The organism is Vibrio sp. MA40-2, from assembly GCF_047302445.1.
Classification (GTDB): domain Bacteria; phylum Pseudomonadota; class Gammaproteobacteria; order Enterobacterales; family Vibrionaceae; genus Vibrio.
In genome coordinates this window covers 57,672-173,014 of the sequence record NZ_CP178627.1, presented here as the reverse complement: position 1 = coordinate 173,014, position 115,343 = coordinate 57,672, and the positions used below count along the sequence as shown (strand labels likewise).

Below are 115,343 nucleotides of genomic sequence, written 5' to 3'. Positions count from 1 at the left end.
TCATGCGAGATAATAATCATGGTGCAGTTACGCGCTAACAAAATCTCTTCAAGCCAAGCAATAGTGTGCATGTCCAAGTTGTTGGTTGGTTCATCAAGTAGCATGATCTCAGGTTCAGCGAACAAAACTTGCGCCAGCAAAACTCGAACTTTCAAACCAGGAGCCACTTCACTCATCAAACCAAAATGTTGTTCTTCTGAGATGCCCAAACCTAATAGCAGTTCGCCTGCTCGTGCTTCAGCTGAATAACCGTCCATTTCAGCAAATTCTGTTTCTAAGTCGCCTACTCTCATACCATCTTCGTCAGACATTTCAGGTAAAGAATAAATACGGTCACGCTCTTCTTTAATCGCCCATAATTCTTTGTGCCCCATAATGACAGTGTCAACAACCGTAAATTCTTCAAAGGCAAATTGATCCTGACCTAACTTCGCCATTCTTTCATTTGGATCACAAGAAACGGTACCAGCTGATGGTTCGAGCTCACCACCAAGAATCTTCATAAAAGTCGATTTTCCAGAACCATTGGCACCAATTAAACCATAGCGATTACCGTTACCAAATTTAATGGAGATATTTTCAAACAGAGGCTTATCGCCAAATTGCATGGTGATATTTGCAGTTGTTAGCACAGGACACCTAATTATTTTCTTAAGGACACAAAAAAGCTGGTGATTAACCAGCTTTCCAAATTTTAGCCAATTCTAACAGATTTTGTGAACTACATCACTAGTAAAAATCATCTTGAATCACTGGTCCGTCTGCTCTCTTTTATGTTTTGGAACATAATTCAAAACTGAAATTGGCACTTCTTTTTTGGGCACAAAACCGTCAATAACTCTTCTTTCAATAAGGTGGCCAAGACGGCTTTCAATCATGCATAAATTTTTGAAATTGTCCTTTGATACTAGGGAAACCGCTTCCCCTTGTGCGTCTGCGCGGCCTGTCCTTCCTATTCTATGAACATATTCATCCGCTGGATACGGTAAGTCATAATTAATAACGCATGGTAATTCGTCAATGTCCAAGCCTCGAGCCGCCACTCCGGTAGCAACAAGATACTTAACTGAACCGTTTTTAAATTCTTCAAAAACGCGTGCTCGAGAAGCTTGATTACGCCCACTATGAAAAGCTTCTGCAGCAATGCCTCGTTTGTCTAATTGAGACACTAATTTTGCAGCCCCATGCTTAGTTTCAATGAATATCAGCACTTGTGGCCAACTATTTTCTGTCAAAAGTTGGCTAAGTAAGGCTGATTTCTTATCTTTATCCACTGTTACTAACCACTGCTTAATATTACTTTTGGAAGCAGAGTGCTTAGCAATCGAAATTTCTACTGGGTCGTGAATTGCACTTCTTGCTAATTCGCGTACTGGATTTGACATAGTCGCCGAAAATAACAAGTTTTGAATGTCATTAGGTAAACGAGCGATGATTTTATTGATGTCTTCAATAAAACCCATATCCAACATTCTATCTGCTTCATCCAATACTAACGTTTCAGCTTCTTCAAAATAGATCGCATGTTGGCCATACAAATCGATCAATCGTCCCGGTGTTGCGACTACAATATCGACGCCATCAATTAACGCTTGTTTTTGTGGTTGGTAATCAACTCCACCGTACATTGCAAGGGATGTTAAACCAAGATGTTGACCGTATTGAACGATACTTTTCTGTACTTGTATTGCTAGCTCTCTAGTCGGTACTAGAATCAACGCACGAAAACGTTTTTTCTTTTGTGTCGTCCCTTGGCTTAATCTATCTAAGATAGGCAAAACAAAGCTTGCGGTTTTACCTGTACCAGTCTGGGCGGCAGCAATTAAGCTTTTTCCCTCGAGGACTACTGGTATCGATTGTGTTTGAATCGTGGTTGGCGTTTTGTAACCGAGTTCGGCTACTGCTTTTAAAATAGGATCGCTTAATCCAAGCTTAGAAAATGACATCGTTCATCTCTAGTAAGTGAGTCAACTGCTAACACCGAATGAACAACTATAAGCTTATTCGGTGAATTATATTGTACAGATAATTATTTGCGCTACAGTCTAGCGTTTTTTGCTGAAAAACACACCCGATTAACCCACTTACTCACTAGATAAAGACTAATTGGCGCTCAAATATTTAATCCAGTTTAAACTTTCTGAACTAGGGTTGGTTTTATGCAGATTCTTGGCAATGCTTAAAGCTTGTTGATTATTGTCCAAACCAACAAAAGCCTGAATTTTAGCTAATTGCACTTGAGTCGTTGGTTTAGCGATGTTGTTTAAGCTGGCAATTGCTTGTTGATATTCTCGTTCTTTTATTAGAACCAAGGCATGTTGCCAGTAATATTTAGCGTCTAATTGTGCTGCTTTATACCAACTGTCCTCTGCACGTGACCACTCTTTTGCTGCTTGCCAGTAAAGCGCTTGTTGCTCCAATTGAGAGACTCGTCCATCAAGGTTATCGAGTCTTGCATAAACTTGTGCCGCCTTATAAGGTGCACCAGCTTCAGCGTACAATTGAGCTAAAATGATGAAATATTGTTCATTCAATTTAATTCCCGCACGTTCAGCTTGTTGAATGATCACCAACGCTTTTGCATTATTTTTTATGTGTAAATTAAGAGAGATTAATTGATACCACCACATACTATTTTTAGGTTGACGGTCTCGTAACGTTCTCGCAGTTGGAATCGCAGCCTGCCATTTACTCTGTTCAATTTGTGCAGCCAATAGTAAATTTAAAGAACTAATAGCAATAGTTGACTGCGTCATTTTGAGATATTTTTGATGTTTTGTTATCGAACTCTCTACCTGTGGCCATTTTTTCTGTTGATACTGTGCTTGCGCCAAACGTAACCAGATTAACTGTAAATCCTTAGCTTGGTGATACTGTGTAATCAACGATTGATAACGTCGCTCCGCAGATAGGGGCTGCTCATTACTGAGAAGAATATCAGCTAGCATACGTACGGTGTCTCGTTGCTGTTCAGGGTCAAGTTGCTTTAAGTCGATTGCTGTAGTAAGTGAAACTATTGCTTGTTTAACCTGCTGAGTTTGCCAATACAAGCCACCTAACATTCTAGAGACATAAGCTTGATCGTAGCGCCGACTTGGCTGTCTAGCAGTTAATATATCAATGGCTTGTTGTAGTTGTTCTTCTAATTGTAATTCATAAGCACGTTGGACTTGGCGAACAGTAGATGAAGACAAATCTTGCGCCTGCGCAATTGACATTGACATTAACAGCAGTATCAAAAACCATAACACCAATTTTCGACTATACATAAAAACATTAGGTGTAACAGTATTAGAATCAATCATTGAATTTTAAACTCCAACTTAACTTGTTGACCAGTCCTTTGTTGCGCTTCTCCGTTTATAATCAATGGGGTATATGACCACTTTCGTAACGCTTTAAGTGCTTCTCTGTTAAATATATTTCGCGGTTGCGCGTCTTCTATTTTAATATTTGTTGGTTTACCTTGACGGTCAATATCAAACGAAAGCAATACAAACCCTTCTATTCTTCGCTGTAAGGCTTTTCTTGGGTAAACAGGTACAGATCGTTTAATCGGGGTCAGCTGCTTAATCTCACCAACATTAGATAACTCCGTGCCTTGAACAGGAGTCGACACATCACTCACCGGTGTTGGTACGCTAGTCGGTATACTGACTGCCAAATTCATCTCGGCCACAGACACATCCAACTTTATATCTGGAACAGGTTCAATAGCCGGTGTTTCGATACTGGTCTTTGGCTCTGGTTGAGCTAAGGCTTTCTCTGGTGGTTGCATCGTTTCTTCTGGCGGCGGTGGCAATGTTCGGCTTTTTCTTTCACTTGACTCTTCCACTTCCTGCATAAAAATATCAAACTGCAATGGTTCCGATTTAGGTTGTTGTGCAGTAGCATTTAAATCAACAATCCACACCATAATGCCAACAAGGCAATAACTGATCACCACGGCGAATGGAAAAGCGATGATAAAACGACGCATCTAATTATTCTCTGTTGCTAATGCAATATTGACAATACCCGCCCCTTTAGCGGCATCTAACACAGAAACAACCGTACCGTTAAATGCCAGTTCGTCGGCTTGCACAACTAATGAAGGACTGTTTGTTTCAGTTAATAACTGCTCTAACGTTGCTTGTACTCTTTCTTTATCCACTAGCCGTTTGTCAATATAAATGTCGTTGTTCTCGGTAATAGCAACAAAAATACTGGCCTCTTTTTTACTGACCGAATTAGTGGCTTGTGGCCTATTGACCTCAACACCAGATTCATTAACAAATGAACTAGTGACAATAAAAAATATCAACATGATAAATACAATATCTAACATAGAAGTCATGTCTATCTGTGCTTCATCTTGAGTTTTTCTTCGGTGCCCAAGTCTCATAAACGGCTCCTCATTAGTTTTTCTAAATGTACTTCTTTTTTCTCTATTGCTGACAGTAATTGAGAGTAAAAAAACATGCCCGCAAGAGCGGCAACCATACCAGCCATAGTTGGTAACGTTGCCATTGAGATCCCTGCCGCCATTAATCGAGGTTGAGATGTTCCTTGTTCAGCAAGCACATCAAATACCGAGATCATACCAGTAACCGTACCGAGTAAACCAAGCATAGGAAAAAGACTAATAATCAATCTAAGTAAATTTATATTTTGGAAAAGCTCCATATGTGCTTGATTTAACCATGAGTCTCGTTGTTTTTGAGCAAACCACGATTGATGATCTTGTCGAGAAGACCAAGTTTCGAGCCATGATTTTTGTCTACGTGGAAAACTAACCAGCACATACAAACCTCGTTCAATAGCAATTAACCAAAATAGTATGTTGAGCCCAGCTAGCCACCAAAGAACGGGACCGCCTTGAGACATGAATAGCGCCATAGCATCATTACGCAAAAAGTCGATAAAATAGCTCACCCACTGTTCCACGTTACGCCAACTCCAATTGTTGTTCTGCGCGTTCTGCAACCAAACCAATGCCCTGTTTTTCTAATAATGACCTGACACTTTCCGCTTGAGAAGTCAGAACATTATGAATGAATAACAATGGCATAGCCGAGACTAAACCTAATACAGTTGTGACTAATGCAGTAGAAATACCGGAAGCCATCATACGAGGATCAGCATTGCCATATTGGGTAATAACTTGGAAAGTTTCTATCATACCGGTAACCGTGCCGAGTAAACCTAACATTGGTGCTAATGCTGCTAATAGTTTCAACATTGAAAGACCACGATCAAGCTTCAATTGTTCATCTAGTATTGTTTCATACAAACGCAATTCTAGCGCTTCAACATTTGGTGACTCGTCATATTTATACACACCCAGAATTCGACCCAATGCATTGTTGCCAATTGTTTGCTTATCTTTCAATTGCGCATTAATTTTGTAACGATTAACAAACAAAAAGCCACCTTGCACCAAACCAATCAGCAAACCAACCACTAATAGTCCAAGAATGACTTGACCAATCACACCACCTTGCTCAACTCTCTGCCAAATCGTTGGGGTTAGAGCTAATTGATCCAGTAACTGACCCGCAGTAGGGTCAACTGAAATAACATTAGGAGCAATAGATGCATTGCTGAATGTGTCAGAGGTAGGCGCAAGTGGAGGTTGTACTAGATAAGGTCTAACACCGTGTCCTTCTGACCACATTAGATACCCTGTTTCATCAACTAAACCAAATGCTCCAATGCGTAAAACCGTTTTATTTTCTAATCGACCGTCATCTTTTACTGCATCGACATCAACTGAGCTAATAGTCGATCCGTTGTTAATATGGTCAACAAATGCAGACCAAAATGAATATAGCTGGTGTTTAGAGGGCAACGTTTTTGCTTGAATAATGGCGTCAACATCTGCCAACACTTTCGATTCATCGATACTTAGAACGCTATCTTGCAGGCTAACTTGCAGTGCTTTAGCCTCTTGCCGAACGACACCGAACAGTTCACCTAGGCTGCCTGACTCTAAGTGAAGTTGTTTCTCTTTATCTGCTAATAATTGCTCATTGTCACTAAAACGTACGGTAGACTCATCAATCGCGGCTTGTAAACTGTCCCTCTGAGCGGTGAGTTTGTCACGTAATTCCGTGAGTTGTTGTTGTTTAGTTATAAAGCTCGTTTCTCTGGCTTTATTATCGATAAGCGCTTGTTTTTTAGCTTCTTTAGTTACTTGTAATACACTATTTTCTGCTTGGCATGTCATAGTAAATAGAATAGATACCAACAAAGAACTCATAAATTTATTGAACATCATTTACCTCCTGTATAGACAGAGGCAAAGTTAGAATGCTCGGAGACACTCTCTTATTCGCCAATAAAAAAGCATCATCCAACTGACTAAACACAGGTTCTTCTAATGCTATCCATTGTTGTTTCTGATCGACCCACAACCAGTATTTTTGTTTATCTAAACTACGCGCAATAAAAGAAACATGGCCAAGATAGAGTTGTTCAACTTCACGCATCACTCCCTCTATTTCGATATTGCTTACGTAACTATCCAACTTTTGCACATAATCAAGTTCGATTTGATATGCCTCTAGAATGCGTCGAAATTTTTCTGCATCACTAACATTGGCTTGTACCATCAGTTCAGACAAACTATTTAAACGAGCTTGTCTGACGTCGAATTGGATCGGCATACCTTGTTGTATTAGCTGATCTAAACCCGCTAACATCTCATACATTAGCGGCACAATACTTTGTCTTGTTTCAGTAATATCGGTTAACTGTCGATCGATACTACTCATCTCTTGATTCTGATTATCTAGCAAATTACTTAAATGAGTTTGATAAGTTTCTAACCCTTTAATCTCGGCTTTGAGTGCATCAATTTCAAATTGAAGCTGAGCCGAATGTTCTGCACTCTCATCGATCACTATTTGATTTTTTTGTGCATTTTTAACAATAGATTGTTCAATCTTCTCTGACGCAGCTAAAGAGCTCGCATTCGCCAAATGATGCGTCGTTAACACGCACAAGCTTGCAGCAATGCAATATGAACGCATTTTATTTTTATATTTATACATAATAAAATTAACTTTCTTTTCGTCCTTTAGCGAGAAGGAACATGTTGGCGTTCCTTCAACTATGATCAACTAAACTGAATAGGTTTTAGAGTCTAAATTCAATCAAGAGATATAAATTTCTTACCCTGGTAAACTACTCTATTCCTGCTAAACTAATTTATTATTAACAGCTTACCTTATTAATAACGTACAGCTAGCTTACAACAACACTGAATAATCATATACTCACCATAACAGTAATGAGAATTATTATCATACTTATGATAAGGTAAATCAACGAAAAAAGTTAACAATTAGGTGCAAAAGTACTACGTCACACTTTAATTGAATATAAGTGGCTTATAGTGACCGCAACAAATACCTATACAATACGTACAAATACTGTTTATTTTTGATTAATTGGAACAAATGTTTGATTGATTGAAACCAAGAGCAGAAACGCTTAATCGCATGCTACATGTGTAGCGTTATTTGAAGTAAATTGAGCCAGTAACCACGTTGCAGCCAATAAATCAGCACTGCCTCCAGGGCTTAAATTAAGCTGAACTAATTTATCTTCGAGTAGCGAAAGCAAAATATCAATGTCATGCTGGCCATTACATAAGGCCGACAAAATAGCTCGTGATTCACTTTGAACCAATTCTACTGCCTGCAATCCACCTCTATTAACCAGATTAGTATCTACATTATTGGCCATAAGCGAAAACAAGGTGTGAGTCATGGCTTGTTGTTGGCTTTGTTGTTGCGAAAGACTTTGCAGATAAACGGGTAACCCATACTCAAAAATAGTTGGGTATCCGAGTGAAGCCTCACCTCTAATACCGGTTAACCCGTATTTCTGAAATAACTTCTCACCAGCGGTAACGGGAACGTTAGTCGTTTCTGTTAATTCATCGGTCACCAAATTGGCACAGCACTGAATTATTATTTTCCGTATTTCCTGAGCATTATATGGACGATCATTGCCAACCAACCAACCTACTGAACCACAAATAACCCCAAGAGTGAATATCATTCCTTTATGAGTATTAACATTATTCGTCGCGGCAAACATAGCTTTCTCGGCTGCAATTCCGATAGGTCGTAGTTGAGCCAATAGTTGATTTGCGCATAGATGATGGCTAGCGTAACCACGCTGAACGAACTGGTGCATGAAAGGCTTTAACGCATTTGAACTGGCAACAAAAGTTGTGATGTCCATATCACTATGAGCACCACTGGAATAACAGTCCACTAATCCAGGTTTCGGTGTCAAATGCGCTTCGAACATCATAGCTTGATAGGCTAAATTGCCAGCCAACTGACAAATGTCAGATACATTGGTTGGTTGCAAATCATTTTGTTGATAGAGGCTTTTTTGGTTAGTTAAATAGCAACCATCACCATCTAACTGTGCTTCCATGGAATCAGTTATATTCATCAACAATCTCTAGCCAGTACTGTAAATCGCTATCATGGCCGATTCTATCAACTTAGTCTAGCTTGTGTTTATGCCAACTTAAATTTAGAAACATTGTGTTTTTGTTGTTCTGATTGCGCTTTCAATTGCTGGCTAGCTTGTTGATTTTGTAACGCTTCGTTACTGGTAGCTTCGCCTAGCTCGACAATATTATGCATACTTGAATTAATTAATGCCGCGACAATCAAGCGATCTTCAGCAGTATTAGCTATTTGCTGACTGCTGTCTAATATTTGCCGTAGCACGTCATCTATCTGTATTAATTGCTGTTCATTTTTTTCGGTCTGAGAGAAACAGCTGGAAGCCATCTCTTCTCCCTGTGTTAAAATAGTGACGGTTTCATCAGAAGAAACTTGTAACATTTGAATCACTTCTCGTATTTTAACAGTAGAATCTTGAGTGCTACTCGCCAATGCCCCCACTTCATCAGCAACTACAGCGAACCCTCGCCCTTGTTCACCGGCTCTTGCAGCTTCGATAGCAGCATTTAAGGCAAGTAACTTAGTTTGTTCTGCAATGCCTTTAATTACATCTAAAATTGAACCGATATCATCCGACTGCTGTTTTAATTGAATACCTTTTTCAACTGACTCTCTCATCGCTTTTTGCAACGAGATCACTATATCGTGAGTAATTTTAACATCATCACGGCCAGAACTAACCAAGCGCGACATTCCATCTATCTCATCTCGAGTGTTATTAGCAAGAACAGACACTTCTTTGATGCCAGCTTCCATCTCTTCAACAGAATCGGCAACCGATTCAACCTGAGATTTTTGATCACGAATTAATGTGCGAGTCGTTTCGCTAGACGATAAACCTGCATCGGCACCACTCGCCAATTGCATTGCATTGCTTACCACTTCACCAATAATTGAATTCAGCTGTATTGTTAACGCGTTAATTTGCTGTGCAATTTGACCAAATTCATCTTGCGATTTTATCTCAATATTTTCAGAAAAATCACCACTAACCAATTTGTTCAAATGGGCCAATGTCCGTTTTAATGGACCATTGATGCTTTTTATCACACTCCAAATAACGATTATGGAAATAATTACCGAGACACCCAATACCAATACCATTTGTAAAGACGCATTATTACTGCTGTTTTGCGCGGTAACTTTGGCATGATTAATTTTGCTACCAACTAGCGCACTGGCCTCTTCCAATAACACCAGTACATTATCGGTTCTTTCATTTATGGTTGCTAATTGCTGATTTTGTTTTTCTAACAACGCGATACTAGTAGACAAAGTAGCAAACAGGCCCTGCTTATCAAACGCTTGGTCAATCAAATCATAATATCCCACCAACGAAAAATTACTCTCTGGAATAATTGCGGTAATTTGCTCACGTTTGGATAGCATGGCTTGATGATGAATTTTAACTTCTGATAAATAGCCTTCTTGCTGCTGTTGAGACTTAGCAAAAAATGCTTTCTCAAGCGACCGACCTAGCATGTTGCCTGCACTTTGTAATCCTTCTGCTAGCCACACTATGTCAGGGCTGACAGACTCAATAAACATTTTGCTGTCATCGGAAAAGAACTCCCATTCATTAACAAAATCATCAACTTTTTCTTTTTGCAACGTATCCGCAGCAATCCACTGCTCTCGAATTTCAAATTGGTCGCTTACCGCTTGAAGTAATAAATGCGATGCCGAATCTACCTCAGCTAGAACCTGTTCAACATCTTGATAGCCAGCAACATTGGCTTGTAGTGCGAGCGTTGTTTGTTGATAAATATCGAATAATTTTTGTGTTTTTTGGTATAAATTCGTTCTAGCTTGCTCATCTAAAGAGGCGCTATGTAAACTCACTAAACGAGATATATTTAGGACCACCCCAGATAACTGGTTGGTTTTTTCTGCCATTGGTGCCAGTTGATCAACCGTTTCATCTAAATGCGCTTCTAGCTGCCTAATATTTTTTTGCCCGATCAGTGCAGTCGTGACGATCAAGAGAAACAGAACAACAAAGCCAATAAGAATTCTTTTAATCACAGATAGATGCATAACCAATCAGACTCTCAATAAAATTAACAATATTCAAACTAATATTAGTCACTATATCGAATAGCACTCGGTTTAATATAATTTCTGTATCTCATTTAGTTAAGAAGTGTGAAGTCAATTGAATTAATCATACAAATAAGCACAACATGAGATCTTTTGCTTGTTTTGTTACCAGTAAGTTGCACATTGGTAAATCAATCAATGAGTACTTAGACCGATTTCATCCTTGATCTATAAAATTATCTTGTTACATCAACCATTAAAACTGTAATAATAGTAAATGTAACTTAACCCATTCACTAGGATCTTTGTCTATGCGCGCCTTTGTTTTACGAGCTCGATCTGCACCGACTGACAGTCAACAACTTCTCGCCGCTGTTGGTAATGAAGCTCACACTGAAATTTTAGCTCATACTCTGATGAACGCTATATTCGTCGCACAATCTCACCGAGAAGATGTGGCCGTATATTTGGTACTGGAAAGTACTCAAGACTTCTCGCGTACCATTTGCTTTAGCGCGAACGACATTACTAATATTGGTGGTTTTCATGAGCAAGCTTTGCTAACAAAAATAGCTCAAGCACTAGATGTATCAAAGGGAATGGCTAAAGAACAGCAACGACAGGTTGATGAAGGGGTAACCGTTCGCACCATTAGTTTTGAGAGATTAGTTCAAGAACTCTCGCTCGACTATCAACTGTTTATGATGGATAAAAAAGGTACGCCAATCAGAGAGCAAACTTTTCCAGAAAACAGCTGTTTCTTATTAACCGACCATATTCCAATGCCTAAAAAGAGCTTTAATAGCCTAAAACGGTTAGGTGCACAAAAAATCAGTCTAGGCCCAAAAATGTTATTTGCTTCTCAATGCGTGGTATTGATCCACAATGAACTGGATCTACAGCAATAAAGCGCTACTTAATTAATTGCTATAAATCAATTAGTAGCTAATTAATAGATAACGGTATAACACTCATTAACAAATTCGCATAACCCAGTAGATAAAACAACCCTCACTTCAACATAAACTTGCCATCGAATTTACTTTGAAGTGAGGTTTAACTTTTAACTTCGGATGCTAGGTTCGGTACAGTACTTTCACCACATGCCAGCCAAACTTAGTTTTAACAATGAAAGGGCTGAGTACCTCATTTTTAAATACCGCTTTATCAAAGGGAGGCACCATTGAACCTTGACGAAATTCGCCTAAATCGCCGCCTTTTTTTCCTGATGGGCAAGTAGAATGTTTTTTTGCTAACACATGAAATTTAGCGCCTTTGTTAATTTGGGCCAAAATGTCTTTCGCCATCGATTCATGTTTCACTAATATATGCAACGCTGCTGCCGTTCTAGCCATAAGTGATTCCTTAAAAAATAGCGCTTAATTTTACTCAAATAAGGGAAAAAGTGAATGTTATTGTGGTTATAATTGCAGATTAACAAAAATAATTACTGAGTCGCGTCCACTTATTCACTATGATAAGTGCCAGCATGGTAATACATTTGACCATTGGAATAAATCTAGCCACTGTCGTACGGTAGGAAAATACATGAAAAGCAAAGCCAATCAATCTCAAGGGATGTTATTGTTCAAACTCTCAGTACAACAACAGAGCTTTGCTATTGGAACATTAAAAGTACGTGAAATTGTTCCCTATTCGCCCACCACCAAAATTCCTTACTCTCATCATCATGTGATAGGAACCGTTACTATTCGTGACATTACTGTACCTGTTATTGATATGGCAGCAGCGATCGGCTTCAGACCAATAGCTAAGCAAGAGTATGATAACTGTTACTTAATCGTGACCGATTGTCTTCGAACTGTGGTCGCTTTTATGGTTCGAACTATTGAAAAAATTATCGATTGCGATTGGCATAACATCGAACCCTCTCCAGAATCGACTGGCCCTAATGTTTTTGTTACCGGCATCACGCGTTTTGAAGATAAAATCGTACAAATGCTCGACGTAGAATTATTGCTATCTAAAATCTATCCACAAGACGCTTCTGCTCGCATACCTATTTTGACTGACGTAGAACGCGAACGTTTAAAGCCATTAAACATATTGCTAGTGGACGATTCTAGTGTTGCAAGGAAACAACTATCCGATGCATTAGACAGTATCAATATTAGTTATTCTGTATGTAATAATGGAATTGATGCACTAGATCTAATGAAGAATTATGCAAGCGAAGGTAAACCTGTCGATTTATTGGTCAGCGATATAGAAATGCCGGGACTCGATGGCTATGAATTGGCCTTTGAGGTGCAGAATGATCCATTACTCAATAAAGCTTATCGGATACTGCATACCTCGTTATCCAGTGAAATGAGCGCAGATAGAGCACATCAAGTTGGTGCCCATGAAGCATTAACTAAATTTGATGCAACAGAGTTGATACAAGCAATGCTGCGAGGCGCAGAAAAAATTCAAGTTATAGAAAACTAGTCTTTTCTCTCTAATAAAATGATTGCAGTTGCATTAAAGCGACAAGCGAACTAAACCCTAAGAACATAGATTTACTATGTTCTTAGGGATAATAAGCTTCGTCACCACATCTGCATCTTGCAAGATAACGGCTATACCTTAATCTGAATATTATTCATCGAGATCGAGCAGTTTAGTACTGCCGCCGTGTGCTTTTTCGCGTTTCCTCTGTATAACGGCATAGAAGCCTGGAATTAGAAATGTTCCTGCTAGCAATACACAAAGCAAGCCACCGACTAATGATACCCCTAACGAGTTCTGACTAATATGACCTGCACCAGACGCAAAAATTAACGGCGTAATACCAAGGATAAATGACCACGACGTCATATTGACCGCTCTAAAGCGCAATTTACCGCCATTGACCGCAGCTTGGTCTAGTTCTACTAACTTGTCTTCTCGTTGTTGTTTAGCAAACTCTACGATAAGTATGGCGTTCTTTGCTGCTAGAGCGATGAGTAAAACTAAACCTATTTGGGCATATAAATTTAGCGGAAGACCCACTAAATTCAACCCAAGGAAAGATCCTAATGTGGCTACTGGCACGACCAAAATAATCGCAATTGGGATCGTCCAACTTTCATATTGAGCAACCATAAATAAGTAGATAAAGATCAGAGCTAAAGCAAAGGCATAAATTGCCTGATTTCCCGCTTTAACCTCTTGATAGGCCATTCCTGTCCACTCATATTGATACCCATAAGGTAAGACTTGCTCGGCGACTCTATCCATTGCAGCTATTGCATCACCACTCGAATAGCCATCGGCTGGTTGTCCTTGAATAATTGCAGCTCGATACATGTTATAGCGCCACGCAACATCAGGCTCGAATACTTGCTGATAAGAAACCAGAGTACTGAGCGGGATCATATCGCCTTTAGCAGAACGAACATGGAATCGATTTAGGTCATCCATACTGCTTCTATAGTCACTATCCGCTTGCAACGTTACCCGAAAGTTTTTACCAAACATGGTAAAATCATTAACGTACAGAGAACCTAGGTTACCTTGTAACGTTTGAAAGATTTCACCCAATGAGATACCAAGTTGCTTGGCTTTTTGTCTATCAATCTCGACATTAAAGTGTGGAACATTCGCTCTAAAAGTACTAAAAGCGTGTTGAATTTCTGGTTGCTGATTAGCTTCTTGTATAATTTGCCCCATCACTTGTGCTAGTTCGGTACGGCTTCTACCTAGTGTATCTTCTAGGACAAACTCGAAGCCAGATGCAGCACCCATTCCGGGAACAGCGGGAGGACCAAGCGCAAAGACTACCGCTTCTGGCAATGTCTGTGCCGCGGTAACGTTAAGCCGCTCTGCAATAGCAAACGAAGAATTTTCGCCAGACAATGCTTTTCTCTCTTGCCACGTTTTAAGTTTAACAAACAAAGTCGCGCCATTGGAGGCGGCTGCACCGGTTAACAGTGCATACCCATTGGCAACCGTTACCGCTTCAATTCCCGGCTCTTGTTGTACAATTTCCATCAATTTTGCGGTGGTCTCTTCGGTTCTAGAAATTGATGCCGAGTCTGGTAACTGCACATTAACTAACAAAATACCTTTATCTTCTTGCGGAACAAAAGCAGTAGACGTGCTGGAAGTGAAATAGCTTAAAGCAGCTAAAGCAATGATAAAAGCACCAGCTAGCAATACAGTTTTCTTCACTAAAAATCCGGCTATTTTTCCATATCGAGTGGTAACGTTATCTAATCCTCGGTTAAAGGCTTTAAACCAACTCGACGTATTATCACCGCCCTGCTTTAACACCAAAGAACAAACCGCTGGTGATAACGTCAGTGCATTAATAGAAGATATAACGACTGAAATACAGATAGTTAACGCAAACTGACGATACATAATGCCAGTGATTCCTGGCAACATCGCTACAGGTACAAATACAGCCAACAGGACCAATGTTGACGTTATAATTGGTCCTGTGACTTCTTTCATAGCCAAGAGTGTCGCTTTTGCCGGCGTAAGTGACGGATCTTTCTTCATTAGTGTATCGACGTTTTCTATCACTAAAATCGCATCATCCACCACAATGCCAATGGCGAGAATCAAACCAAATAACGTTACCGTATTAATGGTAAAGCCAGCAATTAACATTACGGCAAATGTACCTATTAAAGAGACTGGAATCGCCACCACTGGGATCAATGTGGCGCGAGCACTACCTAAAAACATATAGGTCACAGCGATAACTAGTAAAACGGCTTCGATTAAGGTTTTCACAACACCTTTTATCGATTCGGCAACAAAAACGGTCGTATCATAACTGGTTTCATACTCCATTCCGTCGGGGAAATTGACACTCATTTGTTCAAGTAATGCCATTACTGCTTCACCACTTTCTAGTGCATTAGCATCAGATTGCAGTGACAATGTTATGATTGAGGCATCTTGGCCTCTGAATGTGCCTTGACCATCATAAGACTTTTTACCAAGTTCTAACCTAGCCACATCCTTTAAGTAAACCGTTGAGCCATCATTGTTTGATCTCAATATCACCTGCTCAAATTCTTCAACCGTCTCAAGTCGTCCTTTAGTAACAAGGTTAAATTGTACTTCTTGTGCATTATTGAACGGAGGTGCACCAACTCGTCCTGCGGCTACTTGCACGTTTTGTTCGGCAAGCGCGGCACTCACATCCGAGGTAGTTAACTTTAGGTTAGCCATTTTATCTGGGTCTAACCAAACACGCATAGCAAACTCTCCACCACCAATCACGCCAACTTCACTAATACCCTTAACCCGTGCCAATTGATCTTTTACGTTTAAGTTAATGTAGTTGATCAGAAATTGGTCGTCATAACGACCATCAGGAGAGTAAAAGTTCAACACCATTAAGATATCAGGTGAGCGTTTTTTTACCGTAACACCCACCATACGTACTTCTTGAGGCAATTTGGACTCAATTTGAGTCACTCTGTTTTGAACGTTGACTTGAGCCATATCGGGGTCTGTACCAACATCAAAGGTAACGTTCAAAGAATACGAGCCATCATTGGCACTTTTTGAAGACATGTAAATCATGTTTTCAACACCGTTAACTGACGACTCTATTGGGTCAGCGACGGCTTGTTCGACCGTTTCTGCACTTGCGCCAGTATAGAACGCTGTAACACTGACAGAAGGCGGACTAATTTTTGGGTATTCGGCTACGGGAAGCTGAGTTAATGAAATCACACCCGCAAGCGTAAGAATAATAGAGATGACCAGTGCAAACTTTGGCCGTTGGATAAAAAATCGACTCAGCATGATTATAATTCCTCACCAACTACGTTTGCGCTATTGCTCACTTGCTCAACTCGTACTTCGACACCATTTCTAATCCGCTGGAGTCCTTTAGTAATGACATGATCATCTGGATTGAGACCATCGACAATAATCGATCCATTTTCGATCTGTTTACCCAATTGCACATTTCGGCGCTCTGCTATATTTCCTTCTGTTAACAACATAACAAAGTCACCTTGTAAATCACTTTGCACCGCTCTTCTTGGAATCGTGATCAGCTCAACTGCATTTTTTTCCTGAATATTGACCATAATGTGCTGCCCAGGCAGTAACACTTCCTTAGGGTTATCAAACTTAGCACGCATAGCTAACGTTCCCGTAGTCGTGTTAATGCGATTATCGACAAAGTCTATGTAACCCATCTCGTCATAAGGTTTACCATTTTCCAAAGTCACTTGTACTTCGACTTTATCGGCCGCCCCTTCACCACTGCCATCAATCTCTTCCATTCCCATCAGCAAGCGCTCTCTTTCACTCACAGTAAAATTGGCATTAACAGGATCTAAACTAACGATGTTGGTCAATGTGCCAGAAGATGGCGAAACTAAGTCACCAATACTTACATAACTTTCGCTGATTCTTCCTTCAAACGGTGCTCTGATACTGGTATATGACAAGTTAACTTCTGCGGCATTGAGCCCGGCTTTGGCTGATTGTAATTGTGCTTCTGCTCCTAACTTAGCACTCGTTAATGCATCATATTCTGATTGAGATATATTGCCCTTCGGCAGTAAATTTTTCCCTCGTTCAAAATCTAATGTGGTTTTTTTAACGTTTGCTTGCGCTAATGCAACCGCAGCTTTTTCACTTGCCACTTGTGCCTGATAAGAAGAAGGTTCAATTTCAAACAATAATTGGTCTTTTTCAACCATCTGCCCTTCTGTGAAATGACGTGACCTAAGATAACCAGAAACCTGAGCCGTAATGGAAACATCTTCAACCGCACTCACTCTTGCTACATAATCTTGATTTCGATGATAAGAAATCACCTTTATTTTTTCTACAGAGACTAATGGGGTAACAGAGCCGACTTGTCCAGTAGACGATTCATCACAGCCAACCAGAACCGCGACACTGGCCATAGCCAGTAGAAGTGTTTTCTTACTCATAGAATAACCAACCATATAATTTGAACGGAATATTACAAAAGTTAACAATAAGCTATCCTTGTAGGGGTAATGTCCGAGCTATATAAGAAAGTCACAGTTATATGTTTCAAAATATTTCAAAGTAAGATTTAAAAAGCCGTTTATAATTAATTGCTTCCAATAAATAAACGGCAGTTATTAAACATAACATAAATCCAAAAAAACAAGAGTCCTATTCGTACCTATGCCACCCCATGACCTTTTGAAGCAACCCAAATTCGATACCATTGTTCTCGGCTAAGTTTAATTTTTAATCCGTCAATTGCCGTTTGAACTCGCTCTATTTTACCTGACCCAATAATTGGAACCGGCTTTGAGGGTAATTGACAAACCCATGCATAAATGACTTGATCAATGCTTTGCGCACCAACTTCGTTCTTAATTGCATCCAGTTCATGTCTAACTCGTCTATCTTGTTCCGACTGCCCCGAAAAAATTCGTCCACCTGCCAAGCAAGACCAAGCCATTGGCCTAATCCGTTTAAGTTGCATTTGATCAAGTGTTCCATCATCGACTACATCAAAATTGATCGGGTTAATTTCTACTTGATTGGTCACTAAAGGCATATCTAGTCGAGATTGTAAAAGCTCAAATTGACTCGGAGAATGATTAGATACGCCAAAATGGGTTACTTTACCGGCTTGTTTTAATGTATGAAATGCATTGGCCACTTCATCCGCATCCATAAGTGCATCTGGTCGATGGATCAATAACACATCGATATTTTCAACATTGAGTCGCTGTAATGAATTGTCGACAGAACTGAGAATGTGAGCCGTGCTTGTATCGTAGTGATTAATTTTTCTCTCTGGTACGCTAGCGCTGCAAAGATTGATAGCACACTTAGTGACCAATTGAATACTATCACGTACCGACTTATCCAACGCTAACGCTTCGCCAAATAGTGCCTCACATTGATAATCGCCATAAATATAGGCATGGTCTACGGTAGTAACTCCTAATTCAATATGCTGTTTTAAAAAAGTTAACCGCTGTTGTGGCGACATTTCCCATTCAGCTAAACGCCAATAGCCCTGAACTAACTCAGAAAACTCCGGCCCTTGTGGTGCAATACACACTTTAGCAACCATTAAGTCGCCTCCTCATGTTAATACAAAAAATAAATAACAATGCATTCTGAAAAATCTTGCGTTCATTCTAAAACTGAAAAATTGCATCATAGTCGTAAACACACTGGTTCAATCAGTCAGTTTATCATATTGCTTGCAAGCCGTTCGATGTTAAAGCATCTGCATGGCCATCAAATAAAAGCAGCTAATCAGCAGCAACCAATTACCAAACATCTTCAAGTTGAACTAAAAATATAGTGATATAGATCACGTTTTTATATAAATAAGCGTAAAAAAATAATTTTTTTAAAATTTAATTTGAACTATTTTCATAATCAAAAAATTATTTATTTTGTATAAATAACAATTATTTAATAACAATAAAAATAAAATAAATCGATTTATTTTTGCTTTTATTTCGTTTTACTAGCCTACCCAATCACATCAGCGTTAAATCGATATTGAAAGTCGATATATCACGACATTAACATTTTGGTACTCAACCTATTCATCCCTCTGGATAGGTATTTTTAAAGTATTAATTGCTGATATCTGTATTGACTTCCCTTAAATATAATTAAAACATGCAATTCATAGGATGAATAAAATGAAAAAGACACTGCTTGCTTTCGCTATCGCTACCATTACTACAGGTGCAAATGCAGCGAATCTTTACAGCGACAATCAAAATTCACTCGATTTAAAAGGTGAGATTGATGCATATTTAAGCACTTCAGAACTAAAAGATGCATCTACAGGCAACTACAAAAATGATCCAGATGTGGATGTTTGGGCTAAAGTTCAGGTAGACGCAACGCATAAATTAAATGACTCAGTTACGGTTTTTGCTTCGTTTGAAGTTGAAAACGGCGTAGGATTTGGATCAGACAGTAGTGAAGATAAAGATGTGACTACTGATGATGAGTACATTGGCGCTACATTTGGTGAAAACCTTGGTTTCGCTGTTGGTGAAATTGGTGATTTTGGCGATTCTCTTGACGCAATCATTATCGATAACACTAACGAAGGTGTAGGTTATGTAGATGATGTTGCTGGTCGTTTTGAATCAAAAAGTCATGGTATCTCATTTAAATATAATACTGATAGCCTAACATTGATTGCAGATACTTACCTATCAGCAGCAGAAGACCAAGATGCCGTTTATGGTTTATCTGCTTCATATGACATCGCAGATTTCAACATTGGCGCATCTTACCAAGATCGTGGTAACCGTGGCACTTATGATACAACTAACACTGGTGACAACGACGTTTACGGTATCAAACTGGGCTATAGCTTCAGCGACTTCTCTATTGCATCACATTACGTTGTTGAACAAGTCAACAGTGTTGATTACGAAGTAGTGGGTCTTGCGGCTGACTATACTATGGATGACGTAAGACTTTATACTTCAGCCTATGTTGCTGACGCAGATGGTTCTTCTGATGAAGTTACTACTTATACACTAGGTGCAGACTACGCTTTCTCTGAAAACCTACTAGGTTTTGTTGAATACTCTGCTGCTGACAATACCGGTTATGAAAAAGATGCGGAATACTCGCAATCTGTTGCTGGTGTTTACTTCACTTTCTAAAAATTCTTTCTAATCAAATATTAGATAGCATTGAAATATCGAACGCTTACCATCAAGGTGAGCGTTTTTTTTATTAATCATAAATGTGCCAGTAAGATCAAATCTTACTCAACAAGTACGGGTGCTCAACTCGTAAATACTTTATCATCATTATGAGTTTTACCGCGAAGCTATCCAAGGCTCGATGTATTATTGATTGCTTATTACTTATTACTTATTACTTATTACTTATTGTGTACTGTGTACTGTGTATTACGTATTTTTGCGATTTATCTATTGAGGAGAAAGCCATGTTAACTAAACCGTTAGCCCTATTTGTTAGCTTATTGCTTATTACGTTTTCAAGTTTAGCGTCACACCGAGCGGATACCGGATGGCATAAAATTGAACAGGGTGCCATGTTGGTTGATGTTAGAACTGCCGCAGAATTCAATCAACAGCACTTAGAGAATGCTATAAATTACCCGCTCAACAGCATAAATATCGCGTTTAATGAAATCGACAAAGATCAAGCAATTGTCGTTTACTGCCGCAGCGGCAACCGTTCTGGTCAAGCGAAGAAGATACTGACCTCTCTCGGGTTTAAAAATGTACACAATGCCGGTGGATTAAGTGAGTTGTTACAGGCGAAATAACGGTATGTACAACCTTGAGGAATTAGATTATCTGTCTATTACCCTTGCGGGAATTTGAGAGGTCTTACCAACGAATCAAGGCCTTCGATTTTAAGCGCCAAACACAGCTGCATAAGTTCTCCCAATTCTCCATCTGGAAATTGGGATTTATTCGCAAACCATAATAGGTATTCTTCAGGTAAATCTATCAGCATTCGACCAGCGTATTTACCAAACGGCATTTGAGTCCGTGCGAGTTTAATCAAGTTTTCTTTCTGTAACACGATATTGCTTATCCACTTTACAAGAGTATAGAAACAATTATAACTAAATTTCAATGTAGCGTTTAGCCACTCGCTTAGTTAATTTTATTGTAAGTTCATACGGGATGGTACCAACCGCATTTGCAACTAATTCAATTGGTAATTGGTTACCCCAAAATTCAACCTCATCACCAACGTTATCTTCACTGTTTGCGCCCAAATCTACCGTGATCATATCCATAGATACGCGACCAACAATTGGCACTATTCGTCCATTGACCCAAACAGGTGTTCCTTCTGGAGCCAGGCGCGGGTATCCATCACCATAACCTAAAGCCACAACACCAATTTTAGTATCATGCTTCGAGAACCAATTCTCGCCATAACCAACCGGTTGATTCGCTTTATGTTCACGAACTGAAATTAGCTTTGACTTCAATGTCATCACCGGTTGCAGATCTAACTCTTTTCCTGTTTTATCATCAACTGGCGAAATACCATAAAGCGCTATTCCTGCCCGCACCACATCAAAATGAGAGCTAGGCCAAAATAAAATTCCAGCCGAATTAGCGATCGACTTTTGGCCTTTGTAATCGGCCAATAATGAAGAAAACGCACTGATCTGCTCAGGTGTAGACGAAGATTCTAAATCATCAGCGCAACTAAAATGACTAATAAAATTAAGTTCACCATCAAGATTATTCGATAACTGTAAAGACTGAATAAATTCTGGTAATTGTTCAGGAGTAACGCCGACTCTATGCATACCAGTATCAAGTTTCAGCCATACTTTAACGGGTTTCGCCAACTCGGTAGATTGAAAATATTCAAGTTGTTGTTGATGATGAATAACCGTTTGAAATTGATATCGAGATGCATCTTGTAAATCGTCACGATTGAAGCACCCTTCTAGCAATAATATATCGCTTTTAATACCCAGATTACGTAATTCAATTGCTTCTTCTATTCTGGCAACCGCCAACATATCAGCACCTGGCAACGTTAACGCGACGTGCTTCGCACTATGGCCATAAGCATCACCTTTCACCACAGCGACTACGGGTTGATTGTTACACATAGATTTGAGAAGACGGTAGTTATGTTGCAATGACGATAGGTTGATAATTGCTTCCGCAGTAAGCATAAAAACTCCAATTCTAGGCAAAAGCCTACTTCCTTCAGAATGCCGACCAGTATTCCGAAGGGAGTAGTTAAGTTAATTAATTAAGTTCGGTTTTTACTAAAATAGCTCTTTGTTAGTTTAAACACCACTGGGCTCAAAACTGCAAGGGCGATAAGGTTAGGAATCGCCATCATTGCATTGAGCGTATCACCCAATAGCCAAACAAAGTTTAGTTCCATCAACGCGCCAATAGGTAAGGCAACGATAAAGATGATACGGAATGGTAAGACCGCTTTTGCGCCAAATAAGTACTCTGCGCAACGCTCACCATAAACAGACCAGCCAACGATAGTAGTAAACGCAAACACAGCTAAACTAACCGCGACCAAATAACTACCACCAGGAATAACTTGACCAAAAGCAGCCGACGTTAATGCCGCACCAGACTCTCCACTTGTCCAAGCACCAGAGATAATAATAACCAAACCTGTAATGCTACATATAACTAATGTGTCGAGAAACGTTCCTAGCATCGCGATTAACCCTTGACGAACTGGGTCATCCGTTTGTGCACTTGCATGAGCAATAGGAGCCGAACCCAAACCCGCTTCATTAGAGAAAACGCCACGGGCAACACCAAAACGAATGGCCATCCAAACCGTCGCGCCTACAAAACCACCTTCTGCAGAAGCCGGTGTAAATGCATGTTCAAATACCAATGCAAAAGCAGGAATTATAGCACTCGCATTCATCAGCAATATCGCTACACCACAAACGATATACGCAACCGCCATCACAGGAACTAACGCACCGGCAAATCGGCCAACACGCTTTAAACCACCCAGTATTACCCCTCCAGCTAGAACCATTATAATGAGGCCAACAATAAGTGGCGAAAAGGAAAAATTAGATTCTAAAACTTGAGCAATCGAGTTTGACTGCACCGCATTACCGATACCAAAACATGCAACCGCACCGAAAATCGCAAATAACGTACCCAACCAAGACCATTTTTGTCCCATACCGTTAGTGATGTAATACATTGGGCCACCAACATAGGTTCCTTTGTCGTCTTTCTCTCTATATTTTACTGCTAATACCGCCTCAGCATATTTGGTTGCCATACCCAAAAGTGCTGTGAGCCACATCCAAAATAATGCACCAGGGCCACCGATAAAGACCGCCGTTGCAACACCAGCGATATTCCCTGTACCGACTGTAGCCGACATCGCAGTCATTAATGCTTGGAAAGGCGGTATTTCACCTTCGCCGTTTGATGCTCGGCCATTCCACATTAACTTAAATGCTCTTCCTATATTAAGAATAGGCATAAACTTCAGGCCAACGGTCAAGTAAATACCGACACCCAAAATAAGCACCAACATAGGTACACCCCAAACGATACCGTTAACCTGACCTATCAGTTCGGAAATAAATTCCATCTTATGTTCTCCTGTTATGCAACTTTTAAAAAGTTCCTTTCAGTCATAAAGCAATTAGCAGACCAAGCATAAGAAACTATTGAATTAATATCTCTTAGAAAGGATTACCAACGCAGTGAAACAACAATAAACCTAGGCTGCAAGTCGAATTGTTGCTACCCAGAGACGAATGCACAGACAATAACTCTAGATTAGAACAATAAACTAGAATTTAACTCTAAACTAATCTTGATAAAAAATAGAATATTGAAACGCAATAAATAGCGACAACCAAAAATTCAAAACAGATTTAATCACTAGTAAGTTAGCAGTAACACCTAGCCATGGATCACAATGGTGCAACAATAGACAAAAAAGAACCAAATTAGTGCAACGAACAAGGTGTTTATGCTGGTAAACTTCTAACTATCCTTTTTTAATAATATTTTTTTGAACTATTTAACAGCCAATATTGTCATTATTCATCTAGATGAATGTTTTGCTTTTTAAGCAATATGACAAAATTATATATTTCAAAATTAATCTTGATTTCAATTCATTTATCTGCACCGAAATCAAAATTGGCATTTAAAGCTGAATTTTGAATATTATTTGGAATTTTCGCTAAATATGAATTTTGACAGTAAAAAACAAAACCTGTGCCACTTTCTTTGCTGCCGCTACTTTGCTAGATGAGTAAACTAATATTAATTTACGCTTTTCTGCATTGTTGTCACGGATTTTGCAGTACTTACTAACACAACCCCAACTATCACTAAAGTTATAGGAATTGCATTGAGGTAACAAACGAGTAAAACCGTATGAATATAGACAGACTATACGATTAAGGTGAATACACGTCGTCAACCACAAAACAACTTCAAAGATAGCTAGTATAAACTTAATTACGTACAACGGAGTATTCAAATGGAACTGAAAAAACCTTATCTACTTTTTCTTGGTGACGCAGCAGATCCACTGGCGGCAAAGGTCGCTCAAGGTATTAAAACCTGGCACCCAGAATATTGCGTCGGTCAATATCGCTTACCAACCTGTAATGCTGATTGTGGACTTGAAGATTTATCGATTCAAGAAGCAGTTAAGGCAGGAGCACAAACTTTAGTAATAGGTGTTGCAAACCGAGGCGGTGTTATCTCTGAAGAATGGATTAGTATTCTTATTGAAGCACTAGAATCGGGCTTAGATATCGCATCAGGTCTGCACAATAAATTGAGTGACATCCCTGTACTAGTATCTACAGCAGAAAAACATAACCGTTCGCTTTTCGATGTTCGTTATCCTACCCAAAGCTACCCAGTAGCAAACGGTAAAAATCGCCAAGGGAAACGACTATTAACCGTTGGTACCGATTGCTCATGTGGCAAAATGTATACCTCCCTTGCCATCGAAAAAGAGATGAAACAACAAGGTTTAAATGCTGATTTCCGCGCGACAGGTCAAACCGGTATCCTGATTGTTGGTGACGGTGTGAGTGTTGATTGCGTAGTGGCCGACTTCATTGCTGGTGCCATTGAAACTATTTCGCCGGAAAACAGTGCCGATCACTGGGACGTTATTGAAGGACAAGGTTCACTTTTCCACCCTTCATTTGCAGGTGTTACTACTGGATTAATACACGGTGCACAACCTGATGCATTAGTACTATGTCATGAACCAACTCGAACGCACATGCGTGGACTGCCTGACTATTCAGTACCTGAAATTAAAGCTTGTATGGAAGCGAATCTAGCCACGGCGCGACTCACTAATCCTAACGTCAAGTTTGTCGGTATATCAGTCAACACGTCGCAACTTGATGAAGATGCAGCTCTTGAATTTATGGCTAAAGTAGAATCAGAATTTAATCTTCCAGTGGTTGACCCATTCCGTCAAGGTGTTAGCCGAATAGTGAGTACACTCAAGGAGGTCTAATGCAAATCAGCTTTAAAGTTAAAAGTTGGCCAATTAGAGGAAGTTTCACCATTTCTAGGGGAAGCAAAACTCAAGTGGACGTCATCCAAGTTAAAATTGTTCACAATGGCCTGGTGGGACGCGGAGAATGTGTTCCATATGCACGTTACAACGAATCGATCGACAGCACGCTAACGGAACTTGAAAACGTCCTTCCAACCCTAAAACAAGGCATTAGCCGCGAAGCATTGCAATCGTTACTGCCTTCTGGAGCAGCAAGAAACGCGGTTGATTGCGCGTTATGGGATCTAGAGTGCAAAGAGAATAATCAAAGTATATGGGATAGAACAGGCGCAACTTCTCCCCCTGAACGCTTGGTTACCGCTTTCACATTATCTTTAGATACACCAGAGAAAATGAAGCAAGTAGCAATCGACAATGCTTTTCGCCCTTTATTGAAGTTAAAACTCGGTGGTGGAGAAGATTTAGCACGAGTGGCAGCGGTTCGAGAAGGTTCGCCCAATGCAACCATTATATTGGATGCAAATGAGGCGTGGACACCAGAACTTTATCAACAACTGATACCAGAGTTGGTTAAATTAGATGTAGCGATGATAGAGCAACCTTTTGCAGCAGGAAAAGATCAAGCGTTAGAGTCGCTACCAAGACCTATTCCAATTTGTGCAGATGAATCGTGCCATGACAGAGCGAGCCTTGAACAGATCATTGGTCGCTACGATATGATTAACATCAAAATCGACAAAACCGGTGGATTAACCGAGGCACTAGCACTCAAACAACAAGCTCAAGAAGCCGGGTTACAGGTGATGGTTGGCTGTATGCTTTCAAGTTCATTAAGTATGGCTCCAGCCTTTGTTGTGGCGCAAGGTGTTGACATTGTTGACCTTGATGGGCCATTACTGTTGAGTGAAGACATTGAGCATGGTTTCACATTTGAAGATAGCTTCATGTTACCGTTTTCATCAGAACTCTGGGGTTAATGGAACCCAGAATTAATAGATTAGGAAAAAATTATGCAACGTACGGTTTACTTAAATGGTGAGTATTTACCTGAATCTGAAGCGAAAGTGTCTATTTTCGACCGAGGTTTCTTATTCGCTGACGCTATTTATGAAGTGACAGCAGTTGTCGATGGCAAGCTATTAGACAACGACGGACATGTGGCTAGGTTAGCTCGTTCATGCAATGAGCTCGACATGAAAAATCCACTGACTGCCGATGAGCTGGTCAAGATTCAAAAAGAACTTATTCGTCTTAATGATGTACAAGAAGGCGGCATCTACCTTCAAGTTACACGTGGTTCTACTGGCGATCGTGATTTCGGCTATCCTGAAGACGCAGAACCAACTGTTGTTCTATTTTCACAAGCACGCTCGGTAGTTGACTCTCCTAAAGTGAAAAAAGGAATTAAAGTCATTTCAATACCAGATATTCGCTGGAGACGTCGTGACGTTAAAACCACATCTTTGCTCGCTGCCTGTATGGGAAAACAAGCGGCAAAACTACAAGGGTGCGATGATGTTTGGTTAATCGAAGACGGTTTTGTTACTGAAGGTGGGTCAAGCAACGCCTATATTGTGACTCAGGACAATACCATCGTCACTCGACCGTTAAGTAACGATATTCTGCATGGTATTACTCGAGCATCGCTTATGAAAATGGCATCTAAAGCAAACCTTGTTATCGAAGAAAGATTATTCACCATTGAAGAAGCCTACGCAGCGAAAGAAGCCTTTATTAGTTCGGCTTCTACCTTCGTTTGGCCTGTTGTGGAAATTGATCATAAACCGATTGGCGATGGAACACCCGGTCCCGTTGCATTACAGCTAAGAGAAATTTATGTTGAGCTAGCGAAAGCATCGGCTTGCTAAAAGCCCTGCTTATTCACGTACCAGTTAGCTAATTATGTAATAATATGACGATTTGATAACCTCATGTTAATACCAAGTAAATGAAAATTTACAACACATTGTATTACAGGAGCCGGATAGGCTCCTTTTTTAATGCCGCAAAACTCACATAATACAAATTTTTTACCTAGCGCTCTTTCCTGATTCATCAAACTAAGTATACTGTCCGGTCATTTGGCACCTATTAAACTAAAACCAGCCAAATTGATTATTTTTTAGACAGAGAATTATTCCAAGGAGAGAAAATGGAAATGTTAGAAAGTTTTTTCGGGGTTATCGGTGACCTCACATGGGGGTGGTCATTAGTGCCCTTCCTGGTTATTTTTGGGTTGTTTTTTACCATAGTAACTGACTTTGTACAGTTTCGGTTTTTCGGACGTATGTTCAAAGTATTATCAGCAAAAAACCAAACTGCAAGCAAAGACAAAATTTCTGGTCGTGAAGCACTTTTATTGTCTGTAGGTGGTCGTGTTGGCGGCGGTAACATCGCTGGTGTAGCCGTTGCAATTACCCTTGGTGGTCCAGGTGCCGTGTTTTGGATGTGGGCAATAGCATTAGTAGGCATGGCAACCAGTCTGGTTGAATGTTCTCTCGCTCAACTATACAAGCGTAAAGAAGGCAACGAGTTCCGTGGTGGCCCAGCTCGCACCATTATTCATGGCTTGGGAGAAGATTATCGTTGGTTAGCCTATGTTTTAGCGGTTTGTCTTATCGCTTCTTTTGCTTTCGGTTTTAATGCATTCCAAGGCAATACTGTTGCTGGTGCGGTACAAGACAGTTTAGGTATTGATCGCATGTACACTGGCGTTTTCTTAGCTATCGTAGTTGGTTTTATCATCTATGGTGGTATTAAACGTATTGCAAAAGCAGCTGATGTAGTCGTTCCTGTTATGGCAATTGCTTATGTTGCTATGGCCTTGGTTGTTATTCTTACTAACATTACTGAAATACCAGCAATTATTATTAATATCGTATCCAATGCATTTGGTATTGAAGAAGCCGTAGGCGGTGGCATGGGAGCGGCTTTAGCGCAAGGGCTACGCCGTGGTTTGTTTTCTAACGAAGCCGGTCTTGGTTCCGCGCCTAACGTAGCTGCTACTGCTGACGTAACGCACCCTGTAAGCCAAGGTATCACTCAGTCTTTATCTGTATTTATTGATACTATTGTGGTTTGTAGCTGTACTGCTTTTGTTATTTTACTTGGTGACGTTTATGTACCAGGTGCGGAAGGAATTGATGGTGTTGTACTTACTCAACAATCTTTGGTTTCTCACTTCGGTGCATGGACCCAATATTATCTAACTTTTGCTATTTTACTGTTCTCTTTCAGTTCGGTTATTTATAACTATTATTTAGGTGAAAACGCACTAACATTTATGACTAAGAGCCCAATGGCGGTACACGTATTACGTATACTGGTAATTGCTATTGTCTTTGTTGGTGCTGTTGCACCAGGCGCGACAGCGGTGTTCTTCTTCTCAGACCCATTAATGGGTGTGTTGGCTATCGTTAACTTACTTGCTCTAATCATGTTGTTCCCGACAGCTACACGCTTAATCAAAGATTATAGAAAGCAGCTTAAAGCCGGTATTGAACATCCTGTACTTGACCCTAGTGAGTACACCGATTTAGATATTGATACAACTGCATGGGTGAAGAAAAACTAAGTCATTAGTATGTAAAAATATTTATATATCAATACATTAAGGCCAGATCATTTATATAATGACTGGCTTTTTTTATTCTATTTGAGTAAATATTGGTCGGAATTAAAGCCATCTAGCCTAGTAATAATGAGCAAGTACAAATTAACATTATAGATGTGAAGGTTAAAAAAATTTTACATGCCGCTTGAACCTTTACAATGTAAGATTACTTTACAAATACAAGAGGCTTTACAATCATTCGGTTATTTACCAACGCGCAATGCTTTACGAATTCAAGAAATGCAACCCTTGGCAGGTGCAATTAAACTCATCTAAAGCAAACCATGTTTTATCAACTTCATCTCGAAGGTAGAGTTTGCCGTTAGTATATTTAAACTCGTGGGTTTTGTGGTCATGGTCGGTGTAAGATAATCGAATATCATTTGGACAAGCGCTGATTATTGAAACTTTACTGGCTTCTGCATTAGTCACATCAATAAATTTATCAAACGCTTCTTTTATTTGATAACGCATTATTCCTTCCCTCCAACATGATATTTAACGATATAACTGGCTCAATTTTACTCGAAGCACTCGTTTTACCGCGTTATATACATTGTAATCCAAATGTCTAAACAAAAACATTAGCTAAAAATAAATAAATGCAAACATTTATGTCATTATCTAGTTGTACTTATTACAAAGAAGTAACAAGATAAGCTCAACTTATTAATCCTTTCCGACGGCACAATAAATGTCACTACGTAATGCACTTCAGCTTCTGTTACTCGCCTCTTTGTGGGGTGGCTCATTCTTGTTTATGAAAATCGCGGCAAATTCACTCGGACCAGCAGTATTGATTGAAGCACGCGTATTATCCGCTGCGTTATTTTTATTGATTGTATCTATTTTCATAAAGCGTAAATTATTGTTATTGAAGCATAAAAAACACTTTTTTATCTTAGGGCTTTTTAATACCGCTCTGCCCTTTTTATTTTTCGCTTATGCCGCGCAAACACTTAACGCATCTACCTTATCAATATTAAACTCCACCTCGGCAATTTGGGGCGCGGTGATTAGCGTATTTTGGACCAAAACAGCATTGACTAAAAACGCGGTACTAGGACTAATGCTAGGCGTTATTGGTGTGACTGTATTGGTCGGTTGGAATGGCGAACATTTAGGAATGGATGCGACTTTGCCAATTATCGCTGCTATTTCGGCATCAGCTTGCTATGGAATCGCCAGTAATTACTCGCGTACGGTTAGGCAGATTACCTCATTTGACAATGCGCATGGCAGTATGTGGGCAGCGGTATTAATTGTTTTGCCGCTGGTATTTTTTATCCCCATACGTGAAACACCAACATTAGACATCAGTTTATCTGTTGCGGCTCTCGGGGTTTTATGTACTGGCGTTGCTTATTTGCTTTATTTTAACTTGGTTGCCAATATAGGTGCGGCATCTGCGCTTTCTGTTACCTTTCTAATTCCCGCTTTTGGTCTATTCTGGGGATATGTAGTCTTGGATGAGCAAGTTGGATGGAATACGCTATTTGGAACTATTTTAGTACTTTCAGGTACCACTCTCGTAACCGGTTTCTCATTTCGTGCGTTAATCGATAACCGAAAAGCTAGATAATCTAAGCTGCTAGATGCTTTATTATTCAATACATAGCTTTGCAGTACATTGTTTTTCAACATATTGCTTTTCAACACATAATTTTTCAACTCATAGCATTGGTACGATTTATGAAAAAAACCTCTACATTACTATCTTGTACCATCTTAGTGCTTGCTATTGGGCTAGTGGCTTGCTCCTCGCTAAAGAATGACTTATCTGCAGATAGCGATAATGTTATCGGCTTTATTACAACAAAAACATTGCCCGAGGCGAGTGGATTGGCTGCTTCACGCCTGAATCCCAAAACACTCTGGAGTCACAATGATAGTGGTAACACGCCTTCTTTAATTGCTTTTGATCAACAGGGAAATTTTCAGGCTCAAATTTATATCAGCGGAGTTAAAAATAACGATTGGGAAGACTTAGCGACATTTGAATATAAGGGGCAGCACTATCTGCTGATTGCTGATACTGGCGATAATTCCGTAAGCAGAGATGAATATCAACTCCATGTCATTCGTGAACCAAAAATAACCGAACAAACCACCTTAACTGTCAGTCCGGAATGGACAATTCGTTATAATTATCCAGATGGCGCACACGATTGTGAATCCGTCGCGGTCGATCAAGTTAGTGAAAAAATACTATTACTTTCTAAAAGAGATGAGCAGCCAATTTTGTTTGAACTGCCTTTAACCAATAACGCTTCAAGACCTGGTCCTGATGCTTCAATAAATCAGCAGACTGAAAAACAGGTCGCCAAACAAATTGCACTGCTGGATCCATTGCCTAACTCTAGTAATCCACCATTCAGCCTTATTAATTTATTTGGTTACGCAATGATGCCAACCGCAATGGATATCTCAAATAATGGGCAGTTTATCACTATACTCACCTATAATAGTGCCTTTGTATATAACACTCATCAATCGAACAATTGGGCTGAAATACTACGCTCCACACCAACTCAAATAGAATTTACTCCACTTAAACAAGCCGAATCAATTGCATTTAGTTCAGACAACCGACATATTTATATTACCTCTGAAAAACTGCCTGCGCCCATTTTAAAGATAGCCGTTACTAAGTAACTGATTTTTAATTTACTAATTAAGATATTATCGATAATGAATATTGAACATTTAAAACTGTTTATCAGAATCGCTGCCAGCAACAATATAAGCCAAGCAGGACAAGAGCTTGGTTTATCACCTGCTGTAGCAAGCGCACATGTCAATAAACTAGAAGAAGGTTTGGGAGTTAGGTTAATTCATAGAACGACTCGCAAAGTCTCTCTTACCGAAGAAGGCATTGATTTTCTTCCTCATGCAGAAGAGGTACTGGCAACGGTTGATGCAGCAAGAGCGTCGGTAGGTACTGGTAAGCTATTACCTCAAGGCACATTACGCGTTACAGCTCCGGCTTCTTTTGGTCGAATGCACCTAATACCCGCCTTAAGAGAATTTTTACTTGCTCATCCAACCCTTTCTATCGACTTACGTTTATCTGACGCAATTGTCGATCTAGTAGAAGGTGGATTTGACGTAGCATTAAGAAATGCTGAGCTGAAAGATTCAAGTTTAATCGCCAAAAAATTAGCATCCGATAACCGAATAATTTGTGCCTCGCCAGACTATCTGGCCAATTTTGGCGAACCGAAAACACCACAGGATCTACTTCAACACCAGTGCATCAATTTGAGGGGGTTAGATCACTGGTTGTTTAAAACACCAACAGGGGAAATAAACATAAAAACCAAAGGTAATTTCAGAACCGATCATGGCGAAGCGGTTCGAGATGCTTGCGTACAGGGGATAGGGATTGCAATGAATGCTAGATGGAGTGTTTATAAGCATTTACAAAGCGGTGAATTAATCCAGATCTTAAAAAACTATCCCTTAATATCACACTCGGCTATTTGGGCAGTTTATCCAAGTTCTCGATTACTTGCGCCAAAAGTGCGAGCCTTTATTGATTACTTCGCCGACTATTATGGTGATCCTCCATACTGGAATACTACAGTGTAACCAACCAGCACTAAATCTGAGGGAGCCGTGACAGTAATATTCAACGAATCCCTCTTTCTATCTGTTCTAAATCCCTATCTGCTCTAAATCCCTATTTGCTCTAAATAGCTCTTTGAGCTAAATATCTATCTACTCTACATAACTATTTGATTTAAATAACTAATTCACCTAAACAACTCACTGATCGAAATAATTGTCTCATCTAAACAACTATCCCAATTAAACAGCGGCCTTAGTTAGGCAGCGATTTCGTGCCAGCGATAATTTTATCTAAGCCACAAATTATCTTGTTGGCATTGCATTTTTTAGTTCTTCTTTAGTCAAAACACCATCTGAGTTGCTATCGGCTCGTTGGAACAGCTCATCAGCTGACGGTGGTTTAGGCCCATGATCTCTGTCTCCTTTAGGTTTTGGCGCACAGGCACTAAGGCTAAAAGTTAAAATCGCTAGTATTGCAACAGTATAAATTTGTATAAGTTTACGTTTCATGATCCATTCTCATGTTATTTAACCAAGCTTTACTATTGATTATAAACATGCAGAAAATAAGGAGAAATAATGGAAATAGTTAAACTATTCATATAAGAACAAGAGAAACAGATTAACATTAACACCAATTATGTAATTTAATTACAAAAAAACAACATTATCACGAACAAAAAATAGATCTTGATCACACTTTAGCTTTAGTTTATCTTATGCATACTAAATTAAGTAATTTAATTACAAAGAGGTTTACTTATGTTATCTGTGATCAAAAATCTATTTATCTCCCAAAAAGACTATGCTGGCCGTGATGTTGATGCGGTTATAATGCGACTCGCAGCACGCACAGGCACTGATACTTTCGCTTGGTCGTATCTTACCGAATTAGCTGTGTACGAAAATACAGTAAACGGAATGCGTGTCTATCCACATGAACTTGCCAAACATGCTGCTTAAAAGCAGCCATGTTTAGTCTTGGACTAAATGCAACCCGTGTGGTAACGCGTCACCAAATGCGCGCTTAGATTCGGTTTCGTCCATCGGTTTGACTTGCTGAACTAATTCTAACCACGCCTCAGGTGAACGACTTTTATGCAGTTTTTCGATAACTTTTGTTCTGATGTCATCCGAGATATCAAATAAACGGTCACCGGTTTTTCGACACATCATAACGGCAGAGAAACCAATAATCGGTTCTTTAATCCAATTTTGCTCTAACAGAGTCGGTAACCAATGCTCAACTTGCTCTCTAGGCAGCACAGAATGCTGGCTACCATACATAAGCTGACGAGCAGCCAGTCGACCCAACGCCCACCAATGAGCTTGTGCGAATTGAGATTCGTTCACCGCTTTATTCATAAACCACTTAGCCATCAATGTTTTATCTTCAACATCAAGATGCTCTAAAGAGGCGGCTAAACGCACCATTGCTTCATAACTTTTTTCTTGCGCTTCTTTCGCTACTTTCGGATTACGTAATGATCCCGGATGCAAATATTTAACAATATCAGTCGCAATAGTCTCTTGTTGCTGCTTATTTAAGCCACCTGCAATACGTCGCCAAAATACCCACCAATCACTCCAACCTTGGTGGTTTTGATATTGAATGCCTTGCGGATAAAGACCCCAAACCTGTTCAATACGCCATGTATCTGTTGGATCACCAAAACCCGGTCGTAACGCATAGCCAGATAGTCGAAGCCAGTTACGTTCATGCTGCTCCGACCGTCGTCTACGTTTTCTACCTTTGGCAAAGGCATCGAATAGTTGCCTAGAGATAGAAAAATCCCACTCAGCTCGTTTGCCTAACTTATGTTCTAGTTGTTTAACCAGCATTTTTATCGCTTTGGGATCGGCACTTTTTTTATTGCCACTGTAGATAACGGCAATCAGATCTAATGCAGATTGAAGATTTGGTGATCGAGTGTCTGGCTCTTGTTCAGATGCTTGTTGATTTCTTACTTCGAACTCTACTGCCCAGCGTTGTTGGTCATTTTCTATACTCACACATTCCAACTGTAATGTACCCACTTCTGTTAACTTGCAGGCAAGTTGAACCTCTACTCGCTGTTTTTGGTTAGCATGTAATTCTGTGTTGTTTTTCTGTGTTTCGGTACTGTCTAATGTGGTGATATAAGGCGGTAAAGGAGTAAAAATATCGGTATTAACTGCATAAATAGCGCCGTTGGTTGGCGGTTTATTATCCGTTAATACATTGTGGATCGAGGTTAGTAAATTAAATCGTACTGGCTCATCAAGAGTAAGAGAAAACTTACGCCCTGATAGACGAATTTCCTGCCCTTCTTCGATACCTTTTGCCAATAGACACAAAGCATTACCGAAACCTTTTTTCTCCGCTAAATGAAGAAAGTAAGAACGAGCCGAACCTCCACCAATTTTTAACTGCGCACCTCGGCGAGCTTTAGCAAAAGCAACCGCACCCAATGCAACCGCGAGATCTGGATGTGGATTATCCAGCACGGTTACAGGCGCACCACGCCACTGGGTCAAAATACCAGTCAGCTTATCTGTTACTAATTCACTGTTAAACACGCCACCATTGAGCAGTAAACCAGCAGGAACAATTGGTTGATCTGCTTTGAGATCATGAACAGAACGATCATTCTGCTTCGAATTATCAACTTGCCAACCTAAAGCACTTTTTGCTACCGATTGGTGTTGAGTGATAAATTCGGCAATATGCTTGGTAACCGCAGGATCAGCCACGTAAGGCAGGCCAAACTCAATAACCGCGCTGCGTCTTTTGTCTGGTAAATCAGTAATACTGCTGCTTGGAAAAAAGCCCTCAAGCACAATTTGATGAACTTCTTGTTTAGATAAATCGACACTTTTTGTTCCACCAATCAAACGCGAGCCACTGCCTAACATGGTGATTTTTACCTGCTGTTGGTCATTTCGACTCAACAGGCTTTCTTTCGCTTTACGAGTTTGCTGAATAAGTTTAGACAGACTTGAGGCATTGAGCTTTTTTTGATTACTAAATCTTTGCTCCGCGAGATGAGCCAATGCAAGATCGAGATTATCTCCCCCCAACATCAAGTGCTCACCAACGCCAATACGATTTAACGCAAGTTCACTGTCATTAAACTTAGCTTCAATTAGGCTTAAATCGGTGGTTCCGCCACCAACATCACAAACCAGAATTAAAGGTATTTCTTGTAACTCTGTGTTAGCAGAATCAGCATGGCGAGCATACCAGTCGTAACAAACCGCTTGTGGCTCTTCTAATAGAACCACATTGGTCAAGCCGGCTAACTTAGCCGCTTTTACGGTGAGTTTACGCGCACTTTCATCAAACGAAGCTGGCACAGTTATCACAACTTCTTGGTTTTCCAACACATTAATTGGATTATGATAATTCCATGCTTGCTTAACATGGTTAAGATAACTGGCGGTCGCCACTAGCGGAGAAACTTTATCAACATCTTGACTGGCAACCCAAGGCAAAATATCAGACTCTCGATCGACACTTTGATGAGACAGCCAACTTTTTGCGCTTGAAACCTGACGACCTTCAACTTTAGCGCCAAGTTCCCTAGCCCACTCGCCAATAATTGCAAAGTCAATATCGCCTTCAACGCGTTGATTTTCCCAAGGTAATACCATGTCGCTCTGTGACACTTGACCTTGAGCAGGATGAAAACGAAATGAAGGCAACAACGGTTTACGGCTCACTTCACCCGGTGCGATTAATTGATCTATTTCGAATATCGAAATTGGCGAATCTTTAAGCTGCTGAGTAATTTCACTGTACGCGACAACAATATTAGTGGTACCTAAATCTATACCGACCAAATAACGCGGAGTAGCCATGACACTTCCTTTTTAAACCGATTTTATTGAGCAAAATCTTGTTTTGCTCATGGTACTAAACCTACCGCTCGTTAACTTTCTCGAACATCAAATTCAACGTGCCATTTTTGACCGTTGTCAGTGGCAATCGCTTCGAGATAAAGCGTCCCTAATTCGCTCACGCGCGAAGCCAACGTAACCGGCACAATGTCGCCACTGTTTCGTCCATCAGTTGCTTGCAATGTAACTTGTATTTCTGGTAATTCTTCCAGTTCATCGGGTTGCCAAAAATCCAAATGCGTTCCGGCTTGATCTTCACGCCGAGTCGTTGAGCCATAAAATTGGAACTGGACCGGTTGACCGATAATCAAACCAAACTCTTTGTTTTCAACTTGGCAATGAGAACCCTCTTCCATTCCAAATGGCGCAACACAAATCGCTTCCATTGGCGCAGGAAAACCAGGTATAGCCGGCATGGCGCTCTCAATCCCTACGTAATAGCTGCTGGCAATACCGCCGCGAATACGCACGCCGTCGCCTTGCCTAACCGCACCGTAATAACAAGCACCACTAGCCACTGCTAGGTCTAGATCTAAACCGGTTAACTTTTTCGCTACAGGGCTATTTACTTGTCCAGGACTGTTCGTTTGTTCAGGACTGTTCGTTTGTTCAGGACCGTTCGCTTGTTCAGAATTGGCCGCTTGTGCAAGCCAGGAATTAATCGTGTCAGTAAGACGCGTTTCTAGTAAGCTCGATTTCAGTACACCACCATTAAATAGAATAGCAGTTGGTTTGATAAATTCTAACGCTTGAGGCTGACCAAACATTCCTGCGAACACATCTTGTGTTGCGTTATTTTGTTTGCATAAAAACGCCGCAATATGACGCGTTATCGCTGCATCTTGTGCATAGGGTAGACCTATTTGCGTTAATGCGCTGCGCGCTTTCTCTACTGGGTGTTGATCTATCGTCACTTGAGGGAAAAAACCTTCCACCAACGTCTGTTCAACTTCTTGTTTAGTCAATTCTGTTTTCAGTGTGGTACCTAACAGTTTTGATCCGCGACTTGGAATGACAATCGGCACTGATTGCACATCAGAATCTTGCAATAAGATCTCTTTTGCGTCTCGACACGCTTGCGTTATGGCCTGGATTTGCCATGGTTGCATCTCTTTACCCTGTTGAGACATCTTCATTTTGATACGATAAGCAAGCGCAAGATCCATGTTGTCGCCGCCAAGCAAAATATGCTCACCAACCGCCACTCTATTTAGATTGAGATTCCCTTCTTCTTCAGTCACAGCGACTAAAGATAAATCAGTTGTTCCGCCTCCAATATCGACCACTAATACTACATCACCAACTTCTACTTCATTTCGCCATTGGTCTTCATTGTTGTTGATCCAACTGTATAGGGCAGCTTGTGGCTCTTCTAATAATGTAAGGTGCTTTAAACCAATATTTCTCGCGGCTTCCGCGGTTAAATCTCGAGCAGCAGGATCAAAAGAGGCCGGAACCGTAATCGTTATCTCTTGGTTTTCAAGTAAGTGTTGCGGATGGCTATGATTCCAAGCACTTTTTAAATGGTCTAGATACGTTTTGGTCGCCGCAAGAGGCGAAACTTTGGCAACTTCTTCAGGACTACCTTGAGGAAGAAACGCACTGCGGCGATCTACGCCAGCATGGCATAACCAAGACTTTGCACTCGCTACAAGTCTGATCGGTGTTTTTGCACCCAAGTTCCGAGCAACGGCACCGACTAAAGCATTTGGCTCAGTGGTCCAAGGCAGTACTCTAGAGCCTTCACCCATTTCATAGTCAGATGCTTGATACAAAAATGAACCCAGTTGAGAGAGTTCTTTTACCTGACCCGGACCAACGAGCTGAGGCACTTTAAAGGTTTTGACCACGGAATTTTCCGCGTCAATTTCCGCATAAGAGAGAACGCAATGGGTGGTACCTAAATCAATACCAATGCTGTATTTTGCTTCATTATTCGCAGAACAAATGTTTTCCATTAAAGCTCAACCTCTGCTGGTGCAATAACAGAAGCGTCATAGTTCTCTGATAATTTAGGTAGCGTTATTTTATCAGCCTTCCAACCGCGATGAATCAAAGTACCACTGAATGGAGCATTGCCTGTTACGTTGCCGATCAAACGCACTAATTGAGGGTTGAAACCTTCTTCAATTGTCACTCGAGACTCTTCTTCTTGCTCTTTAATAGGCGATAAAGAAACGTATTCTGACAGCACTTTCTGACCACCTGCATGGATAACTCGTGCAGCCGCGCCCACTTCATCATCAGAGAATCCGCCTAAATCTTCCTTAAGAAAATCAATCAATCTGGCTTCTTGTTGCATAATTGCCAACAACTGCATTGCAGAGTCGGTAGTTGCGGTCTTCAATTTGGATTCAACTTCAACCACTTTCTCTACGACTTTCTCAACCTCAACCACTTTTTCTACTTCAACAATCTTCTCTACTGGTTTTTCCACTTCAACAATTTTTTCTACTGGCACTTCAACGGTTTTCTCAATAACTTTAGATTTACGTGCAACAGCAATAATAAGTAGTAAAAGCGATGACGCCGCAAGGCCACCATGAAGCATATCAAAAGTAGTAGGGATCAAATTTAAGTCAAAAATCATTTTACGCTCTCTTCAAATGGAGTTTCTAAGGGTGCTTTACACATTGTCGTACAGCAACCTGTAAAGTATCAACAAATAATTGGGAGTATTGTCCCATAATTCAAGATTGTTTGGGTGACAAAATTTGTCTGGTTAGTCGATTCTTGCGACTATACTGAATTAAACACTGTCAACTAATAGCAAACGTGAATATAGAAATGTAATATTTCACTCTGATTTGTACAGTTAGCGTAATCGCTATGATATAAAACTGGTTATATCCATTATAAAAAACAAATTAACAATAAAAACAACGGATAAAAATTGAGCACATCACTTTGTAAGGCACTAGAATTAAGCAACATTGACAAATGGTTCGGTGATTTTCAAGCCTTAGACCAAATCAGTCTTTCAGTAATGCAAGGCGAAATCGTCGTTATTTGTGGCCCTTCTGGCTCGGGAAAATCAACACTTATCCGCTGTATTAATGGCCTTGAACAATACGACGCAGGCAATATCACGGTACTCGGCAGCGACAATCTTTCTAAACAGAGAGGTAAAGTCGGTATGGTATTCCAACATTTCCATCTTTTTCCACACCTAACCGTATTGCAAAATCTAACCTTAGCGCCAATACGAACATTAAAACTGTCCCAAGACGAAGCCAACAGCCGTGCGATGCATTTTCTTGAGTGCGTTGATATTGTCCAACAGGCCGATAAATATCCAATACAATTATCAGGTGGTCAGCAACAGCGTGTCGCTATTGCTCGCTCACTTTGTATGAAGCCTTCGATTATGTTGTTCGACGAACCGACTTCGGCTCTTGACCCAGAAATGATTAATGAAGTGCTTGATGTGATGGTTGAGTTAGCCCAAGAGGGTATGACCATGATTTGTGTTACTCATGAAATGGGCTTTGCTAAGAAAGTTGCCGATCGAGTTATTTTTATGGATCAAGGGAAAATAATAGAAACCGCCCCACCAACACAATTGTTCAATCATCCACAACATCAACGCACTCGTGCTTTTTTAAATCAAATATTAAGCCATTAATATGAGACGTGTATTTAAACCCGTTTTATCCGCCTTAAGTCAAATTGTCTTGTTACTGATAGGCGTATATTGGTTACTCAGCCACGGTGCAGAAGCAATGGGTTACACTTGGCAATGGGATAGAGTTGGCGAGTATATTTTGATCTTTGAAGATGGAGAATGGTGGTCAGGTGAATTGATTGACGGCCTACTCGTAACCATCCATATTTCACTGTTAAGCCTGATCGCGACCTTAATCATAGGCTTAGTTACTGCTTTACTCAGATTATCCGATTCAATTGTTGGCAGAATGCTTGCCAGAAGTTACATAGAGTTGATCAGAAACACGCCGCTATTGGTGCAAATTTACTTACTTTATTTTGTTTTTGGCCCTGTAATTGGACTGGATCGATTTTCTACCGCCGTATTAGCATTGGCTTTATTTCAAGGAGCCTACACAGCGGAAATAATTCGCTCCGGTTTAAACAGTATCCCTGCCGGTCAATTTGAAGCTTCTCGTTCTCTTGGACTGTCAGGCTTTAACACGTATCGCGATGTCATATTGCCGCAAGTAATTCAAAAAACGTTACCGCCTCTGACCAATGAAGTGGTTTCCTTAGTCAAAAATTCATCTATTGTTAGTGTAATGGCTATTTTTGATTTGACTACTCAGGGGCGTAATATTGTCTCTGAAACAGCGATGCCATTTGAGATCTGGTTTACTGTTGCAGCTATTTATCTTCTATTAACTCTGTCGCTATCCGCTTTTGCGGCACTACTTGAACATAGGCTTGGTGCGCAATGGCGAACCCAATAATAGAAGAACAGCATTTTTCACAATAACAAAAAGTTATTACCAGCCCATACTTAATACTTAATACTTAATACTTAAAGATACAAATACGGATAATAAGCAAAAATGGAGAATCTGCATGAAATTAATTAAAAATGCGTGTATTGGCCTATTAGCATCACTATTATCGCTGCCCACTGTAGCGAATACGACTAATTTAGACGATACCTTAAACTTAGACGAAATCAATCAGCGTGGGACTTTAAGAGTCGGAATGTCTACTTTTGTTCCTTGGGCTATGCGAGATAAACAAGGCGAATTAATTGGTTTTGAAATCGATGTAGCAAAACGATTAGCTGAAGATTCAGGATGGAAGATTGAATTTGTTCCCACCGCATGGGACGGTATTATTCCTGCTCTTCTTGGCAAGAAGTTTGATGTTATTATCGGTGGAATGTCGATTACCCCAGAACGCGCCAAAAGCGTTCTATTCAGCACTCCTTATTCTCATTCAGGTGTTCAAGTAGCCGCCAATAAGGAACTCGCTGCCGGATTTAGTCAATTTAGTGATTTTAATTCTCGCAAAATTAAAATAGCGGCGCGGCGCGGTGCCTTCACCGTTCAAGTTGCACGCGAAACCTTCCCTAAAGCGAAAATTTTACAATTCGACGATGATGCACAAGCCTTTCAAGAAGTATTGAATGGCAATGCACACGCCGTAATCGCTTCTAGTCCAAAACCAGAACAAGAAGTGATTAAAAATTCACAAGTACTGTTCTTACCTTTCAGTGAACGATTATCAAAAGGCAATGAAGCGTTTGCAGTGCGTTTGGGCGAAGAAGATAAAAAAGCCTATTTTGATCAATGGATCAAAGCGAGAACCGAAGATGGCTGGTTACAACAACGCTATGAATATTGGTTCGCTACGTTAGATTGGCAAAACCAGATAGCACAAGGACAATAAACACATTGAGCACGACAGGTAGCTTGAGTACAACCAGTAGAAAAAAGCCAACACCGTTGCGTCCACCGCGTAGATTAGGCCGATTAGATTATATCCTAATTGGCCTAATCGCATTGACGATTGGCTGGTTATATTACCGCTCATCCATTGGTATTAATTATCAATGGAACTGGGCAAATGCTATTGAGCTTATTTTTACTCCGCGAGCCAATGGCGATATGCCGTATTTTTTTCAAGGCTTGATGTACACTTTACGCCTGAGCATTTGGGGCGTGATTTTCTCTGTTGTTTTAGGCGTGATTTTAGGTATTGCTAGGCATGCCAACAACGCTGTTTTTCGCATGTTGGCGACGGCGTATATTCAATTAATTCGCAATATACCGCCTTTAGTTTTTGTCTTTATCTTCTACTTTTTTATCTCTAATCAACTCATTCCGTTACTCGGCATGGATCAAATATTTAGAAATGCTTCAACTGATCACGCGACTATTTGGACCATTCTTTTTGGCCAAGCGAGTTTATGGGAAAACCTGTTTTCTGGTGTTTTTTGTGTTGGCTTACTTTCTGCCGCTTATATTGCTGAAGTAGTACGAGCAGGATTAGAAGGGATAGAGAAAGGCCAATGGGAGGCAGCAGATGCACTTGGATTATCAATTTGGGCCAAATATAGATACGTTATCGCGCCTCAAGTTATCAGTGCAATCGCCCCTCCTCTTGCGGGACAGGCTATTTCATTAGTAAAAGATTCGTCTATTGTTTCCCTTATTTCAATACAAGAATTGACCTTTGTTGGTACCGAAATGGCCAACTCATCAGGACTTATTTTCGAAATCTGGTTATTAGTTGCCTTAGCTTACTTTGGTTTATGCTTTAGTTTATCTCTGCTGTTTTCTCACTTTGAAACCGCCAGCCGTAAGCACTTAGCTAAATGATTTAACGCTGTTTCTAACCACTAAAGTTGGTTCTAACTGAACCTGTGTAACCTCTTCATTGCTTTTATCAATGCGGTTTAACAAGGTATCAACAGCCGTTTTACCTAAGCGGAACTTTGGTTGATGAATAGTCGTCAGTGCCGGTACCATAAATTGGGCAATATCAACATCATCATAACCAATTACCGATATATCTTGTGGAATTCGAATGCCTTTTGCATGGGCTGCATTAATCAACCCCATCGCCATCATATCATTACAGACAAAAATGGCCGTTGGCAGCGGGCCTTTTTCAAATAGAGTATTAAAAGCATCGTAGCCACCATCGCACTCAAAGTTGGACGGTATTACCCAATTTTTGTTTAGCTCTAGGCCTTGATCTTGCAATGCTTGTTTAAATCCTGCGAAACGTATTTTAGCTTGATAACGTTCTAATGGCCCGGTGATACAACCAATTTTTGTATGTCCATTCTCGATCAGATGCTTGGCGGCCATGTAGCCACCAAGCTCTGAGTTATCTTTTATTTTATCGCTAGGAAAATGGGTTTCACCCCAATCCATCACCACTGTTGGGATATTTTTATAGCGATCAAAAACATCTAAATGTTGCCCTTCTAGGGTCGAACAAAGCAGTAACAAACCATCTACTCTCTTTTCCAGTAGAGTATTTATCGAATCCTTCATTCGAGCCTGATCCCCTTCAGTGTTACACAGAATAAGATTGTAGCCTTGTTGATAACAACGCCGCTCTACTCCTTTTACTACTTCGCCAAAAAAAGGATTCGTCGAGGTAGTCACTAACAAACCGATGGTACGAGTTCGGTTCATCTTCAAACTTCTCGCCAAAGCTGAAGGTGAATAATTAAGCTCGATGGCTGCCTTTTCCACGCGTTCAGTTATTGCTTCACTTACATAACGGCTTTTATTGACTACGTGACTCACCGTTGAGGTTGATACCCCTGCTAATTTCGCAATATCCTTCATCGATGCCATGCCACTACCTTATTCAATTTAAAAACGTCGTCAGCTTAACGTTGTTTTCATATTAATGCTCATTTTATATTAACGCTTTGATTATATTGACACTCTCTTTGCTAACAAGCTTCAATAAAATCGTTTACCTCTTGTCGAGTAGGAATTGATGTTTGTGCGCCAAAACGCGTCACTGATATTGCCGCAGCAGCATGCGCGAACTGAATTGAATCATGCAAGTCTTTACCTTCTAACAATCCTGTTACTAATGCGCCATTAAATGTATCGCCAGCAGCAGTAGTATCGGTAACGGCGACTTTAAAGCCGGGAATGATCTCGCCTTCACCGGTTGCCTGACTCAACCATACCCCTTTCTCGCCGAGGGTAATCAATACGGTAGCAATACCTTTTGCATGTAGGACGTTCGAGGCTCGCCTTGCGGATACTTCGTCAACGACAACCACACCGGTTAGTACTTCCGCCTCGGTTTCATTGGGAGTAATAATATCAATGCAACTAAGTAGTTCATCTGTCAATGGTTTGGCGGGAGCGGGGTTTAGCACCACTTTAGTCTGTGCTGATTGAGCCGTTTTAGCGGCAAGTTCGATTCCATCCAGCGGTGTTTCTAACTGCATTAACACTAATTCTGCTTGTTCTATTGAAGGTAAATAAGGTTGAATACGCTTCGCGTCTAATTTTGCATTCGCTTCGGCTGAGAGACAAATACTATTTTCTCCGGTTTCAGCCACTTGGATCATCGCTATGCCGGTTGGAGTGTGTTGCTCAACCAATACTGCGTCGGTATTAATGCCTTCTTGGGCAAAACTCTGTTTGATACCAATACCAAAATCATCATCGCCAACACTAGCAATAAAAGCAATATCGGCACCTAAACGTACCGATGCGATAGCTTGATTCGCTCCTTTACCACCTGCTATAACGCGATATCCATTACCATGGAGGGTTTCGCCGGGCCTTGGAAAAGAGGGGACTTTTAAAACATGGTCTGCATTCACGCTACCAACAACAATCAGTCTACTCATAGATTCAACCTATTATGTGAAAATTTACTTATTATATGTGAAAGGTTACTTATCAGTTTTAGGGCAAGTATCGCTTTACAATCCATTGGCTGTTTAGGTCAAAACCTACTCACCAAGCAATCAGAAATACACATTAAACGTGTACAAAAATTTGAGTGAATACCGTCACTCTCTGTCAACAACACAGAGAGTGACGACTCGATTAATATCACTGAGTTAAACGATTATTTAAGAATCAATTTTAGAGGCACAGGAATGTACGCTTCTACTTTTTCGCCTTTTAGAATTTTATCTGCAGTTTCAATACCTAACGCACCAATCAGCTCTGGTTGCTGAGCAACGGTCGCGGCTAAATCGCCACGCTTGACGGCAGCAACACCATCATCCGTACCATCAAAACCCACAATCATCACCTCTTTTCCAGACGCTTGTACAGCACGAAGTGCACCCAACGCCATCTCATCATTTTGTGCGAATACGGCTTGCACATCTGGATTTGCCGCTAATAAATTTTCCATAACATTCAAACCTTTAGTGCGGTCAAAATCGGCAGGCTGGGTTGCCAATAATTCTAATTTGCTACTATTTACTGCATTCATAAAGCCTTCACCACGTTCACGTGCTGCCGAGGTGCCAGCAATACCTTCTAACTGAATGACTTTTGCATTATTACCGATGGCTTCAACAATAAAGTTACCGGCAAGTTCACCACCAACCACGTTATCTGAAGCAATATGGCTAGCAACCTCACCACGGCTTGCTCCGCGATCTAATGTTAATACTGGAATATCAGTTCGGTTAACCATGCGAATGGCATTGGATACAGCATCTGAATCGGTTGGATTGATTAGAATGGCTTTCACCCCTCTAACGGTTAAATCTTCGATGTTTGAAAGCTCTTTACTTGGATCATTTTGTGAATCAAGCACAATAAGCTTATAACCTAACTCCTGTGCTTTCTTCTCCGCACCATCTTTCATAGAGACGAAGAATGGATTATTGAGCGTTGATACCACTACGGCTAATGTATCTTCAGCGAATGCACTAGCACTCATTGAGGCTGATAGAACGGCAGCTGATAAAATAGTTGCGATCTTTTTCATTGTTATAGTCCTTTGTTTCGTAGGGGAGTTAAGTTCAAACTTAACTCATGTTATTAACGTTAAAAGTTAGTACAGTTGTTTATTGTTCACTTGCTTAGGTATTCAATTACTTGTTTTTATTGTCTACTAAAACTGCCAGAAGAATCACAACGGCTTTTGCAATCATCTGATAGTAAGAAGATACATCTAACAAATTCAATGCGTTATTTAAAAAGCCAATAATCAGCGCACCAATTAATGTGCCCATAATACGCCCACGTCCCCCTGCTAAACTGGTTCCTCCCAATACCACCGCCGCAATGGCATCCAGTTCATAAGCCATTCCTGCGGTTGGCTGAGCGGAAGATAAACGTGAAGTCACGATAATTCCGGCCAGAGCGGCAAGTAGGCCACAAATGGCATAAACACCAATTTTTACGCGATCAACATCTATACCAGAGAGACGAGTGGCCGACTCATTACCACCAAGCGCATACACATAACGTCCAAACCGAGTGTGGTTTAGTACATACCAACCTGCTGCAAACACGATAACCATAATCCAAACTGGTACTGGAATACCTAGCGTATAACCCGTTCCAAACCATGCGAATGCATCGGCTGTATCGGTAAAGCCTGTTGATATTGGTCGTCCGTCGGTATAAACCATTGTGACCCCGCGCAATAAGGTCATCGTCACTAATGTCGCAATAAAGGCTTGTACCTTACCTTTAGCGATAATAATGCCACTGATTGCACCTAGAGCCGCACCAGCCAATAACGCGGTAGGAACAGCAATAAACACCGACACTTCCATCGCCACTAGACTGGCGGCAAAAGCGCCACTAAGAGCAAGAACGGAACCAACACTTAAATCAATACCAGCGGTAAGGATCACTAATGTCATCCCCACGGCAATAATGGCATTCACCGAGGTTTGGCGTAAAATATTCAAGATGTTATCGACTGTAAAAAAATACGGGTTAAGAAATGACACTACTGCAATTAAAAACAGCAAAGCTATCAAAGACTTTTGTTCTATTAACCACTCTTTTGTAATCCATTTTTTATCTTGCATTGGCTCTATCTTTTTCGTTGTTGTATGGTTAGTCATGCTGCTACCTCACTGGCGTTCTTACCAACGGCACAAGCCATAAGTTTTTCTTGGTTGGCATCTTTTGCAGCGAATTCACCGCTAATGCGCCCTTCATGCATTACAATAATACGATCGCTCATCCCTAATACTTCTGGCATTTCTGACGAAACTAAAATAATGCTCATCCCTTCGGCTTTAAATTTATTAATAAGTTGATAGATTTCCTTCTTTGCTCCCACATCAACACCGCGAGTTGGTTCATCTAAAATTAGTACCTTAGGACTGGTCATTAACCCTTTAGCAATCGCAACTTTTTGTTGATTACCACCAGATAAATTACCGATAATTTGATCGCGAGTCGGCGTTTTTATGTTGAACAAGTTGATAAAGTTCTCGACCGATTTAACTTCATCTTTATGCTGTATTTGAATGCCTTTGCTCAATTTATCTAGGCAGCTCAATGACATATTTTCTTTTACCGACAAACTCAGTACCAAGCCATCGCCTTTTCTATCTTCCGATATATACGCAATGCCTTTCGCTAAACCTTCTTGGGCGCTTCGTGGATTAATGACTTGGCCATCTAACATTACTTGGCCCGCTTGTTTAGGACAGGCACCGTAAATCGCTTTCATTAACTCAGTACGTCCCGCGCCCATCAGGCCAGAAATACCCAGAATTTCGCCTCTATCTAACGAAAAGCTGACGCCATCAACACCTACTGCAACCAAATTTTGTACTTGCAAACACGGTGCTCCGTGTCCAGCATTAATTCTGGGGTATTGCTCTTCAAGTTTGCGCCCAACCATCGATTCAATCAGTTGATCTTCGTTGGTTTCTGAAACCTTACATTGCTTAATAAACTTGCCATCGCGCAAAACGGTAATGTCATCGCAGATCTGGAAAATTTCTTTAAGTCGATGCGAAATATAAACAATGCCACATCCTTGCTGACGCAGTTCATTGATAACGCTGAACAATGACTCCGTCTCGGTATCAGTAAGTGCATCGGTCGGTTCATCCATAATGATCACTTTAGAATCGAATGACAGTGCTTTGGCAATCTCTACCATCTGTTGTTCGCCAAGGCTCAATTCGCCAAGTGGCTTTTTAGAACTGTGTTTTACATTCAATCGCGCCAGTAACGCATCTGCTTGCTTAAACATTTCGGGCCAGTTAATGCGCCCCAATCGGGACACTATTTCACGCCCCAAAAAGATGTTTTCCGCAATGGTCAGCTCAGGAATAAGATTTAATTCTTGATGAATAATGCTAATACCTGCTTCCTGAGAATGTTTCGGTCCATTAAACTTAGCCTCGACGCCTTGATAACGAATATCACCAGCATCTAATGAATAAATACCGGTTAGTACTTTCATCAAAGTCGATTTACCGGCTCCATTTTCACCAAGCAGCGCCATCACTCGACCTGGGTAAACTGTAAGGCATGCGTTATCGAGTGCTTTCACACCAGGAAAGGATTTATCAATTCCATTCAGCTCTAATATCGCTTTAGTCATTCTTATTCCCCACTTCACTGGTCATTAAAACGTCACACCGGTTTGAAAAATAACGTTAGCGTAAGGAGTGCACTCTCCCGTCCGTACTACCGCTTTACTGCCAAAAGACCGCTCTTTAAACGCCTCATGAGAAACATAGCTGACGCTGATTTTTTTGCCTGTTTGCTGGCTATCTTTTTCCAATAAAATGAGAAGTTGCTCATGAACCAGAGGGTTATTGTGTTTCGTTTCTTCTGCTATCACTACCCCTTCAATTTGAGATTCACTGAGTAGAACTTCGACAGTATGAAGAAAACTAGGCATACCTTGGGTTAACGCAAGATCGATGCGTTCAACACCATCTGGCACAGGCAATCCTGCATCCGCTATGGTAATTTCATCTGTGTGTCCCAATGTGGCAACAAGGTAAGAAAGTTGCGAGTTTAGCAGGCGTGTCTTTTTCATATTGATAACCTAAGTGTGTGCAACCAAATTTATTATTGTTGCTTTATTTTCTGCAACAAGCGAAGTCATTAATTTTCATCGAAACGTTTCGATATAAAAATAAAACCATCGATACGTTTCGATGAAATATAACGGCTAACAAAAAAAATACACCTTAACAAAAAACAATGTGTGATAAAGATCGTTAAAATCAACAGAACAGTCGATAAAAAACAGAGGTCCATCACTTAGTAGAGAGAGTTTAGCGAGCAATAAGCAAAGTTTTACGGGCACTAAAATTAGGCAGTAGAATTAAAAAAACCACCTTGCGACAGCAAGGTGGTTGATATTGTTTATGTCATTACTGGAAAATACGGCTCAGCAATATAAATATTAAGTACTACTTTAAAATACGAGCTCTAAATTTGCGCCCTTTCAGTTTGCCATTTTCTAATTTTTTAAGTGCCGCTTTCGCCACATTTTTATGCACAGCAACATAAGAACGCATATCAAATAAGTTGATTTTGCCTACTTTCTTACCATCAATACCATCTTGTCCGGTTAATGCCCCTAAAATATCACCAGCACGCACTTTCTGTTTTTTACCGCCAGAAATTTCTATGGTAATCATTTCCGCTTGGTAAGTTGGCTCGCTTAACACCGCTTCATTTGGCAAAGAAACTGGAGTAATCGGCATATCCATATATTCATCGATTAAGGCGACGCGATGCATTTCGTTGTTGCTAAATAAACTGCATGCCATTCCCTTGCTACCCGCTCGACCAGTACGACCGATACGGTGTACGTGAACTTCTGGGTCTCTAGAAAGTTGATAGTTAATAACCATATCTAAATTATCGACATCTAATCCACGAGCAGCAACATCGGTGGCAATAAGTATAGAGATACTTTTATTGGAAAACTGGACTAATGATTGATTACGGTCACGTTGTTCTAAATCACCATGCAAATCAATAACATCAAATCCTTCTTGGTATAGATCTTCCGCAACTTCTTGTACTTCACGTTTGGTGTTACAAAAAATAACCGCAGATTCTGGACGATGTTTTAACAGAAGTTTTTTCACCGCATTTAAACGATCGGTGTTGTCACCCACTTCGTAAAAAAATTGGCTAATGCTTGAATCATCATGGGTTGCTTCCACTTTTACTAATTCAGGCTTTTGCATTATACGATCGGCAACCGCTTTGATTTGTTGTGGGAAGGTGGCACTAAACAGTAATGTTTGACGCTGAGATGGTGCCTGACTAATTATCGCGTCAAGTGCATCTTGAAAGCCCATATCTAACATTCGATCTGCTTCATCTAACACCAAAGTATTCAGCTCGGAAAGATCAATTCGGTCTCTTTCAAGATGATCTAAAATGCGTCCCGGCGTACCAACTAAAATATGCGCACCGTGTTCAAGTGAGCCAATTTGCGGCCCCATTGGCATACCGCCACACAAGGTAAGCACTTTAATATTGTGGATGGCACGAGCCAGTGTTCTGATCTCTTTTGCAACCTGATCGGCCAACTCTCTTGTTGGACAAAGTACCAACGACTGAACTCTAAAACGTTTTACATTAAGATTGGTTAACAAACTCAGCCCAAATGCCGCCGTTTTACCCGAGCCGGTTTTCCCTTGTCCAATAACATCAACACCTTTTAGCATTAAGGGTAATGCTTTAGCTTGTATTGGAGTCATTGATGTATAACCAAGAGTGTCCAAGTTTTGCAGCAATGCAGGCGATAAAGTGAGAGTAGAAAATGGAAGCTGGCTCAAAAGAGTATCCTTCAGTTAGAGAGTGACGAATTGCGAAGCGCAAGATAACTGTATCGTATGTCTATTACAACCATTAGTTATGTTTGCGCTACTGATAAATTGGTCTTAATGTCTTTATTCAAGAATTCTAGCAGATAAGCGCCTGTTTACGTCTTATGTTAATAGAATTAGCCAAGTGACGGTAAATAACCGACAGTAATTAAAAACTGGGCTGAAACGATCATTACGCCAAAAGACAGAACGACTACTAACGGAACTGCGCCACCTTTCACTCTATAAGTTGCTTGATAGCGGCTATCGTTTCTTGATTTTACGATCATCGCGACTGGAAGAAATAGCGCTAACACCGCTAAAGCGATAGCTGCGTACCCAAGTGCCATAATAAAACCTTGCGGATAAAACAGCGCAAAACACATTGGCGGCAAAAATGTGACCAACGCCGAAATAATACGGTTCTGTTTATCTGCATTTTTATTTAGTGAATCACCAAGATACTCAAACAAGCCTAGGCTAACCCCTAAAAATGAAGTAAGCAGTGCGAGATCAGCAAAAATTCCGATAATTTGCTCAAGCTGGCTAAAGTGGATCTTTGTGGCCAAAGCAGAAATTAGAGCCGTTAACCCTTTGCTTTCGATTAATTCTTGTTGACTAATAACGCCCAATGTCACGACTTGCCAAAACAGATAAACCACCAAAGGAATCGCCGATCCAATCACCACTGCTTTTTTCAGCGCTTTGGTATCGCCATCCAGATAATTTACAATGGCAGGAATACTGCCATGAAAACCAAAAGAGGTAAATATGACTGGAATAGAAGCGACAATAAGTCCTTGTTGCAAAGGCATGTTAAGCAGATAAGATTGTGTCACATTGGGAGCGAGAAAGAATAACACAACCACCATCGCCACCAATTTCATACTGAAAAGAACGCGATTAATGTGATCAACCGTTCGTGTTCCAACCGTAACAATAAAGGCAACAATAGCGGTAAAGATAATCGTGGCCATCGAGCCACCCACCTCTATCCCAGTTAACTGGGTAAGCCTACCGGCAAATTGCGCACCACCACCCGCGATATACGCGGAACAAAGTGCATAAAACAAGAAGAGCATTGCAATACTTGCAACCCATTTCCCTTTTCCACCTAAAAATTGCTCGGCCAAAGTATGCAAAGTTGCGTTTGAAGGGGCATGTTGATGAAGTTCTAACATAAGTAGTGCGGTATAAGTCATCAATAACCACAAGACTAGCATTATGCTAAGTGACGCTACGAAGCCAATTCCAGAGGAAGCTAATGGAAGCGCAAGCATACCTGCGCCTATGGTCGTCCCAGCAATAATTAAGGTACTACCTAAAATCTTCGATTTTGTCATTGTATATTTTTCTTTACAGTATGCGTGAATGAATCAATTACCCCATCAACCTTTAGTTTATATGCAGTAATAATTGACTACTAAGGCTGAATTGTGTCGTATGTGACAGCATACTTCAAAAGAATTTGTAAAATTACGAATAGCGATGTGTATTGAAATGTTTACACTACGAATATAGGCAAACTATTGGTCGAGGAATCTAAAATAGACAAAATGTCCATCCTCTCAATTTATTCCCATAATAGCCTCTACTTATCCACTACTATTATGGGAATTAAGTGGTTAAAAAAACTGAATCGATTTACGACCTTTGCCGCTTTTTGGCGCTTGTTCAGGCTGGTCTTGTTGCGGCTGGTCTTGTTTAACTGAGTCGCTTTGTTCGACCGTTACTTCTTCATCATGTTCTAGAGGTGTGGCATCATGCTCGAACGCTTGTCTTTCATGATCACTTAACTGATATTCTTCATCTACTAAGTCGTGTTCAAACACTTCGGGTAATTCATCATCGACGTGTTGCTGATCTTCTACACACAAAATTACGTAGTACTCTTGGTTAAACTCAACCAGATCACCATCGTACATTTTTCGACGCTTTCTAGTTTCTATTTCTCCATTTACCGCCACATAACCTTCTGAAATAATGTGCTTCGCTTCACCGCCACCATTAACTAAGTTAGCAATTTTAAAAATTTTATACAGTTCAATAGGTTGGCTAGTTACTTCAATACCAATTGCTTCAATCTCTACTTCATCAGATGCCAATTCTTCTGGCTGTTCATCGTACATTTCAATGTGACCTATAGGAATAATTGGCTTTAGTGTAACAAAATTTTGTACACAAAGGAGTAAAGGATAAACAGCATAAATAAATACGATACAGAGGATACACTTCATTAACCAAGCTTTCGTTTTTGATCTCGTGCCTTTTCTATTTGAAACGCCCAAGCAAGCAGAAAAACTTAACAAGATCTTAGTACAAAATCCGACCGTTTTAGTAACAAAATAATTAAAACCACTAGTTACCTGAGTAATAAAGTATTAAAATAATACAAATAAGAAATATACACAGATATGAGACATCGTTATCTCTAAACATGGTACTTTATCCGCCATCTATTTAAGGCGGTCCCCCTCTAACCTAACGAACGGGCGATTTTGCTTCTATTGAGCCCATATCAACGCAAATATGAAGGAACATATGAAAACTCTTGATGAATTTATATTAGAGAAACAACACGACTTTCCTAATGCTAATGGTGAGTTAACCAGTTTACTGGGTTCAATTAAGTTAGCCGCTCAAGTTGTTAACCGAGAATTGAATAAAGCTGGGCTTGCCGATTTATTGGGTCCCGTCGGTGGAACCAATATACAAGGCGAAGAACAGAAGAAAATGGATGTATTTGCCAACAATATATTTACAGCGGCACTTGAAGCAAGAGACCAAGTGTGTGGTGTCGGCAGTGAAGAAGATGATGAAGTTGTTATCTTTAATAAAGAAATGAACCAAAAGGCAAAATATGTTGTATTGATGGACCCGTTAGACGGCTCATCAAATATAGACGTTAATGTCTGCGTTGGGACTATTTTCTCTATTTATGAACGTGTATCAGATGTGGGTACACCTGCGATAATAGATGATTTTCTTCAACCAGGGTCCAAACAAGTAGCAGCAGGCTATGTCGTTTATGGTTCTTCCACTATGTTAGTTTACACTACCGGAAATGGTGTACACGGATTTACTTTTGACCCATCTTTGGGCGTGTTTTGTCTTTCCCATGAAGATATTAACACACCTGATAATGGCAATATCTATTCCATTAATGAAGGCAACTATATTCACTTTCCCGATTACGTGAAGAAATATCTCAAGTATTGCCAAGAGATTGACCAACAAGAAAACCGCCCTTATGTTTCTCGTTATACCGGTTCTTTGGTGTCAGATTTTCACCGAAATCTTTTGAAAGGTGGTATTTATATGTATCCAAGTTTTGCTAACTACCCTAAGGGTAAACTTCGCTTGCTTTATGAATGTAATCCACTGGCTTTCATTGCTGAACAAGCTGGCGGATGGGCGACGGATGGTACAAGCAGAATATTAGACTTAGACCCGACAGAACTTCATGAAAGATCACCGTTTTTTGTTGGCTCCCCCTCTATGATCAATAAATTACAAAGCTTCATCAATAACCAATAGCATTCGATTAAACAGAGGTCTTAACGAATTTTGTTAGGATCTTTGTTACCTTTTAATACCAGTTCAACCTGCCCTGCTTGATACTCTACAAGTTTCGCTCCTTTACTTAAATCATCCCATTCAACATTTTTTGTAAAAAATCACAAACAACAATGGTATACCGTCGACTATTTGAAGTATCCTTATGCGCCTAATGACTAATGCGCTATCTAGACCGCTTATGAAAACGGTGAAATAGATACATTAAACGATTAAGAGTGAATAAAGTGGGCGAGTTAAAAAAAGAAATTACCTTATGGAGTGGTTTAGGCCAATTGTCGACCACATTATTAGGGACCGGTTTGTTCATGATACCCGCTATTGCTGCCGGCATAGCAGGAGAAGCGTCGTTATGGGCATGGTTAATTCTTTTTATTGCCGTCATTCCAATTGCACTCACTTTTGCCGCGCTGGGTAAACGTTACCCAAGTGCTGGCGGTACCGCTTTTTTCGTTCGTAAGGCATTCGGTGCAAAATTAGAGCGCAGTGTGGGATGGCTATTTCTTAGTGTTACGCCAGTCGGCATACCTGCCGCAGTAGCTCTGGCCGGTAGTTTTGGCCAACAACTATTACCAAACGCTATCAATCAGAGTCTCAGCGCTGAACTGATCACCATCGGCTTGTTGGTTACTGTCAACCTTGTTGGCAGTAAGTCATCTGCGCGCTTGCAAACCATTATTGCTTTAGCTATTTGTGCACTGGTTTCGTTATTTTGGATTTATGGCGATGTCAGTACTAACGATATACACATGCCACCGTTAACCACTGATTCCGTCATTCCTATCGCATCGGCTTTAGGGGTTATGTTTTGGTGTTTTGTTGGCATTGAAGCTTTTGCTCATATGGGTGAAGAGTTCAAAAATCCTGAAACTGATTTTCCACTGGCAATTATCTTAGGCTGCCTTTTTGCTGGTGCTATCTACTGGTGTTGCTCAGTGATCATTCTTAAGTTCCAAGCATATGGTACAGAAGAGTTAGCGTCCGGTTCAATTCCTTGGATAAGCGAACAAATTTTTGGTAGCAAAGGCGCTATTCTTATCAGTATTGTTGGCTATTTTGCTTGCTTTGCTAGCTTAAACCTTTATGTACAAAGTCTATCAAGAATGGCTTATGCCATTGCAAAAAACAATCACCCAAACAGTAAAATAGCTAGCGTATCAAAACGCGGTGTCCCTGTGTTCGCCACTCTCAGTATTGCCTGTATTTTAACACTAAGTGCGTTAATTGGTGAGGTCTCTGGGATTGATCTAGAAATGTTGGTTAAGTTAGCTAATGGCGTATTTGTGCTGGTTTACCTATTGGCCATGCTAGCCGCATATAAACTCTTAAATGGGATCAATAGAGTATTATCTATGATCGCTTTAGTCATTACTGTTCTGGTATTTGCTTGCTTAGGTTGGGCATCGTTATATGCACTGATTGTGTTATTTTGTGTTTATTTTTCAGTTGGTTACTTAACCAACACTAAAGTAACTGCGTAACGGAAATAGTGCTTTACAGCCGCAACTAATAAAACCAACGGGCAACTCACTGATAATGAGTGAAGGGTTACAATACCGCAACACTTCACTTGTTTTTACCGTGTAATCATCATCTGGCAAACGTTAGCAGGTATAACAAGATGCAACTGACCTTGTTCGACCTTGTGTTCATAGCCAGTTAACAGGTCTGTCATATCGGAATGCCAATCGAGACTAACGGGTATTGCTTGATCCGATTTATTGATAGTTACAAGCCCCTTCTCTCCTCTGGCAAAAATCAAACAATGTTTGTGATTCCACATATTTACCATGGTTTCTCCATGAGTAAAATTGTGAAAAGCTATCATTCTTGCCATTCGAGGATCTCGCCAACTGTTTAGCCAACGTGGTTCACCTGTTCGGTCTACGATGCTGCTGGTATTTAAATCGGTATAAATTAACGGCACTCCACCATCTCTACCCAAAATATAACTGTAGGCTAACCATTCACTCTCTTCATCGAAAAGCAGACCTTGGAAAACTTGGTTATTGGGAATATCGTGGGTGATTGCGAACGTTATCGCTCTAGAACTCGATAGAGCTTGACCGAAACTATATGGGTTAACCAAAGTAGTTAAGTCGCCATCTGATTGAAACGCCTTAAAAACGGTGGTAAATAGAGGAAAATCATATGCGCCAAGTTGAGTTTTCTCTAAATACGGTTGTAGAAAGGTTTTATATTCTTCTTGTGTCGCGCCACCATCGGTAATTATTTCGCCAAAAATATGTACGTCTTCCGTTATCTCTTTGGTCCACACTTTAGTTAAGTGCTCAATACTCATGTGTTTTGCTGCATCAATGCGAAAACCACTGACACCCATCACTTTAAGTGCCTTCAAGTATGCCTGTTGCATTGCAACAACATGGTCATTCGGCCTCAAAGTTGGTAAACCAGGGTCTTCTTGCCCCGCAGAAATTCTACCGTTTTGTACTTGCCACTTGTTTTTCCAATCTTCAATGCCAAATGCTTCAACAAAATCATTTTCGGTAAATAATGGTTGGCTCAAATCGCCAAATACCTTGAGTGTCTGAATCTTTTGCCAATCTTGCTCATATAATTGCCTATCCTTTTCTGATGGATAATCCAAATCCGTTCGCAAATAAGCTTCATTCGCCATATGATTAAACACAACATCAGCATACACCCGAACGCCGACTTCATTTAACGCTGTAACCATCGCAGTGAAATCTTCAGTATTACCCAACTGATTATCAATAATCCGATAATCTTGAGGTTGATAACGCTGCCACCAAGCGGTGCCGTTTTCATGGCGAAGAGACTTCATAGCCGGTGAAACCAATACGGTTTTATAACCTAATTCACTTATTTCTCGCGCATTTTTAGTAATTTGTGAATACGGCCAATCAAAGGCGTGCAGAATCACATCTGCCTTTTCGAAAACCAGATGGTTATTATTTGAAAAATCACGGAGATTTAAATCCAATTTTTTAAGCCTATTTGAGCATTGCATAACGCTCTCCTTTAGTTAGTGCTTGCTTTGAATAGCATCGGTTTTTCGTTCCGATTAAGAGAGAAGCAAACAACTTAGGTCTATATGACGTGTATTAGACAGGCGAAGATCAATACATTCGTCCTTGCGTTTAACCAATTATTCCTAGTATAAGCATAAAAACGAGAAGTAGATCACCCTTTTAATGAAAAAATAGGGAGTAGACATACAGGCGTAGATGGATTTTAACTTAAATAAACGCAACAATATGCTAAAGATTCGGGCATCAAGCGGTGCTCAATTAACCTTATTATGCTAACCAACATCGAGTTTTCTATATGTTAAATCCTCTATGGCTAAATACCTTTCGAACCTTAGTCGAAGTGGAACATTTCACTAAAACGGCGGAACAACTTTTTATGACCCAGCCCGGGGTTAGCCAGCATATTAAAAAATTAGAAGTACAGTTGGGTACCGAATTACTGCAAAAAATGGGCAAACAATTTGAGCTCACTGAAGCAGGTAAACAAGTTTATCAATATGCTCTATCGCTACAAAACAGCGAAAGAGAGTTGCTCGAATCGATAAAGATCGACTCTCCCTACGTTGGCGAGTGTCTTTTTGCTATGTCCGGATCGTTGTGCATGCAGTTCCAGCCAGTTTTTCTTGATAGGCAGCTAGCACATCAAGATTTGTTAATTTCTTTAGAATCTGCACCAAATCATCGCATTGTAGAAGGATTGCTCAGTGGCAACGTTGATATTGGTATCGTTACCCAGAAAATCCCAACGTTACAATTAGAATATAAATTAATAGGTAAAGAAAAACTTTGCATTATCGTTCCGAAATCATTTAACACTCAGAACTGGACTTTACAAAGTTTACAATCATTAGGGCTTATCCATCACCCAGATTGTGAGCACTATCTGATGCAATATTTAACTTCTTATAATCAACAGCATGAATTAAAAAATATTCCCAAGAGTGGGTATATTAACCAATTAAGCCAAATACTTTATCCGGTTGCCAAAGGTTTAGGTTTCACAATTTTACCAATCAGCGCGGTAAAGGCATTTCCTCAACAAAACGACATAACCGTTTTACCTCTAAAAAGCCAAATAGAAGAACCTTTATATCAAGTACAAAAACGAAGTCGCTCACTACCCATTCGATACGACTGGTTTATTAATACTATACAGAAAACCCTAGGTAGCACATAAATAACACGTTACGCACTTCATTAGTGCATGTTTAATTTAAGCGCGCATTAATATAGTGCATTCAGAGTAAGTCAAAAATAAATAACCATTTATTTCAAAAGGTTAATTATTGGCTCGATCCTTGAATTGACTATCATATACCAATCCGTAAATAACCAAATGCACATAATCAGGGAGTGATAAAATGCTAGAGACATTAACGGTAGTACTTGCTGGAGGGATGGGATCACGCCTTTCGCCATTAACCGATAATAGGGCCAAACCAGCTGTTCCTTTTGGTGGAAAATATAGAATAATAGATTTCACCTTAGCCAACTGCCTTCATTCTGGTCTACGACGTATCCTCGTTCTCACGCAATATAAATCGCATTCCCTGCAAAAGCACCTTCGTGACGGATGGTCAGTCTTCAATCCCGAACTTGGCGAATATATCACCGTTGTGCCTCCGCAAATGCAAAAAGGCGATAAATGGTATAGCGGTACCGCTGATGCGATTTATCAGAACTTATGGTTACTTTCTCGTAGCGAAGCTAAATATGTCGTGGTGCTCTCTGGTGATCATATATATCGGATGGACTATCATCCTATGCTACAACGCCATAAAGACACAGGCGCTGACTTAACCATCGCCTGTATGGAAGTTCCAGTGCAGCAAGCAAGTGCATTTGGTGTTATGTCGATAGACGAACAAGACAAAATTGTGGCTTTTGAAGAGAAACCCGATCAACCCACACCACTCCCGGATGATTCTGATCATAGCCTTGCTTCAATGGGGATCTATATTTTTACAACTAGCGCATTGATAGAAGCATTAGAAAAAGATGCAGAAAACATCGGATCTAATCACGATTTTGGTCAAGATATTATTCCGAATTTAATTAATAAAGAAAAAGTCTATGCACATAAATTTGGTGGTAAGGAAGGCCGCGTAACTAACGATGCTTATTGGCGTGATGTGGGGACAATCGATTCGTTGTATCAAGCGAATATGGATTTGCTACAACCTGTCCCACCAATGGATTTGTACCAAAGAAGTTGGGCTATCCGAACCTATGAACCACAACTCCCACCCGCGAGAACTACATCGTCAGCAACCGGTAATGAAGGAATTTTTATTAACTCTCTGATATCAAGCGGGGTAATAATCTCTGGTGGCTCGGTGCAAAATTCGGTGCTTTCGCCTAATGTTCGTATTAACGACGGCGCAACAGTGGCAGACAGCATACTGTTTGATGATGTAGAAGTCGGCGAAAACTGCCAACTTAAAAATTGCATTATAGATAAACACGTAAAAGTACCAAATGGGACCAAAATTGGGCTAAACCCAGTGGAAGACGCTAAACACTTTGCAATTTCTGACAACGGAATCGTGGTAGTGCCAGAATCTTATGCATTCAGCTAAGCGGGTTCGGTAGTAGTTGGTATATTTGAATTAACCTTTCATCATCAAAAAGGTCGCTTTAATAAGCGACCTTTTTAAACTGCGATTTTTAGCACGTTAGCGAGCGTATATTATTAAAAACCGAAATGAAGCTATTTTGTATTTAGCCTAATGTGTTTTTAAACTGCTCTAGAAGTGATTTCTGCTCATCAGTCAGATTTATCGGCACCAGTACTTTTATTTTTACCAGTAAATCGCCTGTTTCACCTTGACGACTGGTGATCCCTTTACCGGAAACTTTAAATTTTCTGCCGTTTTGCGTGCCCGCAGGAATTTTAAGTTTGAAGCGGTTATCCAGCGCTTTAACTTCTAATTCTCCTCCAAGTGCTGCTGTTACAATATCGATTTCTGAGTTGCAGATTAAATCATTGTCTTCACGCTGTAGAAAAGCATGTGGTCGAATGGTTATCTTAACGAACAAGTTTCCCGCAGGGCCGCCGTTACTTCCCAAACCACCTTTACCAGAAAAGCGTATTCTTTCATCATCTTTAATTCCTTGCGGAATTTTAATGTTGATTTTCTTTTGCTTACCATTAACGGGTAATTCCAGCACTTTTTCGGTGCCTTGAACCGCTTCTACAAAATCAATAGTCACGGAAAACTCAACATCTTGTCCTTTCTGTGGCCTAGCTTGACGACTTCTCGACTGCGAAAAAATATCATCAAAACCACCACCAAAGCTTGAACGGCGCTGACCAAATGCGTCACCAAAGATATCTTCAAATCCCCCGCCAAAACCTTGAGAGCGGCCCTGACCAAAACCATGATCAGAACTTGCGTGTCCAAATTGATCATATTGACGACGTTTAGCTGAATCAGTCAGCGTTTCATACGCTTCTTTTACTTCTTTAAAACTATCACTTGCCGATGTATCACCAGGATTTTTATCTGGGTGATATTTCATTGCCAGTCTTTTATACGCCTTTTTAATGTCTTTTTCGGAGGCGTCTTTTGCAACACCAAGCACGCTATAGTAATCGCGTTTAGACATGTTTTACCTCATTAATATAAAAATAGAGAAAGGATTACTTTTCAAAATTCATTTTAGATAGCAGAAGTGTATGGATTTATCCAATGAACACAACTATTAGTTACTATTTAAACGCTATTTATACCAAGCAACAAGTACCAGTTACACAACCGTCTCACTCAAAGGTGGGAAAAATTATTTTTCTCATCTGAAATTAATCTGTGGTGGAAAAGGTCTTGTAAAGAGTTAGTGAATAAATAGTAAAGGAATCCAATGATCGATTGGCTAATACAAAGCATGGAACTATCAGCAAACTTAGGCGTTGCTGAAATATTTCTATCCATTATTTTGCTTTCTTATTTATTAGAAGATTTAGCTATCGTTAGCGCTGCTTTATTAGCAGCAGATCACGCCATCTCTCCCTCGCTTGCACTCGCCGCTATTTTCATTGGAATTGCCACTGGCGATGCTGGTTTATATGGCATAGGACGGCTAGCCGCTAACTGGCGAGCATTGCGATTCCGCTTACTTAAAAATAGTCGTATGCGCATGGTTCGTACTCGACTCAAATACCAGCCATTATGGAACATTGCCTTAATCCGCTTTATCCCAGGATTAAGAACCATTGGCTTTACATTAAGCGGTTTATTCCGCATTAAATTTTACCAATTTATGGCAGCCGTGCTTCTCGCTACTGCTTGCTGGACAACATTAATATTCATTTGTATCTATCAGCTTGGCTCTATCGCTTGGTTGGTTGATAGCCAATGGAAATGGATTCTTGCCCCCTGCGCCATTGCTGGTTTGTGGTGGCTTAATCGTAGTTCTGTTAAAAAAATCAATATTCATCAAAAAGGAATATCGCTTTGAGTTTCGTTAATCAATCTGCTGCATCTAGTCAGAACACAGAAAGAAATAATGTCCATTACCTAACAAAGGCACCAACAGATAAACAATCCATTCAAGTTAGATTGGGAATGCCAGAAATGGACAAATCAGGCCCAGAAATTTCACGCTATGAATTTTGGCCTACTTGGTTTTTTTATGCACCTGTGGTTGTACAAAGCCTGTGGCACAGTATCAAATATCGCGATATCGGTTTGCCATTAATAGCCAATCCATCGATTTTACTAAGTGGCATGGTTGGAGAATCAAAGAAAGACATTCTCAATCTAGCGGGTAAAAATGCCAAACAGTGGATACTGCCTTTTTGTACTCTAAGAAAAAATAACCAATCAATGGCTATTCAACTCAAAGATGCATTAGAAGCGATGGAATATCAAAATCTAGAGTTTCCTGTAGTGGCTAAACCCGATAAAGGATGCCGTGGGGCAGGTGTAAGATTAATTCACAATGAGAAGCAACTCATTGACTATATTGAAAAATTTCCAGTTTCTGCGGATTATCTCTTACAAAAAAAATCCGATTATGACGCCGAAGTTGGTGTTTTTTATATGCGATACCCGGGTGAAAGCCAAGGACAAGTATTTTCAATCACTCTGAAATATGCTCCATATGTTGAAGGCGATGGTCAACAAACACTTGAACAACTTATCTATAATGATCCTAGAGCTGGACAACTTTCGCATATTTATAAGCAAAGGCATCAACACAAATTAGATTGGGTTGTCCCTAAAGGACTCGAATTTAGATTAGCTTTTGCTGGCAGCCACAGCCGTGGAAGTATATTTAAAAACGGTAATCAATATATTTCTAAGCAGTTGACTCAGCAACTTGACCAAATTTTTGATGATTTTGACGGTTTTCATTATGGAAGATTGGATATTAAATTCAAAAATATCGACAGCTTGATGGCAGGTGAGGATTTTCAGATTATCGAAATTAACGGAGCAAGTAGCGAAGCCACACATATTTGGGACAGCAAAACCTCGCTCAAAGAGATATTTTCGACGTTACTGTTTCAATATCGTTCCCTATACAAAATCGGTTTTTTACAAAAAAAAGCGGGACATAAAACTCCTAAATTACGCACCTTATTCAGAGCGTTAAAAGAAGAACGTGATTTGACCAAGCAGTATCCTTCAACCGATTAATATCGACCAAAAGTTTAAATAGGTGCAAGACATGAATAACCAATCAACGTGCCCATCTGTGGCGGGCAGCTTAGAAGCAATAGAACAAAGTATAACCTTGTGTGAATTGCTCGATAACCACAGCTATACATATAGAGCGACACCTTACGTGCAAAGCTCTATAGGCGAACACTTTAGACATATTCTCGATATGTTTTTCGCACTAACACACTTTGCTCAACGAGGAATTATCGATTATGACTTAAGACGTCGAGGTGCACCGGTAGAATCACAATTAAGTGTTGCAACCGATGAACTTCAGCAAGTCAAAACTTGGCTAGAAACACTGAGTTCACAACAGTTAGATACCCCTGTCACTATGCTGTCTGAAGCGACCATACAAACACAAAAAATCTGTAAAGTGCCATCGTCATTAAGACGTGAACTCCTTTTTGTTGCCAGCCATACTGTTCATCATTTAGCTATCATTAAAGTCATCACTAAACACTGTGGTATTGAAACCAATGAACAATTAGGCTATGCCCCTGCAACGGCAACTTATTTAAGAGGACAGGCTTAATGCTCTTATCGCTACACTTATCAGTATCCTTACAGGGACAATCGCAGTTACAAGGACAGTCCTAATGTGTACGGCATCATGGTTATTAAATGAAAGCGGTTATCAGGTTTTTTTTAATAGAGACGAACAAATTGGTCGTCCTAAAGCTCAACCGCCTAAGTCATTTACAAGTGAAAATGGTACTCGCTATTTAATGCCTGTTGACCCTGTAGGGCAAGGAAGTTGGATTGCGACTAATGAATATGGTTTGACCTTATGCCTTCTTAATTTTTATCAAGGGAAATTACCTGAAGGCAACTTAATTAGTCGAGGGCAGTTAATTAAAAACTTTGCTGGATTTATGTGTGCCGAAAGCATAGTGGATCAGTTTAGCCAGTTAAATTTACAACAATATGCCCCTTTTACCTTTGTTATATTTGATCCAAAACTGACCTCTAAACAAGGTCATGTACGAGCACTTCAGTGGGATGGGGACATGCTTATTAGTACCCTACCCTCACCGCCGCTTATTTCTAGTTCGGTTGACGCGGAAAATGTGAAAGCTTCACGTGAGAAGGTCTTTCACCAATTTAACGGCCAAATCGAGACAACCGAGTCAAGATTAGCCTTTCATCATTGCCATTATCCCGAAAAAGGCCACCTATCTCCTTGCATGCACCGAAGTGATGCGAATACCGTTAGTTTTACTCATGTCGTCTTAAACCCGAAACAGGCTACTGTTTACTATCAAGATGGTTCACCTTGCAAACCAGCACCTTACCAACAAAACAAGGTGTTACGTCGCGCTAGTTTTGAAAGTCCAAGTCGCTTTTTAGTGAGAGATAAATCAGTAGATAATTCAGTCAGTAATCTGGCCTAAATCGAGTAAAAAAGACAAAATAAATTGAAAGTTTTCCGCTTTAAATACTGTCTTATTATTTAGTTATAAATGATTTTTAAAGGGTAAGATAATGAAAAAATGGTTCACAGGATTTCTTATACTATTGAGTGGAATATTTTCTGCATTTTCTGCGGTAGCGGAAGAACCCATTTACACTGGTTTTTTTAGTAATAAAGCCGTAGACGGATATGACACAGTAGCCTACTTCACTCATAATCGAGCGATGAAAGGCGAACAAAAATACACGCTCGAATACATGGGGGCAGATTGGTATTTTATCAGTCAAACCAATTTAGATAAGTTTAAAGCCGACCCAACCAAATATGCACCGCAGTACGGTGGTTATTGTGCGTGGGCGGTTGCAGAAAAGAAAGATTTTGCACCAGGAGACCCAAATAATTGGAGCATAATCGATGGTAAACTGTACCTGAACTACAACCGAGACATTAAAAATAAATGGTTGGAAAATAGCGACAACTTCATTCAGTTGGGCGATCAACACTGGCCAATGCTATTCAGTATCAATGACTGATTAAATGACGACTAGCCAAAATGAATGATCACTTTTGGCTAGTATAATTTTTCAAGCAATTATACGCTACTTTTGCTGATTCAAATGCAAAGTGGTTTACATCCACATCCTCTATTTTAACCCATTCAACTGCGGCCACGTCATCTTGTGCATTGATTAATGGTTTTTCGGCTAATTCCACGACGAAAAAACAATCGCATGTTTTATAAGTGATGCCTTTGTATGGGTAAGTATTGGGTATCGAATCAAGCAATTTGGCCGACGTTACATGAATATCGAGTTCTTCTAACAGCTCTCTTGCGACCGCTTGCTGTAACGATTCATTTGGATCAACAAATCCACCGGGAAAGTCCCACATTCCTATACCTGGGTTTCGTCCACGAATTGCTATCAATATTTCATCTTTACATACTATCGCCACCATTACCGCAGCAGCAACATTATGAAATAATGAAAATGAACACTGACTACAACGAAACAACACCGCTGGCAATTGTTCTGTTACAAGTGATTCTGAACCACATTGCGGACAAAATTTTAGAGTGTTTTGATGAACCGCATCACTTGGATTTACATTTTCACTTTGAGAAATTAACGCCAACTTAAAATCCTCACTTCATTTCCTTCTTCCGGAGTACGAGGCACGTTTAAAGCTAATAGCAGCGATATCGCCGCCATTATCGCACCTAATAAGAAAACGGCCGACGGAGAGATAAGCCAAATCATACCAAAAGTGATTGGAATAACCACTGCAGCAATATGATTAATGGTAAACGCAACGCCTGCGGTTGAAGCCATATCGGCTGGGTCTGCAATTTTTTGAAAATAGGTTTTTATGGCTAACGCCAAAGCAAAAAACAGATGATCGACAACATAAAGGGCAGCGCCCCATTCAGGTGACTCAACAAATGCGTAACTGATGAACACCAAAATTAATCCAATATACTCAAAAGTAAGCGCTTTACGCTCACCAACACGACCGATTAAACGGCCAATTTTCCGAGCAAACAACCAGTTAAAAAGATAATTAATTAAAAACAGCAGAGTAATGTCTGCCGCTGAGTAACCAAACTTTTCAACCATCAAGAAACCAGCGAAAACGGTAAATATTTGACGTCGTGCACCACTCATAAAGGTAAGCGCGTAGTACAGCCAATATCTTTTTCTCAATACTAATTTTTTATTCTGGGGCGTATGTGTAGGAAATGCAGGAAATGTAAATGCTAATACCATAGTAATCGCAAAAGCGACCCCACCAGCGATAAGATAAACCCAGACAAAATCAAGTTTTAACTGTTCTAATGCCAGCCAAAGTGCTGCATAAGTAAATAACGACGCAAAAGCACCAACCGAGATTAGTTTACCTAACATTTCAGGCGCTTCTTCTTTACTAAGCCATTGCAATGAAAGTGATTGTTTTAATGTTTCAAAGTAATGAAAACCAATAGACATAACCAATGTGGTAAACAATAGCCCGCCCAACGACGGAAAAAAACCTGTCATTGCAGTGCCTAGCGCACACATCGCTAAAGCGATAATAATGAACCTTTGTTCGCGTATAAAAAGCAGCACAAATACGGCGGTAAAAGCCAAAAACCCGGGGATCTCGCGAACACTTTGCAGCAAACCTATATCTGATCCATCAAAATTTGCACGCTCTACAACGAAATTATTTAGCAAAGCTTGCCAACTTGAAAAAGCAATAGTGACAACCACAGAGATAAGTATTAAAAAGTTCTGAGGCGTTTGCCAACTAGGGCGACTATCTGTTGTTGTATCCACTGATTGTCCTTATCGGATAGATTTTAATAGTTGTAACGATTATCTAATGATTAAATGACGGCTTGTCAGATCAGAAATGCCACTTAATTTATGCTAATAGCTCGTTAATGTCGAGCATGGATATTATTTACCAATGCGCGCTTACGCACATTAGTAACAGCCAGTATTCATACACGACTAATTACCATTTAAGTAAAAAATCATGTTATATCTGGTTGATGTAACGCATAAATTGCATGATCAACAACTCGTCCACCTAGGTTTTCGTTACGAGTAATAATGCCTTCAAGTGTCATGCCCAAACGTTGACACACCGCACGGCTAGCGGCATTTTCTGTGGCGGCTGATATTTGAATTTTCTGCATATTCCACTGTTCAAATGCCATTTTAATTAAAGCTCGACATGCACGTGTAATAATACCGTTGCCTTGATAAGGCTCGGCTAACCAATAACCAATTTCAACTTTTTCCAGTTGGTGATTAATTGTATTAAAACCAATATTACCGACTAATTGGTCGTGATAAAAAATAGCACACACCATCGACTTTCCTTTGGCATAATCGAGTAGTGAGTGTTGAATAAATTCTTCAAAATCGTATTTGCTTTTGCAGTGTGGCGGCCAAGACAGCCATTGTTGTAAATAAATAAAATTGTCTCTAGCTAATTCAGCATATCGTGGCGCAAATGATTTATGCACCAAAGCCAGTTTTAACTCATGATCTATTTCACTAAAAAACACCATTTTCGGTCTCCAAATCCATCGGATAAACAGGCTAACGTAGCTCGTCGTATCGAAACTAAATTATTGGTAAAATTATATGCTCACTGGCGTTAATTTCGCTGCTTTAAAAGAAGGAAATAATTAACCCTTGGTTCTTGCAACAATACCTGAGACAATTGTTCATTATATTATATACAAAGGTTCATTATGAAACTTTTAGTTCGTAACTTATCTCGTTCAACCACTGAACAAGAAATCCGCACCCTATTTTCTGAATATGGCTCAGTAAAACAGTGTAACTTAGTCCTTGACCAAGAAACTGGGCTTTCTAAAGGATTCGCGTTTGTTGAAATGCCAGAAGTCGCAGAAGCTAAAGCTGCTATCGCAAAGTTGAATCAAACAACCGTAGCGAATAACAAAATTAGAGTAAAAACAGCCGATCAATAAAGCCGTATATAAGTAACTTACGTTCAGTAACGTTACTTATAAAGTAATACCTAACAATTAAGCCATCCTGAGACTTTTGTTAAAATCAAACCGTCTTTCTATTAAAATTACACCGTACCACTGGATACTTTTATATAGACGATGGCAAATAAACCTGCAAACACGGCAACAGTAAGTAGTAATTTCAGCCAAAGATATTTCAATGTTTCTCTCCCTTTACAAGTAACCAAATTAAATATTGATGCTAGTGTGTACTCTATCTACATGAAATACTAGAGATAAAAAATCCCGATGGCTGTTCATTTATTAATGAAAAGCACATCGGGAGTTAAATTTAAGCTAGTATTTTACAATACGGTTTATATTACAATGCCGTTTGTAAAATCTTACGGCTGACATCGATAGTAACATCACCATGTTCGCCTAATTTTACCATGCCATGTTTTTCAAGGTTAACAATAAGGCCATCAATATCAGACTCACTTAGATCAACTTCAGACAAACGAACAGGTACTTTCATTTCTTGGAAGAACGCTTCTGTTTTAGCGATCGCTAAATCAACTTTTTCTTCGTCTGAACCTTCTGTTATGCTCCAAACATTTTTCGCGTACTGTAATAATTTATCTTGTTTTTTCTCACGACAAACTTTCATTACCGCAGGAAGAACGATAGATAGTGTTCTTGCATGGTCTATTTCATATGACGCCGTTAACTCGTGACCAATCATATGTGTTGCCCAATCTTGCGGTACACCCGACCCAATTAAGCCATTTAAAGCCATGGTCGCCGACCACATAATATTCGATCTTACTTCTAGATCTTCACGCGTTTTTTCATCGAGTGCTTTAGGCCCTTCTTCGATCAAGATGCGCAATAAACTTTCAGCAAAGTAATCTTGAACCTTAGCGTTAACGTTATAGGTTAGATACTGTTCCATAACGTGAATAAATGCATCGATAACCCCATTAGACACTTGTCTTTCAGAAAGTGACAAGGTTGTCTTAGGATCTAATACTGCAAACACAGGACGAACCAGTGGGCTCATAAATGGTAATTTGTTACCATCGCGAGTGATAACCGAACCACCATTACTCTCCGATCCGGTCGCTGGTAAAGTTAGCACAACACCAAGTGGAATAGCAGAGTCGACCGGCGCTCTTTTCGCAACGATATCCCATGGGTCTTCACCCTCAAAACGGGCCGCGGCTGCCACAAATTTACTGCCATCAACAACCGAACCACCACCAACAGCTAAAAGAAAATCAACATCATTTTCTTTTACCATTTTAACGGCCTTCATAACTGTGTCGTATTTTGGGTTTGGCTCAATGCCAGAAAACTCAAAAAAAGTATGATCTTTTAATGCTTCTACAACTTGATCATAAACACCATTTGATTTAATTGACCCGCCGCCATACAGCATCAGTACTTTAGCGTCTTTAGGAATGTCAGTTGTAATGGCTTGAATTTGCTCTGGTCCGAAATGAATTTGCGTCGGATTTTGAAAGCTAAAATTAAACATAGTACCTTCTTTTTTTGGTTGAATTTGGATTGGCTTACAGCATTTCTAGTAGTTTTGTCGCGGTGGACTCTGAGCTAGCCGGGTTTTGTCCGGTGACTAACAAACCATCTTGAACGACAAATGGGCTCCAATCACTTACTTTTTGATAATCTGCACCACGATTTTTCAGTTCGTCTTCTAATAGAAAAGGAACAATATCCGTTAATTGTACTGCATCTTCTTCTGAATTACTGAACCCTGTTACCGCTTTAGACTGAACAACATAGTTACCTTGCGCATCTTTTATATTGAGCAATACCGCTCCTGCGTGACATACCGCAGCAACAGGCTTTTGTGTAGATAGGAAGGACTCTATCAAACCAATAGAATCAGAATTGTCGACTAAGTCCCACAATGGACCATGTCCACCAGGATAAAACACTGCATCATAATCATTAGAATCAACATCACTCAATATGAGTGTATGACCAAGTTGAGTCTGTGCAACATTATCTGCATCAAATCGCTTAGTCGCGGCTGTTTGAAAATCTTCGAGTTCACTTTTTGGATCAATAGGTGGCTGTCCACCATTTGGTGAAGCGAGAGTAACCTCAATACCTGCATCGATAAATAGATAATAAGGAGCAGCAAACTCTTCTACCCAAAAACCGGTTTTCTCGCCTGTATTACCTAATTCTGAATGAGACGTTAATACCATAAGAATTTTCTTACCTGAGAAGTTAGCCATAATGTGACTCCTTTGCTTTGAATGATGACCTTTACGATCTTGAGCCCACTATAATATCGATAGATTATTTAGACAATGAGGCAAATATAAACTACATTGGTTCAAAATTTAAAACAATCAGGTACATCAATCGATGAATTTGTCTATTGAGCAACTTAAAAGCATGGTGGTATTTGCACATACCGTTGAACAAGGCAGCTTTAGTGCTGCCGCCCGACAAGTCGGTCTTTCTCGGACCGTTGTGAGCTACCATATAAAGAAACTCGAAGGAAGTTTAGGCGTTAAACTCATCAATCGATCTACACGAAGTTTGTCTCTTACCGAAGCAGGCAAAGCGTATTACGACAGTTGCAGAGTGATCACTGAACAAGCTAATTTAGCTCAGCAGAAAATGGATAACTTCAAAAACGAACCGCAAGGATTATTAAAGATCACGTGCCCTGTCAATGTTGGCCTTCAACTGATTGTGCCTGCGCTGAACGAATTTAAAGAGCGCTTTCCAAAAATTGATTTAGATGTCATGTTATCAGACGATGTCATCAACATTATTCAGGAAGGTATCGATCTGGCTATTCGTGGCGCACCGTTACCCGACTCCCAACTCCAAGCAACAAAATTATCTACCTTGCCTACTTGCTTAGTTGCATCTCCGGCGTATTTTGAACGATATGGACGCCCCAAAACGCCAGTAGAGCTTGATGGTCATAAATGGGTAATCTACAAGCAAACCTCCTCAACATTAGAATTATCCAAGGGAACTCGTTCTTATCGAGTCAAGTTAGAAGGTGGAATTTCTACCAACAATGCGGCGGCGCGTACTGCATTTGTTGAAGGAGGACATGGCTTAGGAAAAATACCATTGTATGATGTTGCGCCAAAAATAAAACAAGGTCGTCTCGAAGTGATATTAGAAGATTACCAACTCGCACCGATTAACGTTTTTGGTGTGTTTCCACCTGGCGCGTCTAAATCCAAAAAACTGCGCGTTTTGCTGGATTTTTTGAAGAGTTATTTTACCAATATGGATTCAATTGAAAGGAACAGTATTTTATAAATATGGTGATTGTCTCAACATGAAATACAAAGAGCCCATAAATATGGGCTCTTTGATATCGGTATTGCTGTTAATACTAACTTACCGTTACGACTAGATTACCGTTAAAACTAGTTTGCCATTAAACAAGCACGCTTCAACGGATTACTTAAAGAGTTAGTAAGTAATTTACCAGGTCATAATATTCGTCAACGGTTTTAATATCACCAGACTGAACAATATATTTGTTATTAACTACTACACCAGGTACGCCGCGTAATCCAGTAGCAGCAAACTGCTTATCGAATCGTTTCTGCATAGAATCGACCGCAAAGCCATTAAACGCAGCATCAAATTTCTCGCCTGAAACGCCGTTATCTACGAAAACTTGACGCAGTTCTTGCTCATTTTTAGGCGTATTTTTGAAGTCATGGATCTGCTTAAACATTGGCATTACAAGTTTATCATCAACCTTTAATGCCACCATGGTAGCGTATGCTTTCGCCATTGGTACTGCCATGTTACTGCCCATAAATGATACATGTACTTTCTGAACAGGAACATTACTTGGTAACTGATCTTTTAAACCAGCGATAACTGGTTCGAATCCATAACAGTGCGGACAGAAAAACGAGAAAAACTCGGTAACAACCGGCGTAGAAGATTTTTTTGCGTCCAATACTGTGTAATGTTGCCCTTCATTGAATTGCGCTGCGTGAGCCATTACGCTCAATAAAACACTTGATACTAACAATAATAATTTTTTCATTTTTCTTTTGCTCCTAAAATCGTCAATCGATTTCATTTATTTTTGTATATATCGTTGCTGCTTACATACAGACAACGAAAATAAACTCTCTTAGTAAAAATTGACTATGCGTTAACTAGCGCTTTCGTTTACTAACGATGTTTATTTACTAACGATGTTTGCTCACTAGCAATGTCCATTTACCAAGAAATTGCATTTACTAACTATTAATATTTACTGACTATTAATATTTACTGACCATTTATATTTAGTGACAAATCAAGCAATGGGAGGTTTATACAAAGATTGAGAAAAATAATTCGTTTTAATATTCAACTCATCTTCAATAGGGGCTAGAGAATAAGCAGGTAAAACAATTGAACTATGCACGACAGCTGACGGAGGATACAAGGTGCACATTGCAGAACCACAACTATGCGAAGCTGGTTTGGTTTTGATGTCTAATGAAGCGGAAACCATACTCACATCAGCATGGTTTGCGGCGTCAATCGATTTAGAATAAATACCGTGATTCATTTCTGCATCAATAGGACATATATTATAATCACTAAACACTAAAACCACATTAGCGCTCACACTGAAGCTCATCATTAATAATGAAGTAAGCAAAGTGCAAATAACTAGCATGGATTGAGTTCGATAATACATATTAATACTGAAAACAAAAAGTTGCTGTCATAATACATAATCATTTTACAGTGTACAATGGCCAACTATTTTCCTTAGCATTGAAAATCTATGTTTGTTGTGCAAATCTGGTGTTAACCACCACAACCAACCGTTAGCTCATTGGACGATTTATGCACAATGATACGAAGACAACAAATGCATTACCAACTCATATAGATTCTGTTAATCAACATTTATTGCAAACTTGCCGATTTTTCATTCGTTTTTTTCAGTATTCGGATCTGAACGCCTTTACAACATATAGAGCCGATAAAGATGTCGCTCGTTACCAAAGCTGGTCAAACTACACCTTCCAAGATGCCTTGGATCTATTTGATAAAATGGACTATTCATCTTTTGGCCAAATAGGCAGTTGGTACCAACTTGCAATTGAAGATCGTAAATCACACCAGTTGGTTGGTGACCTGGCGCTGCATTTTGTCGACCATGAAAAAATGGAAATCGGTTACACCATTGCTGCTGAAAATCAGAGAACAGGTGTCGCATTTGAAGCAATTTCCGCGTTACTGGATTATCTGTTTTTAACCCTAAATAAACAGAAAATCGTCGCTTTTGTAGATAAGAAAAATATCGCATCCTATCGACTATTAGAAAAATCAGGATTTAAACGAGTCGCCGATCTACAAGCAAATTCATCTGTTCAAGCTGGTTGGGGTGATGAATATTTATACATGAAATTACGTTCTGCCCATTTGCAGTAACCAGCACTCTTTATTTGAATCAACCTAAGCCAAGGCAGTTATGGATCTTTGGACTAGAATGTATTCAACTATCGTTTAAATATTTATTTTTTATAGAGAAAGATCATAAAACCTGTTAGGTTTTCCATACACAGATAAAAGAAACGGTCGTCACATGGAATCACTATTTTCTCAGCTAAAAACCTATTTATCTCAACTGCCTACCTATTTATCCCAATCCAATATAAATTGGGGAACCGACGTCCTACTTATCACCTGTGTTAGCTTTATTGCTTGGCTTGCTTGGCGGGTAATTTATGCTCGACTTGAAGCCATTGCGAGTAAAACCAAAGTTCATTGGGATAACGTCCTCATCCATGCTTTAAAAACACCAATTAGTGTCTTGTTGTGGTCTTGGCCTGCAACGGTGTCTATTGGTTTAGTCATGGAAAACTATATCACTCACTCGCTCGATTGGTTGGCAACATTAAAGACGCTATTGATTATATCGATTTTTATTTGGATCGTACTTAGATTAATCCACAACGTAGAAGAACACGTCCTACAACAAAAAAACCGCGACGAAACCACTGTTCAAGCCATTGCAAAAGTTGCCCGACTGCTTTTCATTGTTATGGGTACCTTGTCAATAATGCAGACGTTGGGCTTAAGCCTTTCTGGCTTGCTAACATTTGGTGGGGTCGGTGGTTTAATCGTTGGTTTGGCCGCTAAGGATTTATTGTCTAACTTTTTTGGTGGCATGATGATTTACTTTGATCGCCCATTTAAAGTGGGCGATTGGATACGTTCACCAGACAGGGAAATAGAAGGAACTGTAGAGCGAATCGGCTGGAGAATGACCATCATTCGAACCTTCGACAAAAGACCATTATATGTCCCCAATTCTATATTCAGCAATATCGTGGTAGAAAACCCATCCCGCATGTTAAACCGACGTATCTACGAAACGATCGGGCTTAGATATCAAGACGCACACAAAGTCGACGACATTATTAAAGATGTCAAAATAATGCTTCAGAATCATCCCGATCTGGATATGTCCCAAACCCTAATTGTAAACTTTAATTCTTTTGGCCCATCCTCGTTAGATTTTTTCTTATACTCTTTTACCAAAACGGTTAACTGGGTGCGTTTTCATGAAGTAAAACAAGACGTGTTATTAAAAGTTATGGAGATTATTCATAAACACGATGCCGATGTCGCCTTCCCAACTCAAACATTGAAAGTGGAGCAGTCTACGCCACCCAATGGCTTTCCGTTGTCGACTGTTGGACAATAACAATACGCATTAAAATTATTAGATTGCCATTGTTTGAAGCAGCGCTCAAATAACATTATGCTGTTATTGCAAAATATGTGTTTGTTGAAAAATGAGCTTGATTATAAGTGAGATAGCTTCAGTCACATTGGACACGAACCTAATATGGAAAAGAGAATTAACTGGGGTATTATCGCTCCAGGAAGAATAGCGCATCGTTTTGCGCAAAGTTTTTCAGCTATTGAAGATGGAAACTTGTTTGCCGTCGCAAGCAGAAACACCGAGCGAGCTGAGAGCTTCGCTCAACAATACGATATAGATTGTGTTATGGATAGCTATGAAGAGTTAATTCAGCATCCAGATATTGATGTCATCTATATTGCCAATCCGCATCGTTATCACCATGAAACTGTTAAACAGTGCTTAATGGCTGGAAAAGCGGTGCTTTGTGAAAAACCTTTAACGGTTACTGCACAACAAAGCATAGAACTATTTGAGTTAGCCAGAACGCAACAAGTCTTTCTTATGGAGGCGGTTTGGAGTCGATTTTTACCATGTTGGATTCAGGTGAAGCAGTGGTTAAATGAAGGTTTAATTGGTGATATTCAATTATTACGCTCCAGTTTTGGCTTTCAACCAACCAAAGATTCAACCGATCGGTTATTTGATCTAAACCTAGCGGGCGGGGCTTTATTAGATACCGGCATCTACAATATTGCCTTGTCTGAATTTGTGTTGGGTAGGCAGCCTGATAATATTCAATCTGCTGTTTTAATTGGAGAAACAGGGGTAGATGAACGCTGTAGTGTTACCATGGATTATGGCGAGGTCACGAGTCAATTCACCTGCACCTTTTTAAGTTGTTTAGATAATGAGTTTCATATTGTAGGCGAAAAAGGGACCATTATTGTTGCGGGTAATTTTTGGGATGCAAAAAAAGCAACATTGAAGACCAACGTTGGCGAAGTATTAGTATGCGACAAACCTCATCGCGCTAGTGGTTTTGAATATCAAGTTGAAGAAGTTCATCGGTGCCTCAAAAATGAACAATTATTTTCTACCAATATGACGCCAGAAGTTACCATTGCAAATATGCAAATAATGGATCAAATTTTACATGAAGCAGGGATTGTATTCCCGTTTGTAGAAAGAGATTTATCCGCTATTTGTGAGTGAATAAAATACATGTGAATAAACGCAAAAATCAAAGGGCATATTCGCCCTTTGATTTAGAGTGTTAATTTAAACCATAAATAACGTTTTGCTTATTTGGCTTTTCGACGCGCTTCTACTGCATCCGCTAATTGACGTAACACCGCTTCGGTGTCATCCCAACCAATACAAGCATCCGTGATAGATTGACCATAACAAGCCGCTTTTCCATCAACCAAATCTTGTCGACCTTCTACCAAATGAGATTCAATCATTACACCAAAAATAGCCTCTTCGCCATTAGCCATTTGCTGGGCAATATCTTCCGCAACCACCATCTGACGTTGGAACTGTTTAGAACTATTCGCGTGACTAAAATCAATCATCACTTTTTGTGGCAACTTAGACACTTCTAATTGAGACTTTATAGCCGAAACATGTTCCGCACTATAGTTTGGCTCTTTACCGCCACGCAAGATAATATGACAATCAGGGTTCCCTGCCGTTTCTACAATTGCAGAATGGCCATATTTGGTTACTGATAAGAAATGATGCGATGCTTCTGCGCTGCGAATAGCATCCGTAGCAATCTTAATATTACCGTCTGTTCCGTTTTTAAAACCAACAGGACATGAAAGACCGGATGATAACTCACGGTGAACTTGAGATTCTGTCGTTCTTGCTCCAATCGCTCCCCAACTGATAAGGTCGGCAATATATTGCGGAGTGATCATATCTAAAAACTCACTCGCAGTTGGAATACCCATATCAGTCAGATCTAAAAGAAGCTTACGCGCAATTCTTACGCCATCATTCAACTTATAGGTATCATTCAAATAAGGGTCGTTAATCAGACCTTTCCAACCCACCGTGGTACGTGGTTTTTCGAAATACACACGCATGACAATTTCTAGGCGATCACCAAGTTCATCGCGCAGTACTTTCAGTTTTTTCGCGTACTCTACTGCGGCTTCCGTATCATGAATCGAACACGGACCAATCACCACCAACAAGCGGTCATCTTTATCATGTAATATATTGGATATCGCTTTGCGAGCTTTATAGGTTGTCGAAGCGGCTGTTTCAGTCGCTGGGAATTTTTCTAGTACAGCTACAGGGGGAAGTAATTCTTTTACTTTATTAATTCTTACGTCGTCAGTTTGATGCATTGCTACTACTCGTCCTATGTTTTCTTATAATAAGGCTTATCTCATTCTCTAAGCGGTAACTTATCGGCTAAAAAAGATAACTTCAAGCACTTTTTAAAACAAATTTCAATATCAGACTATAATTTACACTTTACACGAGATGTAAATTAAATTTTACATCCTTTTGAGGACGAAAAAACAACGTATTTTTCGGCCAAAACTGCACAGTTGCCTTCGCGTATCGCCTTTATAATCGATAACTTCAGCTCAATGTTAATAGTTCAAGTTAAATCAACGCTAGTGCCACATAACCAAAATAGCGGCAATGGCTACCATCACAAGCGCGACGATATCCTTGCGTTTTACACTTTCTTTTAACCAAAAAAATGAGATTAACATGGTAAAGAAAACCTCTACTTGTCCCAAGGTTTTCACATAAGGTACCGCTTGCAATGACATTGCACTAAACCAACCAAATGACCCAATAACACTGGCTATGCTCGTCGCTATTACCAATTTAGGTTTAGCAAACATTCTTATTAAAGTTACTCGATCTTTTACATACAAGTAGCTAGACAACATAACGGTTTGTAACGAGATAACTAAGAAAAGAACCCACGCGGCTCGATGCGGAAAAGGTAACGAAAGACTCAAGCTGGCTTCTCTAACCCACAGTGAGGTCAAAGCAAAACTAGTACTGCAAGCAAGGCCAAGCAAGGCCGTCTTTAAAGATATGCTACGGAAACCTTGTGGACAACTTAACATCAGCACGGCAAACGCTCCAATCGCAACCCCTACCCAGCCAATTAAAGTAATTGAGGTGCCAAAAAAAGTGACCCCAAGCAATGCTGCAACAGGTGCTTCACTTTTTGCTAAGCCGGCGCCAATAGCAAAATTTTTCTGTTTAAAAAGAACCACCATTAACGCAGTAGCGACAATTTGCATAACCGAAGCTGCCACGATAAAGAAATAGGACGATCCACTGAAACTTGGTAGGTCGACGGCTGGTTGCCACCAATAAATTGCAATAAGGTAAAGTAAAGCAAGCGGGCTTGCCCACAAAAATCGTGCTAGCGTTACACCTAAAACGTTAAAATCGGCACTAAGCTTACTTTGAAAAGCGTTGCGCCACGATTGACTAAACGCAGCGAGTAACGTTAATAATATCCAAGTCACGGTGGTAATTACCCAATAAAATAGTCTGCCCATGTTAAGGCATAAGGCTAATTAAGTCATTAGGTTAAAGCAGAATGATAGCTAAATAGAAAATTATTCTAATTGGTGGATATATTCCACTACTACTTCATTGCCTTCAATATAAGCTCGCTGAATTTCACCATCCACCGTCACTTTTGTCTTCAAGTAAGCTTGTTGGGGGGCATGCCCTGCTCGTCGTAAAGAAGATATCGCATCTTTAGGTTCAATATGTAAGATTTGGCAAAATTGATTGATAAAATTCATTGTCAAAGGGGCATCACCACGTAACAGTTCTGAGAATTCTTTTTGATTCAATCCAAGCCGTTTTACGACTTCCATTTGCATCAATCTCATCGTAGCTTTTTTTGACATCCAAACTTGGTTAAGTTCAGCCCTATCTTGTTCAGTAAATTTCACATTCATTCCTCGTATGTATTCAACGCAAATGACTATGCCTATTGATATATCAAACGTGTCAAATTTAAGTGAAATTTTACTCTAAAAGCCATTTTTTATAAAAAATAGCGACTAATCAACCTATTCTACTTATTCAGCTTATTCAGCTTATTCAGCCAACCATTCTGCTTCTACCACGGTTTGACCTGCACATTTAATCCGCCCAGTAAATAAATCGCCTTGATACACTACGCCCACTCCGGCCGGAGTTCCGGTCATCACAATGTCATTATTCTTCAATGTAGTGTAACTGCTGAGTTCAGATAAGATCATTCTTGGAGAATATAACATTTGGCCAACGTGACCACTTTGAATTCGCACACCATTTATAAACAGCTCGATACTAAGGTCGTTAATATCCACTCCATCTAAAGGCACAAAGCGACTAAGAACCACCGAACCATCAAAGGCTTTGGCTCGTTCCCATGGTAAACCTTTGCTTTTTAACCGGCTTTGCAACTCTCTTTTTGTCAGATCTAATCCAAAACCGATTGCCGCTAGTTTCTTGCGTTTAACTAAAAAGCAAATTTCAGCTTCATAGTGCAACGGCTCTTGATGAAAGGATGAAAGATGCTTAGAAATAGACGAATTAGGTTTATTAAACACCACCATCTCATCAGGTATCGCATTATTTAACTCGTTAATATGGTCAATATAGTTTCTACCAACACAGAGTATCTTGCTTGGTTTCACTTTTTTGTTACCTAGTACCACGGTATTCATTTTAAAATCCTTTTTATAATGTTGGCACAACCGCTAAATTACCTAAATATAGGCTAGTGGCAAGCAAGTATGAATTACGTTGACAGTTTTGCTAGCAACTTTTCACACAATCGTTTCAACTCGATTAGCTCTTCTACATCCATATTAAGTTTACACATCATACCATTAGGGACAGCCAGCGCCTGATTTTTTAGCTCAGTGCCTTGTTTGGTTAACGTCAGCATTCTCACTCTTTCATCTTCTAGTCCTCTTGTCCTGCTGACTAACCCTTTACCTTCTAATCGTTTTAATAACGGCGTTAATGTTCCAGAATCAAGATATAACCTGGCGCCTAATTCTTTCACATTTATCCCATTGGTTTGCCATAGAACCATCATCACAAGATATTGCGAATAAGTAAGATCAATTTCAGTTAACAAAGGTCGATAAGCTCGTACTATCGCATTCGCTGCGCTATATAAAGGAAAACAGACCTGATTATCCAACTCAAGTAGGCGATCAGTTTGAACGGTATTGCATGATGTCATAACATCCTCCAAATAAATATTGTGCGCAATATACTTGCAATCGTGCATAAATTCGATTTATACTTTACCACAACTTAATTGTGCACAATTTATTTAGTAAGGAAATTATCATGACAACATTATATAAAACTCGAGCAACCGCATTAGCCGGCCGAAATGGTAAAGTGGCAACTGACGACGGCTTACTAGAAGTAAACTTAAGTTACCCTAAAGAAATGGGCGGTTCTGGCACCGCAACTAACCCAGAACAATTATTTGCCGCAGGTTATTCAGCTTGTTTCTCAAACGCGATTTTACATGTTGCCCGCGAAGCCAAAATTAACATTGATCAAGCGCCTGTTACTGCAGAAGTAGGCATTGGACCCAATGCAGAAGGTGGGTTTGCTTTAACCGTAAGCTTGGCAGTAACACTGGATTTACCTCAACAAAACGCACTAGAAGTTGTACGCATGGCACATAAAGTATGCCCGTATTCAAACGCAACTCGTAACAATATTGATGTAAGTGTTACGGTTAATGACGAAGCTATCTAAGCCTTTCAAGTACCACTTAATCACCCTGTCAGCCTATCTATTTTCTGACCTAAGGATTAAGAAAAGCAGTGATAAATAAGCCTGATATTTCAGGCTTATTTATTCAATCTAGAACGTGTTTTTAGGTAACGTAATTAGAAGCTAGAGGTACTCACAAAGATAAGCGGTTTCTTGCTCGACTTTTACATCAAAAGATGAATCGCCGATAACATCAAAAGCTTGTCCAGCGACAAAAGTCAGCCACTCGCTATCATCCACTCTTTTTATTGTTAGCGCGCCTTTGATAACCGTCATTTTCTCTGGCGCACCCGTACCGAAAGTATACTCACCAACCGCCATAACACCAACACTGCTATCGCCATCATTTTGCGTAAAACCTAACGATTTAACGCCGCCATCAAAATACGTATTTTCCTTAATCATATTACCTCCTCGTTAATTGAATAAATCTGTTTTCTCGCTTGTTTGCTTTACGTTACTCGCCCGTTTACTTTACATTAATAGCGCTAAGTTGATTGGCTTTGAGCAAATCAACTTAGTGAATCGGTTTATCCGAATCTTTAAATTGCCCAAAAAAATGTTCTAATACCTCAGGGGTTAATTTCCCTTCTGCTTCAAGCTTTTTCAGTTCATCGACTACGGCTTTTTGTTCTTCAAGTGAAGGAAGTTTCACTTCTTCTTCATCCGCCACTTCTAACGCCATATTTTCCAGTTCTTTTTCAAAATCGCTCATTGCTATTCCACTTGATGGTAATGTATTAATAATTAATTTATCGATAGTAATCTAATGACAAGAAGTCTACCTATTTCCGGTGGCTGATTCTAGAAAAACTCATCCTGGTAATATTATTTTTGCAATTCACCACTTGTGTTTGAATCAGTTAACCGCATATTGAGCTTAGAGGTTGACGCGGTTACTGCTGGTTTATTGAGCAATTAAACCTTGCAACGGGAACTTATTCGAATTTATAGCGACAAAGCATAAACAAAGTAGGAGATATGTCGTCAATGTATTCAGAAACATTTCAAAAATTACAGCAATATCTAGAGTCTCAAGTTATTGGCCAATCAGAACTTGTGCAACAACTTTTGATTGCACTGTTGGCTGATGGTCATATTTTAGTTGAAGGACCTCCGGGTATCGCTAAAACCCGAGCCGTTCAAAAACTATCTGATTGCATTGAAGGGGATTTTCATCGTATTCAATTTACCCCTGATTTACTTCCGGCAGATTTAACTGGTACCGATATTTTTAGACCTGAAACCGGTGAGTTTACTTTTCAACCCGGACCGATATTTAATTCATTAGTATTAGCGGATGAAATAAATAGAGCGCCAGCCAAGGTCCAAGCTGCAATGCTTGAAGCGATGGCAGAAAAACAAATTTCAGCAGGTAGAAAGACCTACCCTTTACCGCAATTATTTTTGGTTATGGCGACTCAAAACCCTATTGAGCAAGAAGGGACATACCCGTTACCAGAAGCGCAACTTGACAGGTTTTTAATTCATTTGGATGTTAAATATCCAGATGCTGAAAGCGAACTAGAAATACTTCGGCTCAACCGAGGCGAAGTATTAGGAACTAATCAGATTGAAAAAGCGTTAGTTAGCCAACAAGATATTTTTCAAGCAAGAAAAGAGGTCATGTCAGTGCATATGGCTGACACAATTGAACAATATATTGTGCGGTTGATTGTGGCGACACGTCATCCGGAAAATTATAGTCAACAACTAACAGAGTGGTTAGAAATGGGCGTAAGCCCAAGAGCCACGATTGCCTTAGATAGATGCGCTCGTGCACGTGCTTGGTTACAAGGTAGAGATTACGTCACACCAGAAGATGTACAAAAAATGGCCTTCCCCACCTTGAGGCATAGATTACTGTTAAGCTATTCGGCTCAAGCTCAAGGTATTCACCCAAACCAAGTGATACAACATTTGCTTTCTATGGTAGCCAGTGCTTAGCGAATGTGAATACTAGCCAATAAAAAAATGAATATACGTTAACGTAATTCGACAAGAACGAATGAGTGAGTAACCGGTGTTTGTAAAAGAGAAAACATTTACATCTGAACTGCCTGAAGGAGCGAATGGAGTAACGCTATCACTGAGTGAGTTACTGCATTATAAAAGCCAAACTGTGCGCTGGCTTCCTCCTGCCAAAAGCTTATGGTCACAGCTTAATGGTCAACATATCAGTGCTCAAAAAGGGCGCGGTATGAATTTCTCTGAAGTCAGACAATATCAAGCGGGAGACGACATTCGATCAATAGATTGGCGAGTTACGGCGCGAACCGGAAAAACACACACCAAGTTATTTACAGAAGAAAGAGAACAGCCCGTGATGCTGTACTTAGATTTTTGCAAGTCGATGCGCTTCGGTTCACAAATGATGCTCAAATCAGTGCAAATGGCTCATATGGCTAGTTTGATTAGCTGGTTAGCTATAGATAAAAAAGATCGCGTCGGCGCAATTTTAGATTCAGGAACAGAGTTATTTGATATAAAACCGACATCGCGTAACAAGGGACCACTGCAACTATTTAATCAACTTACTCAGATGCACAATCAAGCCCTCACTGATGATATTGGTGAGGAAAAACCGTTATCAGACGGTCTCACTGCTTTACATAGACTGTGCCCAAAAGGAAGTGACATTATTATCTGTAGTGATTTTACCCGACTAAATCATACGCATGACAAAATACGTTTGTCACGCCTACGTCAACACAACAGAGTGAGTTTAGTTCAATTTTATGATCCGTTAGAACTTGGTCAAACGCATTATCGTGGAGTAGAAAAAGTCACTAACGGCCAGCAATCTTTGTGGTTAAATTTTGCAACCAAAAATAACCGCCAACAGCTAAAAAATGCATTTAAATCAGAGCAGAATAAACTTACCTCCTTGTGTAACTCACTTGCTATACCGTATTATTCGATATCTTGTGCTCAACCTCTTGTCTCTCAAATTACCGGAACGACAAAATGACGGATAATACCGCTAGTAATTCAACCACCGACCTTGGACTTTCATTAGAAGCCATTCATTTACCACCAACACCAGATTTCTGGCCATTACAGTGGGGCTGGTGGACACTTTTGACTGGCATTATTGTTACGTTATTGGTCATTATCTTTTTGTTCAAGTGGCGTAAACGTAGGCTTAGAGCGAAAAAAGCGGCTCTCGCGCTACTGCAATTAGAAAAGCAAAGTATTACGCCTTCTGGTGCGATGGAAATCGTTCGCCAAGCGGTTCTCAGTTATTACCCAAGAAATCGAGTGGCTAATCTTTCTGGTCAGGAGTGGTTGTCATTTCTTGACTCGCAAGTCGCTAACCCGATTTTTTCTGACAATGAACAAGAATGGTTAGTATCTCTTTATCAGAAGTCGGCAAACACCGACACGGAAAAATTGGTTTCACAGTGTGAAACATGGTTAATCACCGCACTACCGCCAAAAAAAGGAGGCCGCGAGTAACATTATGATTTGGGGTGACTTTATGCTTTTGCAAAACATAGAATTTGTCTGGTGGGGAGTGTTTCTTCTCTTACCCCTACCCGTCTTAATTTATCGATTTGCTCCTGCTGTAAAAGAGCACCAAGCCATAACATTAGCTTACCTGCCGAACGGCAGTCAGACCACTGCGCCATCCAATGTCACGAGCAAACTAGCAGTATCGTTAATTTGGCTCTGTTTGGTGGTAGCAAGTGCTCGGCCAGTTTGGTTTGGCGAACCGATACAAAGCCAACCTAAGCATCGGGATATGATGTTAGTAGTCGATTTATCCGGTTCTATGGATATTGAAGACATGGCGTTTGAAGGAAAGTATTTCGATAGATTAACCACGGTAAAACGGGTATTAACGGATTTTATTAATAAACGCGAAGGCGACCGTTTAGGGTTAATCCTGTTTGCCGATCACGCCTATCTGCAAACACCTTTAACGTTAGATCGAACGACAATAAAAACACAAATAAACCAAGCGGTACTTGGGCTGGTTGGCAATAAAACCGCTATTGGAGAAGGGTTAGGCTTAGCAACCAAAACTCTAATTGATAGTGATGCTCCTCAACGAGTTATGATTTTGCTAAGTGATGGTACAAATACTGCTGGCGTTTTAGACCCTTTAAAAGCGGCAGAAATAGCCAAAAAATATCAAGCCACTATATATACGGTAGGAATTGGTGCCGGAGAAATGATGGTGAAAGATTTTTTTGTCAGTCGCAAAGTCGATACTGCCAAAGATCTGGATGAAGCAACGCTAAGCAAGATTGCTCAAATGACAGGAGGCCAGTATTTTCGCGCTCGTAACGAACAGGATTTGCAAAATATTTACCAAACCATTAACGAGTTAGAACCGGTTTCAGGTGAACAACAAACATGGCGACCGCAAACAGAATGGTTTGGTTACCCATTAAGTGTGGCGTTTTTATTATCATTAATTTTGATTATGTTGAGAAAAGTCCGTGTCTGATTTTGAATTGTTAACTCCTATTTGGCTCTTGGCATTACTTCCTGTCTTTGCGGTAATTTTTTGGTTGACTAAAAGTCAGTCATCGTCAGGGTTAATTTCTACACATATCGCTAGTAAACTAGGCTTAGCTCAAACAAAAAGCCACAAATCTGCTGTTATTCTGCTAACGCTATCATGGACAGTCGCTGTTGTTGCGTTATCTGGACCAAGTTTAGAAAAAACCGCAAGGCCTATCTATGAAACAGCTAGTGCGCGCATATTGATACTAGATATGTCCCGCTCAATTTATTCGCAAGATATTAAACCTAGTCGCCTAACCCAAATAAAATATAAAGCGTTAGATCTACTGCCCTATTGGTCAGAAGGTAATACCGGTTTAATAGCGTATGCTGGCGACGCTTATACAATTAGCCCACTAACCTCTGACTCGGCAACATTAGCCAATTTAATCAGTAATTTATCACCTGAAATCATGCCTTATCAAGGCGCAAATGCAGCCAAAGCAGTGGAACTTGCGATAAACAATCTGCAACAGGCTGGCCACAAAAAAGGCGATATTGTATTAATAGCCGATGACCTCGATAATCAAGAATTAAGCGAAATAAGCGAGTTATTAGCCAACAAGAATTGGACGCTTTCGATACTTGCAGTAGGCAGTGAAGTTGGCGCACCGATTCCGTTAACAGATGGCAGCTTGTTAACCAACAGTATTGGCAGCACAGTGATAGCGAAAACCAATATGCGTAACATGCAACAAGCCAGTAGAATCACTTTCGGCGCTTTCGCACCCGTGCAAACTGACAGCTCCGACGTTGAATTAATTGCCCAGAAAACAACTAAACACGATCTATCCGCTAAAAAATCGGGCCAACAGCAGATAGAAGAACCGGCCAACAATGGCTACTGGTTGTGCTTATTTTTGCTTATTCCAGGCTTATTACTGTTTAGAAAAGGCATCGTTTTCGTCTTTCTAGCCAGCACAATAACGCTATCTGGCCTTAAACCTGTCGAAGCCTCTGCTTGGTTAAACAATGATCAACAAGCCTTGCAAAGTTTCAACTCGAAGGATTATCAGCAAGCACTAGAACAATTTGATGACCCACGTTGGAAAGCGGCTGCCGCTTATGAAGCTGGTGATTACCAGCAAGTGATTGAATGGTTACAAGATCAACAAGATTTAGATTCTCAATACAATTTAGCCAACGCTTACGCTCAATCTGGACAGTTTGACAAAGCGATAGAAGGTTATGAGAAAGTGTTAGCCTCGGATGCTAATTTCATCGATGCTAAAACAAATTTAGATAAGGTTAAGCAGCAACAGCAACAGCAACAGCAACAGCAACAGCAACAGCAACAGCAACAGCAACAGCAACAGCAACAAGATAAGAACTCATCGTCACAGAGTCAACCATCTTCAGAGCAAAGCGATAACCAACAAGATCAAGCAGATAAGCCAAGTTCTCAGGAATCTCAAGAATCTCAAGAATCTCAAGAATCTCAAGAATCTCAAGAATCTCAAGAATCTCAAAATAAATCCGGACAACAGCAACAAGCAAGTACAAGTGATGAGCAACAAGCCAACAATACGAATAACGATGATGGACAAACACAGCCATCCGAGTCAGACAAGCGCTCCGAAACAGAACAAGAACCTTTATCAGACAAACAAGTTGCCGTAGACAAGGATAACAGCCAGTCTGTTGATCCAGAATTACGCAAACTTGAACAGGTCGAGAATGCTCGTGACCCAAGCCATTTGATTCGCGCTCAAATGTTATTACAAGCGCGAGAAAAACAAACACCACAAGATACAAGTAAGAGTTGGTAACATGAATCAGAGTATCCGCACTACTATTTTTACCGTCGGCACCACACTACTGATATTACTCAGTCAATGGACTCAAGCTGCAGTACTCGCGACGGTTTCCACCAACAAAGCCGCCAAAGGGGAAGTGTTTTTATTAAAAGTCGTCTCTGACCAACGAGCCGATTCTAGTGACATCGACTTTTCTTCACTAGAATCCGATTTTTATCTGGGTAGTCCACGTTTTTCATCTTCAATTAACAGCATTAATGGCAAACGTTCGATTCGCAGTGAGTGGTCATTATCGCTTGCTCCGCTTCGCGTGGGAATATTAACCATCCCTTCTTTTCAAGTTAAAGGTGAATCAACAGCACCAATTGCGATTCAAGCCACCATTGATTCCTCAATGCCTAAAGCAGAAGATTTGCTCTCGTTTGAAACAAAATTAAGTAAAAGTGAGTTGTATCCCGCTGAAATTGCCCAACTCGATACCAAATTGATAATAAAAACCGATGTAAGACGGATCCAGAATCCGAAATTAACTGCACCCACTTCTGTTGGACCAGTTGATATCGAGCCAATTGGTGACTCTCATCAGTACATTGGCTCTATAGATGGTGTTGAAGCGACCATCGTAGAGCAAAGTTACCGTGTGACCGTATCCGAAGCGGGTTTATACGACATAACGGGTCCTACTCTATCGGCCACTATTTTAGATAACAATAACCAAACTGGCTCAACTCGATTAATTCCTATCAACTTAGAAGCAAAAACCATACACATCGAGGTATCAGAAAAGCCGACTAATTTTAAAGGTAGCTGGTTACCAAGCCCTAATCTGAATTTAACACAAAAGTGGTTGGATGCAGACGGCAGTGAAGTCACAGACTTTGCTCAACAAACTGGCCTAGTTGGTTCTCCGATTACCCGTGAGATAACCTTAACCATCGACGGTATTGCGCAATCTCAACTACCAAATATTATTGTAGATTATCCAGATAATGTTCGATTCTATGAAGAGCCAGCCAAAATAAATCAGAACGGCAATCAAGTATCAATGACACTTAAACATGTGTTAATCCCCAAAATAGCTGGCCAAGTAACCTTGCCACCAATCAGTTTGCATTGGTGGAACACCAACAAAAAGCAATCGGAAACGGCTAAATTAACCGGCGCAACGTTTGCTGTTGAGCAAAGTGACACGCCAACAATTAAACTCGATTCTAGCCCACAACAGGCACAGCCTATCGCAACCGATACACAAATAATTACTATTAAAGATGCAGGATTATGGCCTTATATCGCAGCGTTCTTTGCCATTCTGTGGTTGCTTACTCTGGTCATCTTAATAAAACGCCCCGCTATAAAACAAAGCAAAGTGGCTAAACACGATCTCAAACCAGACACATTCAAGGCGTTACTAACGGCGGTTAAAAATCATGATGGTATGGCGACTCAATCCTATTTGACAGAATGGTATCAACAAAATCCTCAATTAGATTTAATCACCAAGCAAAAAATTAACCAACAGATACAGGCGTTAATGGCATCAATTTATGCTAATGATTCAAAACCTTGGAAAAATGACGAGTTATTAGCCTTATTGAAAAAAGCCAATAAGAAGAAATCAAACAAAAACACTGATCAAGATAGCTTAGCACCATTGTAGTTTCTATTTGCCAATAAAAAGCCACCTGCAATAACAGCAGGTGGCTTAAAGTATTCATGCTAAACTCAAGTTATACAGTCAAGCTTTGTTATGATTCATCGTTGCTCAATGCCAACTTTACTTTGAATGTTTTTACTTGGCATTGGGCAAGTCCCCCTATTGAACCTGCTTGTACACTACCCTTGTCCCATTCATTTAAAGCAACTTCATCCAAGCCGACTTCAATCCATTCTGACAGACTTGAACACCATTCAACTTTATCGGTAATCGTGTCACTCTCCGATGGATTATACATCCTTACAATCAATGCATCTTCATCTTCTGCTTTCTTAAATGCACTCAGCACAGCCCCTTTAATCGGCTTATTCAGCACGCTATATGTCATTGGTAAATTTTGTTCGCCCACATTTAGTTTCATGGCGTTATAAGGAATTTTGTTGTAACACACGACAGGAGTAACATACTCGCGCGCTTTGCTCATCACGTTAGCTGAGATGTGGTCACCATCAAAGGCATACAAAGCAAATTCACAAACCAACTTACCACGTACTTGAGAATCTGGCGTTGGAATTTTGATTCCTGATGGTCGGCCCGGACGAAGCAATAACTCTTCTTTGCCCAATACCCCCACCGAACGAAATAACGTTAGCGCAAAAGTGTTGCGTATTTCACTGTTATGACCAGATATCACTTCGAACTCACGTAATCCATTGGTAAATAAAGCTATTCCTCCTTTGTCGCCTTTATCGTTTTCCAATGCCGCAAAATTCATTAATTGATAAATAGGGACAGGCGCTTCTTTCCAACCTTCTTGTTGCCACACTTGCATTGCTGGATCATCGACAGGGCGAGTGATACAACCAAATTGATTATCCGCAACCACGGTTTCAGGCGTGAACGGAGTAGGAATAAGTACGCGCACGCGATGATCATCTGCTTGATTATCTAATTCCATACGTACTTCAATTCGGCGTGAATTTTGTTTTAATACCACTTGAGCGGTCACATCGACGTAGCCGTTTTGACCAGTCCGTTGCTCACGTTCCATTAAGTTTTCTGGCACATTCATTCTAAACGCAATATTCGCTACCGATTGAAAGCCTTGATGTTTAATGCTGGTTTCAACCTCAAATTGATCTGAATACAGCAGCCACTCTTGGCGTGATGGCGAGTAGTCATATTCATCCCCATCATCAGAGCCATCTTCAATACGCAAAACTTGGTCATATGTTTGCTGAGTTTCCTTGTCAAAAATAGACAAGGTACCATTGCTATTTAGCTTAATTTTATAGTATGTATTTTCTAACGTGTCACTTGCTTGCGATGCTGTCTTTATCGATGCCGATTGATTAGCCCGAATATGCAATGTGGTATAGCCCATCGCTGGAACGTTAATATTAAGCTGAATATCATATTCCATGAACGGGTCATAATTACCATAGTGAACAATTTGACGGTCAACTTTGCCGGGATCAATTTCACGTTTATCTTGGATAAAATAGTCAACTGGGTTGCCATTTTGATCAAAAATAGCAAACTCTTGGGCGCGGATAGTGATCATAGTGTTAACGACTTCTTCACGCGCATAAGGCATAAGGTTAAAGAAAGCCAATTTATCATCACTACCTTGTGCTGGCATATGGTCTACGATTTTTCGCTTATAAAAGTTGATAAGATTAGTTGCCATATCATCAGCTAAAATATAGCGGTTTAAAATTTCAGCATGCACTTTGTCAGAGCAGCAACAGCCTATAGAATCATGTGCATGATTTTTCATGCTTTCTTTCCACATTTTTTCAATCAAGCCATGGTGGTATTCAAAACCTAAAGACCAAGCAATTGATGCCAATGGTTCGAGAATATTGACAATTTTATTCTCAATTTTCGCATGAATCAGCTTAATATCCATACGCGTAGACGAAATAGAACGATGAACACGCATGTATTTACCATCGTTGAACTCGCCCTTAATCGTGTCCAATTGATCACGCATTGCTTCAATTTTTTCAAACACCTCTTCGAAACGACTCATATGAAATTCGCGGTCAGGATAGATTTCACGCAATGTATCCATCACATCAAAAATATCGTTTTGAATCGGCATTTGGTCATGACCATTAGGCAATAAAATATCCTTAGTAACCGATGCCTTTTCAAGTACAGGAAAGTACTTATCCAATCGCGCGCGTAAACCTTCTTCATCCGTCGGTAAGTATTTACCAATAGCGTAGCCTAACGGTAAAACCTGTGCTGTTACTTCACTACCATCATTGCTTTGCCAATTAAATTCAGTTTTATTACTGCCATGACGTTCGCTACAACCACGCCAAAACATAGCCCGATTAATACCAAAACCATTATAAATCATCGGCAATTGCGAACTCATTGAAAATGAATCGGGTAAATACCCTATTCTCATTGGTTGACCTAATTTAAGACAATCGCGCATACCGTACATCATATTACGTACAATAGATTCACCTGAGACTTGCATAGTATCGGTTTGTGAATACCAAGGGCCTATAATCAACTTACCTGACTCAACCAATTTCTTAACTCGATCGATATTTTCAGGTTTGATGGCAAAATAATCTTCTAATACGGCCGTTTGTCCATCGAGAACATAGTATTTATATTGTGGATCATTCTCTAAACGAGTCATGATCTCTTCCATGTTGTTTACTAGCAGAATGCGTGACTCTTCTGTTGTAAAATACCATTCACGATCCCAGTGCATGTGTGGAGTAATATGAACGCGTGATGTTGTCATTATTTGTACCTGATCTTGTTAGAAAAAATAAAGATGTAATTAAAATATTCAAAACTGATTGTTAGCGTCATGCTAATAACATCAGGATTTAAACCAACTCGATACCTTGCCAAAAAACGAAGTTGTATTATCTTTTTCGGCGGGTGAAGGCGTGGTTTGTAATGAAACTGGTTGCTCCTCTTCACTTTCCGCATCAAAAATAGCCAAAATTTCTTCTGCATTAGACGCGTTCAAAACCGCTTCACGTACTTGGTCATCAACCAATGTGGACGTTAGCGCCGTGAGTAGGTGCATATGAGTTGAGCCAGCCTCTGCATCTGGTATTGCAATAAGAAAAATCAAGTTAACGTCTTCTTCTTCGTCGTCTTCATCAATACCTGGCCATTTTATATCTCGTGTTAATGTGGCAACGGCAAATGCGGCTTGTTTTACTGCATTGGTTTTGCCATGAGGTACTGCCAACCCTTCGCCTAATGCCGTTGCGCCATGGGCTTCTCGCTCAAATACTGCTTGTAAGTAATCGTCAAGATTATGCAGTTTACCTTGTTGATTTAATTGTTCTGCAAGAGCCTTAATCGCTTCATCTTTGTCATTAAATGTTGTCTTAATATTGATTAACGATGCATTAGTAATTGTTGTTAGTTTCATGGTTTACCCCACCATTCAAGAAATGAGTAAAATGATGAGTGACCAATACTATGGTTCATCATCGATTATGATCAGATCATACGTAAACAATACAAATTATCCGTGATCTAGCGCTCATTTTTCTTATAATTTGTATTTATGTTGTATTGTTATTTGCAAATTTAACTTGGTTTATGAGTTGTTTTATCAGCCCAAATTTGTATTATGTATAGGTAAAAAGACAATTTATTCTGCCACAACGAAAGAGGTAGACATGGCTAGACTTCCTATGTATCGACAAATTGCCGATGCAATTAGAGAAAAAATAAGCAGCGGCGAGTATAAAGTTGGAGAAGCTTTGCCTACTGAAGCCCAATTACGTGAAGAGTTTTCAGTAAGCCGAGTAACCGTTAGACAAGCATTAAAACTGCTAATAGAAAATGACGAATTAGAAAGTGTACAAGGCAGTGGCACGTACGTTAAAGCTAACAAGGTAAATTACGATATTTATCAACAAACAAGCTTTAATGAGAAATGGGCTCATCTGAATGTCGCCACGCACAGTGATGTGATAGCGTTTGAAATAACCTTGCCGAGCATCGCAATGGCAGAGCATTTAAACATTAGCGAAGACGAACGTATTTTTTACATTAAAAGAGTACGTTACTTAGATGACAACCCGATCACAGTGGAAGAAACTTGGATGCCGTTGCGCTTATTCCCAGATTTAACTTACGAGGTGATGCGTAACTCCAAATATGACTATATCGAAAACCAAAAAGGTTTAGTGATCGATCGCAGTGAACAAGAAATTGTCCCTGTACTTCCTTCAGAAAAAGTATCTGCATTATTGGGGATTGATCCGGCACAACCAATAATAGAAAAACGAACTCGTGGTTATTTAATAGATGGAACGGTGTTCGAATACAGTCGAAATTACTTTAAATCTACGGATTACAAATTTACCTTGGTGGCTAAACGCCATAAGAATTAATGCTGTAAAAAACTCACCGTCAGGTCATCATTCAGTTGTAAGTGAGTCCACCACGCATTTATTGCACAGCATAAAAAACCCCACTCATTCGAGTGGGGAAAGGTTTCCATCGCATATTGTTATAATTAGTTGCCAGTAAATTGGTTAACCAAAATCGCCGTTCACATAGCCTTTTGTTCTATCATCTTGAGGATTACTAAAAATATTTTTAGTCTCATCATGTTCAACCAGTTCCCCCATCAAGAAAAACGCCGTGCGATCAGATATACGACGAGCTTGCTGCATCGAGTGTGTCACGATCACGATGGTGTAGTCTTTTTTCAACTCTTCCATCAACTCTTCAATTTTATGCGTGGCGATGGGATCCAGTGCTGATGTAGGTTCATCCATTAAAATAACGTCTGGCTCCATTGCAATCGTACGCGCAATACACAAACGTTGTTGTTGTCCACCAGAAAGACCAAATGCATGTGATTTCAAACGATCTTTTACTTCGTCCCAAAGTGCAGCACCGCGTAGTGAGTTTTCCACGACTGAATCGATGTGTTTTTTATCTTTGATCCCTTGAGCACGAAGGCCATACGCCACATTTTCATAAATACTCATTGGAAATGGATTAGGCTTTTGGAATACCATGCCGACTTTAATACGCAAATCCGCCACGTCGATATTGCCATAAACATCGGTACCATCCATTTCTAGTAAACCAGTAATCCGCACACCTTCAATCAAATCATTCATTCGATTTAAACAGCGCAACAGTGTCGACTTACCACAGCCTGAAGGCCCAATCAAAGCCGTTACTTGACGTAAGGGAATAGGTAAATTAATAGATTTAAGTGCTTGGTTTTCACCATAAAAAAGGTCAAGATTTTCGATATTAAACTTGTTCATATTGTATTCTCTAAATTGGTCAATTCTGTTAGTAAGTCGCGGTGTTAAAACGCTTTGCAATGAGCTTAGTGACCATATTGATCAACAATACAAGTACAATAAGGACAGTCGCCGTACCGTAAGCTTGATTCCACTCGTCAATGGTAAATAGCTCTGTTGTCAGTTTATAAAGATGAACGGTTAATGTACGCCCCGAGTCAAGTAAAGACTCAGGTACACGCGCTACCATACCAGCAGTTAAGAACACAGGAGCGGATTCACCGATTACCCGACCAATACTAAGAATGACCGACGTTAAAATACCAGGCGTTGCACTTGGTAAAATTAAACGCCAGATAGTATAAATTTTAGAAGACCCTAGCGCATACGACCCTTCACGATACGTTTGCGGAACAGCCATTAGGGCTTCTTCTGTAGTACGAATTATCACAGGCAAGATAAGAATACTTAAGGTTAATGCACCAGATAAAATCGAGAAGCCCAAGCCTAAAACACCGACAAAGAAGGTCATACCAAACAGACCAAATATTATCGACGGAATGCCGGCTAACGACTCGGTACAAAAACGTATCACCTTAACTAGGCGGCTGCCTACTTGAGCATATTCAGTTAAATAAATTGCCGTCATGATCCCTAAAGGAGCAGCAACAGAAATAGACGCTATCACCATATAAATGGTCGCAATAATCATCGGGAAGATACCTTTATCTTCACCTGTCGCGGTATAATCTGTGGAAATAAATTCCCAATCCACGTATTGAAGCCCGTTGGAAAGAATGTACCAAATAATCCAAAATAAGAATCCAACGGTTAAGGCAGCGGCCCCCCAAATAAAACTATTCAAGATTTTATCTTTGTTTTGACGCGCTTGTTTTAATTTTACTTTATCCATAATTAATTACTTCGCTTTTTCACGGTTCAAGTAAAGCAGTGCTGCATTGAGCACCATAATAAATACCAACAACACAACACCTGTCGCGTAGAGAGCATTAGCATGAACGCCACTTGCATAGGACATTTCTATTGCAATATTTGCGGTTAATGTACGCGCGGCATCGAGAATGCCTTCTGGCATTGCTGGAGCATTACCCATCACCATAATAATGGCCATTGTCTCACCAAGTGCACGCCCAATTCCCAAAATAACGCCAGTCATAATGCCCGAACGAGCAGCAGGCACAAGCAGCTTAAAGATAGTGAATATTCGTGAAGCTCCTAAAGCAAGCGAACCTTCCTTATACGAATGTGGTACCGCTCTAATTGAGGTTTCCGAAACGGTGATAACGGTGGGTAGAATCATGATACCGAGTACAATAATACCAGCCAATATAGTGTTACCAGCAGGTACTTCGAACACATTCTGAATAAGAGGAACAATAATAACTAAGCCAAAAAAGCCATAAACGACCGATGGGATACCAGCCAGTAATTCAACAGCAGGTCGAATAACATCCGCCAGTCTTTTCGGCGCGATCTCGGCAATAAAAATAGCGGTTAATACGCCAATAGGTACACCAACAATCACGGCTCCAAAAGTAGAAACAACTGAGGCTACTATCATTGTCGCTACACCATAAAGTGCAGGTGGAAGCCAATTTGTGCCGAAAACGATACCAGTAACACCTGCTTCTTGAAAGGCAGGAATACTTTCTATAATGATAGAATAAGCAATCAAAGCAAGAGACAAGGTCCCTATAATCGCACTGGCTAAAAATAATCCGTGAAAAATACGTTCTTTCCAATCAACCCCTCTTTTGGTGCGTAAACCATTTGATTTAACACTAGGCGTTGAGCTTTGACTGTTCGTCGCGATGGTCATATATAAACTCTCACATTTCGATGTATTCGATATGAAAAAGGAAAAGGCTCAGCCCTAAAAAGTGGCGGACTGAGCAATCTTTAATAGCTAGGACGTTTCCGTTGTTTAACATTCCGTTAAAAACTCTACGTTAACGTCCTAGTGAATACGTTTTACTTAAAACGTATTAGTTAACTGAGATGTAACCTTTCGCTGCAACCAGTTTTTGAGCGTCGTCAGCAACCATCCAATCTAAGAATTTTTGCGTTTCAGCAGAAGGCTTACCTTCTCTGTATAGAACTAGGAAAGGACGAGCAACTTTATATGAACCACTCTTAACGTTGTCAACGGTTGCTGCAACGCCGTCAATAGCCAATGCGTGAACTGAAGAATCAACCGTGCCTAACGAAATGTAGCCAATTGCATATGGGTTAGATGCTACGTTAGTTTTAAGTGCACCATTACCTGCTGCAACTTGAGCACGTTGAGAAATAGCTGATACTTTCTTGCCGCTGATAGTTTGCTTAAGGCTCATAATATCTTCAAACGCGCCACGAGTACCTGATGCAGTATCACGAGTAATTGCAACGATTGGCTTGTCTTCTCCACCAACGTCTTTCCAGTTTGTTACTTCGCCTTTATAAATTGCAGTAACTTGATCGGCTGTTAGCCCTTGGATTTTATTTTTTGGGTTAACCACAACAGCGATACCATCACGAGCAACAACCAATTCTTTCAACGTATCTTCTTTCTCAGAAGCTTTCAAATTACGAGACGCCATGCCTAAATCAGCAGAACCATTTTTAGCGGCTTTAACACCCGCCGATGAACCTGGTCCTTGAACTTCAATGTACACATCTTGATGTGCTTTCATGTAAGTTTCACCAAAAACTTCCATCAGTGGAGTAACACTTGAAGAACCTACAGCTGAGATAGTTTCTTTCGCTGAAACTGGGTTTAGTGTTAGAGCGCCAAGAAGTGCAATTGCACCGATTACTGTCTTTTTCATCACAATTTCCTTTGAGGGCGTAGTTGCCGTATTTGTTTTGTAGAACGGGTGTAACTTTAGAACTTATATATGACAGTTATGTTTCAGTATATTGAACACTGTGTGACAAAGCTTGTTGGGCAAAAAAAGTACAATTCACCTTTACTGGTTGAATTAAAAAGAAAAATAAAAAAAACGCCTTGCTTAATCACTTAAGCAAGGCGTTTCAAATCAGGATTATTTTATTTCTACGATGAACTAGTGTCGGTTTTTACGCTTTTTTTCTTAGGAATAAAGACCTCATCACCTACCGCGACATTTTTATAATACGTCTTATCACGTTTAACTGGCTTTTTAGCCTGTTTCTTCTGCGTTGGACCTTTTTTCTTCACTGCTGCGCCGGTCTTTGTAACATTAGGCTTACGCGGTTTTATACCTTTAAATTTACCTTTAAGGCCTTCTAATTCAGAGAAAGTCATATCTTGCTGCAGATACGCTTCGACTCGCTTAAAGCTGTCCCAATCTTTAGGTCCCACAAGGGAAATAGCGTTTCCTTTGTTTCCGGCACGGCCTGTACGTCCCACCCGGTGCACGTACTCTTCGGTATGTTTCGGCATATCAAAGTTAATAACATGAGTAACATTGGCAATATCTAAGCCACGAGAAGCGATATCGGTAGTCACTAAAATCTTAAACACACCACGTTCAAATTGACTCATAATGGTATTACGCTGAGTCTGGGTTAAATTACCGCTGAGCGCCATAGCCTTAAGGTTGTTGCTGGTTAACTCTTTGGTTAAACGATCGGTATCTGCTCTTGTGGCGGTGAAAATGATTACCTGCTTATAATCAGCCTCACTAATAACGCGATTTAAAATCGCTTCTTTATGATCTAAGTGATCACAGAGATAAAAAGACTGAGTGATATCTTTGTGTTCTTCGTTAGACACACCAATTGAAATACGTTTAGGCTTATTCAACATCTCAGCAGCAATACTGTTTACTTCTGCATGATCGAGTGTGGCTGAAAACATTAATGTTTGACGACGACGATGTTTCGCTACTTTATGAATACGAAGCAACTCAGCAGCAAAACCTAAATCTAGCATCCTATCCGCTTCATCTAGAATTAAGGTATCCAAACCATCAAGGAAAAGTGAACGATGCTCTAGATGGTCGGCCAGTCGTCCAGGCGTCGCAACAATAAACTTCGGATGTTTACGCAAAGACTTTACTTGGTCGTTAAAGTTTTCGCCACCAACAATCAAGGACGCGGTATAAGAGAGGCCACTCAACATACCACGTAATTCACCATACACTTGCTTAGCTAATTCTCGTGTTGGCGCAAGAATCACCGCTCTAGGATCTCGCGCTGAGAAAGCCTTGCTCTTAAGAGATTTATGCAGCATTGGCAGGACAAAAGCCAACGTTTTACCAGACCCAGTTTTCGAAGACGCGATTAAGTCTTTGCCTGCAATAGCCACAGGTATTGCTTGCATCTGAATGTCAGTCGCTTTTTTAAATGCATAGTGGTCGAGGTTTTTAAGTAACCGATTATCTAAGCCGAGGTCTTTAAACTGCAAAAGTGTGTTCTCCAAATATAAGGTAAAAAATAGCGCGCTATAGTACCTCAAATCTTTGTTGAATAGATAGAGATGACAGACATTATTATCGGTTATTTATTAACCGGCAATCATTTTTTATTGTCATTTATACTAAACTGCTTTTATAATGCGATTGTCATTTCAATTATTCTTGAAATATTGAAACATCAACGCAAAGAAAATGAATTATAGAAAGGGAGATAAAATGGATACAGATAACGCAGCCAAAATCTTTGACTCTTTATCATCTGGCACACGCTTAGACATTTGGCGAAACCTTATTAAAGTCGGTCAAGACGGAAAAGTCGCTGGAGATTTAGCCAAAGAACTCGGCATTGCACCAAATTCTCTCTCTTTTCATCTTAAAGCTATGTTACACGCTAACCTGGTTTCTGTTCAGCAAGAAGGTCGGTTTCAACGCTACAGAGCAAATCTCAATCTAATGGTCGAATTAGTCGCCTATTTAACGGAGGAATGCTGCGCTGGGCAAAATAATATAGACAGCCCTAATCAATGTACAAACGTTAATAAAGTCAATATATGCAGTTAACGTTACGCTAAAAAACACTAAAACCAACTCACAAATCTAATCGTAATTAAGGAGTCAAACATGGGAGTTTTTGAACGTTTTCTCAGTGTATGGGTCGCTCTGGGAATGCTTATTGGTATCGGTGGAGGATTAATTTTCCCTGATCTATTTAGCTTTTTAGGCAGCATTCAATACGCACAAATTAATATGGTGATTGCGCTGCTCATTTGGCTCATGATCTACCCGATGATGTTACAGATCGACTTCTCGTCAATAGCTAAAATTCATCAACGGCCAAAAGGTCTGTTCATCACTATCGTTATAAATTGGCTAATCAAACCTTTTACTATGGCTCTTATTGCCATGTTATTTATGCGCACTATTTTTGGTGATTTTATTTCACCACAATTGGCTGATGAATATATCGCAGGCATGATTTTATTAGGTGTTGCACCTTGTACAGCAATGGTTTTTGTCTGGAGTCAGCTCACCAAAGGTGACGCAAATTACACCGTGGTACAAGTCGCTATTAATGACTTGATTATGGTGGTGGCATTTGCACCAATCGCCGCTTTTCTGTTAGGTGTTACTGATATTACGGTTCCTTGGGATACATTATTATTGTCGGTATCACTATTTGTGGTTGTTCCACTTGTTGCTGGTGCAGCGACTCGTTACGTGGTGAAACAAGAGCAAAAAATCAATGCTATTGCCTCAAGTATCAAACCACTTTCAATTGTTGGCTTAGTTGGTACGGTCATTCTTCTATTTGGCTTTCAAGCTGAAACGATTATTTCCAACCCAATGGATATTTTATTTATCGCTATCCCGTTATTAATCCAAACCTACTTAATATTTGCGGTTACTTATATTTGGATGCGTAAATGGAAACAGCCACACAACATTGCCGCTCCAGGCGCAATGATAGGTGCGTCTAACTTCTTTGAACTGGCGGTAGCGGTAGCTATCAGTCTATTTGGTATTCATTCAGGTGCTGCGTTAGCAACAATCGTTGGCGTATTAGTAGAAGTTCCGGTAATGCTTTCTCTGGTCGCTTATGCCAACCGCACCAAAGATCAGTTTGTTACTCAACCAGTCAATTAATAGCGCAGATAATTGAGCAAATAGGCGTTATGATGTAAGAACTTACACTTAAACTATTCAACCAAATAGTGATTGACTGAACGCTACTTTGAAACAAATTTTTGCTTTCAAAGTAGCTTGTTTTTGTGCTGTTCCCTACAAAATGGACTAATACGTTAGTCAGTTATTTTTTCGTTGGTGATTGCAATAATTCAACTAACTTAGCATTAGTTTTATTGGTTTCTTGTAAAGACTGAGCGGTAATCTGTATTGAGTTAGCCATACTGGCCACATTCGTGGTTGCATTAATCACTGTACTTTGCATTGGCTTAATCACAAACCAGTATAAACACGCTATCACTACCACTAATGCAATGACCACAACAACTAACATGATCAGAATATCTATTTTCAAATCGTGCAGAAAAACCTGACTATTCTGAACAAGTGATTGTTTAGTACTAGCGATCACTTCCGGCAAAGCATCGACAACTTGAGCAGACGCAATAGCCAGTTGATTGATATTTTGCGTGGTAGAAAGCATGACGTCAGCTTGTTCTGGCGTCAACTCTTGATTGTCGGCTATGTTTTCAAGTACTTCCACTACCTGCAGCATTGATTTATTGGTTGTCAAAATGGCATCTGTAATACCATCCGTATCAACCACAACATCTAAACTTATCAAAGAGCGATTCGATTCTCTATCATTCACACCTTGTGCATTTATAGTCTCAATATTGGCGTCTTTAGCATATACACTATTAACGTTCAGCAAGGCACTGCAGCCCATTAAAATAACGCTACTTAACAAGATTCGAAACATAATATTATTATCCTACAATACAATTTAACTATCACTCTTTAGGACTTTAGCTGAACTTGACAATAAATATATGTTTTTCGATATTTTTCAATGTTTTTACTGAATATCTCGCCTCACTTACGATTCTTCTTACTTATCATAAACAATCGTCTTACTTACCATAAACAAAGACTGACAATAAAAAGAGAGGGTTTAACGATTCGCCGTTAAACCCTCTCTTTAAGATCACCTGTACTTTGCTAAAGCAGTGAAGGATGTCAGTTATGCATGAACTTTATCTTTTGCGCTAAACATCTTAAGAGCAATAGTTAAGCCCATTGAAACCGCCACACCAATAACAAAATAAGTTAGCCAGGCCATAGGTTCGCTAATCACTGGCAGCATAAATACGGCGCCACCGGCAATAGTTCCGATTTGAATTTTAGAAGATAAAATCAAAGCCGCTGCCACGCCACCGCCAATCATATGAGCTGGAATAATACGCATTGGATCTTTTACAGCATAAGGAATCGCACCTTCGGTGATACCGCAGAACCCCAGAATGGCAGTTGACGGGCCCGCAAGGCGATCTTCTTTATCAAAGAAACGAGGGAACGCAATAGACATAATACCAAGCGACATACCTGGGATACATTTGGCCGCGGTAAATGCCGCATAGAATTCAGTATTACCATTGGTGCCCGCACCAATACAAAACAGATATGCTGCTTTATTTATTGGACCACCCATATCAAGATTGGACATACAGCCTAAAATGAAGCCAAGAATGAGTAAGTTAGAGCCACTCATTGCATTAAGCCAATCAGACAATGAGGTATTTAGGAAAGCAAAAAACTTACCCGGACCAACAAGCATAAATAATATGGTAAGTACGCCAGCCACAAGTGGGGTTACAATAAGAATTTTAACTGACTCTAATACTTGCGGTACTTTGATTTGACGAATAAGCATGACAAACAATGCAGCCGCTGCACCAGCAACAAGACCACCTATAAAGCCACCACTCACTATCGTCAACTTACCGAAAGATCCACCAACCGCTACATAACCGCCCATAAAACCAGGAGCTAAACCTGGCTTACCAACCATACCGTAAGCGGTAAAGGCGGCGAGAACACAAATCAGTAACGGATTAAACGCCTTAAGTGCAATGTAATACAAATAATGCACAATACCTTGCTGAGTTGTAGCAAAGTCGGCCATAAACTCTTTGTCGGCAATTTGTTCACTGGTCAGATTATATAAATGAGTGTAATCATAACCATAGAAAAGGTTAAGTAACCCAACACATAAACCACCAATAATAACTAGCGGAATAATATGAGAGACACCAGAAAGCGCTCCTTTGTACCAATCTTTAAAGAATTTGACCACAAAATTGCTATTATCATCTTCCTCTTGATCAAATTCTGTTTTATGTGGCTTTGAAATATCCGGTGCATTAGCACCTGTCGCTTCGATTTTTTGTATCAATGCGTCGATCATTTCGTCCGCTTTTTTAACCCCATCTTTTACTTTACCCTGCACAGAAACTAGGCCATCGAAACGCTCCATTTCAGTGACACCAACATCTGTAGCAAAAATAACACCTGACGCTTCTGCAATATCTTGTGCGGTAATACGGCCATCAATACCGTTGGCACCTTGCTTTTCTACTTTAATATCATAACCACGAGCTTTGGCCTTGTTCTCAAGGTTTTTGGCTGCCATATAGGTATGAGCGACCCCAGCGGTACATGCAGTAATTGCTAAGATTTTCATCTTTTTATCCTTTGTCTCGTCTCTCTCAGTCTCAAATTGGTCATGCCAGTTGTTCATCATGCTTTGCTAAATACAAAACCAATTCAGAATTATATGAGTCAGCTATCACTCACTCATTAGCTGTATCATCGTATTATTTGTCTTAGTTGTCCGTGACACCAATCACACAAAATACAACTTATGTATTTAAGTTGTATTGTTTATTATTACTCATACAATACAACTTAATCCTCACAAAAAGTCCTAGAAATAGATACTAAGTCAGTATTCATCACAGATAGAGCCAAATTTTATAGAATATTGGATAACACATAAATTGTAACATCAAATATATGTAGTAATCCTAAATCGAAAAAAAATGAATAGTTTAAAACAAATTAAAGACAAACCTTCAGGTAAAAATAGCGTATTTGGTGCTGTTAATAAAAAAGATTTGGTGCAGTTAATAAAAATGATTTTGGACAACAAATTGTGCGTTTGATATTAAAAATGACAAAAACAACTCTATAAATACGTCTCATAATTGAGAACAACCATTTTTTACAGTGTAAATAGTGACGTTAATTCGTGATTTTTCAACTTTTTCCCCTAGAGAATAAATTAAATCGGGTCTACACTATAAACGAATCAGTTAGACTACATTACACAACAGGAGTGTGCATGAATAAGAAATTACTAGTAGCAGCAGGTATGGGTTCTCTTCTTTTACTCGGTGGCTGCGCATCTGGACCTGATGAAGCAACGACCAGCCAAATGAGTGCATTGTCTTCTAAAATTGATGAGTTGAGCAGTGAAGTAGCATCACTTAAATCAAGTCAATCAGATGCAGAAATGCAAGCAAGCAAAGCATCAGATGCTGCTATGTCAGCAAAAGATGAAGCAATGCGTGCCAACGAACGCATCGACAACATCGCTCAGTCTTACACTAAATAGTTTAGTTTTACCTACAGTAGTGTAAACAAAGCAAAAAAGTATAGACAAAGTAAAAAGTATCATCTTATTGACTAGCCCTAATTTCTCTATTAGGGCTTTTTTATTGACTAACAAAATTGATAAATAGTTTTGGCTAAATTAACACGCCATAATTGAATTCACCTCCAGAGTGTAATACATTCGCCCTGTGTTTAATTTACGGCGTTTAGGTGTGCAATTTGGCTAAGTTCTATGTAGTTTGGAAAGGGCGTGAAACCGGTATATTTACTGACTGGGCAACATGTAAGAAGCAAGTGGATCAATTCCCTGATGCTCGCTATAAATCATTTCCTACTAAATATGAAGCTGAACAAGCTTTTTCTGGCTCAGCAAAAGCGCCATCTCACCAATCAACACATAACAAGCCTACCCCAGGTACTAGACCTAAATCTGTCGTAAAAAAAAATAAACCGGCTGCGCTAACCGATGAAAAAATAATGGCCATGCCGTTTGATATTAAAATTTTTACCGACGGAGCATGTGAACCAAACCCAGGTGAAGCAGGTTCTGGCCTCGCAATTTACCAATCAAACAAATTATCTGAATTGTGGTACGGAATATACCAAGCTAATGGAACCAATAACACCGCTGAATTAAACGCTTTATACCAAAGTTTATTAATCGGTAAACAGTATTTGCAACAAAACAAAACCGTCAGTATTTTTAGTGATTCTAGTTACTCTATTCAATGTTTAACTACATGGGCAAAAGGATGGGCAAGCAATAATTGGCAACGCAAAGGCGGAGAGATAAAAAATGTCGAGCTAATAAAAGAGATGTACGCACTTTATCAGACAATATCTCACCAAATAGCGATCCATCATGTGAACGGGCACGTTGGTGTTGAGGGCAACGAGTTGGCAGACAGAATGTCTATACTGGCGATAGAAAAACAACAACAGTCGCTGACTTTATATTCTGACCCACTTGACGTTGAATCTATATTAGAAAGACGTCGCGGATAAAGCGATATAAAGCGTAAGCACTAGGAAAGCAGATAAATGCATAATAATGTTACAGCAGCACAACAAACGTTACATCAAGAACAAGCCTTAAATGAAGAACAAGCGTTGGCGATGTTAAAAGCTAACCTTCATCTCCCAAACGGTGGTTTTCATAAGCTCATTCTGGAACTTTGTATTGAATTTCAGCTACCTTTTCAAAAAATAAGGTCGGTACTCAAAAAATCGCAACGATCAATTGAAAAAAACATTAAACAAAGTACAGGCCCGGTGGATCCAGCAATTTTGACTAAAGAAAGTTGGTTACAACAAGTAAAACAAACGCTGACATTGCTTGCTGAAGAAAACAAACCGTTGATGGAGTGTTTGGTTAATGATGTTCACTATATACGTGCGATTAGTGCATCTGAGCAACCAATTATGTGTGAGAGTGAACGGGAAGCTATTTTAGCTGATTTAGCTCAAGCCTATGAAAGCCAAGTGTTCAAATCTCTTTCAGCGATGCTCTATACATCTGATCTGTTTTGGTTGCTATCAAACGAATTAATTGAAATGACCCAGCAACGCTGCGAGGTATTTGATCAATACCCGCAACATATTGAAGCTATAAATCATTTACTATCAGTATATGACCAAGTTTCTGCACAACCTTTGCAAAATACCCATTGAAGTGACAGCACGCACAATGGGTTAATAAGGCTGCACTATCTGAGTTGGTACGCCACTTTGAATCGCTATTGCCGCTTTGGCTTTATTCTTAGATAAGTTAAACTCATCCATCCAACCTTCTAAATTTTCGGGTAACAGCAGTACTTTTTTGTCGCCATTACTACGAGTTAAAGGCTCATGGACTTCAATAAATACACTGCTGTCTGGTTCCATGGTCATCTTGACTGGTTTATTCAACACTCGAACTTTTTCTTTACGTTGTACTTGATTAAACAGCCATTCGATATCTTGCGGTTCCAATCTAATGCAGCCGGAACTCACACGAAGCCCAATACCGAAATCTTTATTAGTTCCATGAATAAGATAATCCCCTACTCCATAAGCTAATCGTAAGGCAAACAAACCTAGTGGGTTATTCGGGCCTGCAGGAACAACTCTAGGCAATTCAATGCCCTTAGCTAAATACTCATTCCTAATATTTTGTGTAGGAGTCCAAGTCGGATCTTTGATTTTTTGACTAATAGAGGAACTCATCTCTGGTGTATCTCGACCAATTCGACCGATCCCAACCGGAAAAACATGCACATGCTTGTTATCTTTGTCAAAATAATATAGTCGTAGTTCGGCAAGATTAATGACTATTCCTTCTCGATCGTCGGAAGGTAAAATAAACATAGAAGGTATAACTAAAACGGTACCTTCTTCAGGTAAAAATGGGTCAATACCTTTATTTGCGGCCATCAATGATAAGAATCCAACATCGTATCTTTTAGCAATCTCTGCCATGGTTTCTCCCGCTTCAACCATGTGATTTTGCACCCGACCAACCAAACGACTACCATCACTCGGCAGTTCATAACTTGCTGCATAAACAGGAGAAACAAAAAATAAAAACAGAAATATCAAATAATTAAGCATAATACAGCCTATTCTCATTTAAAAAATATCCTCATATAAAAACTGGAACCTTACCACTCATCAATCCAGAAAATGGGTGATTATTTAGCCGGAGGCGATCCTAATAGATCAGATTTACACAATAAGCTTCAATATAATAGTGATTATTAAAATTTTTTATATCAGAAACGAGTACGGTACGCATAAAGATTAGCGCCATGATGGCCACTCTTTAAGGCTAATTTTATGTGCTACTAATCAAAAATGATTTTGTATCGGTGGTTTCCAATGTATCACGGACTTTATATAATTATAATTGCATTAAATTAGACTAATTATTCACATAGATATAAAAGTTGGCTAAGGATCAAGTTTCTGAGCCTACAGAATTTTTATACTAAATGATTAGAATAGAATCGAATGAATACTCACCGGCCATTGCCATCAAGGACTACTATGAAACCCCAGCATAAACCAACTAATCCCAACTTCTCTTCCGGCCCTTGTGCCAAACGCCCAGGATATGATGTAAATCAGTTAGATTTGTCCACGTTAGGCCGCTCTCATCGCAGCACACTCGGCAAAGCCGCTCTACAAAGTTCGATCGAACAAACCATTGAACTACTTGATCTTCCTGAAGGATACCGTGTTGGTATCGTACCCGCATCAGACACAGGTGCAATGGAGATGGTGCTTTGGTCACTTTTAGGACAACGTCCTGTCGACGTTTGTTCATGGGAATCATTTGGTGATGGTTGGTTAAATGATATAACCAAACAATTAAAGCTTAACAATGTCCGTCATTTTTCTGCAGATTATGGCCAATTACCTGATCTAAGCCAAACAGACTCGGCGCATGACATTGTTTTTACTTGGAACGGTACTACGTCTGGCGTTTGCGTTCCTAATGGAAATTGGATAGATGATGAACGAGATGGACTGACTATTTGTGATGCAACCTCGGCAATATTTGCTATGCCAATGCCTTGGGAAAAACTGGATGTTACCACTTATAGTTGGCAAAAAGTGTTAGGTGGAGAAGGTGGACACGGTGTGATTATACTCAGCCCAAGAGCGGTAGAGCGCTTAGAAAGTTACACTCCTAGTTGGCCTATGCCGAAGATTTTCCGTTTAACCAGCGGCAATAAATTAATCGAAGGTATTTTTAATGGCGCAACCATTAATACCCCATCAATGCTTTGTGTTGCAGATTATCTCGACGCATTAAAATGGGTTAAATCCATTGGTGGCGTATCTGCTTGTATCAGTAAATCAAAAGAAAACCTCGCGGTTCTAGAACAGTTTGTCGAGAGTAATGATTGGATAAACTTCCTAGCCACCGACGCTGAAATTCGCTCAAACACTAGCGTATGCCTTTCTCTAGACGCGACACCAGAACAAGTAAAAGCGCTGATCAAGCTGCTTGATACTGAAGAGGTGGCGTTTGATATTGGCGCCTACCGTGATGCGCCTGCTGGCCTAAGAATTTGGTGTGGCGCGACTGTCGAAGCGAGCGATCTTAAAGCCTTGCTGCCATGGTTAAGTTGGGGCTATCAACAAGTCTGTAAGTAATAGAATTTAATTATTTTATACAGACAACAAAGGCTCCAATAGAAAGGCTGTAAATAGTAAAGCGTTAGGTATTCGTTGATTTCATAACAAAGCTTGTTGATTCAATAAGTAAACTATAAGAGAGCAACACCAATGAGAAAAATCCGTACTTATAACAGTATTAGTGCCCATGGGTTAGATCGTTTTCCTCGTGATTGTTATGAAGTAGCTAGTGAAATTAGCGACCCTGACGCTATTATGCTGCGCAGCCAAAATTTGCATGAATTATCTTTTCCAAAACGCGTCAAAGCAATTGCTCGATGTGGAGCTGGAGTTAACAATATTCCGATCAGCGACTGCACTCAACAAGGGATCGTAGTCTTCAATACGCCGGGAGCTAATGCAAATGCCGTTAAAGAGCTGGTACTCACTGGCATGCTCATGTCGTCACGTAAGATTATCAGTGGGTTAGATTTTACCAATAAGTTAGTGAGTCAGCGTGACAACCCCATGTTTGCTAAATTAGTAGAACAAGAAAAAAATAACTTTGTTGGCACTGAACTCGCAGGAAAAACATTAGGTGTAATTGGCTTAGGAGCTATTGGAGCAAGTGTTGCTCATGCTGCTTTATCTTTAGGTATGAAGGTCATCGGCTATGACCCTGTTTTAAATATAGATGCAGCTTGGCGACTCTCTTCTCAAATACAGCGAGCCGAAAACATGCCTTGGTTGCTCGCTCGTAGCGACTTTATTAGTGTACATGTTCCTGCCAACGAACAAACCAAGAACTTGCTTAATACGGAAACTTTGCAGCATATACAAAAAGGAGCCGTAGTCCTCAACTTCGCTCGCGGTAGCGTTGTCAACCAACACGCCATTTTAGATAGCCTGAAAAATGGTGACATAAATCAGTATGTTTGTGATTTTCCGACACCTGAATTATTGCAGCATCCACATGTTATATTGTTACCGCATTTAGGCGCAAGCACACTTGAAGCGGAACAAAATTGCGCCTCGATGGCTGCCGATCAACTGATCGATTTTCTAGAGAATGGCAATATTCGCAATTCCGTCAACTTTCCGAATATCCGTTTAGATAGAACAAAAGGCTATCGGATTGCTTTTGCAAACGATAATGTGCCTAAAGTCTTAGTGCAAGCACTTGCGGTGCTTTCGGATATGGAAATTAATGTCGTTGATATGCTCAACCGCAGCCGCGATGATATTGCGTACACCATTGTGGATATTGAATCCGAACCAACTGAACAACTGTTGCTGCAACTCGCTTCTATAGAACACGTATTTAATGTCAGTACTTTCTAAAAGTGCACACTTAGAATCAAGCGTACATATGGCTAAATTACCATTTGGAGTAATTGCTCCCGTTAACCTGCACACCATTAAAAAAGGAGAAGTCGATATTTCGAATTCTCCTTTTTCGATCGTAAACGTCAGTAACGCAAATTAATGATTAATAAGAGAGCGTTCCACGAATAGGATAATCATCTTGATTGCGAACAAAAGTCAGCCCTCTTAACACTACACTGATTTCTGGACGTAAGAATGGAGTGTTAGAAATATCAACCGCTTGTACGTTGCCTTGTTCATTAACAATAAACAAACCTGGTTCAGCGAAATTATGATCGGTCTCTTTTTCAGAGCGAGGCATAGAAATATACAAACCTAGTTGCTTCATCTGATCTTCTGTTAAGCCATAAGCGACTGGATAAGTTACATCAAGTTGTTCGCTGTGCGTTTGCAATTGCTGTTTTGAATCTGCTGATATAGCGACGATATCGACACCTATTTCAGAAAGTTGAACTTTAAACTCTTCCAAAATATTTAGATAACGAGTGCATAAAGGGCAATGTACACCACGGTAAACAATAACCATTTGCCAAGTCGCCTCCCCTTGGGCAGCGCCCAATTGAATGCTAGAACCATCCAATAAATCGGCTTTAATTATCGGAAAGCTATCTCCAGCAACCAGTTTTGGTGAAGTTGTCATGTTATCCCCTTATTTTTAATTGAAGTCACATAATGTTTGTTACCCATGAATAAATCAAGATAAATCAATCAGTTTATTTTATATATTCAGTAATTTTCTTGCCTTAATTACAAGGACACACACCGCTCTCATAGAAATATTTTTGCAGGGACAGACCCAATATGTTTCGAGGACAGACCCAAAAGCCCGCATACTGAATCTAGTAATTTTCACCTCTGATGAGAGGTGTGTGTCCCTTTATGGTTTCCCTTTATGATTTAAGGTGGAATCACCGATTAAAAGTAATATTTACTTAAATGAAGTCCTACGAGCTCCTTAGGTAACATTAATTTCACCGGCAAGCTGTTTAAGTTCTAAAAGCTTACTCTCTACTGTATCGGAATCAACATCATGGAAGCGAGAAAACGCGATAGCCACTTCATTTTTCTCATCAAGTGAGATAGCTATGGTTACTTCCTTAGGATTAGAGTGGTATTGCTTAGCATATCCAGAAGCTCTTGCGAACGATAATTTGTCTTTTATATTTAAAAACTTTTCTTCACCTAAAATAGATTCGACTTCTTTATCATCCAGCTTGGAAAGCAACAGCAGCCCTATTGTAGATTTACTGGCATCGTATAGGTGGTTGTGAATTATACTTTGAGAAAATGTTTTATTAGGCTCAGCATGTATCAAATAACTCACCTTATCTCTCCATAGTACACCAACAGATATAATATAATCACAAGGCAAGTGAGCTTCAATTACAGGTAGTGCTTTAGATAATAATGATGAACCATGAATTGCTTGAGCAGCTAATACATGTATTCCTGGACCTGGCATATATGCCTTTTTTTTATCTTGCGTAACCAAGCCCATTGCCATAAGAGTCATGAGCACTCTATTAGCTTTCATGGGTTGAAGATCAAGTTGCCTAGCTAACTCTCTTACACCGATAGGTTGATCACTTGAGGCCAATGCCTGCAAGCAAGAGATCCCATCAATGATGCTTTTATTAGGTTGCGATGACACTAAATATCCTATTTCAAATTAATTCAAGAAAGGAGCCATATATAAATTTATGGCCCCCAAAAAACGCCATGAAGTTCTAAAAAACTAGACTAGGTAACCATAGCGAAAATGCTGGTACATACGTTAATATAAGAAGAAACAAGAATAAAGGAATGTAAAATAATTTTATTCCTGAAAACATCTGATTATAGCTTACATTAGCGACCCCCATCATAACAAACAACAACACACCAAAAGGCGGAGTTATCGTACCAATCAATAAATTAATGATGACAATTAAACCGAAATGTACAGGATCGATACCCAACGTTATTATAACCGGCATTAATATCGGTACCGTTATTAACAAAATAGCAGTAGTATCCAGCAAGCATCCGAGTATGATTAATGCAATATTAATCAATAATAGTATCACCATTGGATTATCGCTTATTCCAGTAAGGAATTCGGCTAAAGCATGAGGGATCCCAAGTAAAGCCAAAATCGCACTAAATGGGACAGCAGCGGCAATAATAAACACCAAAGCACCACAAGTTACGCATGTTTGCTTAGCCGCTTCCAATAGCTTATTTAACGTAAGCTCTCTATATACTGCGCCTAGAATGATGGAGTACGCTACGGTTAAAGCTCCTAATTCAGTTGGAGTTGCAACACCGGTCAATATGCCAGCAATCAGTAAAACAGGAGCCATCAAAGGTAAAAAGCCCTCTTTGAATGCTGCCCACACTTGTTTAACTGGTTGACGCTCAAACTCCGGGCAATATACTTTTCCTGTACGTGCTAGATAATAAATTGTTAGCATCAAAACTAAGGCCATCGATAAACCAGGAATAATACCGGCAACAAACAGCTCAGGAATAGAAGTACCAGATAACACAGAATAGATAATCATTATTCCGCTTGGTGGGATAATGGGCCCAATAATAGAAGAGGCAGCGGTTATTGCCGCGCTAAATTCAGGGGAAAAACCAGCCTTTGTCATTGCTTTGACTTCTACTGTTCCTAGCCCTGCGGCATCAGCTTGCGCAACACCCGACATTCCAGAAAAAATAACACTCGCAATGACATTCACATGCGCTAGACTTCCTCGAATATGTCCGACTAGTGCTAAAGCAAAATTAAATATTTTTTCTGCCAAACCTCCAAAATTTAGCAGGTTACCGGCAAAAATGAATAATGGTATTGCAAGTAATACATAACTATCTATTCCAACACTCATCCTTTGTACGACTATAGAAATGGGCAATGAGGGTTCAATCGTGATAAATATAATTGCCGATAATGGTAGCGCAAAGGCTATAGGCAAACCAATTAAACCTAAAAAAAGCAAAATTAAAAACAATACAATTATTGACATGAGCTCACCTCACTAGAGACCAAGTATAATTTCGAGCACTCATTTACAATATTATTGATACTCGTCATCAATAGTGAAAGTGTTGATATCATCAAAGGTATCGAATAAAAATAAGATTTAGGAAGTTTTATTGGTAATGCAACGGTTTTCATTCTTGATTCAATTGGAATAATATCCATTAAAGAAACAGCCATAATTACAAGCAATGAAACCATAAGGCCATTAACAATAATTTCAATAAGGTGTGTTATTTTTCGGTTGTTTTTGACCAGGATAAAAATGGCATCAATTCGGATATGACTATTTTTTTTCCATGCATAAGATGCAGATATAAAAACGAGCCAAATAAAGGCATAAGTTAATGCTTCTTCAATCCATGCTATTGGCGCATCAAAAAAAGTTCGCATGATAACCTGGCACAAAATACCCAACACGGTAAATGTCAAACAAGACAGTGCTAAAGTCATCTCGAGCTTACCAATCCCATCGATTAATTTATTAAACATAGATATCAACATAATTCCACCAAAGGAAAGTGGCAGCCGTACTAAGTCGTGCTGCCTTGTATAGTTATTAACGAACCGACTTAATCGTGTCCCATGTACCTTTTGGCCAAAGCCCTTCTTTTTCCATTTCGTAAGCCGCGTTAGATGACATCTTTATCAACGGTAATCGATCTATCGTGCTTACTTTTGCACCCTCACTGATCATTTTTTGTTTAACCTTATTGCTGTCAATTTGTGCTTCTTCTCTTAACCAAGTAATCGCTTCTAGCGCGGCTTTTTCTACCACTGCTTGGTTTTTACTCGATAACTGTTGAAATGACTGCTCATTGATTGAAATATTTGCAGCAGAAAATACATGGTTAGTTTCAGTAATATATGGGGCGGCTATATGAAATTTTTGAGACATAGCGCCACTATAATCTGCCTCTGCCGCTTCTACGAGTCCACTATTGAGGGATAAAAAGACTTCTGACCAATCAACTTGAGTTGGCTGCGCTCCCATTGCTTGCCAAAATCGAAGATACGTAGTGATTTGCGGAACCCGAATTTTTAATTTATTGATTGCATCAACATCCTTAACAGGATCAGTCGAAAACATAACGCGAGCCTGATCTGGACCAGCCGCTAGAATACGAATATTAACCGCTGATATAAGTTCGTCATTCCAGTGATTAAACGATTCACTAGCAAAGAATTTATCCATATGCTCTCTGTTATCAAAAGTTAACCCCCAACTTAATATTCCAAACTCTGGAACATATTCACTATAATATTCAGGTCGAGTAAAGTTAATGTCCACTGTCCCCAACATCTGCTGTTGTATTACTTGAGGTGCAGTGCCCATAGCGTTTCCTCGGATAAGATTCACATCAAGTTCACCATTAGAATATTTTTCAATATTGTCAGCTAACTGGATAGACATCCTATCTAGAAGAGATCCTACCGCTTCAGAACCAGCAATAACTAATTTCTGAGCATTTGCTAATGACGGAAGTAACGCAGCGACTAGTGTCGCTACCAATAAATGTTTTTTCATTTTTATTCCTTAATTATTAATTGTAGTTTGGTACAAAGGTAAAAAACGCAGGTGAGTACCTACACAGATACACCTTGTTTCACTAGAGCAGTTCGAATATTTTTGTAATTTGTTTTTCTAACTAATGACTCATTTTGATTAGCGATAGCGGCGCATACTCCTGCTCCTTGTCCGATATTTAGACAGATAGCCATTGCTCTAAAATTAGAATGTGCGACGTGACTCCCCCCAATGGAACGGCCAGCAAGAAGTAAATTCTCGATGGCTAACGGAACAATCGATCCCATGGGAATGGTGTATTTTTTCTTTTGATTAAACTCATTTTGCTTACCATTTGCATCCAGGCCAGCACCTTCGATATTATGGATATCGAAATTGAAATAACATTTGGTAGCAATCCAATCATCAAATACTCGCGCTTCACTAATATCTTGCTCGGTAATCGCATACTCTGTTTCAAAATGACGAGTTTCTCGCACGCCTATCATGGATGCGGTACGATAAATTCGACATTTTTCATATCCTGGAGCGTATTTCTGAAGAAACGTAATTATTTTTTCAACTTGCAAGCGCAATTTAACTTCTGCGTTGGAAATTTGTTTGTCGTCCGTTCCATCAACACCAGTAATATTGGTCATATTAACCGTAACAATACCGTCAACTGTTGACGGATAGAGTAAGACATGACCCATTGGATTTTCAAAATACTCATGGGCGAGATCTTGAATTTTTCCTTTTGGTACTTCGATGTTATCTTCAAATTCACCCGGGAAAATAGCACGTTCATAATCAACGCCTGAAACCTGCAACATTAATGTTACGGGCTGCATAGCTTCATCATTCTCTCGGCCAAGTTGATAAGGAACACCAGCTTTAGCCGCAACATCGCCATCCCCTGTCGCATCAATGATTTTTTTTGCTAACACCGCATGTCGTCCTGACTTGTTTTCTACAATGACACCATTCAAGACATTGCCTTCCATCACTACGTCACAAATTTGTGTGTAAAACATTATTTCAACGTCATGTTCTTTTAGCATTTTCATCATCGTCAAACTGAGTTTCTCATGATCAATAATGAACTTGGATTTCAGTACTTTGTCACCGAAATAGTGATAATCTTTTTCTGCTACTTGCGCTGCGCTGAGCAATTTATCCAATACAGGACCTTCACTGTCTCCGGTCCAATGACTCATTAAACCCGCTGTCGCCATCCCCCCTATGATATTATTCCGTTCAATAAGCACGACCTTCTGCCCTGCTTTGGCTGCCCCCATAGCAGCGCCAAAACCTGACGGTCCTCCTCCACATATAAGTACATCGCATTCTCGGCTTACCGGAATAGTTCGTTGTGGTTCTATTACACTTTTCATAAATCTCTCACATTAAATAAAATGATAACTATCTGTCTCTCTATACTTTTTTCCAAAAGGTATATAAGACAATGCTTCTTCTTGTTTGAAATAATCGTTTGTTGGGTACATTGGTTCCAAACAAACAGCTCCGTGAACAGTGCTTATGCTATTTCCCAAAGCGGTTGGATGATTAGTTGTATAAAGCTGCAATGCTGGTTTGGTAGTGATTATCGCTAAATTTGCTTTTGCGCTAGAATGGCTAAGAACAACAGCATGTTCTTTAGTTTTGTTCAGTAAATAACAATGATTGAATCCTGAATTTTTTTTAAGTCGTTTTGAGATCACTGAGGACTTGGTCGTTGCCAGAACTTTTAATTCAAGTAATCGTTCATTCTCATCTTCTATATTAGAAACAGTAGGCATAGGGATATTGTCTTTATCTGTATCAACTACCTGATTAGCATTAACAAATATCCAATGGTTATAAATATTTTTCTCGCCTACTAAATTAAAATAGCAATGATTTGTCATATTCATCCACATTTCTGTGTTTGAATCTGCCTCATAAGTAATATTAAGGCCAGCGCTAGTTAGCTCAAAAATCACATAGACAAAAATAACTTCATTATTCAGTCGATTGCTATCTGTAAGCATTAGCTTTAATACACAATCCTGATAAAACACTAGTGTCCAAAATTTTTTATCGTAACCATCTTTTCCACTATGAAGACTATGAGAACCATAATTTTTATCCAGTTGAACTGACTTATTAGTGAGTAGAATTTCTCCATCACGCACGATATTGGCTAGAGGGCCAATTGTTGCATTTTGA

At 39.8% G+C, this 115,343-nt stretch carries 107 protein-coding genes and 2 pseudogenes (2 of these 109 cut by a window edge); 45 read left to right on the top strand and 64 right to left on the bottom strand.

The annotated features are described in order from the left end of the window. From ACLKML_RS00640 to ACLKML_RS00595, 10 genes are all read right to left on the bottom strand, one after another. Positions 1 to 632, bottom strand: partial view of an ABC-F family ATPase gene (locus tag ACLKML_RS00640; protein ID WP_413283168.1) — the start only. It extends 964 nt beyond the left edge of the window; only the first 632 of its 1,596 coding nucleotides appear in the window; it begins with the start codon at positions 630 to 632; its stop codon lies beyond the left edge, outside the window. A gap of 117 nt (positions 633 to 749) precedes the next feature. Beyond that, complete coding sequence (locus ACLKML_RS00635) at positions 750 to 1,946, bottom strand: DEAD/DEAH box helicase (RefSeq protein WP_413283167.1); 1,197 nt, start codon at positions 1,944 to 1,946, stop codon at positions 750 to 752. 156 nt (positions 1,947 to 2,102) lie between these two features. Continuing rightward, positions 2,103 to 3,305, bottom strand: a complete 1,203-nt coding sequence (locus ACLKML_RS00630) for a tetratricopeptide repeat protein (RefSeq protein WP_413283166.1) — start codon at positions 3,303 to 3,305, stop codon at positions 2,103 to 2,105. Next, a complete protein-coding gene (locus ACLKML_RS00625) occupies positions 3,302 to 3,979 on the bottom strand; it encodes a TonB family protein (RefSeq protein WP_413283165.1) in 678 nt (225 codons plus the stop codon). The genes ACLKML_RS00630 and ACLKML_RS00625 overlap by 4 nt, the downstream gene beginning before the upstream one ends. Next, positions 3,980 to 4,384, bottom strand: coding sequence for a biopolymer transporter ExbD (locus ACLKML_RS00620; protein WP_317716140.1), 405 nt, complete (start codon positions 4,382 to 4,384; stop codon positions 3,980 to 3,982). It lies immediately after the preceding gene. After that, positions 4,381 to 4,878, bottom strand: a complete 498-nt coding sequence (locus ACLKML_RS00615) for a MotA/TolQ/ExbB proton channel family protein (RefSeq protein ID WP_413283706.1) — start codon at positions 4,876 to 4,878, stop codon at positions 4,381 to 4,383. Before ACLKML_RS00615 ends, ACLKML_RS00620 begins: the two co-directional genes overlap by 4 nt. 49 nt (positions 4,879 to 4,927) lie before the next feature. Further along, positions 4,928 to 6,259, bottom strand: a complete 1,332-nt coding sequence (locus ACLKML_RS00610) for a MotA/TolQ/ExbB proton channel family protein (protein WP_413283164.1) — start codon at positions 6,257 to 6,259, stop codon at positions 4,928 to 4,930. Next, positions 6,246 to 7,034, bottom strand: a complete 789-nt coding sequence (locus ACLKML_RS00605; RefSeq protein ID WP_413283163.1) for a DUF3450 domain-containing protein — start codon at positions 7,032 to 7,034, stop codon at positions 6,246 to 6,248. The genes ACLKML_RS00610 and ACLKML_RS00605 overlap by 14 nt, the downstream gene beginning before the upstream one ends. Positions 7,035 to 7,476: 442 nt before the next feature. Next, a complete protein-coding gene (gene citG, locus ACLKML_RS00600; RefSeq protein WP_413283162.1) occupies positions 7,477 to 8,454 on the bottom strand; it encodes a triphosphoribosyl-dephospho-CoA synthase CitG in 978 nt (325 codons plus the stop codon). A 68-nt stretch (positions 8,455 to 8,522) separates the two neighbouring features. Continuing rightward, positions 8,523 to 10,499 (bottom strand): methyl-accepting chemotaxis protein, encoded by a 1,977-nt coding sequence (locus tag ACLKML_RS00595; RefSeq protein WP_413283161.1) that lies wholly within the window; start codon positions 10,497 to 10,499, stop codon positions 8,523 to 8,525. 326 nt (positions 10,500 to 10,825) lie between these two features. Here ACLKML_RS00595 and trmY point away from each other — a divergent pair, with 326 nt between their 5' ends. After that, entirely contained in the window at positions 10,826 to 11,422 is a 597-nt protein-coding gene (gene trmY, locus ACLKML_RS00590; RefSeq protein WP_413283160.1) for a tRNA (pseudouridine(54)-N(1))-methyltransferase TrmY, read from the top strand. Positions 11,423 to 11,590: 168 nt separating this feature from the next. On the opposite strand, the gene ppiC is transcribed toward trmY, so the two are convergent. Beyond that, a complete protein-coding gene (gene ppiC, locus ACLKML_RS00585; RefSeq protein WP_413283159.1) occupies positions 11,591 to 11,869 on the bottom strand; it encodes a peptidylprolyl isomerase PpiC in 279 nt (92 codons plus the stop codon). A gap of 193 nt (positions 11,870 to 12,062) precedes the next feature. On the opposite strand from ppiC, the gene ACLKML_RS00580 reads away from it, so the two are divergent. Continuing rightward, positions 12,063 to 12,965, top strand: a complete 903-nt coding sequence (locus ACLKML_RS00580; protein WP_413283158.1) for a chemotaxis protein — start codon at positions 12,063 to 12,065, stop codon at positions 12,963 to 12,965. Between the two features lie 150 nt (positions 12,966 to 13,115). Here the strand turns inward: ACLKML_RS00580 and ACLKML_RS00575 are convergent, their stop codons facing one another. From ACLKML_RS00575 to ACLKML_RS00565, 3 genes are all read right to left on the bottom strand, one after another. Next, complete coding sequence (locus tag ACLKML_RS00575) at positions 13,116 to 16,265, bottom strand: efflux RND transporter permease subunit (RefSeq protein ID WP_413283157.1); 3,150 nt, start codon at positions 16,263 to 16,265, stop codon at positions 13,116 to 13,118. 2 nt (positions 16,266 to 16,267) lie between these two features. Further along, positions 16,268 to 17,413 carry an efflux RND transporter periplasmic adaptor subunit gene (locus tag ACLKML_RS00570; RefSeq protein ID WP_413283156.1) on the bottom strand — a complete coding sequence of 382 codons (1,146 nt, stop codon included), beginning with the start codon at positions 17,411 to 17,413 and terminating at the stop codon, positions 16,268 to 16,270. 221 nt (positions 17,414 to 17,634) lie between these two features. Then, positions 17,635 to 18,543 (bottom strand): aldo/keto reductase, encoded by a 909-nt coding sequence (locus ACLKML_RS00565; protein ID WP_413283155.1) that lies wholly within the window; start codon positions 18,541 to 18,543, stop codon positions 17,635 to 17,637. Positions 18,544 to 19,129: 586 nt separating this feature from the next. On the opposite strand from ACLKML_RS00565, the gene ACLKML_RS00560 reads away from it, so the two are divergent. Both ACLKML_RS00560 and ACLKML_RS00555 read left to right on the top strand, forming a co-directional pair. Continuing rightward, the gene (locus ACLKML_RS00560) at positions 19,130 to 20,116 is read left to right on the top strand and encodes a porin (RefSeq protein ID WP_413283154.1); all 987 of its coding nucleotides are present in this window, start codon (positions 19,130 to 19,132) and stop codon (positions 20,114 to 20,116) included. Positions 20,117 to 20,406: 290 nt separating this feature from the next. After that, positions 20,407 to 20,751 carry a rhodanese-like domain-containing protein gene (locus ACLKML_RS00555; protein WP_413283153.1) on the top strand — a complete coding sequence of 115 codons (345 nt, stop codon included), beginning with the start codon at positions 20,407 to 20,409 and terminating at the stop codon, positions 20,749 to 20,751. A gap of 38 nt (positions 20,752 to 20,789) precedes the next feature. On the opposite strand, the gene ACLKML_RS00550 is transcribed toward ACLKML_RS00555, so the two are convergent. The 3 genes from ACLKML_RS00550 to ACLKML_RS00540 form a co-directional block, all read right to left on the bottom strand. Further along, the gene (locus ACLKML_RS00550) at positions 20,790 to 21,014 is read right to left on the bottom strand and encodes a DUF3820 family protein (protein WP_413283152.1); all 225 of its coding nucleotides are present in this window, start codon (positions 21,012 to 21,014) and stop codon (positions 20,790 to 20,792) included. A gap of 43 nt (positions 21,015 to 21,057) precedes the next feature. After that, a complete protein-coding gene (gene alr / locus ACLKML_RS00545; RefSeq protein ID WP_413283151.1) occupies positions 21,058 to 22,137 on the bottom strand; it encodes an alanine racemase in 1,080 nt (359 codons plus the stop codon). 80 nt (positions 22,138 to 22,217) lie between these two features. Continuing rightward, positions 22,218 to 23,558, bottom strand: coding sequence for an alanine/glycine:cation symporter family protein (locus tag ACLKML_RS00540; protein ID WP_413283150.1), 1,341 nt, complete (start codon positions 23,556 to 23,558; stop codon positions 22,218 to 22,220). A gap of 906 nt (positions 23,559 to 24,464) precedes the next feature. On the opposite strand from ACLKML_RS00540, the gene dgcN reads away from it, so the two are divergent. From dgcN to ACLKML_RS00520, 4 genes are all read left to right on the top strand, one after another. Then, positions 24,465 to 25,469 carry an N-acetyltransferase DgcN gene (gene dgcN, locus ACLKML_RS00535; protein ID WP_413283149.1) on the top strand — a complete coding sequence of 335 codons (1,005 nt, stop codon included), beginning with the start codon at positions 24,465 to 24,467 and terminating at the stop codon, positions 25,467 to 25,469. Continuing rightward, positions 25,469 to 26,449 (top strand): N-acetyl-D-Glu racemase DgcA, encoded by a 981-nt coding sequence (gene dgcA, locus ACLKML_RS00530; protein ID WP_413283148.1) that lies wholly within the window; start codon positions 25,469 to 25,471, stop codon positions 26,447 to 26,449. Before dgcN ends, dgcA begins: the two co-directional genes overlap by 1 nt. Positions 26,450 to 26,482: 33 nt before the next feature. Next, positions 26,483 to 27,340, top strand: a complete 858-nt coding sequence (locus ACLKML_RS00525; protein WP_413283147.1) for a D-amino-acid transaminase — start codon at positions 26,483 to 26,485, stop codon at positions 27,338 to 27,340. A 284-nt stretch (positions 27,341 to 27,624) separates the two neighbouring features. Further along, positions 27,625 to 29,046 carry an alanine/glycine:cation symporter family protein gene (locus tag ACLKML_RS00520; RefSeq protein ID WP_413283146.1) on the top strand — a complete coding sequence of 474 codons (1,422 nt, stop codon included), beginning with the start codon at positions 27,625 to 27,627 and terminating at the stop codon, positions 29,044 to 29,046. A 264-nt stretch (positions 29,047 to 29,310) separates the two neighbouring features. On the opposite strand, the gene ACLKML_RS00515 is transcribed toward ACLKML_RS00520, so the two are convergent. Continuing rightward, positions 29,311 to 29,559 carry a hypothetical protein gene (locus ACLKML_RS00515; RefSeq protein WP_413283145.1) on the bottom strand — a complete coding sequence of 83 codons (249 nt, stop codon included), beginning with the start codon at positions 29,557 to 29,559 and terminating at the stop codon, positions 29,311 to 29,313. Positions 29,560 to 29,779: 220 nt separating this feature from the next. Between ACLKML_RS00515 and ACLKML_RS00510 the strand changes: the two genes are divergently transcribed. The 3 genes from ACLKML_RS00510 (at position 29,780) to ACLKML_RS00500 (ending at position 32,676) form a co-directional block, all read left to right on the top strand. Beyond that, complete coding sequence (locus ACLKML_RS00510) at positions 29,780 to 30,667, top strand: DMT family transporter (RefSeq protein ID WP_413283144.1); 888 nt, start codon at positions 29,780 to 29,782, stop codon at positions 30,665 to 30,667. 110 nt (positions 30,668 to 30,777) lie between these two features. Further along, entirely contained in the window at positions 30,778 to 31,740 is a 963-nt protein-coding gene (locus ACLKML_RS00505; protein ID WP_413283143.1) for a hypothetical protein, read from the top strand. A 36-nt stretch (positions 31,741 to 31,776) separates the two neighbouring features. Continuing rightward, a complete protein-coding gene (locus tag ACLKML_RS00500) occupies positions 31,777 to 32,676 on the top strand; it encodes a LysR family transcriptional regulator (protein WP_413283142.1) in 900 nt (299 codons plus the stop codon). 282 nt (positions 32,677 to 32,958) lie between these two features. On the opposite strand, the gene ACLKML_RS00495 is transcribed toward ACLKML_RS00500, so the two are convergent. Then, positions 32,959 to 33,165, bottom strand: a complete 207-nt coding sequence (locus tag ACLKML_RS00495) for a hypothetical protein (RefSeq protein ID WP_413283141.1) — start codon at positions 33,163 to 33,165, stop codon at positions 32,959 to 32,961. Between the two features lie 252 nt (positions 33,166 to 33,417). On the opposite strand from ACLKML_RS00495, the gene ACLKML_RS00490 reads away from it, so the two are divergent. Further along, positions 33,418 to 33,618: a hypothetical protein gene (locus tag ACLKML_RS00490; RefSeq protein ID WP_413283140.1), complete on the top strand. Its 201-nt coding sequence runs from the start codon at positions 33,418 to 33,420 to the stop codon at positions 33,616 to 33,618. Between the two features lie 12 nt (positions 33,619 to 33,630). Here the strand turns inward: ACLKML_RS00490 and ACLKML_RS00485 are convergent, their stop codons facing one another. From ACLKML_RS00485 to ACLKML_RS00475, 3 genes are all read right to left on the bottom strand, one after another. After that, positions 33,631 to 36,495, bottom strand: a complete 2,865-nt coding sequence (locus tag ACLKML_RS00485) for an Hsp70 family protein (RefSeq protein ID WP_413283139.1) — start codon at positions 36,493 to 36,495, stop codon at positions 33,631 to 33,633. A gap of 71 nt (positions 36,496 to 36,566) precedes the next feature. After that, entirely contained in the window at positions 36,567 to 38,492 is a 1,926-nt protein-coding gene (locus ACLKML_RS00480) for an Hsp70 family protein (RefSeq protein ID WP_413283138.1), read from the bottom strand. Further along, positions 38,492 to 39,124 carry a DUF2760 domain-containing protein gene (locus tag ACLKML_RS00475; RefSeq protein ID WP_413283137.1) on the bottom strand — a complete coding sequence of 211 codons (633 nt, stop codon included), beginning with the start codon at positions 39,122 to 39,124 and terminating at the stop codon, positions 38,492 to 38,494. The genes ACLKML_RS00480 and ACLKML_RS00475 overlap by 1 nt, the downstream gene beginning before the upstream one ends. A 303-nt stretch (positions 39,125 to 39,427) precedes the next feature. Between ACLKML_RS00475 and ACLKML_RS00470 the strand changes: the two genes are divergently transcribed. The 4 genes from ACLKML_RS00470 (at position 39,428) to ACLKML_RS00455 (ending at position 42,827) form a co-directional block, all read left to right on the top strand. Further along, entirely contained in the window at positions 39,428 to 40,159 is a 732-nt protein-coding gene (locus tag ACLKML_RS00470; RefSeq protein ID WP_413283136.1) for an amino acid ABC transporter ATP-binding protein, read from the top strand. 1 nt (position 40,160) lies between these two features. Then, positions 40,161 to 40,955: an amino acid ABC transporter permease gene (locus ACLKML_RS00465; protein ID WP_413283135.1), complete on the top strand. Its 795-nt coding sequence runs from the start codon at positions 40,161 to 40,163 to the stop codon at positions 40,953 to 40,955. A 115-nt stretch (positions 40,956 to 41,070) separates the two neighbouring features. Then, positions 41,071 to 41,895, top strand: a complete 825-nt coding sequence (locus ACLKML_RS00460) for a transporter substrate-binding domain-containing protein (protein ID WP_413283134.1) — start codon at positions 41,071 to 41,073, stop codon at positions 41,893 to 41,895. A gap of 5 nt (positions 41,896 to 41,900) precedes the next feature. Further along, a complete protein-coding gene (locus ACLKML_RS00455) occupies positions 41,901 to 42,827 on the top strand; it encodes an amino acid ABC transporter permease (RefSeq protein WP_413283133.1) in 927 nt (308 codons plus the stop codon). Here ACLKML_RS00455 and ACLKML_RS00450 read toward each other — a convergent pair. From ACLKML_RS00450 to ACLKML_RS00410, 9 genes and pseudogenes are all read right to left on the bottom strand, one after another. Next, positions 42,816 to 43,820 (bottom strand): substrate-binding domain-containing protein, encoded by a 1,005-nt coding sequence (locus ACLKML_RS00450; RefSeq protein WP_413283132.1) that lies wholly within the window; start codon positions 43,818 to 43,820, stop codon positions 42,816 to 42,818. The genes ACLKML_RS00455 and ACLKML_RS00450 overlap by 12 nt on opposite strands. Before the next feature lie 101 nt (positions 43,821 to 43,921). After that, positions 43,922 to 44,842, bottom strand: a complete 921-nt coding sequence (rbsK, locus tag ACLKML_RS00445; protein ID WP_413283131.1) for a ribokinase — start codon at positions 44,840 to 44,842, stop codon at positions 43,922 to 43,924. Between the two features lie 224 nt (positions 44,843 to 45,066). Beyond that, a complete protein-coding gene (rbsB, locus tag ACLKML_RS00440) occupies positions 45,067 to 45,945 on the bottom strand; it encodes a ribose ABC transporter substrate-binding protein RbsB (protein WP_413283130.1) in 879 nt (292 codons plus the stop codon). A 106-nt stretch (positions 45,946 to 46,051) separates the two neighbouring features. Continuing rightward, positions 46,052 to 47,038 (bottom strand): ribose ABC transporter permease, encoded by a 987-nt coding sequence (gene rbsC / locus ACLKML_RS00435; protein WP_413283129.1) that lies wholly within the window; start codon positions 47,036 to 47,038, stop codon positions 46,052 to 46,054. After that, positions 47,035 to 48,540 (bottom strand): ribose ABC transporter ATP-binding protein RbsA, encoded by a 1,506-nt coding sequence (rbsA, locus tag ACLKML_RS00430; protein ID WP_413283128.1) that lies wholly within the window; start codon positions 48,538 to 48,540, stop codon positions 47,035 to 47,037. Before rbsA ends, rbsC begins: the two co-directional genes overlap by 4 nt. Positions 48,541 to 48,564: 24 nt before the next feature. Further along, complete coding sequence (rbsD, locus tag ACLKML_RS00425) at positions 48,565 to 48,984, bottom strand: D-ribose pyranase (RefSeq protein WP_413283127.1); 420 nt, start codon at positions 48,982 to 48,984, stop codon at positions 48,565 to 48,567. Positions 48,985 to 49,363: 379 nt separating this feature from the next. Then, positions 49,364 to 50,749 (bottom strand): ATP-dependent RNA helicase DbpA, encoded by a 1,386-nt coding sequence (dbpA, locus tag ACLKML_RS00420; protein ID WP_413283126.1) that lies wholly within the window; start codon positions 50,747 to 50,749, stop codon positions 49,364 to 49,366. A gap of 167 nt (positions 50,750 to 50,916) precedes the next feature. Beyond that, on the bottom strand, positions 50,917 to 52,122 hold the full coding sequence (locus ACLKML_RS00415) for an aromatic amino acid transporter (RefSeq protein ID WP_413283125.1): 1,206 nt from the start codon (positions 52,120 to 52,122) through the stop codon (positions 50,917 to 50,919). A 528-nt stretch (positions 52,123 to 52,650) separates the two neighbouring features. Continuing rightward, positions 52,651 to 52,908 (bottom strand): annotated as a pseudogene (locus tag ACLKML_RS00410) (RNA-binding S4 domain-containing protein); the annotation flags it as partial. Positions 52,909 to 53,320: 412 nt separating this feature from the next. Here ACLKML_RS00410 and fbp point away from each other — a divergent pair. Further along, positions 53,321 to 54,316, top strand: a complete 996-nt coding sequence (gene fbp / locus ACLKML_RS00405; RefSeq protein ID WP_413283124.1) for a class 1 fructose-bisphosphatase — start codon at positions 53,321 to 53,323, stop codon at positions 54,314 to 54,316. A gap of 266 nt (positions 54,317 to 54,582) precedes the next feature. After that, positions 54,583 to 55,836 carry an L-methionine/branched-chain amino acid transporter gene (gene yjeH, locus ACLKML_RS00400; protein ID WP_413283705.1) on the top strand — a complete coding sequence of 418 codons (1,254 nt, stop codon included), beginning with the start codon at positions 54,583 to 54,585 and terminating at the stop codon, positions 55,834 to 55,836. 95 nt (positions 55,837 to 55,931) lie between these two features. Here the strand turns inward: yjeH and ACLKML_RS00395 are convergent, their stop codons facing one another. Next, complete coding sequence (locus tag ACLKML_RS00395) at positions 55,932 to 57,347, bottom strand: alpha-amylase family protein (protein WP_413283123.1); 1,416 nt, start codon at positions 57,345 to 57,347, stop codon at positions 55,932 to 55,934. A gap of 317 nt (positions 57,348 to 57,664) precedes the next feature. On the opposite strand from ACLKML_RS00395, the gene ACLKML_RS00390 reads away from it, so the two are divergent. Both ACLKML_RS00390 and glgC read left to right on the top strand, forming a co-directional pair. Further along, positions 57,665 to 58,546, top strand: a complete 882-nt coding sequence (locus ACLKML_RS00390; protein ID WP_413283122.1) for a LysR family transcriptional regulator — start codon at positions 57,665 to 57,667, stop codon at positions 58,544 to 58,546. 184 nt (positions 58,547 to 58,730) lie between these two features. Next, on the top strand, positions 58,731 to 59,948 hold the full coding sequence (gene glgC, locus ACLKML_RS00385; protein ID WP_413283121.1) for a glucose-1-phosphate adenylyltransferase: 1,218 nt from the start codon (positions 58,731 to 58,733) through the stop codon (positions 59,946 to 59,948). Positions 59,949 to 60,090: 142 nt separating this feature from the next. Here the strand turns inward: glgC and ACLKML_RS00380 are convergent, their stop codons facing one another. Further along, on the bottom strand, positions 60,091 to 60,978 hold the full coding sequence (locus tag ACLKML_RS00380) for a DnaJ C-terminal domain-containing protein (protein ID WP_413283120.1): 888 nt from the start codon (positions 60,976 to 60,978) through the stop codon (positions 60,091 to 60,093). A 252-nt stretch (positions 60,979 to 61,230) separates the two neighbouring features. Here ACLKML_RS00380 and ACLKML_RS00375 point away from each other — a divergent pair, with 252 nt between their 5' ends. The 5 genes from ACLKML_RS00375 (at position 61,231) to ACLKML_RS00355 (ending at position 64,982) form a co-directional block, all read left to right on the top strand. Next, positions 61,231 to 61,827, top strand: a complete 597-nt coding sequence (locus ACLKML_RS00375; RefSeq protein ID WP_413283119.1) for a DedA family protein — start codon at positions 61,231 to 61,233, stop codon at positions 61,825 to 61,827. Between the two features lie 107 nt (positions 61,828 to 61,934). Beyond that, positions 61,935 to 63,011 carry a D-alanine--D-alanine ligase gene (locus ACLKML_RS00370; protein ID WP_413283704.1) on the top strand — a complete coding sequence of 359 codons (1,077 nt, stop codon included), beginning with the start codon at positions 61,935 to 61,937 and terminating at the stop codon, positions 63,009 to 63,011. Between the two features lie 31 nt (positions 63,012 to 63,042). Beyond that, entirely contained in the window at positions 63,043 to 63,570 is a 528-nt protein-coding gene (locus ACLKML_RS00365) for a DinB family protein (protein WP_413283118.1), read from the top strand. 64 nt (positions 63,571 to 63,634) lie between these two features. Next, a complete protein-coding gene (locus ACLKML_RS00360; protein ID WP_413283117.1) occupies positions 63,635 to 64,429 on the top strand; it encodes an NRDE family protein in 795 nt (264 codons plus the stop codon). Between the two features lie 91 nt (positions 64,430 to 64,520). Further along, positions 64,521 to 64,982: a YHS domain-containing (seleno)protein gene (locus ACLKML_RS00355; protein WP_413283116.1), complete on the top strand. Its 462-nt coding sequence runs from the start codon at positions 64,521 to 64,523 to the stop codon at positions 64,980 to 64,982. Between the two features lie 28 nt (positions 64,983 to 65,010). Here ACLKML_RS00355 and ACLKML_RS00350 read toward each other — a convergent pair whose 3' ends face one another. The 3 genes from ACLKML_RS00350 to ACLKML_RS00340 all read right to left on the bottom strand — a co-directional run bounded on the left by ACLKML_RS00350 (position 65,011) and on the right by ACLKML_RS00340 (position 67,504). Then, positions 65,011 to 65,583, bottom strand: coding sequence for an NUDIX hydrolase (locus ACLKML_RS00350; RefSeq protein WP_413283115.1), 573 nt, complete (start codon positions 65,581 to 65,583; stop codon positions 65,011 to 65,013). Beyond that, the gene (locus ACLKML_RS00345) at positions 65,574 to 66,764 is read right to left on the bottom strand and encodes an MFS transporter (RefSeq protein WP_413283114.1); all 1,191 of its coding nucleotides are present in this window, start codon (positions 66,762 to 66,764) and stop codon (positions 65,574 to 65,576) included. The genes ACLKML_RS00350 and ACLKML_RS00345 overlap by 10 nt, the downstream gene beginning before the upstream one ends. Positions 66,765 to 66,964: 200 nt before the next feature. Continuing rightward, positions 66,965 to 67,504, bottom strand: a complete 540-nt coding sequence (locus ACLKML_RS00340; RefSeq protein WP_413283703.1) for a GNAT family N-acetyltransferase — start codon at positions 67,502 to 67,504, stop codon at positions 66,965 to 66,967. Between the two features lie 189 nt (positions 67,505 to 67,693). Between ACLKML_RS00340 and ACLKML_RS00335 the strand changes: the two genes are divergently transcribed. After that, positions 67,694 to 67,933, top strand: coding sequence for an RNA recognition motif domain-containing protein (locus ACLKML_RS00335; RefSeq protein WP_413283113.1), 240 nt, complete (start codon positions 67,694 to 67,696; stop codon positions 67,931 to 67,933). 364 nt (positions 67,934 to 68,297) lie between these two features. Here the strand turns inward: ACLKML_RS00335 and ACLKML_RS00330 are convergent, their stop codons facing one another. Together ACLKML_RS00330 and ACLKML_RS00325 are read right to left on the bottom strand one after the other, a co-directional pair. Beyond that, entirely contained in the window at positions 68,298 to 69,455 is a 1,158-nt protein-coding gene (locus ACLKML_RS00330) for an iron-containing alcohol dehydrogenase (RefSeq protein ID WP_413283112.1), read from the bottom strand. Positions 69,456 to 69,489: 34 nt separating this feature from the next. Next, the gene (locus tag ACLKML_RS00325) at positions 69,490 to 70,182 is read right to left on the bottom strand and encodes a type 1 glutamine amidotransferase domain-containing protein (RefSeq protein ID WP_413283111.1); all 693 of its coding nucleotides are present in this window, start codon (positions 70,180 to 70,182) and stop codon (positions 69,490 to 69,492) included. Positions 70,183 to 70,315: 133 nt separating this feature from the next. Between ACLKML_RS00325 and ACLKML_RS00320 the strand changes: the two genes are divergently transcribed. Then, positions 70,316 to 71,236, top strand: coding sequence for a LysR family transcriptional regulator (locus tag ACLKML_RS00320; protein WP_413283110.1), 921 nt, complete (start codon positions 70,316 to 70,318; stop codon positions 71,234 to 71,236). Positions 71,237 to 71,384: 148 nt separating this feature from the next. On the opposite strand, the gene ACLKML_RS00315 is transcribed toward ACLKML_RS00320, so the two are convergent. Together ACLKML_RS00315 and ACLKML_RS00310 are read right to left on the bottom strand one after the other, a co-directional pair. Continuing rightward, positions 71,385 to 71,984 (bottom strand): thiol:disulfide interchange protein DsbA/DsbL, encoded by a 600-nt coding sequence (locus ACLKML_RS00315; protein ID WP_413283109.1) that lies wholly within the window; start codon positions 71,982 to 71,984, stop codon positions 71,385 to 71,387. Positions 71,985 to 72,242: 258 nt separating this feature from the next. Beyond that, on the bottom strand, positions 72,243 to 72,611 hold the full coding sequence (locus ACLKML_RS00310; RefSeq protein WP_413283108.1) for a hypothetical protein: 369 nt from the start codon (positions 72,609 to 72,611) through the stop codon (positions 72,243 to 72,245). A 173-nt stretch (positions 72,612 to 72,784) separates the two neighbouring features. Between ACLKML_RS00310 and ACLKML_RS00305 the strand changes: the two genes are divergently transcribed. From ACLKML_RS00305 to ACLKML_RS00295, 3 genes are all read left to right on the top strand, one after another. Further along, the gene (locus tag ACLKML_RS00305) at positions 72,785 to 73,375 is read left to right on the top strand and encodes a GNAT family N-acetyltransferase (RefSeq protein WP_413283107.1); all 591 of its coding nucleotides are present in this window, start codon (positions 72,785 to 72,787) and stop codon (positions 73,373 to 73,375) included. Between the two features lie 154 nt (positions 73,376 to 73,529). After that, positions 73,530 to 74,654: a mechanosensitive ion channel family protein gene (locus ACLKML_RS00300; RefSeq protein ID WP_413283106.1), complete on the top strand. Its 1,125-nt coding sequence runs from the start codon at positions 73,530 to 73,532 to the stop codon at positions 74,652 to 74,654. 144 nt (positions 74,655 to 74,798) lie between these two features. Further along, positions 74,799 to 75,809: a Gfo/Idh/MocA family protein gene (locus ACLKML_RS00295; RefSeq protein ID WP_413283105.1), complete on the top strand. Its 1,011-nt coding sequence runs from the start codon at positions 74,799 to 74,801 to the stop codon at positions 75,807 to 75,809. A gap of 89 nt (positions 75,810 to 75,898) precedes the next feature. Here the strand turns inward: ACLKML_RS00295 and aroG are convergent, their stop codons facing one another. The 5 genes from aroG to ACLKML_RS00270 form a co-directional block, all read right to left on the bottom strand. After that, positions 75,899 to 76,954, bottom strand: a complete 1,056-nt coding sequence (gene aroG / locus ACLKML_RS00290; RefSeq protein ID WP_413283104.1) for a 3-deoxy-7-phosphoheptulonate synthase AroG — start codon at positions 76,952 to 76,954, stop codon at positions 75,899 to 75,901. Between the two features lie 276 nt (positions 76,955 to 77,230). Beyond that, complete coding sequence (locus ACLKML_RS00285) at positions 77,231 to 78,109, bottom strand: multidrug transporter (protein ID WP_413283103.1); 879 nt, start codon at positions 78,107 to 78,109, stop codon at positions 77,231 to 77,233. 93 nt (positions 78,110 to 78,202) lie between these two features. Beyond that, entirely contained in the window at positions 78,203 to 78,547 is a 345-nt protein-coding gene (locus ACLKML_RS00280) for an XRE family transcriptional regulator (protein ID WP_413283102.1), read from the bottom strand. A 147-nt stretch (positions 78,548 to 78,694) separates the two neighbouring features. After that, entirely contained in the window at positions 78,695 to 79,309 is a 615-nt protein-coding gene (locus tag ACLKML_RS00275; RefSeq protein WP_413283101.1) for a fumarylacetoacetate hydrolase family protein, read from the bottom strand. Positions 79,310 to 79,383: 74 nt separating this feature from the next. Continuing rightward, positions 79,384 to 79,836, bottom strand: a complete 453-nt coding sequence (locus tag ACLKML_RS00270) for a MarR family winged helix-turn-helix transcriptional regulator (protein ID WP_413283100.1) — start codon at positions 79,834 to 79,836, stop codon at positions 79,384 to 79,386. A 110-nt stretch (positions 79,837 to 79,946) separates the two neighbouring features. Between ACLKML_RS00270 and ACLKML_RS00265 the strand changes: the two genes are divergently transcribed. Continuing rightward, on the top strand, positions 79,947 to 80,369 hold the full coding sequence (locus ACLKML_RS00265; protein ID WP_413283099.1) for an organic hydroperoxide resistance protein: 423 nt from the start codon (positions 79,947 to 79,949) through the stop codon (positions 80,367 to 80,369). A 141-nt stretch (positions 80,370 to 80,510) separates the two neighbouring features. On the opposite strand, the gene ACLKML_RS00260 is transcribed toward ACLKML_RS00265, so the two are convergent. Together ACLKML_RS00260 and ACLKML_RS00255 are read right to left on the bottom strand one after the other, a co-directional pair. Beyond that, positions 80,511 to 80,792, bottom strand: a complete 282-nt coding sequence (locus tag ACLKML_RS00260; protein ID WP_413283098.1) for a pyrimidine/purine nucleoside phosphorylase — start codon at positions 80,790 to 80,792, stop codon at positions 80,511 to 80,513. Positions 80,793 to 80,904: 112 nt separating this feature from the next. Next, positions 80,905 to 81,102, bottom strand: coding sequence for a restriction endonuclease subunit S (locus tag ACLKML_RS00255; RefSeq protein ID WP_413283097.1), 198 nt, complete (start codon positions 81,100 to 81,102; stop codon positions 80,905 to 80,907). A gap of 275 nt (positions 81,103 to 81,377) precedes the next feature. Here ACLKML_RS00255 and ACLKML_RS00250 point away from each other — a divergent pair, with 275 nt between their 5' ends. The 6 genes from ACLKML_RS00250 to ACLKML_RS00225 all read left to right on the top strand — a co-directional run bounded on the left by ACLKML_RS00250 (position 81,378) and on the right by ACLKML_RS00225 (position 88,316). Then, positions 81,378 to 82,334 (top strand): AAA family ATPase, encoded by a 957-nt coding sequence (locus ACLKML_RS00250; protein WP_413283096.1) that lies wholly within the window; start codon positions 81,378 to 81,380, stop codon positions 82,332 to 82,334. Positions 82,335 to 82,410: 76 nt separating this feature from the next. After that, positions 82,411 to 83,358, top strand: a complete 948-nt coding sequence (locus ACLKML_RS00245; RefSeq protein WP_413283095.1) for a DUF58 domain-containing protein — start codon at positions 82,411 to 82,413, stop codon at positions 83,356 to 83,358. Then, positions 83,355 to 83,846 (top strand): DUF4381 domain-containing protein, encoded by a 492-nt coding sequence (locus tag ACLKML_RS00240; RefSeq protein WP_413283094.1) that lies wholly within the window; start codon positions 83,355 to 83,357, stop codon positions 83,844 to 83,846. The genes ACLKML_RS00245 and ACLKML_RS00240 overlap by 4 nt, the downstream gene beginning before the upstream one ends. Before the next feature lie 22 nt (positions 83,847 to 83,868). After that, positions 83,869 to 84,843, top strand: coding sequence for a vWA domain-containing protein (locus ACLKML_RS00235; RefSeq protein ID WP_413283093.1), 975 nt, complete (start codon positions 83,869 to 83,871; stop codon positions 84,841 to 84,843). Next, positions 84,836 to 86,671, top strand: a complete 1,836-nt coding sequence (locus ACLKML_RS00230; protein ID WP_413283092.1) for a VWA domain-containing protein — start codon at positions 84,836 to 84,838, stop codon at positions 86,669 to 86,671. The genes ACLKML_RS00235 and ACLKML_RS00230 overlap by 8 nt, the downstream gene beginning before the upstream one ends. A 1-nt stretch (position 86,672) precedes the next feature. Next, complete coding sequence (locus ACLKML_RS00225) at positions 86,673 to 88,316, top strand: BatD family protein (protein WP_413283091.1); 1,644 nt, start codon at positions 86,673 to 86,675, stop codon at positions 88,314 to 88,316. A gap of 88 nt (positions 88,317 to 88,404) precedes the next feature. Here the strand turns inward: ACLKML_RS00225 and mngB are convergent, their stop codons facing one another. Then, positions 88,405 to 91,086, bottom strand: coding sequence for a mannosylglycerate hydrolase (gene mngB, locus ACLKML_RS00220; RefSeq protein ID WP_413283090.1), 2,682 nt, complete (start codon positions 91,084 to 91,086; stop codon positions 88,405 to 88,407). A gap of 141 nt (positions 91,087 to 91,227) precedes the next feature. Beyond that, a pseudogene (locus tag ACLKML_RS00215) lies at positions 91,228 to 91,734 on the bottom strand (fructose PTS transporter subunit IIA); the annotation flags it as partial. A gap of 253 nt (positions 91,735 to 91,987) precedes the next feature. On the opposite strand from ACLKML_RS00215, the gene ACLKML_RS00210 reads away from it, so the two are divergent. Beyond that, complete coding sequence (locus tag ACLKML_RS00210) at positions 91,988 to 92,707, top strand: GntR family transcriptional regulator (RefSeq protein WP_413283089.1); 720 nt, start codon at positions 91,988 to 91,990, stop codon at positions 92,705 to 92,707. 144 nt (positions 92,708 to 92,851) lie between these two features. Here ACLKML_RS00210 and pstB read toward each other — a convergent pair whose 3' ends face one another. From pstB to ACLKML_RS00185, 5 genes are all read right to left on the bottom strand, one after another. Continuing rightward, positions 92,852 to 93,601 (bottom strand): phosphate ABC transporter ATP-binding protein PstB, encoded by a 750-nt coding sequence (gene pstB, locus ACLKML_RS00205; protein WP_317715572.1) that lies wholly within the window; start codon positions 93,599 to 93,601, stop codon positions 92,852 to 92,854. Positions 93,602 to 93,629: 28 nt separating this feature from the next. Next, complete coding sequence (gene pstA / locus ACLKML_RS00200; protein WP_317715571.1) at positions 93,630 to 94,493, bottom strand: phosphate ABC transporter permease PstA; 864 nt, start codon at positions 94,491 to 94,493, stop codon at positions 93,630 to 93,632. A gap of 6 nt (positions 94,494 to 94,499) precedes the next feature. Continuing rightward, entirely contained in the window at positions 94,500 to 95,420 is a 921-nt protein-coding gene (pstC, locus tag ACLKML_RS00195; RefSeq protein WP_413283088.1) for a phosphate ABC transporter permease subunit PstC, read from the bottom strand. Between the two features lie 166 nt (positions 95,421 to 95,586). Continuing rightward, a complete protein-coding gene (locus ACLKML_RS00190; RefSeq protein ID WP_317715569.1) occupies positions 95,587 to 96,408 on the bottom strand; it encodes a phosphate ABC transporter substrate-binding protein in 822 nt (273 codons plus the stop codon). A 227-nt stretch (positions 96,409 to 96,635) separates the two neighbouring features. Further along, the gene (locus ACLKML_RS00185; protein ID WP_413283087.1) at positions 96,636 to 97,970 is read right to left on the bottom strand and encodes a DEAD/DEAH box helicase; all 1,335 of its coding nucleotides are present in this window, start codon (positions 97,968 to 97,970) and stop codon (positions 96,636 to 96,638) included. 226 nt (positions 97,971 to 98,196) lie between these two features. On the opposite strand from ACLKML_RS00185, the gene ACLKML_RS00180 reads away from it, so the two are divergent. Together ACLKML_RS00180 and arsB are read left to right on the top strand one after the other, a co-directional pair. Further along, on the top strand, positions 98,197 to 98,541 hold the full coding sequence (locus ACLKML_RS00180; protein ID WP_413283086.1) for an ArsR/SmtB family transcription factor: 345 nt from the start codon (positions 98,197 to 98,199) through the stop codon (positions 98,539 to 98,541). 60 nt (positions 98,542 to 98,601) lie between these two features. Further along, positions 98,602 to 99,624, top strand: coding sequence for an ACR3 family arsenite efflux transporter (gene arsB / locus ACLKML_RS00175; RefSeq protein WP_413283085.1), 1,023 nt, complete (start codon positions 98,602 to 98,604; stop codon positions 99,622 to 99,624). Between the two features lie 163 nt (positions 99,625 to 99,787). On the opposite strand, the gene ACLKML_RS00170 is transcribed toward arsB, so the two are convergent. Both ACLKML_RS00170 and ACLKML_RS00165 read right to left on the bottom strand, forming a co-directional pair. Further along, a complete protein-coding gene (locus ACLKML_RS00170) occupies positions 99,788 to 100,426 on the bottom strand; it encodes a hypothetical protein (protein WP_413283084.1) in 639 nt (212 codons plus the stop codon). 261 nt (positions 100,427 to 100,687) lie between these two features. Further along, positions 100,688 to 102,187: a PTS fructose transporter subunit IIC gene (locus ACLKML_RS00165; protein WP_413283083.1), complete on the bottom strand. Its 1,500-nt coding sequence runs from the start codon at positions 102,185 to 102,187 to the stop codon at positions 100,688 to 100,690. Positions 102,188 to 102,847: 660 nt separating this feature from the next. Between ACLKML_RS00165 and ACLKML_RS00160 the strand changes: the two genes are divergently transcribed. The 3 genes from ACLKML_RS00160 (at position 102,848) to ACLKML_RS00150 (ending at position 104,790) form a co-directional block, all read left to right on the top strand. Next, the gene (locus ACLKML_RS00160; protein ID WP_413283082.1) at positions 102,848 to 103,120 is read left to right on the top strand and encodes an Lpp/OprI family alanine-zipper lipoprotein; all 273 of its coding nucleotides are present in this window, start codon (positions 102,848 to 102,850) and stop codon (positions 103,118 to 103,120) included. Between the two features lie 218 nt (positions 103,121 to 103,338). Then, positions 103,339 to 104,124 (top strand): viroplasmin family protein, encoded by a 786-nt coding sequence (locus ACLKML_RS00155; RefSeq protein WP_413283081.1) that lies wholly within the window; start codon positions 103,339 to 103,341, stop codon positions 104,122 to 104,124. A gap of 36 nt (positions 104,125 to 104,160) precedes the next feature. Next, positions 104,161 to 104,790: a hypothetical protein gene (locus tag ACLKML_RS00150; protein WP_413283080.1), complete on the top strand. Its 630-nt coding sequence runs from the start codon at positions 104,161 to 104,163 to the stop codon at positions 104,788 to 104,790. A gap of 21 nt (positions 104,791 to 104,811) precedes the next feature. Here ACLKML_RS00150 and ACLKML_RS00145 read toward each other — a convergent pair whose 3' ends face one another. After that, on the bottom strand, positions 104,812 to 105,708 hold the full coding sequence (locus ACLKML_RS00145) for a L,D-transpeptidase family protein (RefSeq protein WP_413283079.1): 897 nt from the start codon (positions 105,706 to 105,708) through the stop codon (positions 104,812 to 104,814). 435 nt (positions 105,709 to 106,143) lie between these two features. On the opposite strand from ACLKML_RS00145, the gene ACLKML_RS00140 reads away from it, so the two are divergent. After that, a complete protein-coding gene (locus ACLKML_RS00140) occupies positions 106,144 to 107,259 on the top strand; it encodes a phosphoserine transaminase (RefSeq protein WP_413283078.1) in 1,116 nt (371 codons plus the stop codon). A gap of 132 nt (positions 107,260 to 107,391) precedes the next feature. Beyond that, positions 107,392 to 108,561, top strand: a complete 1,170-nt coding sequence (locus ACLKML_RS00135; RefSeq protein WP_413283077.1) for a 3-phosphoglycerate dehydrogenase family protein — start codon at positions 107,392 to 107,394, stop codon at positions 108,559 to 108,561. A 148-nt stretch (positions 108,562 to 108,709) separates the two neighbouring features. Here ACLKML_RS00135 and ACLKML_RS00130 read toward each other — a convergent pair whose 3' ends face one another. From ACLKML_RS00130 to ACLKML_RS00100, 7 genes are all read right to left on the bottom strand, one after another. Continuing rightward, positions 108,710 to 109,246 (bottom strand): redoxin domain-containing protein, encoded by a 537-nt coding sequence (locus ACLKML_RS00130; RefSeq protein ID WP_413283076.1) that lies wholly within the window; start codon positions 109,244 to 109,246, stop codon positions 108,710 to 108,712. A gap of 315 nt (positions 109,247 to 109,561) precedes the next feature. Next, on the bottom strand, positions 109,562 to 110,257 hold the full coding sequence (locus ACLKML_RS00125) for a helix-turn-helix domain-containing protein (RefSeq protein ID WP_413283075.1): 696 nt from the start codon (positions 110,255 to 110,257) through the stop codon (positions 109,562 to 109,564). 76 nt (positions 110,258 to 110,333) lie between these two features. Continuing rightward, on the bottom strand, positions 110,334 to 111,614 hold the full coding sequence (locus ACLKML_RS00120; RefSeq protein ID WP_317717535.1) for a TRAP transporter large permease: 1,281 nt from the start codon (positions 111,612 to 111,614) through the stop codon (positions 110,334 to 110,336). Further along, on the bottom strand, positions 111,605 to 112,132 hold the full coding sequence (locus ACLKML_RS00115) for a TRAP transporter small permease (protein ID WP_413283074.1): 528 nt from the start codon (positions 112,130 to 112,132) through the stop codon (positions 111,605 to 111,607). Before ACLKML_RS00115 ends, ACLKML_RS00120 begins: the two co-directional genes overlap by 10 nt. Positions 112,133 to 112,187: 55 nt before the next feature. After that, entirely contained in the window at positions 112,188 to 113,156 is a 969-nt protein-coding gene (locus tag ACLKML_RS00110) for a TRAP transporter substrate-binding protein (protein WP_413283073.1), read from the bottom strand. 59 nt (positions 113,157 to 113,215) lie between these two features. Next, positions 113,216 to 114,529 (bottom strand): FAD-dependent oxidoreductase, encoded by a 1,314-nt coding sequence (locus tag ACLKML_RS00105; RefSeq protein WP_413283072.1) that lies wholly within the window; start codon positions 114,527 to 114,529, stop codon positions 113,216 to 113,218. Positions 114,530 to 114,541: 12 nt separating this feature from the next. Further along, positions 114,542 to 115,343, bottom strand: partial view of a hypothetical protein gene (locus ACLKML_RS00100; protein WP_413283071.1) — the 3' portion only. 155 nt of this gene lie beyond the right edge of the window; the window shows 802 of its 957 coding nt (coding positions 156-957); its start codon lies beyond the right edge, outside the window; its stop codon occupies positions 114,542 to 114,544.

Coding starts and splice junctions, on each gene's coding strand:
- ACLKML_RS00635 (WP_413283167.1), bottom strand. CDS start 1,946: ATGTCATTTTCTAAGCTTGGATTAAGCGATCCTATTTTAAAAGCAGTA.
- ACLKML_RS00630 (WP_413283166.1), bottom strand. CDS start 3,305: ATGATTGATTCTAATACTGTTACACCTAATGTTTTTATGTATAGTCGA.
- ACLKML_RS00625 (WP_413283165.1), bottom strand. CDS start 3,979: ATGCGTCGTTTTATCATCGCTTTTCCATTCGCCGTGGTGATCAGTTAT.
- ACLKML_RS00620 (WP_317716140.1), bottom strand. CDS start 4,384: ATGAGACTTGGGCACCGAAGAAAAACTCAAGATGAAGCACAGATAGAC.
- ACLKML_RS00615 (WP_413283706.1), bottom strand. CDS start 4,878: ATGGCGCTATTCATGTCTCAAGGCGGTCCCGTTCTTTGGTGGCTAGCT.
- ACLKML_RS00610 (WP_413283164.1), bottom strand. CDS start 6,259: ATGATGTTCAATAAATTTATGAGTTCTTTGTTGGTATCTATTCTATTT.
- ACLKML_RS00605 (WP_413283163.1), bottom strand. CDS start 7,034: ATGTATAAATATAAAAATAAAATGCGTTCATATTGCATTGCTGCAAGC.
- citG (WP_413283162.1), bottom strand. CDS start 8,454: ATGAATATAACTGATTCCATGGAAGCACAGTTAGATGGTGATGGTTGC.
- trmY (WP_413283160.1), top strand. CDS start 10,826: ATGCGCGCCTTTGTTTTACGAGCTCGATCTGCACCGACTGACAGTCAA.
- ppiC (WP_413283159.1), bottom strand. CDS start 11,869: ATGGCTAGAACGGCAGCAGCGTTGCATATATTAGTGAAACATGAATCG.
- ACLKML_RS00580 (WP_413283158.1), top strand. CDS start 12,063: ATGAAAAGCAAAGCCAATCAATCTCAAGGGATGTTATTGTTCAAACTC.
- ACLKML_RS00575 (WP_413283157.1), bottom strand. CDS start 16,265: ATGCTGAGTCGATTTTTTATCCAACGGCCAAAGTTTGCACTGGTCATC.
- ACLKML_RS00570 (WP_413283156.1), bottom strand. CDS start 17,413: ATGAGTAAGAAAACACTTCTACTGGCTATGGCCAGTGTCGCGGTTCTG.
- ACLKML_RS00565 (WP_413283155.1), bottom strand. CDS start 18,543: ATGGTTGCTAAAGTGTGTATTGCACCACAAGGGCCGGAGTTTTCTGAG.
- ACLKML_RS00560 (WP_413283154.1), top strand. CDS start 19,130: ATGAAAAAGACACTGCTTGCTTTCGCTATCGCTACCATTACTACAGGT.
- ACLKML_RS00555 (WP_413283153.1), top strand. CDS start 20,407: ATGTTAACTAAACCGTTAGCCCTATTTGTTAGCTTATTGCTTATTACG.
- alr (WP_413283151.1), bottom strand. CDS start 22,137: ATGCTTACTGCGGAAGCAATTATCAACCTATCGTCATTGCAACATAAC.
- ACLKML_RS00540 (WP_413283150.1), bottom strand. CDS start 23,558: ATGGAATTTATTTCCGAACTGATAGGTCAGGTTAACGGTATCGTTTGG.
- dgcN (WP_413283149.1), top strand. CDS start 24,465: ATGGAACTGAAAAAACCTTATCTACTTTTTCTTGGTGACGCAGCAGAT.
- dgcA (WP_413283148.1), top strand. CDS start 25,469: ATGCAAATCAGCTTTAAAGTTAAAAGTTGGCCAATTAGAGGAAGTTTC.
- ACLKML_RS00525 (WP_413283147.1), top strand. CDS start 26,483: ATGCAACGTACGGTTTACTTAAATGGTGAGTATTTACCTGAATCTGAA.
- ACLKML_RS00520 (WP_413283146.1), top strand. CDS start 27,625: ATGGAAATGTTAGAAAGTTTTTTCGGGGTTATCGGTGACCTCACATGG.
- ACLKML_RS00515 (WP_413283145.1), bottom strand. CDS start 29,559: ATGCGTTATCAAATAAAAGAAGCGTTTGATAAATTTATTGATGTGACT.
- ACLKML_RS00510 (WP_413283144.1), top strand. CDS start 29,780: ATGTCACTACGTAATGCACTTCAGCTTCTGTTACTCGCCTCTTTGTGG.
- ACLKML_RS00505 (WP_413283143.1), top strand. CDS start 30,778: ATGAAAAAAACCTCTACATTACTATCTTGTACCATCTTAGTGCTTGCT.
- ACLKML_RS00500 (WP_413283142.1), top strand. CDS start 31,777: ATGAATATTGAACATTTAAAACTGTTTATCAGAATCGCTGCCAGCAAC.
- ACLKML_RS00495 (WP_413283141.1), bottom strand. CDS start 33,165: ATGAAACGTAAACTTATACAAATTTATACTGTTGCAATACTAGCGATT.
- ACLKML_RS00490 (WP_413283140.1), top strand. CDS start 33,418: ATGTTATCTGTGATCAAAAATCTATTTATCTCCCAAAAAGACTATGCT.
- ACLKML_RS00485 (WP_413283139.1), bottom strand. CDS start 36,495: ATGGCTACTCCGCGTTATTTGGTCGGTATAGATTTAGGTACCACTAAT.
- ACLKML_RS00480 (WP_413283138.1), bottom strand. CDS start 38,492: ATGGAAAACATTTGTTCTGCGAATAATGAAGCAAAATACAGCATTGGT.
- ACLKML_RS00475 (WP_413283137.1), bottom strand. CDS start 39,124: ATGATTTTTGACTTAAATTTGATCCCTACTACTTTTGATATGCTTCAT.
- ACLKML_RS00465 (WP_413283135.1), top strand. CDS start 40,161: ATGAGACGTGTATTTAAACCCGTTTTATCCGCCTTAAGTCAAATTGTC.
- ACLKML_RS00460 (WP_413283134.1), top strand. CDS start 41,071: ATGAAATTAATTAAAAATGCGTGTATTGGCCTATTAGCATCACTATTA.
- ACLKML_RS00450 (WP_413283132.1), bottom strand. CDS start 43,820: ATGGCATCGATGAAGGATATTGCGAAATTAGCAGGGGTATCAACCTCA.
- rbsK (WP_413283131.1), bottom strand. CDS start 44,842: ATGAGTAGACTGATTGTTGTTGGTAGCGTGAATGCAGACCATGTTTTA.
- rbsB (WP_413283130.1), bottom strand. CDS start 45,945: ATGAAAAAGATCGCAACTATTTTATCAGCTGCCGTTCTATCAGCCTCA.
- rbsC (WP_413283129.1), bottom strand. CDS start 47,038: ATGACTAACCATACAACAACGAAAAAGATAGAGCCAATGCAAGATAAA.
- rbsA (WP_413283128.1), bottom strand. CDS start 48,540: ATGACTAAAGCGATATTAGAGCTGAATGGAATTGATAAATCCTTTCCT.
- rbsD (WP_413283127.1), bottom strand. CDS start 48,984: ATGAAAAAGACACGCCTGCTAAACTCGCAACTTTCTTACCTTGTTGCC.
- ACLKML_RS00415 (WP_413283125.1), bottom strand. CDS start 52,122: ATGACAAAATCGAAGATTTTAGGTAGTACCTTAATTATTGCTGGGACG.
- fbp (WP_413283124.1), top strand. CDS start 53,321: ATGAAAACTCTTGATGAATTTATATTAGAGAAACAACACGACTTTCCT.
- ACLKML_RS00395 (WP_413283123.1), bottom strand. CDS start 57,347: ATGCAATGCTCAAATAGGCTTAAAAAATTGGATTTAAATCTCCGTGAT.
- ACLKML_RS00390 (WP_413283122.1), top strand. CDS start 57,665: ATGTTAAATCCTCTATGGCTAAATACCTTTCGAACCTTAGTCGAAGTG.
- glgC (WP_413283121.1), top strand. CDS start 58,731: ATGCTAGAGACATTAACGGTAGTACTTGCTGGAGGGATGGGATCACGC.
- ACLKML_RS00380 (WP_413283120.1), bottom strand. CDS start 60,978: ATGTCTAAACGCGATTACTATAGCGTGCTTGGTGTTGCAAAAGACGCC.
- ACLKML_RS00375 (WP_413283119.1), top strand. CDS start 61,231: ATGATCGATTGGCTAATACAAAGCATGGAACTATCAGCAAACTTAGGC.
- ACLKML_RS00370 (WP_413283704.1), top strand. CDS start 61,935: ATGCCAGAAATGGACAAATCAGGCCCAGAAATTTCACGCTATGAATTT.
- ACLKML_RS00365 (WP_413283118.1), top strand. CDS start 63,043: ATGAATAACCAATCAACGTGCCCATCTGTGGCGGGCAGCTTAGAAGCA.
- ACLKML_RS00360 (WP_413283117.1), top strand. CDS start 63,635: ATGTGTACGGCATCATGGTTATTAAATGAAAGCGGTTATCAGGTTTTT.
- ACLKML_RS00355 (WP_413283116.1), top strand. CDS start 64,521: ATGAAAAAATGGTTCACAGGATTTCTTATACTATTGAGTGGAATATTT.
- ACLKML_RS00335 (WP_413283113.1), top strand. CDS start 67,694: ATGAAACTTTTAGTTCGTAACTTATCTCGTTCAACCACTGAACAAGAA.
- ACLKML_RS00330 (WP_413283112.1), bottom strand. CDS start 69,455: ATGTTTAATTTTAGCTTTCAAAATCCGACGCAAATTCATTTCGGACCA.
- ACLKML_RS00325 (WP_413283111.1), bottom strand. CDS start 70,182: ATGGCTAACTTCTCAGGTAAGAAAATTCTTATGGTATTAACGTCTCAT.
- ACLKML_RS00320 (WP_413283110.1), top strand. CDS start 70,316: ATGAATTTGTCTATTGAGCAACTTAAAAGCATGGTGGTATTTGCACAT.
- ACLKML_RS00315 (WP_413283109.1), bottom strand. CDS start 71,984: ATGAAAAAATTATTATTGTTAGTATCAAGTGTTTTATTGAGCGTAATG.
- ACLKML_RS00310 (WP_413283108.1), bottom strand. CDS start 72,611: ATGCTAGTTATTTGCACTTTGCTTACTTCATTATTAATGATGAGCTTC.
- ACLKML_RS00305 (WP_413283107.1), top strand. CDS start 72,785: ATGCACAATGATACGAAGACAACAAATGCATTACCAACTCATATAGAT.
- ACLKML_RS00300 (WP_413283106.1), top strand. CDS start 73,530: ATGGAATCACTATTTTCTCAGCTAAAAACCTATTTATCTCAACTGCCT.
- ACLKML_RS00295 (WP_413283105.1), top strand. CDS start 74,799: ATGGAAAAGAGAATTAACTGGGGTATTATCGCTCCAGGAAGAATAGCG.
- aroG (WP_413283104.1), bottom strand. CDS start 76,954: ATGCATCAAACTGACGACGTAAGAATTAATAAAGTAAAAGAATTACTT.
- ACLKML_RS00275 (WP_413283101.1), bottom strand. CDS start 79,309: ATGAATACCGTGGTACTAGGTAACAAAAAAGTGAAACCAAGCAAGATA.
- ACLKML_RS00270 (WP_413283100.1), bottom strand. CDS start 79,836: ATGACATCATGCAATACCGTTCAAACTGATCGCCTACTTGAGTTGGAT.
- ACLKML_RS00265 (WP_413283099.1), top strand. CDS start 79,947: ATGACAACATTATATAAAACTCGAGCAACCGCATTAGCCGGCCGAAAT.
- ACLKML_RS00260 (WP_413283098.1), bottom strand. CDS start 80,792: ATGATTAAGGAAAATACGTATTTTGATGGCGGCGTTAAATCGTTAGGT.
- ACLKML_RS00255 (WP_413283097.1), bottom strand. CDS start 81,102: ATGAGCGATTTTGAAAAAGAACTGGAAAATATGGCGTTAGAAGTGGCG.
- ACLKML_RS00250 (WP_413283096.1), top strand. CDS start 81,378: ATGTATTCAGAAACATTTCAAAAATTACAGCAATATCTAGAGTCTCAA.
- ACLKML_RS00240 (WP_413283094.1), top strand. CDS start 83,355: ATGACGGATAATACCGCTAGTAATTCAACCACCGACCTTGGACTTTCA.
- ACLKML_RS00235 (WP_413283093.1), top strand. CDS start 83,869: ATGCTTTTGCAAAACATAGAATTTGTCTGGTGGGGAGTGTTTCTTCTC.
- ACLKML_RS00225 (WP_413283091.1), top strand. CDS start 86,673: ATGAATCAGAGTATCCGCACTACTATTTTTACCGTCGGCACCACACTA.
- mngB (WP_413283090.1), bottom strand. CDS start 91,086: ATGACAACATCACGCGTTCATATTACTCCACACATGCACTGGGATCGT.
- ACLKML_RS00210 (WP_413283089.1), top strand. CDS start 91,988: ATGGCTAGACTTCCTATGTATCGACAAATTGCCGATGCAATTAGAGAA.
- pstB (WP_317715572.1), bottom strand. CDS start 93,601: ATGAACAAGTTTAATATCGAAAATCTTGACCTTTTTTATGGTGAAAAC.
- pstA (WP_317715571.1), bottom strand. CDS start 94,493: ATGGATAAAGTAAAATTAAAACAAGCGCGTCAAAACAAAGATAAAATC.
- pstC (WP_413283088.1), bottom strand. CDS start 95,420: ATGACCATCGCGACGAACAGTCAAAGCTCAACGCCTAGTGTTAAATCA.
- ACLKML_RS00190 (WP_317715569.1), bottom strand. CDS start 96,408: ATGAAAAAGACAGTAATCGGTGCAATTGCACTTCTTGGCGCTCTAACA.
- ACLKML_RS00180 (WP_413283086.1), top strand. CDS start 98,197: ATGGATACAGATAACGCAGCCAAAATCTTTGACTCTTTATCATCTGGC.
- arsB (WP_413283085.1), top strand. CDS start 98,602: ATGGGAGTTTTTGAACGTTTTCTCAGTGTATGGGTCGCTCTGGGAATG.
- ACLKML_RS00170 (WP_413283084.1), bottom strand. CDS start 100,426: ATGTTTCGAATCTTGTTAAGTAGCGTTATTTTAATGGGCTGCAGTGCC.
- ACLKML_RS00165 (WP_413283083.1), bottom strand. CDS start 102,187: ATGAAAATCTTAGCAATTACTGCATGTACCGCTGGGGTCGCTCATACC.
- ACLKML_RS00160 (WP_413283082.1), top strand. CDS start 102,848: ATGAATAAGAAATTACTAGTAGCAGCAGGTATGGGTTCTCTTCTTTTA.
- ACLKML_RS00150 (WP_413283080.1), top strand. CDS start 104,161: ATGCATAATAATGTTACAGCAGCACAACAAACGTTACATCAAGAACAA.
- ACLKML_RS00145 (WP_413283079.1), bottom strand. CDS start 105,708: ATGCTTAATTATTTGATATTTCTGTTTTTATTTTTTGTTTCTCCTGTT.
- ACLKML_RS00140 (WP_413283078.1), top strand. CDS start 106,144: ATGAAACCCCAGCATAAACCAACTAATCCCAACTTCTCTTCCGGCCCT.
- ACLKML_RS00135 (WP_413283077.1), top strand. CDS start 107,392: ATGAGAAAAATCCGTACTTATAACAGTATTAGTGCCCATGGGTTAGAT.
- ACLKML_RS00130 (WP_413283076.1), bottom strand. CDS start 109,246: ATGACAACTTCACCAAAACTGGTTGCTGGAGATAGCTTTCCGATAATT.
- ACLKML_RS00120 (WP_317717535.1), bottom strand. CDS start 111,614: ATGTCAATAATTGTATTGTTTTTAATTTTGCTTTTTTTAGGTTTAATT.
- ACLKML_RS00115 (WP_413283074.1), bottom strand. CDS start 112,132: ATGTTGATATCTATGTTTAATAAATTAATCGATGGGATTGGTAAGCTC.
- ACLKML_RS00110 (WP_413283073.1), bottom strand. CDS start 113,156: ATGAAAAAACATTTATTGGTAGCGACACTAGTCGCTGCGTTACTTCCG.
- ACLKML_RS00105 (WP_413283072.1), bottom strand. CDS start 114,529: ATGAAAAGTGTAATAGAACCACAACGAACTATTCCGGTAAGCCGAGAA.